The sequence below is a fragment of the Aquitalea magnusonii genome, assembly GCF_003202035.1.
Classification (GTDB): Bacteria; Pseudomonadota; Gammaproteobacteria; order Burkholderiales; family Chromobacteriaceae; genus Aquitalea; species Aquitalea magnusonii.
The window spans coordinates 169,938-284,324 of record NZ_QJKC01000003.1; the positions used below are offsets into that span (position 1 = coordinate 169,938).

At 61.8% G+C, this 114,387-nt stretch carries 107 protein-coding genes (2 of these 107 running past the window's edge); 53 read left to right on the forward strand and 54 right to left on the reverse strand.

The genetic code is table 11. The features are described 5' to 3' along the window. The 3 genes from gatB to gatC form a co-directional block, all read right to left on the reverse strand. Positions 1–1,169, reverse strand: the 5' portion of a protein-coding gene (gene gatB, locus DFR38_RS04430) for an Asp-tRNA(Asn)/Glu-tRNA(Gln) amidotransferase subunit GatB (RefSeq protein WP_059284571.1). The gene continues 259 nt to the left of window position 1, outside the view; the window shows 1,169 of its 1,428 coding nt (coding positions 1–1,169); its start codon is at positions 1,167–1,169; the stop codon falls past the left edge of the window. A 64-nt stretch (positions 1,170–1,233) separates the two neighbouring features. Continuing rightward, the gene (gatA, locus tag DFR38_RS04435; RefSeq protein ID WP_110313055.1) at positions 1,234–2,685 is read right to left on the reverse strand and encodes an Asp-tRNA(Asn)/Glu-tRNA(Gln) amidotransferase subunit GatA; all 1,452 of its coding nucleotides are present in this window, start codon (positions 2,683–2,685) and stop codon (positions 1,234–1,236) included. Between the two features lie 127 nt (positions 2,686–2,812). Next, entirely contained in the window at positions 2,813–3,100 is a 288-nt protein-coding gene (gene gatC / locus DFR38_RS04440; protein ID WP_059284572.1) for an Asp-tRNA(Asn)/Glu-tRNA(Gln) amidotransferase subunit GatC, read from the reverse strand. 306 nt (positions 3,101–3,406) lie between these two features. On the opposite strand from gatC, the gene DFR38_RS04445 reads away from it, so the two are divergent. The 7 genes from DFR38_RS04445 to DFR38_RS04470 all read left to right on the forward strand — a co-directional run bounded on the left by DFR38_RS04445 (position 3,407) and on the right by DFR38_RS04470 (position 9,978). Beyond that, a complete protein-coding gene (locus DFR38_RS04445) occupies positions 3,407–4,450 on the forward strand; it encodes a rod shape-determining protein (protein WP_103522960.1) in 1,044 nt (347 codons plus the stop codon). A 53-nt stretch (positions 4,451–4,503) separates the two neighbouring features. Then, a complete protein-coding gene (gene mreC / locus DFR38_RS04450; RefSeq protein WP_110313056.1) occupies positions 4,504–5,409 on the forward strand; it encodes a rod shape-determining protein MreC in 906 nt (301 codons plus the stop codon). Positions 5,410–5,411: 2 nt separating this feature from the next. Continuing rightward, positions 5,412–5,915 carry a rod shape-determining protein MreD gene (gene mreD / locus DFR38_RS04455; protein WP_059284574.1) on the forward strand — a complete coding sequence of 168 codons (504 nt, stop codon included), beginning with the start codon at positions 5,412–5,414 and terminating at the stop codon, positions 5,913–5,915. Between the two features lie 3 nt (positions 5,916–5,918). Beyond that, positions 5,919–7,859, forward strand: a complete 1,941-nt coding sequence (gene mrdA, locus DFR38_RS04460) for a penicillin-binding protein 2 (RefSeq protein ID WP_059284575.1) — start codon at positions 5,919–5,921, stop codon at positions 7,857–7,859. Continuing rightward, a complete protein-coding gene (gene rodA, locus DFR38_RS04465) occupies positions 7,834–8,934 on the forward strand; it encodes a rod shape-determining protein RodA (protein ID WP_193394263.1) in 1,101 nt (366 codons plus the stop codon). The genes mrdA and rodA overlap by 26 nt, the downstream gene beginning before the upstream one ends. A gap of 156 nt (positions 8,935–9,090) precedes the next feature. Continuing rightward, on the forward strand, positions 9,091–9,267 hold the full coding sequence (locus DFR38_RS21410) for a hypothetical protein (protein WP_204377398.1): 177 nt from the start codon (positions 9,091–9,093) through the stop codon (positions 9,265–9,267). A 6-nt stretch (positions 9,268–9,273) separates the two neighbouring features. Next, positions 9,274–9,978 (forward strand): sterol desaturase family protein, encoded by a 705-nt coding sequence (locus DFR38_RS04470; protein WP_204377399.1) that lies wholly within the window; start codon positions 9,274–9,276, stop codon positions 9,976–9,978. Here the strand turns inward: DFR38_RS04470 and DFR38_RS04475 are convergent. The 4 genes from DFR38_RS04475 to DFR38_RS04490 all read right to left on the reverse strand — a co-directional run bounded on the left by DFR38_RS04475 (position 9,929) and on the right by DFR38_RS04490 (position 12,596). Continuing rightward, complete coding sequence (locus DFR38_RS04475) at positions 9,929–10,252, reverse strand: AzlD domain-containing protein (protein WP_059284576.1); 324 nt, start codon at positions 10,250–10,252, stop codon at positions 9,929–9,931. The genes DFR38_RS04470 and DFR38_RS04475 overlap by 50 nt on opposite strands. Continuing rightward, complete coding sequence (locus DFR38_RS04480) at positions 10,249–10,971, reverse strand: AzlC family ABC transporter permease (RefSeq protein ID WP_059284577.1); 723 nt, start codon at positions 10,969–10,971, stop codon at positions 10,249–10,251. Before DFR38_RS04480 ends, DFR38_RS04475 begins: the two co-directional genes overlap by 4 nt. Positions 10,972–11,045: 74 nt before the next feature. Further along, positions 11,046–11,873 (reverse strand): AraC family transcriptional regulator, encoded by an 828-nt coding sequence (locus tag DFR38_RS04485; RefSeq protein WP_110313057.1) that lies wholly within the window; start codon positions 11,871–11,873, stop codon positions 11,046–11,048. A 78-nt stretch (positions 11,874–11,951) separates the two neighbouring features. After that, on the reverse strand, positions 11,952–12,596 hold the full coding sequence (locus DFR38_RS04490) for a MarC family NAAT transporter (RefSeq protein WP_059284578.1): 645 nt from the start codon (positions 12,594–12,596) through the stop codon (positions 11,952–11,954). A gap of 181 nt (positions 12,597–12,777) precedes the next feature. On the opposite strand from DFR38_RS04490, the gene DFR38_RS04495 reads away from it, so the two are divergent. From DFR38_RS04495 to dinB, 3 genes are all read left to right on the forward strand, one after another. Beyond that, positions 12,778–13,242 carry a copper chaperone PCu(A)C gene (locus DFR38_RS04495; protein WP_059284579.1) on the forward strand — a complete coding sequence of 155 codons (465 nt, stop codon included), beginning with the start codon at positions 12,778–12,780 and terminating at the stop codon, positions 13,240–13,242. A 396-nt stretch (positions 13,243–13,638) separates the two neighbouring features. Beyond that, positions 13,639–13,947 (forward strand): Rdx family protein, encoded by a 309-nt coding sequence (locus DFR38_RS04500; RefSeq protein WP_059284580.1) that lies wholly within the window; start codon positions 13,639–13,641, stop codon positions 13,945–13,947. Between the two features lie 12 nt (positions 13,948–13,959). Beyond that, positions 13,960–15,024: a DNA polymerase IV gene (gene dinB, locus DFR38_RS04505; protein WP_059284581.1), complete on the forward strand. Its 1,065-nt coding sequence runs from the start codon at positions 13,960–13,962 to the stop codon at positions 15,022–15,024. 6 nt (positions 15,025–15,030) lie between these two features. Here dinB and DFR38_RS04510 read toward each other — a convergent pair whose 3' ends face one another. The 8 genes from DFR38_RS04510 to bioB all read right to left on the reverse strand — a co-directional run bounded on the left by DFR38_RS04510 (position 15,031) and on the right by bioB (position 24,244). Then, complete coding sequence (locus DFR38_RS04510; protein ID WP_059284582.1) at positions 15,031–15,684, reverse strand: glutathione S-transferase family protein; 654 nt, start codon at positions 15,682–15,684, stop codon at positions 15,031–15,033. 161 nt (positions 15,685–15,845) lie between these two features. Further along, positions 15,846–16,736: a patatin-like phospholipase family protein gene (locus tag DFR38_RS04515; protein WP_059284583.1), complete on the reverse strand. Its 891-nt coding sequence runs from the start codon at positions 16,734–16,736 to the stop codon at positions 15,846–15,848. 51 nt (positions 16,737–16,787) lie between these two features. After that, positions 16,788–17,330, reverse strand: a complete 543-nt coding sequence (locus DFR38_RS04520; protein ID WP_059284584.1) for a GNAT family N-acetyltransferase — start codon at positions 17,328–17,330, stop codon at positions 16,788–16,790. 7 nt (positions 17,331–17,337) lie between these two features. Then, positions 17,338–18,252 (reverse strand): malonyl-ACP O-methyltransferase BioC, encoded by a 915-nt coding sequence (gene bioC, locus DFR38_RS04525; RefSeq protein ID WP_110313058.1) that lies wholly within the window; start codon positions 18,250–18,252, stop codon positions 17,338–17,340. Next, positions 18,249–19,013, reverse strand: coding sequence for a pimeloyl-ACP methyl ester esterase BioH (bioH, locus tag DFR38_RS04530; protein ID WP_059284586.1), 765 nt, complete (start codon positions 19,011–19,013; stop codon positions 18,249–18,251). Before bioH ends, bioC begins: the two co-directional genes overlap by 4 nt. Positions 19,014–19,089: 76 nt before the next feature. Beyond that, positions 19,090–21,933 carry a putative bifunctional diguanylate cyclase/phosphodiesterase gene (locus DFR38_RS04535; RefSeq protein ID WP_059284587.1) on the reverse strand — a complete coding sequence of 948 codons (2,844 nt, stop codon included), beginning with the start codon at positions 21,931–21,933 and terminating at the stop codon, positions 19,090–19,092. Positions 21,934–21,997: 64 nt separating this feature from the next. Continuing rightward, positions 21,998–23,152 carry an 8-amino-7-oxononanoate synthase gene (gene bioF / locus DFR38_RS04540; protein ID WP_059284617.1) on the reverse strand — a complete coding sequence of 385 codons (1,155 nt, stop codon included), beginning with the start codon at positions 23,150–23,152 and terminating at the stop codon, positions 21,998–22,000. Positions 23,153–23,260: 108 nt separating this feature from the next. After that, entirely contained in the window at positions 23,261–24,244 is a 984-nt protein-coding gene (gene bioB / locus DFR38_RS04545; RefSeq protein WP_059284618.1) for a biotin synthase BioB, read from the reverse strand. Between the two features lie 128 nt (positions 24,245–24,372). Between bioB and DFR38_RS04550 the strand changes: the two genes are divergently transcribed. The 3 genes from DFR38_RS04550 to DFR38_RS04560 all read left to right on the forward strand — a co-directional run bounded on the left by DFR38_RS04550 (position 24,373) and on the right by DFR38_RS04560 (position 26,662). Then, positions 24,373–25,083, forward strand: coding sequence for a ComFC family protein (locus DFR38_RS04550; protein WP_059284588.1), 711 nt, complete (start codon positions 24,373–24,375; stop codon positions 25,081–25,083). A 40-nt stretch (positions 25,084–25,123) separates the two neighbouring features. Beyond that, complete coding sequence (locus DFR38_RS04555) at positions 25,124–25,588, forward strand: tRNA (cytidine(34)-2'-O)-methyltransferase (RefSeq protein ID WP_059284589.1); 465 nt, start codon at positions 25,124–25,126, stop codon at positions 25,586–25,588. A 276-nt stretch (positions 25,589–25,864) separates the two neighbouring features. Continuing rightward, complete coding sequence (locus DFR38_RS04560; protein WP_239688503.1) at positions 25,865–26,662, forward strand: septal ring lytic transglycosylase RlpA family protein; 798 nt, start codon at positions 25,865–25,867, stop codon at positions 26,660–26,662. 233 nt (positions 26,663–26,895) lie between these two features. Here DFR38_RS04560 and yihA read toward each other — a convergent pair whose 3' ends face one another. Further along, on the reverse strand, positions 26,896–27,519 hold the full coding sequence (yihA, locus tag DFR38_RS04565) for a ribosome biogenesis GTP-binding protein YihA/YsxC (protein WP_059284591.1): 624 nt from the start codon (positions 27,517–27,519) through the stop codon (positions 26,896–26,898). A gap of 90 nt (positions 27,520–27,609) precedes the next feature. Between yihA and DFR38_RS04570 the strand changes: the two genes are divergently transcribed. From DFR38_RS04570 to DFR38_RS04590, 5 genes are all read left to right on the forward strand, one after another. Then, positions 27,610–28,221: a c-type cytochrome gene (locus DFR38_RS04570; protein WP_059284592.1), complete on the forward strand. Its 612-nt coding sequence runs from the start codon at positions 27,610–27,612 to the stop codon at positions 28,219–28,221. Positions 28,222–28,294: 73 nt separating this feature from the next. After that, entirely contained in the window at positions 28,295–30,319 is a 2,025-nt protein-coding gene (locus tag DFR38_RS04575; RefSeq protein WP_110313100.1) for a cytochrome c biogenesis protein ResB, read from the forward strand. Further along, positions 30,319–31,461 carry a c-type cytochrome biogenesis protein CcsB gene (ccsB, locus tag DFR38_RS04580; RefSeq protein WP_059285791.1) on the forward strand — a complete coding sequence of 381 codons (1,143 nt, stop codon included), beginning with the start codon at positions 30,319–30,321 and terminating at the stop codon, positions 31,459–31,461. Before DFR38_RS04575 ends, ccsB begins: the two co-directional genes overlap by 1 nt. A 120-nt stretch (positions 31,462–31,581) precedes the next feature. Continuing rightward, positions 31,582–33,168 carry a TerC family protein gene (locus DFR38_RS04585; RefSeq protein WP_110313059.1) on the forward strand — a complete coding sequence of 529 codons (1,587 nt, stop codon included), beginning with the start codon at positions 31,582–31,584 and terminating at the stop codon, positions 33,166–33,168. Beyond that, positions 33,155–33,493, forward strand: a complete 339-nt coding sequence (locus DFR38_RS04590) for a GIY-YIG nuclease family protein (protein ID WP_059285792.1) — start codon at positions 33,155–33,157, stop codon at positions 33,491–33,493. The genes DFR38_RS04585 and DFR38_RS04590 overlap by 14 nt, the downstream gene beginning before the upstream one ends. Here the strand turns inward: DFR38_RS04590 and DFR38_RS04595 are convergent. Continuing rightward, positions 33,487–34,308 (reverse strand): class I SAM-dependent methyltransferase, encoded by an 822-nt coding sequence (locus tag DFR38_RS04595; RefSeq protein WP_059285793.1) that lies wholly within the window; start codon positions 34,306–34,308, stop codon positions 33,487–33,489. The two genes, DFR38_RS04590 and DFR38_RS04595, sit on opposite strands and share 7 nt — an antisense overlap. 124 nt (positions 34,309–34,432) lie before the next feature. Here DFR38_RS04595 and DFR38_RS04600 point away from each other — a divergent pair, with 124 nt between their 5' ends. The 3 genes from DFR38_RS04600 (at position 34,433) to DFR38_RS04610 (ending at position 36,346) form a co-directional block, all read left to right on the forward strand. After that, positions 34,433–35,083, forward strand: a complete 651-nt coding sequence (locus DFR38_RS04600; protein WP_059285805.1) for an MBL fold metallo-hydrolase — start codon at positions 34,433–34,435, stop codon at positions 35,081–35,083. Next, on the forward strand, positions 35,083–35,418 hold the full coding sequence (locus DFR38_RS04605) for an MGMT family protein (protein ID WP_059285794.1): 336 nt from the start codon (positions 35,083–35,085) through the stop codon (positions 35,416–35,418). The genes DFR38_RS04600 and DFR38_RS04605 overlap by 1 nt, the downstream gene beginning before the upstream one ends. 178 nt (positions 35,419–35,596) lie before the next feature. Beyond that, a complete protein-coding gene (locus tag DFR38_RS04610) occupies positions 35,597–36,346 on the forward strand; it encodes an outer membrane protein OmpK (protein WP_059285795.1) in 750 nt (249 codons plus the stop codon). A gap of 222 nt (positions 36,347–36,568) precedes the next feature. Here the strand turns inward: DFR38_RS04610 and pgi are convergent, their stop codons facing one another. From pgi to zwf, 5 genes are all read right to left on the reverse strand, one after another. Next, positions 36,569–38,218: a glucose-6-phosphate isomerase gene (gene pgi / locus DFR38_RS04615; RefSeq protein WP_059285796.1), complete on the reverse strand. Its 1,650-nt coding sequence runs from the start codon at positions 38,216–38,218 to the stop codon at positions 36,569–36,571. Positions 38,219–38,223: 5 nt separating this feature from the next. Further along, the gene (gene hexR / locus DFR38_RS04620; protein ID WP_103523703.1) at positions 38,224–39,075 is read right to left on the reverse strand and encodes a transcriptional regulator HexR; all 852 of its coding nucleotides are present in this window, start codon (positions 39,073–39,075) and stop codon (positions 38,224–38,226) included. Positions 39,076–39,078: 3 nt separating this feature from the next. Then, positions 39,079–40,056: a glucokinase gene (locus tag DFR38_RS04625; protein ID WP_059285797.1), complete on the reverse strand. Its 978-nt coding sequence runs from the start codon at positions 40,054–40,056 to the stop codon at positions 39,079–39,081. After that, positions 40,037–40,714 carry a 6-phosphogluconolactonase gene (gene pgl / locus DFR38_RS04630; RefSeq protein WP_110313060.1) on the reverse strand — a complete coding sequence of 226 codons (678 nt, stop codon included), beginning with the start codon at positions 40,712–40,714 and terminating at the stop codon, positions 40,037–40,039. The genes DFR38_RS04625 and pgl overlap by 20 nt, the downstream gene beginning before the upstream one ends. A 130-nt stretch (positions 40,715–40,844) precedes the next feature. After that, the gene (gene zwf / locus DFR38_RS04635) at positions 40,845–42,323 is read right to left on the reverse strand and encodes a glucose-6-phosphate dehydrogenase (RefSeq protein WP_059287458.1); all 1,479 of its coding nucleotides are present in this window, start codon (positions 42,321–42,323) and stop codon (positions 40,845–40,847) included. 249 nt (positions 42,324–42,572) lie between these two features. On the opposite strand from zwf, the gene edd reads away from it, so the two are divergent. From edd to DFR38_RS04685, 10 genes are all read left to right on the forward strand, one after another. Beyond that, entirely contained in the window at positions 42,573–44,408 is a 1,836-nt protein-coding gene (gene edd, locus DFR38_RS04640) for a phosphogluconate dehydratase (RefSeq protein ID WP_110313061.1), read from the forward strand. Position 44,409: 1 nt separating this feature from the next. Continuing rightward, positions 44,410–45,033, forward strand: coding sequence for a bifunctional 4-hydroxy-2-oxoglutarate aldolase/2-dehydro-3-deoxy-phosphogluconate aldolase (locus DFR38_RS04645; RefSeq protein WP_110313062.1), 624 nt, complete (start codon positions 44,410–44,412; stop codon positions 45,031–45,033). A 333-nt stretch (positions 45,034–45,366) separates the two neighbouring features. Further along, complete coding sequence (locus DFR38_RS04650; protein WP_110313063.1) at positions 45,367–46,062, forward strand: response regulator transcription factor; 696 nt, start codon at positions 45,367–45,369, stop codon at positions 46,060–46,062. Further along, positions 46,055–47,491 carry a sensor histidine kinase gene (locus DFR38_RS04655; RefSeq protein WP_110313064.1) on the forward strand — a complete coding sequence of 479 codons (1,437 nt, stop codon included), beginning with the start codon at positions 46,055–46,057 and terminating at the stop codon, positions 47,489–47,491. The genes DFR38_RS04650 and DFR38_RS04655 overlap by 8 nt, the downstream gene beginning before the upstream one ends. Before the next feature lie 259 nt (positions 47,492–47,750). Then, positions 47,751–48,995 carry an ABC transporter substrate-binding protein gene (locus DFR38_RS04660; RefSeq protein WP_059287260.1) on the forward strand — a complete coding sequence of 415 codons (1,245 nt, stop codon included), beginning with the start codon at positions 47,751–47,753 and terminating at the stop codon, positions 48,993–48,995. A 203-nt stretch (positions 48,996–49,198) separates the two neighbouring features. Beyond that, complete coding sequence (locus DFR38_RS04665) at positions 49,199–50,101, forward strand: carbohydrate ABC transporter permease (RefSeq protein ID WP_059287259.1); 903 nt, start codon at positions 49,199–49,201, stop codon at positions 50,099–50,101. Continuing rightward, positions 50,094–50,951, forward strand: a complete 858-nt coding sequence (locus tag DFR38_RS04670) for a carbohydrate ABC transporter permease (protein WP_059287258.1) — start codon at positions 50,094–50,096, stop codon at positions 50,949–50,951. The genes DFR38_RS04665 and DFR38_RS04670 overlap by 8 nt, the downstream gene beginning before the upstream one ends. Before the next feature lie 3 nt (positions 50,952–50,954). Then, positions 50,955–52,064 (forward strand): ABC transporter ATP-binding protein, encoded by a 1,110-nt coding sequence (locus tag DFR38_RS04675; protein ID WP_059287257.1) that lies wholly within the window; start codon positions 50,955–50,957, stop codon positions 52,062–52,064. Continuing rightward, positions 52,064–52,960 (forward strand): aldo/keto reductase, encoded by an 897-nt coding sequence (locus DFR38_RS04680; RefSeq protein WP_110313065.1) that lies wholly within the window; start codon positions 52,064–52,066, stop codon positions 52,958–52,960. Before DFR38_RS04675 ends, DFR38_RS04680 begins: the two co-directional genes overlap by 1 nt. Positions 52,961–53,048: 88 nt before the next feature. Further along, a complete protein-coding gene (locus DFR38_RS04685) occupies positions 53,049–53,867 on the forward strand; it encodes an HDOD domain-containing protein (RefSeq protein ID WP_059286921.1) in 819 nt (272 codons plus the stop codon). 70 nt (positions 53,868–53,937) lie between these two features. Here DFR38_RS04685 and DFR38_RS04690 read toward each other — a convergent pair whose 3' ends face one another. Further along, positions 53,938–55,812, reverse strand: a complete 1,875-nt coding sequence (locus DFR38_RS04690; RefSeq protein WP_059286920.1) for a ribonuclease catalytic domain-containing protein — start codon at positions 55,810–55,812, stop codon at positions 53,938–53,940. A gap of 275 nt (positions 55,813–56,087) precedes the next feature. Between DFR38_RS04690 and DFR38_RS04695 the strand changes: the two genes are divergently transcribed. Next, a complete protein-coding gene (locus DFR38_RS04695; protein WP_244909883.1) occupies positions 56,088–57,719 on the forward strand; it encodes a GGDEF domain-containing protein in 1,632 nt (543 codons plus the stop codon). A gap of 75 nt (positions 57,720–57,794) precedes the next feature. Here the strand turns inward: DFR38_RS04695 and DFR38_RS04700 are convergent, their stop codons facing one another. From DFR38_RS04700 to DFR38_RS04720, 5 genes are all read right to left on the reverse strand, one after another. After that, on the reverse strand, positions 57,795–58,565 hold the full coding sequence (locus tag DFR38_RS04700) for a DeoR/GlpR family DNA-binding transcription regulator (RefSeq protein WP_059286917.1): 771 nt from the start codon (positions 58,563–58,565) through the stop codon (positions 57,795–57,797). Positions 58,566–58,698: 133 nt separating this feature from the next. Next, the gene (locus DFR38_RS04705) at positions 58,699–59,397 is read right to left on the reverse strand and encodes an aspartate/glutamate racemase family protein (protein ID WP_158527686.1); all 699 of its coding nucleotides are present in this window, start codon (positions 59,395–59,397) and stop codon (positions 58,699–58,701) included. Positions 59,398–59,415: 18 nt separating this feature from the next. Then, a complete protein-coding gene (locus DFR38_RS04710; RefSeq protein WP_146215913.1) occupies positions 59,416–61,002 on the reverse strand; it encodes an EAL domain-containing protein in 1,587 nt (528 codons plus the stop codon). Positions 61,003–61,094: 92 nt separating this feature from the next. Continuing rightward, entirely contained in the window at positions 61,095–62,477 is a 1,383-nt protein-coding gene (argH, locus tag DFR38_RS04715; RefSeq protein WP_059286914.1) for an argininosuccinate lyase, read from the reverse strand. Positions 62,478–62,583: 106 nt separating this feature from the next. Further along, a complete protein-coding gene (locus tag DFR38_RS04720) occupies positions 62,584–63,516 on the reverse strand; it encodes a LysR family transcriptional regulator (protein ID WP_110313067.1) in 933 nt (310 codons plus the stop codon). A gap of 90 nt (positions 63,517–63,606) precedes the next feature. Here DFR38_RS04720 and DFR38_RS04725 point away from each other — a divergent pair, with 90 nt between their 5' ends. From DFR38_RS04725 to DFR38_RS04735, 3 genes are read left to right on the forward strand one after another with little or no spacing between them, the layout of a single operon-like run. Beyond that, positions 63,607–64,512 carry a DMT family transporter gene (locus DFR38_RS04725; RefSeq protein WP_110313068.1) on the forward strand — a complete coding sequence of 302 codons (906 nt, stop codon included), beginning with the start codon at positions 63,607–63,609 and terminating at the stop codon, positions 64,510–64,512. A 36-nt stretch (positions 64,513–64,548) separates the two neighbouring features. Beyond that, the gene (locus DFR38_RS04730; RefSeq protein WP_211310727.1) at positions 64,549–65,604 is read left to right on the forward strand and encodes a sensor histidine kinase; all 1,056 of its coding nucleotides are present in this window, start codon (positions 64,549–64,551) and stop codon (positions 65,602–65,604) included. Between the two features lie 20 nt (positions 65,605–65,624). Continuing rightward, complete coding sequence (locus DFR38_RS04735) at positions 65,625–66,206, forward strand: TMEM175 family protein (RefSeq protein WP_059287562.1); 582 nt, start codon at positions 65,625–65,627, stop codon at positions 66,204–66,206. A gap of 132 nt (positions 66,207–66,338) precedes the next feature. Here DFR38_RS04735 and DFR38_RS04740 read toward each other — a convergent pair whose 3' ends face one another. The 4 genes from DFR38_RS04740 to DFR38_RS04755 all read right to left on the reverse strand — a co-directional run bounded on the left by DFR38_RS04740 (position 66,339) and on the right by DFR38_RS04755 (position 71,421). Continuing rightward, positions 66,339–68,291 (reverse strand): oxidoreductase, encoded by a 1,953-nt coding sequence (locus tag DFR38_RS04740; RefSeq protein WP_110313070.1) that lies wholly within the window; start codon positions 68,289–68,291, stop codon positions 66,339–66,341. Between the two features lie 186 nt (positions 68,292–68,477). After that, positions 68,478–68,822 carry a c-type cytochrome gene (locus tag DFR38_RS04745; RefSeq protein ID WP_059286858.1) on the reverse strand — a complete coding sequence of 115 codons (345 nt, stop codon included), beginning with the start codon at positions 68,820–68,822 and terminating at the stop codon, positions 68,478–68,480. Between the two features lie 54 nt (positions 68,823–68,876). Continuing rightward, positions 68,877–70,634, reverse strand: coding sequence for a GMC family oxidoreductase (locus DFR38_RS04750; RefSeq protein ID WP_110313071.1), 1,758 nt, complete (start codon positions 70,632–70,634; stop codon positions 68,877–68,879). Positions 70,635–70,644: 10 nt separating this feature from the next. Then, positions 70,645–71,421 (reverse strand): gluconate 2-dehydrogenase subunit 3 family protein, encoded by a 777-nt coding sequence (locus tag DFR38_RS04755; protein WP_059286859.1) that lies wholly within the window; start codon positions 71,419–71,421, stop codon positions 70,645–70,647. 360 nt (positions 71,422–71,781) lie between these two features. Here DFR38_RS04755 and DFR38_RS04760 point away from each other — a divergent pair, with 360 nt between their 5' ends. Continuing rightward, a complete protein-coding gene (locus DFR38_RS04760) occupies positions 71,782–73,503 on the forward strand; it encodes a thiamine pyrophosphate-dependent enzyme (RefSeq protein WP_059286860.1) in 1,722 nt (573 codons plus the stop codon). A gap of 77 nt (positions 73,504–73,580) precedes the next feature. Next, positions 73,581–74,846, forward strand: coding sequence for an MFS transporter (locus DFR38_RS04765; RefSeq protein ID WP_082693580.1), 1,266 nt, complete (start codon positions 73,581–73,583; stop codon positions 74,844–74,846). Positions 74,847–74,917: 71 nt separating this feature from the next. Here the strand turns inward: DFR38_RS04765 and ppc are convergent, their stop codons facing one another. After that, entirely contained in the window at positions 74,918–77,617 is a 2,700-nt protein-coding gene (ppc, locus tag DFR38_RS04770) for a phosphoenolpyruvate carboxylase (protein WP_110313072.1), read from the reverse strand. A gap of 524 nt (positions 77,618–78,141) precedes the next feature. Between ppc and DFR38_RS04775 the strand changes: the two genes are divergently transcribed. The 6 genes from DFR38_RS04775 to DFR38_RS04800 all read left to right on the forward strand — a co-directional run bounded on the left by DFR38_RS04775 (position 78,142) and on the right by DFR38_RS04800 (position 82,807). Beyond that, entirely contained in the window at positions 78,142–78,372 is a 231-nt protein-coding gene (locus tag DFR38_RS04775) for a hypothetical protein (protein WP_059286862.1), read from the forward strand. A gap of 29 nt (positions 78,373–78,401) precedes the next feature. Continuing rightward, positions 78,402–78,719, forward strand: coding sequence for a hypothetical protein (locus DFR38_RS04780; protein WP_059286863.1), 318 nt, complete (start codon positions 78,402–78,404; stop codon positions 78,717–78,719). A gap of 190 nt (positions 78,720–78,909) precedes the next feature. Next, complete coding sequence (gene hemC / locus DFR38_RS04785) at positions 78,910–79,839, forward strand: hydroxymethylbilane synthase (protein WP_110313073.1); 930 nt, start codon at positions 78,910–78,912, stop codon at positions 79,837–79,839. Next, positions 79,836–80,576 (forward strand): uroporphyrinogen-III synthase, encoded by a 741-nt coding sequence (locus tag DFR38_RS04790; RefSeq protein ID WP_110313074.1) that lies wholly within the window; start codon positions 79,836–79,838, stop codon positions 80,574–80,576. Before hemC ends, DFR38_RS04790 begins: the two co-directional genes overlap by 4 nt. After that, a complete protein-coding gene (locus DFR38_RS04795) occupies positions 80,573–81,595 on the forward strand; it encodes a uroporphyrinogen-III C-methyltransferase (RefSeq protein ID WP_110313075.1) in 1,023 nt (340 codons plus the stop codon). Before DFR38_RS04790 ends, DFR38_RS04795 begins: the two co-directional genes overlap by 4 nt. Before the next feature lie 3 nt (positions 81,596–81,598). After that, the gene (locus tag DFR38_RS04800) at positions 81,599–82,807 is read left to right on the forward strand and encodes a heme biosynthesis protein HemY (protein WP_059287125.1); all 1,209 of its coding nucleotides are present in this window, start codon (positions 81,599–81,601) and stop codon (positions 82,805–82,807) included. Between the two features lie 66 nt (positions 82,808–82,873). Here DFR38_RS04800 and DFR38_RS04805 read toward each other — a convergent pair whose 3' ends face one another. The 13 genes from DFR38_RS04805 to rpmH form a co-directional block, all read right to left on the reverse strand. Beyond that, entirely contained in the window at positions 82,874–83,311 is a 438-nt protein-coding gene (locus DFR38_RS04805) for an META domain-containing protein (RefSeq protein ID WP_158527687.1), read from the reverse strand. 29 nt (positions 83,312–83,340) lie between these two features. After that, positions 83,341–84,021 (reverse strand): META and DUF4377 domain-containing protein, encoded by a 681-nt coding sequence (locus tag DFR38_RS04810; protein ID WP_158527688.1) that lies wholly within the window; start codon positions 84,019–84,021, stop codon positions 83,341–83,343. 180 nt (positions 84,022–84,201) lie between these two features. Next, the gene (locus tag DFR38_RS04815; RefSeq protein ID WP_059287122.1) at positions 84,202–85,575 is read right to left on the reverse strand and encodes an NAD(P)(+) transhydrogenase (Re/Si-specific) subunit beta; all 1,374 of its coding nucleotides are present in this window, start codon (positions 85,573–85,575) and stop codon (positions 84,202–84,204) included. Positions 85,576–85,584: 9 nt separating this feature from the next. Further along, complete coding sequence (locus tag DFR38_RS04820; protein ID WP_045848133.1) at positions 85,585–85,881, reverse strand: proton-translocating transhydrogenase family protein; 297 nt, start codon at positions 85,879–85,881, stop codon at positions 85,585–85,587. 11 nt (positions 85,882–85,892) lie between these two features. Continuing rightward, positions 85,893–87,014 (reverse strand): Re/Si-specific NAD(P)(+) transhydrogenase subunit alpha, encoded by a 1,122-nt coding sequence (locus DFR38_RS04825; protein ID WP_110313077.1) that lies wholly within the window; start codon positions 87,012–87,014, stop codon positions 85,893–85,895. 585 nt (positions 87,015–87,599) lie between these two features. Continuing rightward, a complete protein-coding gene (locus DFR38_RS04830) occupies positions 87,600–88,385 on the reverse strand; it encodes a substrate-binding periplasmic protein (RefSeq protein ID WP_110313078.1) in 786 nt (261 codons plus the stop codon). 189 nt (positions 88,386–88,574) lie between these two features. Beyond that, positions 88,575–89,690: a sterol desaturase family protein gene (locus DFR38_RS04835; protein WP_059285851.1), complete on the reverse strand. Its 1,116-nt coding sequence runs from the start codon at positions 89,688–89,690 to the stop codon at positions 88,575–88,577. Between the two features lie 119 nt (positions 89,691–89,809). Further along, on the reverse strand, positions 89,810–91,411 hold the full coding sequence (locus DFR38_RS04840; protein ID WP_059285850.1) for a methyl-accepting chemotaxis protein: 1,602 nt from the start codon (positions 91,409–91,411) through the stop codon (positions 89,810–89,812). Between the two features lie 267 nt (positions 91,412–91,678). Next, positions 91,679–93,031, reverse strand: a complete 1,353-nt coding sequence (gene mnmE, locus DFR38_RS04845; RefSeq protein ID WP_110313079.1) for a tRNA uridine-5-carboxymethylaminomethyl(34) synthesis GTPase MnmE — start codon at positions 93,029–93,031, stop codon at positions 91,679–91,681. Positions 93,032–93,181: 150 nt separating this feature from the next. Continuing rightward, positions 93,182–94,831 (reverse strand): membrane protein insertase YidC, encoded by a 1,650-nt coding sequence (yidC, locus tag DFR38_RS04850; RefSeq protein WP_059285849.1) that lies wholly within the window; start codon positions 94,829–94,831, stop codon positions 93,182–93,184. Between the two features lie 19 nt (positions 94,832–94,850). After that, positions 94,851–95,060, reverse strand: coding sequence for a membrane protein insertion efficiency factor YidD (yidD, locus tag DFR38_RS04855; RefSeq protein WP_045848138.1), 210 nt, complete (start codon positions 95,058–95,060; stop codon positions 94,851–94,853). Further along, a complete protein-coding gene (gene rnpA, locus DFR38_RS04860; RefSeq protein ID WP_082693426.1) occupies positions 95,036–95,398 on the reverse strand; it encodes a ribonuclease P protein component in 363 nt (120 codons plus the stop codon). Before rnpA ends, yidD begins: the two co-directional genes overlap by 25 nt. Positions 95,399–95,406: 8 nt before the next feature. Beyond that, positions 95,407–95,541: a 50S ribosomal protein L34 gene (rpmH, locus tag DFR38_RS04865; RefSeq protein WP_011137953.1), complete on the reverse strand. Its 135-nt coding sequence runs from the start codon at positions 95,539–95,541 to the stop codon at positions 95,407–95,409. A gap of 353 nt (positions 95,542–95,894) precedes the next feature. Between rpmH and dnaA the strand changes: the two genes are divergently transcribed. The 5 genes from dnaA to DFR38_RS04890 all read left to right on the forward strand — a co-directional run bounded on the left by dnaA (position 95,895) and on the right by DFR38_RS04890 (position 101,741). Further along, on the forward strand, positions 95,895–97,292 hold the full coding sequence (gene dnaA, locus DFR38_RS04870) for a chromosomal replication initiator protein DnaA (protein WP_110313080.1): 1,398 nt from the start codon (positions 95,895–95,897) through the stop codon (positions 97,290–97,292). 52 nt (positions 97,293–97,344) lie between these two features. Beyond that, the gene (gene dnaN / locus DFR38_RS04875) at positions 97,345–98,451 is read left to right on the forward strand and encodes a DNA polymerase III subunit beta (protein WP_059285847.1); all 1,107 of its coding nucleotides are present in this window, start codon (positions 97,345–97,347) and stop codon (positions 98,449–98,451) included. A gap of 144 nt (positions 98,452–98,595) precedes the next feature. Beyond that, positions 98,596–100,986, forward strand: coding sequence for a DNA topoisomerase (ATP-hydrolyzing) subunit B (gene gyrB / locus DFR38_RS04880; protein ID WP_059285846.1), 2,391 nt, complete (start codon positions 98,596–98,598; stop codon positions 100,984–100,986). Between the two features lie 171 nt (positions 100,987–101,157). Beyond that, positions 101,158–101,427, forward strand: coding sequence for a ribbon-helix-helix domain-containing protein (locus DFR38_RS04885; protein ID WP_110313081.1), 270 nt, complete (start codon positions 101,158–101,160; stop codon positions 101,425–101,427). After that, entirely contained in the window at positions 101,424–101,741 is a 318-nt protein-coding gene (locus tag DFR38_RS04890) for a type II toxin-antitoxin system RelE/ParE family toxin (RefSeq protein WP_059285844.1), read from the forward strand. Before DFR38_RS04885 ends, DFR38_RS04890 begins: the two co-directional genes overlap by 4 nt. A gap of 434 nt (positions 101,742–102,175) precedes the next feature. Here the strand turns inward: DFR38_RS04890 and DFR38_RS04895 are convergent, their stop codons facing one another. From DFR38_RS04895 to DFR38_RS04910, 4 genes are all read right to left on the reverse strand, one after another. Continuing rightward, positions 102,176–102,787, reverse strand: coding sequence for an HNH endonuclease (locus DFR38_RS04895; RefSeq protein WP_204377461.1), 612 nt, complete (start codon positions 102,785–102,787; stop codon positions 102,176–102,178). Positions 102,788–103,003: 216 nt separating this feature from the next. Then, positions 103,004–103,933, reverse strand: a complete 930-nt coding sequence (locus tag DFR38_RS04900) for a restriction endonuclease (RefSeq protein ID WP_146215914.1) — start codon at positions 103,931–103,933, stop codon at positions 103,004–103,006. A gap of 156 nt (positions 103,934–104,089) precedes the next feature. Then, positions 104,090–104,338 carry a hypothetical protein gene (locus DFR38_RS04905; RefSeq protein WP_059285842.1) on the reverse strand — a complete coding sequence of 83 codons (249 nt, stop codon included), beginning with the start codon at positions 104,336–104,338 and terminating at the stop codon, positions 104,090–104,092. Positions 104,339–104,533: 195 nt separating this feature from the next. Beyond that, positions 104,534–105,544, reverse strand: coding sequence for a virulence RhuM family protein (locus tag DFR38_RS04910; protein ID WP_059285841.1), 1,011 nt, complete (start codon positions 105,542–105,544; stop codon positions 104,534–104,536). 731 nt (positions 105,545–106,275) lie between these two features. Here DFR38_RS04910 and DFR38_RS04915 point away from each other — a divergent pair. Further along, on the forward strand, positions 106,276–106,674 hold the full coding sequence (locus tag DFR38_RS04915; protein WP_146215915.1) for a hypothetical protein: 399 nt from the start codon (positions 106,276–106,278) through the stop codon (positions 106,672–106,674). Positions 106,675–106,900: 226 nt separating this feature from the next. Here the strand turns inward: DFR38_RS04915 and DFR38_RS20890 are convergent, their stop codons facing one another. Next, a complete protein-coding gene (locus DFR38_RS20890; protein WP_146215916.1) occupies positions 106,901–107,341 on the reverse strand; it encodes a hypothetical protein in 441 nt (146 codons plus the stop codon). A 255-nt stretch (positions 107,342–107,596) separates the two neighbouring features. Between DFR38_RS20890 and DFR38_RS04925 the strand changes: the two genes are divergently transcribed. Continuing rightward, positions 107,597–108,598, forward strand: coding sequence for a cytochrome-c peroxidase (locus tag DFR38_RS04925; RefSeq protein ID WP_204377460.1), 1,002 nt, complete (start codon positions 107,597–107,599; stop codon positions 108,596–108,598). 25 nt (positions 108,599–108,623) lie between these two features. On the opposite strand, the gene DFR38_RS04930 is transcribed toward DFR38_RS04925, so the two are convergent. Then, positions 108,624–108,878 (reverse strand): hypothetical protein, encoded by a 255-nt coding sequence (locus DFR38_RS04930; protein WP_146215917.1) that lies wholly within the window; start codon positions 108,876–108,878, stop codon positions 108,624–108,626. Between the two features lie 182 nt (positions 108,879–109,060). Between DFR38_RS04930 and DFR38_RS04935 the strand changes: the two genes are divergently transcribed. Then, entirely contained in the window at positions 109,061–110,680 is a 1,620-nt protein-coding gene (locus DFR38_RS04935; protein ID WP_059285837.1) for a methyl-accepting chemotaxis protein, read from the forward strand. A 48-nt stretch (positions 110,681–110,728) separates the two neighbouring features. Here the strand turns inward: DFR38_RS04935 and DFR38_RS21185 are convergent, their stop codons facing one another. Next, a complete protein-coding gene (locus tag DFR38_RS21185; protein ID WP_158527689.1) occupies positions 110,729–110,896 on the reverse strand; it encodes a hypothetical protein in 168 nt (55 codons plus the stop codon). A gap of 362 nt (positions 110,897–111,258) precedes the next feature. Next, the gene (locus DFR38_RS04940) at positions 111,259–112,212 is read right to left on the reverse strand and encodes a LysR family transcriptional regulator (protein WP_110313084.1); all 954 of its coding nucleotides are present in this window, start codon (positions 112,210–112,212) and stop codon (positions 111,259–111,261) included. A gap of 198 nt (positions 112,213–112,410) precedes the next feature. Between DFR38_RS04940 and DFR38_RS04945 the strand changes: the two genes are divergently transcribed. After that, a complete protein-coding gene (locus tag DFR38_RS04945) occupies positions 112,411–113,709 on the forward strand; it encodes an MFS transporter (protein ID WP_059285836.1) in 1,299 nt (432 codons plus the stop codon). A 15-nt stretch (positions 113,710–113,724) separates the two neighbouring features. Beyond that, positions 113,725–114,387: the 5' portion of a class II aldolase/adducin family protein gene (locus DFR38_RS04950; RefSeq protein ID WP_059285835.1), read on the forward strand. It continues 96 nt past the right edge of the window; the window shows 663 of its 759 coding nt (coding positions 1–663); it begins with the start codon at positions 113,725–113,727; its stop codon lies beyond the right edge, outside the window.

Below are 114,387 nucleotides of genomic sequence, written 5' to 3' on the forward strand. Positions count from 1 at the left end.
TGCTTGGCCAGCTTGCTGGACAGGGTGTTGTCGGCAATGCGCTGAATCAGGCCGGTCAGACGTTCGGCCGAGATCGGGCAATCGCCAATATCCTTGCCTTCGCGGTTCAGGCGGGCGGCGATTTCACCATTCACCCAGTTGGCCGCCAGCTTGCCCTGGCCCGAGGCCTGGGCCACGGCTTCGAAGTATTCCGCCGTGGCGCGGCTGCCGGTCAGCAGCGCGGCATCGTAAGACGACACGCCGAAGGCTTCGACAAAGCGGGCTTTCATGGCGGCCGGCAGTTCCGGCATTTCGCTGCGGATGCGTTCGATCTGCTCGTCGGCAATGCGCACCGGCAGCAGGTCCGGATCGGGGAAGTAGCGATAGTCGTGCGCGTCTTCCTTGCTGCGCATCATGCGGGTTTCGCCGCTGTCCGGGTCGAACAGCACGGTGGCCTGCTCCACACGGCCGCCATCTTCCAGGGTGTCGATCTGCCACTGGATTTCATACTTGATGGCCTGCTCCAGGAAGCGGAAGGAGTTGAGGTTCTTGATTTCGCGGCGGGTGCCGAATTCCTGCTGGCCGAACGGGCGCACGGAGACGTTGGCATCCACACGGAAGCTGCCTTCCTGCATATTGCCATCGCAAATGCCCAGCCACATCACCAGGCTGTGCAGGGCGCGGGCATAGGCCACGGCCTCTTCCGGCGAGCGCATGTCCGGCTCGGACACCACTTCCAGCAGCGGGGTGCCGGCACGGTTGAGGTCGATGCCAGTCATGCCGCTGAAGTCTTCATGCAGCGATTTGCCGGCATCTTCTTCCATGTGGGCGCGGGTCAGCTTGACCAGCTTTTCTTCTTCGCCCACCAGAATCGGCAGCGCGCCGCCTTCGACAATCGGCAGCTCCATCTGGCTGATCTGATAGCCCTTGGGCAGATCGGGGTAGAAGTAGTTTTTGCGCGCAAACACGTTCTTCTGGTTGATTTTCGAACCCAAAGCCAGGCCCAGGCGGATGGCTTTTTCCACCACCGCCTTGTTCAGTACCGGCAGTACGCCGGGAAAGGCCAGTTCCACGGCCGAAGCCTGGGTGTTCGGCTCGGCACCAAAGGCGGTGCTGGTGCCGGAAAAAATCTTGGTAGCGGTGTTGAGCTGCACATGCACCTCAAGACCGATGACGACTTCCCATTTCATCGCGGAGAAATCCTTTTGCTATGCCGACAGGGACGGACGCTGCGCTGCCCCGCTACGGTCTTGATTACAGGGCGGGGGCGCGGGTGTGCCAGTCGGTGGCCAACTGGAACTGGTGCGCCACATTCAGCATTTTTGCTTCGCCAAAATAGTTGCCGATGATCTGCAGACCCACCGGGCGGCCACGGCGGTCGAAACCGGCCGGCACGCTCATGCCGGGCAAGCCGGCCAGGTTGACCGACAGGGTGTAGATGTCGGACAGATACATCTGCACCGGATCGCCGGATTTCTCACCGATATTGAAGGCGGCAGTCGGTGCCACCGGCCCCAGGATGACGTCGCACTGCTCAAACGCGGCCTTGAAATCGTTGGCAATCAGGCGGCGGATTTTCTGCGCCTTCAGGTAGTAGGCATCGTAATAGCCGTGCGACAGTACATAGCTGCCCACCAGGATGCGGCGCTTGACCTCGGCGCCAAAGCCTTCGGCACGGGTCTTTTCATACATGTCCACCAGGTCTTTGTACTCGGCGGCGCGATGGCCGTAGCGTACGCCATCGTAACGCGACAGATTGGTGGAGGCTTCGGCCGGGGCAATCACGTAGTAGGCCGGGATGGACAGCTCGGTATTGGGCAGGCTGATCTCCACCACCTGCGCGCCCTGTTTTTTCAGCTCGGCCACCGCGTCTTCGATCACCTTGGCCACGTCGGCATCCAGACCGGCGGCAAAGTACTCGCGCGGCAGGCCCACGCGCAAACCTGACAGCGGCTGGTTCAGCTCGCGGGTGTAGTCTTCGCGCGCACGTTCCAGGCTGGTGGAGTCACGCTCATCGAAACCGGCCATCACGTTCAGCATCAGCGCGCAGTCTTCGGCGGCCTGGGCAATCGGGCCGCCCTGATCCAGCGAGGAGGCATAGGCCACCATGCCGTAGCGCGACACCACACCATAAGTCGGCTTGATGCCGGTCACACCGCAGTGGCTGGCCGGCTGGCGGATGGAGCCGCCGGTATCGGTGGCGGTGGCCACCGGGGTCAGGCGCGCAGCGACAGCAGCAGCGGAACCACCGGACGAGCCGCCCGGAATGGCGTTCAGGTCCCACGGGTTTTTCACCGCACCGTAGTAGCTGTTTTCATTGGACGAGCCCATGGCGAATTCGTCCATATTGGCGCGGCCCAGCGTCACCAGGCCGGCGGCATGGCACTGCTCCACCACATGCGCGCTGTAGGGCGAGATGAAGTTGTCCAGCATCTTCGAGCCGCAGCTGGTTTTCCAGCCCTGCTGGCAGAAGATGTCCTTGTGCACCATCGGCACGCCGGTAAGCAGGCCGGCCTGGCCAGCAGCACGGGCGGCGTCGGCGGCAGCGGCATCGGCCAGGGTGCGGGCGCGGTCCACGGTGATGAAGGCGTTCAGCTGCGGGTTCAGCGCCTCGATGCGGTCGAGGTAGTGCGTGGCCAATTCCACGCTCGACACCTCGCCCGCCGCCAGTTGTTGCGACAGTTGCTTGAGGGTGGCGTTCGTCATTTTGTCTTGATATCCGGTTAAGCTGGGATCAGTGAGCGGGTGTGCCTGCCATGGCAGGCCGGCAGCACGAGGGCGGAAAAAAGCCATTCCCCAACGGGAACCATCCAAAACCGTGCTGCTCTGAAACTCACTCGATCACCTTGGGAACGAGGAACAGGCCCTTTTCCACCTGCGGGGCGACCGCTTGAAACGCCTCGCGCTGGTTGGTCTGGGTCACGATGTCTTCACGCAGACGCAGGCTTACATCCTGCGGATGGGCCATCGGTTCGATGCCATCGGTGTTGACGGCCTGCATCTTCTCGATCAGGCCAAAAATATTGTTAAGCTGGTTGCCAACCGCGGCGATTTCTTCATCGCTTACGTTGATGCGGGCAAGCTTGGCAATCCGCGCGACATCCTGGTGGGTCAGAGACATGGCGTCCTCGTTAAAACCTTTAATATTTCAAGCTTTATAGGGTATCATAACGGGTTTGATTCTCCCAAGATCGACATCACACTTCGCACCATGAATCCTGCTGCCGGGCTAGGGTTTTCTGCCAGCCGGCCTTGCTGTTTATTTATGCGAGGTGATGCAACAATGATGTCCCCCGGAAGGCCGCCGTCCGCCGCCTCAGGCCAGCCTGGGCGTGCGCTGCGACGGGAACCGGGAACCCAAGCCCATGCAAGAATTTGCCGGACGCGCATCGCGCCCGACTGACGGAAACTGAACCAGGACCGCCCAATGTTTCGTTCGCTCACCGGATACTTCTCCAACGACCTTGCCATCGACCTTGGCACGGCCAACACCCTCATTTACATGCGTGGCAAGGGCATCGTGCTTGACGAACCATCCGTGGTCGCCATTCACAGCGATGTGCCCACCAACAAGAAATCCATCCTGGCCGTCGGCCTGGAAGCAAAACGCATGCTGGGACGTACTCCGGGCTCCATCCAGGCCATTCGTCCGATGAAGGATGGCGTAATCGCCGACTTCACCGTCACCGAGCAGATGCTCAAGCAGTTCATCAAGAAGGTGAACCCCAACCGCTTCTTTGCTGCCAGCCCGCGCATCGTGATCTGCGTGCCCTGCGGCTCCACCCAGGTGGAACGCAAGGCGATCCGCGATTCCGCCCTGGCCGCCGGTGCGCGCCGCGTGGAACTGATCGAAGAGCCGATGGCCGCCGCCATCGGTGCCGGCCTGCCGGTAGAGGAGCCGACCGGCTCCATGGTGGTGGACATCGGTGGCGGCACCACCGAGGTGGGCGTGATCTCGCTGGGTGGCGTGGTGTATTCCAACTCGGTACGCGTGGGCGGTGACAAGTTCGACGAAGCCATCATCAATTACATTCGCCGCAACTACGGCATGCTGATTGGCGAAACCACCGCCGAAGAAATCAAGAAAACCATCGGCTCGGCCTTCCCCGGTGCCGAAGTGCGTGAAATGGAAGTCAAGGGCCGCAACCTGGCCGAAGGCATTCCGCGCGCCTTCACCGTGTCGTCCAATGAAATCCTGGAAGCGCTGACCGAACCCCTGAACCAGATCGTTTCCGCCGTGAAGATCGCGCTGGAACAGACGCCGCCGGAACTGGGTGCCGACATTGCCGACAAGGGCATGGTACTGACCGGTGGTGGTGCGCTGCTCAAGGACATCGACCGCCTGCTGGCCGAAGAAACCGGTCTGCCGGTATTCGTGGCCGAAGAACCGCTGACCTGCGTGGTACGCGGCTCGGGCAAGGCGCTGGAAAAGATGGACAAGATCGGCACCATCTTCACCAACGTACCCTGATTCTTCCCTAAACGGACCTGCGGCTGCCCCGTCAAGGGGCGGCATACCGCCTGATGGACTTCGCCAACACCCCCAGCTTTTTCCGCTCCGGGCCCAAGCCTGGCACGCGCCTGCTTCTCTGTGCCCTGGCTTCCATCGCACTCCTGGTGGGCGACAGCCGCTATGGGCTGATGGAGCAGGCTCGCGACGGCATGTCGCTGGTGCTGTATCCGCTGCAGCGCGCCGTCAACCTGCCGCTGGGCTTGGTGCGCCATGTCAGCGACTACTTTACCGTGCAGGCCGATCTCAAAAGCGAAAACGACCAGTTGCGCACGCGCCAGCTGGAAATGTCGGCCCGGCTGGCCCGGCTGGAAACACTGGAGCGCGAGCTGAACGAGCTGCGCAGCCTGAATGCCATCAAGGCCAGCCGCAATGATGCCGCCCAGCTGGCCGAAACGCTGTATACCGGGCGCGACCCCTTTTCGTACAAGATCATCATCGACAAGGGTGCCGACGCCCATCTGCAGCCGGGGCAGCCGGTGGTGGACGGCCGTGGCCTGCTGGGGCAGATCACCCGCGTGCAGCCGCTGACCGCCGAAGTGTCGCTGATCATCGACAAGAACCAGATGGTGCCGGTGATGATTGCCCGTACCGGCGAACGCGCCATCCTGTACGGCTATGGCGGCGGCGTGGAAATCCGCTATCTGCCGCTGCATGCCGATGTGCGTGAAAACGACATGGTGGTGACCTCCGGCATCGACGGCCTGTATCAGGAAGGGACGCCGGTGGCGCGGGTCAGCAAGGTGGAACGCAATGCCGGCGCGGCTTTCAGCCGCATCACCACCGAGCCGGTGGCTGGCGTGCAGCAAACCCGTTTCGTGCTGGTACTGCAGCAAAAGGGCCAGACGCCGCCGCGTCCGGCCGAGCCGGTTGTGCCGGTGAAAAAGACCAAGGGCAAAAAGCCCGCCGATTCGGAGTAAGCATGTCGTTCGACCGTCCCAAGGAATTGCTCAAGCCGGTCAAGCGCCGCTTCATTTTCATGACCCTGCTGCTGGCGGTGCTGGTGGAAATGATTCCGCTGCCGCATGGCTCCACCCGCTGGCTGCCCGACTTCATCAGCCTGGTGCTGCTGTACTGGCTGATCAACCAGCCGCGCCGGGTCAATGTCGGCATCGCCTTCCTGATGGGGCTGGTGGCCGACATCGCCACCGCCGGCATGCTGGGACAGCATGCACTGGCCTATTCCACCACCGCTTATCTGGCACTCAGCCGCCAGCGCCAGCTGGTGATGTTCAATCTGGGCCAGCAAGCCCTGGCCGTACTCGGGCTGATGCTGTGCAACCAGAGCATCATGGTGGTGGCACGCATGCTCAGCGGCTCGGCCTTTGTCGGCTGGAGCTATTTCCTGCCGCCCTTGATCGGCGCGCTGTTGTGGCCGCTGCTGACCAAGCTGCTGTTGCTGCCTTACCGTCATCATTCGGTGTAAGACGTGCGCCCTACCCGCTTCAAGAATCCGCAGGCTGAAGACGGCCAGTTCCAGCTTCGGCTGATCGTGGCCTATTGCTTCATGCTGCTGATGTTCTGCATCCTGATTGCCCGTTTTGTTTGGCTGCAGGTCTACCAGTACGAGCACTTTGCCACGCTGGCACAGAACAACCGCATCTCCCTGCTGCCCATCCTGCCCAACCGCGGCCTGATCATGGACCGCAACGGAGTGATCCTGGCGCAAAACTACTCGGCCTACACGCTGGAACTGGTGCCCAGCAAGATGCCGGACATGAACGCCACCATTGCCGAGCTGGCCAAGCTGGTGAACATCACACCGCGTGACGAGAAGCTGTTCCGGAAACTGCTGGCCGAGTCCAAGGATTTCGAATCCATCCCGCTCAAGGTCAAGCTCACCGAGGAGGAAGCCGCCCGCGTGGCCGCCAATGCCTGGCGCTATCCCGGCGTCGAGGTCAAGGCCCGCCTGTTCCGCGACTACCCCTACAAGGAACTCACCAGCCATGTGCTGGGCTATATCGGCCGCATCAACCAGAAAGACCAGGAGCGGCTGGACGACGAAGATAAAACCACCAATTACAAAGGCAGCAATTACATCGGCAAAACCGGCCTGGAAGCGGTGTACGAGGATGACCTGCACGGCCAGGTGGGTTTCGAGGAAGTGGAAACCGACTCCGGCGGCCGCGCCATCCGCAGCCTGCGCCGCACGCCGCCGGTGAATGGCAATAATCTCAAGCTGGCGCTGGACATCCGCCTGCAGGAAGTGGCCGACAAGCTGTTCGGCAACCGCCGTGGCGCACTGGTGGCCATCGACCCGCAAAGCGGCGGCGTGCTGGCCTTTCTGTCCAAGCCGGGCTTCGACCCCAATCTGTTCATCGACGGTATCGACAGCCAAAGCTGGGCCGCGCTCAACAACGACTGGCAAAAGCCGATGATCAACCGCGCCCTGCGCGGCACCTATCCGCCCGGCTCCACCTTCAAGCCCTTCATGTCGATGGCGGCGCTGGAAACCCACTCCATCGGCATGCACGATATCCGCCCGGCCCCCGCCTTCTTTACCCTGCCCGGCTCCAGCCACCAGTTCCGCGACAGCAACAAGAACGGCAACGGCTCGGCCAATCTGGCTAAGGCCATCCAGGTGTCCAGCGATACCTTTTTCTACAAGCTGGCCTGGGATATGGGCATCGACAAGATCGCCCCCACCGTCGGCCAGTTTGGCCTGGGCCGCCCCACCGGCATCGATCTGGACGGCGAGGCCAGTGGCGTGTTGCCGACCAAGGAATGGAAGGCCAAGCGCTTTGCCCGTTACAAGGAAGAATACCGCCGCTGGTATCCGGCCGATGTGGTGAGCATCGGCATCGGCCAGGGCTTCAACGCCTATACCCCGCTGCAAATGGCCAATGCGGTGGCCATCCTGGCCAATGACGGCGTGGCCTACAAGCCGCACCTGGTACAGGAAGTGGTGGACGCCAAGAGCGGCAAGAGCCGGCTGGTCGAGGCCAAGCCGGATCGCATCCTGCCCTTCAAGCAGGAAAACTTCGAATATGTGAAATCCGCCATGCAATCGGTGCTGAAACCGGGCGGTACCGCCTGGCGGCTGGGTATCGGCCTGCCCTATACCATGGCCGGCAAGACCGGTACTGCCCAGGTGGTGGCCATCAAGCAGGGGGCCAAGTACAACGCCTCTGCCCTGGCCGAGCAATACCGCGACCACTCCTGGTTTGTCGCCTTTGCCCCGGTGGACAAGCCGCGCATTGCCGTGGCCATCATCGTGGAAAACGCCGGCTTCGGCGCGGCAGCGGCAGCGCCGATTGCGCGCGGCCTGTTCGATTACTACATGACGGGCAAGGTCCCCAACTCCATCAGCGGAGACATGAAGACCGTGCCAATGGATACTGCCGATGACTCTGCAGCCACATCTGATTAGGCGGCTGTGGCTGGCGATCAAGGCTCCGCTTGATGGCCCGCTGATGCTGTTCCTGGGACTGATCTTCGCCCTCAGCCTGGTGGTGCTGTATTCCGCCAATAACCAGGGCCTGGACAAGATCGACAACAAGCTGGTCTACACCCTGCTGTCGCTCACCATCATGTGGCTGCTGGCGCGCAGCCGGCCGCAAAGCATCATGAACTTTGCCCCGCCCATCTATGGCATTGGCGTGGTGCTGCTGCTGGCGGTGCATTTCAAGGGCGTGACGGTCAACGGCTCCACCCGCTGGCTGGAGCTGGGCATCACCCGTATCCAGCCTTCGGAAATCATGAAGATCGCCCTGCCGATGATGCTGGCCTGGTTCTTCCAGAAGTACGAGCTCTCCATGCGCTGGTGGCACTACCTGGTGGCGGCGGTGATGATCGCCATTCCCTGCGCGCTGGTCCTGAAACAGCCGGACCTGGGCACCACCATGCTGATCGCCGCCTCCGGCTTTTTCGTGCTGTTCTTCGTCGGCCTGCCGTGGAAGGTGATTCTGGGCGGCATGGTGGCAGCCGGGGCCAGCATGCCGGTGGTGTGGAACATGCTGCACGATTACCAGCGCCGCCGGGTAATGACCATGATCGATCCGATGGAAGACCCGCTGGGCGCCGGTTATCACATCATCCAGTCGATGATTGCCATCGGTTCCGGCGGCCCCTGGGGCAAGGGCTGGCTCAACGGCACCCAGACCCACCTGGACTACATTCCGGAACGCACCACCGACTTCATTTTCGCGGTGTATTCGGAAGAATTCGGCCTGATCGGCAATATCGTGCTGGTGATTCTCTACACCCTGGTGCTCAGCCGCGCCATGATGATCACCGCCGGCGCACAAACCCTGTATGGCCGCGCCATGGCCGGTGCCATCACCCTGTCCTTCTTCGTCTATGCCTTCGTCAACATGGGCATGGTGGCCGGCATTCTGCCCGTGGTGGGCGTGCCACTGCCCTTTGTCTCCTACGGCGGTACCGCCACCGTCACCCTGTTTGTCGGCATGGGCATGCTGATGAGCATAGGCAACGCCCGGCGCTGAGCGCCGGTCAGCCATTCCCACCACAGCCGGGGGCCTGTTTGCCCCCGTTTCCATGCGCTGCTGTTGCCGGCAGACTGCGTCTTCCTGTAGAAATAGAGCCACAACTCCAATCGAGCGTTTGCGCCATGACGCAAGGCCATCTACGAGGAAGACATCATGCAATTCGACGTGCAACTGCTGCTATTGGCACTGGCACCACTGTTTCTGGCCTGCATGGGCTGGGAGCTGTATTACTGGCGGCGGCAGGGCCGCAGTGATATCTACGACTGGCGCGACAGCCTGTGCAATGCCTGTCTCGCCCTGCTGCATCAGGCCGCCGACAAGCTGGCCTAGCTGCTGGTGCTGCCGCTGTATGGCTGGCTCTACCAGCAACACCGCCTGTTCAACTTTTCTGCCAGCTGGCTCAGCTTTGTTGGCCTGTTTCTGGCGCAGGATTTCCTCTATTACTGGTTTCACCGCGCCAGCCACCGCATACGCTGGCTGTGGGCGGCGCATAGCGTGCACCACAGCTCGACGCGGATGAATTTTTCCACGGCCTTTCGCCAGAGCCTGATGTATCCGCTGGCCGGCATGTGGGCATTCTGGCTGCCGCTGGCCTGGCTGGGTTTCCCGCCACAGCAGGTGATCGGCGTGGTGCTGCTGAATCTGGCCTTCCAGTTTTTTGTGCACACCCAGGCCATTCCCAAGCTGGGCTGGCTGGAATATGTGTTCAACACCCCGTCCATCCACCGCAGCCACCACGCACGCAATCCCTGCTATATCGACCGCAACTATGCCGGCGTGCTGTGTATCTGGGACCGGCTGTTTGGCAGCTTTGTGGCCGAACGCGACGATGAACCCTGCGACTATGGCACGGTCAAGCCGGTGAACAGCGTCAACCCGCTATGGGTCAGCCTGGTGGAATGGCGCGACATGCTGCGCGAAGCCTGGCAGGCCGATGGCTGGCGCAGCAGGCTGGTCCTGCTGCTGGGCGCGCCGGAACAGGCCGCAGCCCTCACCCGGGCAGCAGGCCCCAGCGCCACAGACCATACACCACAAAACTGACCACGATGGCCAGCAAGGTCTTGCCGCTTTTCCAGGCCACCAGCGCGGCGACCAGGATGCCGGGCAGATAGGCATTACGCAGGCTGAGATCCACCGTGCCGGCCGGCGCCAGTGCCATGGGCACCACCAGCGCGGACAACACGGCCGGCGGCACATAGTGCAGCGCGCGGTTCAGCCACTCGGGAAAAGCCAGGCGCTGGCCGAATACCAGAAAGCTGGCGCGAATCAATACGGTGAGCAGCATCATGCCGCTGATGGCAAGCCAGTGATTCATGCTGCCTGCTCCTTGCGCCTGGCCCACTGCTCCAGCAGCAGACCGCTCAGCACCCCTGCCAGCGCCGCCAGCATCAGGTCCAGCTTGTAAGGCAGGCCGCGCCCCAGCATGGCCACCACGCCAGCCGCCACGGCGGCCCCCAGCGCCGGGCGGTGCTTGAGCTGCGGCGCCACGATGGCGGCAAAGGTCGCCCCCATGGCGAAATCCAGCCCCAGATTGGCCAGCCCCGGCAGCGACTGCCCCAGGCTCACCCCCACCACCGTCCATAACAGCCAATTGCCATACATGGCCAGCGACGAACCCAGCCAGTACCACTGGCCGCCTGCCGCTCCTTTGGTGCGAAAACGGTGTTCGACCACGGCAAAGGTTTCATCGGTCAGCCAGAAGGCCAGCGGCCAGCGCCAGGCCAGCGACCAGTCACGGGCAAAGGGCAGCAAGGTGGCGCTATATAGCGCGTGGCGCAGATTCACCACAAAAGTGGTGAGCCACAGCACCGGCAAGGCGGTGCCGGCCCCGATCAGGCTGACCCCGATGAATTGCGAGGAGCCGGCAAACACCAGCACCGACATGCCGATGGCCGTGGCGCTGGACAGGCCGGCGGCAATGGCCAGCGTGCCGAAGATGACACCAAACGGAGCAGCGCCCACCAGCATGGGCACGGTATCGCGCACGCCTTCCAGCAGTAGCGCGCGACGGGATGAACAGGTTTGTGGAGACATGGGACGATGATAAAGGTGAACACAGCCGCCACGCTATCACCATGCATGGCAGGCTGACTTGAACGATCTTGCGCTCAGCGCCGGAGGCTGCGCTGGTAAGCTGCCGGGGTAATGCCCAGCGCGTGCCGGAACACCCGGGTCAGATGCGGCTGGTCGGCAAAACCCAGCTCCAGCGCCGTGGCCGCCGGACTATGGCCATCGGCCAGCATGCGTCGGGCACGCACCACGCGCAACTGATTGCGCCAGGCCACCGGCGGCAAGCCCAGGTGGCGGGAAAACTGCCGGTTCAGCTGCCAGGGCGACAGCCCCACCGCCTGTGCCAGTGTGGCCAGCGACAGATTGTCCGTCACACAGTCGGCCAGCAGCTGCCGGGCGCGCTCCACCGCCTGTGGCCACGGCCGCACTGGCCGCTCGGCAATCTGCATGTGGCGCAACACCACCTGGCTGAACACCGCATACAATGCCGTTTCGCGTTGCAGCGTATCCCGGCTGTCGCGCAAGACCTGATGCAACTGGTTTAGCCGCGCGGCCAGGGGTGGGTCGAACACCACGGTCTCGCGAAAATACGGCGTCACCCCGCGCTGACCGCTGATTTCCGCCGCCAGCCGGCCAATCAGCTCGGCAGAGGGATAAAAGCCGCGATAGGCCCAGCCTTGCTGGTGCGCGCACTCGCCGGTATGCACCTCGCCCGGATTCATCAGCACCAGCGCCCCCACCCCGGCAATATGATTGCCGCCGCGATGACGATAAGCCTGGGCGCCGGCCAGCAAGGCATTCACCACGTATTCTTCGTGGAAATGCGGCGCAAACACCTGCTGCCGGTAAAAGGCATCCAGACATTCCAGCGGCGCGATATCGTCGGCGCGAAAGAAACGGGAAAATTCGTGCTCAGGCAGTGGCATGGTTTGAAACCGGGACAAACATGGTCCGGCTCATTCTGGCACAGCCACCAGCGGAAAACTTGAACGATCTTGCGCCCGTCAGGAACCGGCCATGAAGGTACGGATGCCGGAGCCGACAAACTGCACGCCAACGCAGATCAGCAGGAAACCCATCAGCCGGGTGGTGACCTCGCGCCCGCCACGCCCCAGCCGGGCCGAGATCATGGCCGAGGAACGCAGCACCAGCCACATGCCGAGGCTGGTGCCGGCAATCGCCACAAAAGTCATGCCAAAGGCCAGCGCCTTGGCCGGCCAGCCGGCGAGTTCGGCGATTTCGGTGGAAATGCCGATCACCACCGCGATGGTCCCCGGCCCGCTGATGCCGGGCATGGCCAGCGGGAAGAAGGCGTAGTCTTCGCGCTCGCCGGTTTTGGGCGCCATGCCGGGGTCCTGCGACAGAAACAGCATGCGGTAACCCAGCACCGCCACCACCAGGCCGCCGGCTATGCGCAGCGCACCATAGGAAATGCCGAAAGCCGCCATGATCAGGTTACCGGCCAGCAGGCTGACCAGCATGATGGCGGCGGCAAACAGGCAGGCACGGCGCGCCTGATTGGCACGGCCGGCGTCGTTCATCTGCTGGGTCAGTGAAATGAACAGCGGAATCTTGGACAGCGGGTTGGTAATGGTCAGCAAGCTGAGCAAGCCGCCAAACAGGAACTTCAGGGACAGGGTTTCAAGCATGATGAAAACACATGGAATATCAGCGCCCGATTATAAATTTCCCCAGCAGAAATGATAGTGCCGCGTCGTGCCTGCCCATATTGGTGTCGCATCCCGAAAACCCGCGCACCTGCGGCACTTTGTCGCAGTCGGCATGGTCTGATGTGTGCTAATTTTGAGCGCAACTTTTCTGGAGAATCCGATGTCCCTGTCCCGACTGCTGACCCTGCTTGCCGGCCTGCTGCTGGCCGCCACCGTTTCTGCCCACAGCTTCAAGCTGGGCGCGCTGGAGCTGGGCCACCCCTGGAGCCGCGCCATGCCGGAAGCCAGCCCCACCGGCGCGGCCTATCTGAGCATCAAGAACACCGGCAAGGAAGCCGACACCCTGCTGGCCGCCAGCACACCCCGCGCCGACAAGGCCGAACTGCATGTGCATGTCAACGACAATGGCGTGATGCGCATGCGCGAAGTAAGCGGTGGTGTGAGCGTGGCCGCCGGCAGCGAAGTGAAATTTGCCCCGGGTGGCTACCACATCATGCTGATCGGCCTGAAGCAGCCGCTGAAGGCAGGCGAACACTTCCCGCTGACGCTGAAATTCGCCAAGGCCGGCACAGTGACCGTGGAAGTACTGGTGGAAAAAGACGCGCCGATGGCGATGGAACACTAAGGGTTTGGGGCCGGCAAAATTCGGCCAATCTGCTGATTTTTCTGGCCAATTATTGCCACTGCCCGCTCAGGCGGGCATTTTTCTGCCCAACGTTGCGCCAATGTGACATCGTGCAATGCAGCATTCCGCCTTTGTTAGAGTAATCGCTTTACCACCGCACCATCCTTGGGCACACTGGCGTCCGGGAATTGAGTTGAACACATCTTTGTACTGCTCAGTCCGCCGGTTACCCTACACAGTAGTAAGCGCCAAGTCTGCACTAAAAGAGTCAACACGATGGAGGAGAACGGGTCTTGCCAGTCAAGCCCCGTCAAATAATAGATCGACTCAGGGAACCGGCGGATTTTTCCTCATTCTGCGTTATGCTATCCGGCACTGCATTCAAGCCGGACTCTCATGAATACCCCCATCCTCCCCCAGCCCGCCTTGCCCCGCATTGCCATTGAATATTGCACAGGCTGCCGCTGGCTGCTGCGCGCCGCCTGGATGGCACAGGAGCTGCTGACCACCTTTGAAAAGGAAGTGGGCGAAGTGGCACTGCGTCCCGGCAGCGGTGGCGTGTTCCGCATCAGCATCGATGAGCAGACCCTGTGGGACCGCAAGCGCGATGGCGGTTTTCCCGACATCAAGCAGCTGAAACAGCTGGTACGCGACCGGGTGGCACCTGACAAGACACTGGGCCACAGCGAACGCGCGGCCGACTGATCACGAGGCCGCATGACCGGGCAACGCAAGATCATCCATGTCGATTGCGACTGCTTTTATGCCGCCATCGAAATGCGTGACGACCCCAGCCTGCGCGAAGTGCCGCTGGCGGTGGGCGGCCAGCCCGACAGCCGTGGCGTCATCGCCACCTGCAACTACATCGCCCGCCGCTTTGGCGTGCACAGCGCCATGTCATCGGCGCGTGCCCTGCGGCTGTGTCCGCAGCTGATCATCCTGCCGCCGGACCTGCGCCGCTATCGCGAGGCCAGCCAGCAGATCATGGCCATCTACGAGCGCTATACCCCGCTGATCGAGCCGCTGTCGCTGGACGAAGCCTATCTGGATGTCAGCTGCCAGCCGCATGAGCAAGGCAGCGCCACGCGCATGGCCACCGCCATTCGCCACCAGATCAGTGCCGAAGTCGGCATCACCGCCTCGGCCGGCATCGCACCCAACAAGTTTCTGGCCAAGATTGCCAGTGACTGGAACAAGCCGGATGGCCAACTGGTGATCCGGCCGCAGGATGTCGACAGCTTTGTACTGGGCCTGCCGGTCGAAAAAATTCATGGAGTGGGCAAGGTGACGGCGGCCCAGCTGAAACAGCTGGGCATTCATCGTTGCAGCGACTTACGTCAATGGGAGAAGCTGGACCTGATGCGCCACTTCGGCCGCTTTGGCGAACGGCTGTACCAACTGGCGCGCGGCCAGGACGAGCGGCCGGTATCCACCGACCGCAGCCGCAAGTCCATCAGCGTGGAAGAAACCTATGCGCAGGATCTGCCCGACCTGGCGGCCTGCCTGGCCAAGCTGCCAGAGCTGATGAGCAAGCTGCAGGGGCGGATTGCCCGGGCGGAGAATCCACCATTCAAGGGCTTGAGCGTAAAACTGAAGTTTGCCGATTTCAGCCAGACCACGGCCGAACACAGCGGCCGGCAGCTGAGCAGCGCCGACTACCGCGACCTGCTGGAAATCGCCTATGCCCGCGGCCAGCGCCCGGTACGGCTGGTGGGAGTGGGGGTCAGGCTGGCCGATGATGCCGACCAGCCGCAGCAACTGCCGCTGTTCGATGTCCTGTAAGCGGGCTTATTGCTTGCTGGCTTCCAGGTAGGCCGCCCGGGCGGCGGCGCTGTCCTGCCAGGTGCGGGCCACGCTGGCACGCTTGCCCAGCAAGGCCAGATAGTCTTCGATGCCCGGAATGATGGTGGTCAGGTCTTCGCCATACACCTGCTGGGTGGATGCTGCCACCAGCGGCAAGATACAGGCGGCGGAAATGTCGGCAAAGCTGAAATATTCCCCCGCCAGCCACGGGCCGTACTGCACCAGGCGCGACACGGCCAGCAGGCTGCGCTCGATGGCCGCCTTGGCCGCTGCCTTGCCGGCTTCATCCAGCGCGGCACCAAACAGCAGATGGCGGTACAAGGGCGCGGCGGCCGGCATCAGGTACAGATCCAGCATGGTCATCAGTTCGCGCGCGCTGGCACGGCCATTTGGCGTCGGCGGCAGCAGGGCGGCGGTGGGATAGGCATCTTCCAGCCATTCCAGAATCACCGTGGACTCGGACAGGGCATGGCCATTGATGTCGACAAAGGGAATCTTGCCCATCGGGCTCAGTTCCAGCAGCGCCGCTTCCTGCGAGGGACGCGTCGGCACTTCCTGGAAATTGACGCCCTTTTCCAGCAGGGCAATCTTGACCTTGTTGTAGTAAGCGGACAGCTGCACGCCGTAGAGTTTGATCATGCGGTTCTCCTTGCGGGCTGCGCCCAGAGTGAAAGACGGTGTTTTACCCGGCTCCGGGCGCAATGCAAAACAGGCCTTGTCTGCCCGGCTTGGCCGACAACGCCTGCATTATGCCATCTTTCCCGCTCTCAGCCAGACGGCAAGGCCCGCCAAACGGTGCTTTAGCGCGCCATGGCCAGCGACTTCTGCTGCAAACGGCTGCGCAGCAACGGGATCAACTGCTGGGTGGCCTTCTCGCCCTCCAGAATGGCCTGGTGCCGTGCCTCGAAGTCGGCCGAGCCGATATTCAGCACATTGGGGCGGATCACCACATCCGCCTGTTTCAGCTCGGCGGCCAGCGTGGGACCGCTCATGATATTGAAGCTCTGGTCCAGCATGGAAAACAGGCCGGTGGCCTTGCCCGGCTTGGGCTTGGCGGAAATATCCACCGCAATGACGAAATCCGCCCCCATCTCGCGCGCTGCCGATACCGGCACCGGGCTGACCAGGCCGCCATCGACATAGCGCTTGCCACCGATCACCACCGGCAGGAAGACATTGGGGATGCTGGCCGAGGCGCGCACGGCCTGGCCGGTATTGCCCATGCGGAACACCACTTTCTGGCCGGAGTCCAGCTCGGTGGCGACAATGCCCAGGCGGCGCGGCAGTTTTTCGATGGGCCGGTTGCCCAGCTGGGTGTTGATATAGGCTTCCAGCTTCTCGCCCTTGAGGAAGCCCTTGGTGGACAGCGTCCAGTCGGTGAGTTCGGATTCGTCCAGCTGCATGGCCTTGGCTTGCAGTTGCATGCCGTTCAGGCCGGAAGCATACAGGCTGCCCACCACGCTGCCGGCACTGGTGCCGGTGATGATGTCCGGCACGATGCCATTGGCTTCCAGCATCTTGATCACACCGACATGGGCAAAGCCCTTGGCCGCCCCGCCGCCCAGCGCCAGCGCGATACGGGGCTTGACCGGGACTTTCGGGGGAGTGATTTCGGTTTTGGGTTGGGTCAGGGTACAGGCGGCCAGCAGCAACAGCAGGCTGGCCGGAGCCAGGCGGCGTAGGAATGTCATGATGGATTGAATAAGTAGTGACGGGGTTGGGAGCGTATAGGGCTCGTTTGATTATTGCGGCGCAACATGGTTCCCCTCACCCGTGTCTGCCAGCAGGAAAACATGATTGAGATGGCGCTCGCCCTCCAGCTCGAAAAAGCAATCAGCCCCCTGTTGCAGACCGAGGTGCCGGTAAAAACCCAGGGCCCGCTGATTGCCGTGAAACACGCTCAACCACAAGCCGTGGTAACCCAGCTGGCCGGCCAGTTGCAAGCTGGCTGACAGTAAACACCGTCCCAGCCCCTGCCCGGCAAAGCGCGGCATGACATAAAGCGTGGCCAACTCGGCCTGCCAGGCCGGCTCTCCAGGGCAGGCGGCAGCCTCTTGCAGCAAGGCATAGGCCAGTAGATGGCCATCACGCTCCAACAGCAGGATGTGCTGTTGCGGGTCGGCCAGCTTGTCCAGAAACACCTGCGGGGTAAAACTGGCTTGCACATAACGCGCCAGTGCCGGACGGATGCCTGCGCTGGCATAGGTATCCAGCCATACCAGGCTGGCCAGTGCCGCCAGGCATGCGGCGTCTTCCGACCGTGCTGGCCGCAGGCGGTCAGTCATTGTCGTATCAGACCTTGCCCGGCCAGCTGCCCGGTTTGACGAATTCGATCACCTGCCGGCCATCCGGCAGCGTATTGCCCTTTTTCTTCAGCGTACTTTTCCAGGCATGGCCATAGACCACTTCATAGGTGGCGGGCAGCGTGCCGTCGCGCCGTCGTGTTTCGTAATTGGCCTCGACCCGGCGCCAGGCCTGCTTGCCCATCAGGCCACGGTTGCGGTCGCGGGTGGCATTGTGCGCGCCAATGGCTTTCAGGTCGTGCATCACGTCGCGCACCTTGTCGTAGGTGAGCACGATCTTGTCCATGTCCATCACCGGCTCGGCAAAGCCGACGCGCATCAGCGCATCGCCCAGGTCGTGCATGTCGATGAACTGGTTGACGTGGGTGGCCTGGTCCACGCCACCAAAGGCTTCGCGCAGTTCGAACAGGGTGTCCGGGCCCAGCGTGGAAAACATCAGCATGCCGTCCGGCTTGAGTACGCGCTCGAATTCGCTGAACACGCTGTCCGGAATATTCACCCACTGGATGGTGAGATTGGACCAGATCATGTCCACGCTATTGTCGGCCAGCGGCAGCCTTTCCACATCGGCACACACCTGCCAGGGCTGGCTGCGCTTGAACAGTTTTTTCAGCAGGCCGTCGCCGGCGCGTTGACGCTCGCGCGAGGCGCACAGCATGGCGTGGGCCAGATCCAGCTCCACCACCTGCGCCTCCGGATACTGGGCGCGCAGCTGGGCCGCGCCATAACCGGTGCCGGTGCCGGCATCCAGAATCACTTGTGGCTGATGCTTGATATAGGACAGGCGCTCGGCCATGCGGTCGGACACTTCACGCTGCAACACGGCGGCGGAGTCGTAACTGCTGGCGGCGCGCTCGAAAGAGGCGCGGATACGGGCTTTGTCGGTGTAAAACGCTTCGCTCATGCGGAGGCTTCCAGATGCTGGGCCAGCTTGGCGACAAATTCGTCCTGGTGGGACAAAAATGGCGCGTGCGAAGCCTGGGTGAATTCGTGCAGGGTGGCATCGGCCAGGGCAGACTGCAGCCAGCGGCCGGCACCGATGGGGGTGATGGCATCGCGCACCCCGTAAAACAGTGCCACCGGACAATGAATCTGGCCGGCCAGCGCACGCGCATCGGCCTCCAGCAATAATTCGAGTGCCGGCAGCAGGCCTTGCGGCCGGCCGTGGGAAAACAGCTGCTCACGCACCGCCTTGACGGTATCGCGCGCCGCGGGCGCCCCCATCATCTGCAGGGCGAGGAAGCGCTCCAGCGTTTGCTCGAAGGCCCCTTCCAGGCTGGCCCCCACCGCTTCGATGGCAGCGCGCTGCTGGGCGTGTGGCCAGCTGTCGTCGCGCACGAAGCGCGGGCTGGTGGACACCAGCGCCAGGCTCTTGATCTTGTCGGGATGGCGGGCTGCCCAGTGCTGGGCAATCAGGCCGCCCAGCGACCAGCCGACAACTTGTACCGGAAAGGGGAATTGGGCATCAACCAGGTCGGCCACTGCGTCGGCATCAAAGCGCGCCAAAGGGGCGGATGCACCATGGCCGGGCAGATCGACCAGATGCACGCAATAGTGCGCGGCCAGCACGTCGGCCACACGGTCGAATACGCCGCCATGCAGGCCCCAGCCATGCAGCATTACCACGTCCGGGCCACGGCCGCGGCTTTCAACAAACAGAGTCATGGGCAATCAAATGGGGGAGAAAGGTGGTTTTCGCAAGAGCGCGCAGCGAAAGAAAGCCGCCGCGCGGGCTGCCGGCTCAGGCGGCACGGCGAAACTCCTGCACAAAGCGCGCCAGCCGTTCCCAGTCGATGGCGTCAGCCGGGGCCGGGGCGGCAAAGTAATAACCCTGCAATTTGCCACAGCCCATCTCTTGCAAGCGCGCCAGCTGGGCAGCGGTTTCCACGCCTTCGGCCACCACGTCCAGCCCCAAAGCCTGCGCCAGCGCCAGGATGGCACGCACGATGGCAAACGCTTCTTCCTTGCGGTCGACATCAAACACAAAGCTCTGGTCTATTTTCAGCACATCGAAACGGTAGCGGTGCAGATAGGACAGCGCGGAATAACCGGTGCCGAAATCGTCCAGCGCCAGCTTGACGCCCAGATCATGCAGGGCATGCATCACGGTGGCGGCGATGTCCGGCACGTCGATCAGCGCGCTTTCGGTGATTTCCAGATGCAGGATGGCGGCTGGCAGCTGGTAGCTGTCGATGATGTCGCGCATCCACGCCACCAGTTCCGGGTCGTGGAAATTGGCGGAGGACAGATTGATATGCAGGGCGATGTCCGGCGATACCCGCGCCTCGTCCAGCCACCGCCGCAGCTGGCGGCAGGCGGCATTGATCATGTAGCGGTCGACACGGGTGATCAGCCCGCTTTCCTCGGCCATGGGCAGGAATAGCGCCGGCGAAATCAGGCCGCGCAGCGGATGCTGCCAGCGCACCAGTGATTCGAAACCCACCAGCTCGCCACTGTTGGCATCGATAAAGGGCTGGAAATAGGGCTGCAGCTGGTCGTCGACCTCCAGCGCCCGGCGCAATTCGCTTTCCAGCGCCAACTGGTCGGCCTGATTGATGCGCAACTGGTGGTTGAACACGGTATAACCCTGCCGGCCCTGCTGCTTGGTGCAGTACATGGCATGGTCGGCATCGCGCAGCAGCTCTTCTGCCTTGTGATAATGCTCGCGGTCGGCCAGCACCACGCCGACACTGGCGGTGGAGAAGACTTCACGTCCGGCCAGGATCACCGGCCGCTCGAATTCGCTGACGATGCGCCGGGCGATCAGCTCGCAGCCCTCCAGCGTTTCGGTCCCGAACAGCAGCACCGCGAATTCGTCGCCCCCCAGCCGGGCCAGGAAATCGTAATGACGCAGGCAGGAGCGAATGCGCGCACCGGCCTCGAACAGCAGATGATCGCCCGCCAGATGGCCCAGCGTGTCATTCACCAGCTTGAAGCGGTCCAGATCGATAAAGATCACGCTGAAGCGGGCACCATTGCCCGCCACATAGCCTTCCCAGGCGCGGCGCAGGGTCTTGGCAAAGTAATTGCGGTTGGGCAGCTTGGTCAGGGGATCGTGCAGGCTGTCGAACTCCAGCTGGGCATTGACCGCATCCAGCTCACTGGTACGTTCGCGCACCCGCTGTTCCAGCTCGGCATAGGCGTTTTGCAATTCCTGCATGGCCCGTACCCGCGCCAGTGCCGTGCCGATATTGTTGGCAACGAACTCCAGCACTTCCTGATCGCGATAGCTGTAGATCACTTCTTCCTGATAGCTGTGTACCGACAGCACCCCCAGCAACTCGTGTCCGCAATACAGCGGCACCCCCAGCCAGCTGTACAGCGCCGGCCCGGCGCCATCGGCAGACGGCAGTTGCGGATTGAGTCGATCCAGCAAAAGCGCCCGGCCACTGTGCAGCACCTGCTCGACATGGCCCTTGCCCGGCCGGCGGGGTTTGGCCGCCGCTTGCTGTTCGTCGGAGCAATAGGGAAAACTCAGCAGGTCGTTCTCCATGCTGTACAGCGCCACCTGGCAGTTGCGGGCAGCCACCAGCTCCATCAGCAGCCGGTGCACGCCGGCCAGAAAGGCTTCCAGCGACAGGCTGGTATTGGACAGGTCGGCGATGCGGAACAATACATCCTGAAAGCGCTCGGCCCGCTTGCGTTCGGACACTTCGGAGCGCAAGCGGGCATTCACCCCTTCCAGCTCGCAGGTACGCAGCCAGACCTGGCGCTCCAGCTGGCTGCGGTAGAGCATGCGGTCCAGCGCATAGCCGACATGGCGGGCAACAAACAGAAACAGCGTCTGCTCGGCCGAGGTGCAGGGCGCCTGTTCGGCATAGAACTGCATGACCGCAGCGCCGATGACGCTGTTATTGGCATTGCTCAGCGGCGCCCCCATCCACAGCTCCGGCACCGGACCTTCCAGCACCAGTTGTTCCTGGGCGCAGATTTCCAGCAGCCGGGCACGGGTCAGCACCAGGGGCTTGCCCAGACGCATCAGCCAGGCGGTCAGCGAGCGTTCGCTCTGACTGGCGGAAAACAGTTGTTCGGGGGAAGGTGGGGCCGGGTCCAGCTGATCGGCGTAAAAAGGGTAGTGCAGGCTGCTGGCCTGCTCGTCGTACAGTGCAATATAGAAATTGCGGGCATCCATCAGCCGCATCAGCAAGCGGTGCAGCTTGGGCAGCATGTCATCCAACGCGCTGCATTCACTGGGCAGCTGGCTGATTTCCAGCAGGGTTTCATTCATCACCCGCGCCTGGGACTGCTCGGAGTGCTGACGGGCGCTCAACAGATGCCCGGTCAGCAGCGAGGCAATCGCCGCGGTATTCTCCGGCACCTTGCCACGCCAGACCAGCCAGCCGATCAGCTCGCCCTGCACGGACAAGGGCATGGCTCCGCCATCCGGCCCGGGGAGTCGTCCCGCAGACAGGGCCGCCGCCGGTGTCAAGGTGTCCGCCATCCCCAGCGTGGCCAGCAGCTGCCATGTCGTCCCCACCAGCGCCCAGACGGCTGCGGCAGCAGGTTCGCCCCGCTGGCGCAGCAGGGACAAGGCAGTTTCAGCAGCCTCTTGCTGGGAGGACAGATAATCAGCCGTACTCTTCATGTCATTATCGTAGTATGAGTTAGCCGGAAATTCCGGTCATGCTACGAACAGACGCAGCCATCCCCTATGGCTGCATTGCTTGCACCATACAGTCCAGCAAAGCCTCCAGCTGGTCCTGCGTATGGGCTGCCGACAATGTCAGGCGCAAACGTGCCGTTCCCTCAGGGACGGTGGGCGGCCGTATCGCAGGCACCCAGAATCCACGCTCCTTCAACTGTGCGGCCAGCAACAATGCCTGCTCGTTCCTACCAATGATAATGGGTTGGATCGGGGTGCGGGATGCCATCAGCGGAAAATTTACCTCCGACAAGCCTTCCCTCAGCCGGCTCACGCTCTGCTGCAAGCGGTGCCGACGCCACGGCTCGTCCGCCATCAGCCGCAGACTGGCCAGCACCGCGGCGGCCAGCGCCGGCGGTTGGGCGGTAGTGAAAATATAACTGCGAGCCGTGTTGACCAGCCATGCAATCAACTGGCTGCTCGCCGCGACAAAGGCCCCGGCCACGCCAGCCGCCTTGCCAAGAGTGGCCATATAGATCAGCCGCTCTCCGTGCAAACCCTGTTCCACTGCCGATCCACGGCCATCGCCCAGCACGCCGAATCCATGTGCATCATCAATGTACAGCCACGCATCGTACTTATCGGCAAGATCCTGCAACTTCTTTAGCGGTGCTTCATCGCCGTCCATGCTGTACACCGCATCCACGGCAATCAGCCGGGTACGGGCCGGGGTGCTGGCCAGCAATTGCTCCAGCTGCTGCAGGTCGTTATGGCGGAAACGGCGGAAAGTGGCCCGCGACAGCAGACAGGCATCATTCAGTGAAGCGTGGTTGAGCTTGTCGGCAAACACGGCATCGCCCCGCCCCACCAGGCTGGTGATCACCGCCTGGTTGGCGGCATAGCCGGAGCTGAACAGCAAGGCCGCCTCGCGACCACAAAATGCCGCCAGCGCCTCTTCGGCTTCTTGGTGAATGGCAAAGTGCCCGGCGACCAGGTGCGAGGCGCCTCCCCCGACCCCCCAGCGCAGCATGGCCTCGCGAGCGGCTTCGATCAGCTGCGGGTGGTTGGCCAGTCCCAGATAGTCATTGCTGGCGAAGGCAATGTAGCGTTTGCCCTCGATGATCATCGCGCAGGATTGTGGCGTTTCCACGATATGACGCTGGCGAAAACGGTGCTGCTGCTGCAATTCCAGCAGTGCCGCGGAAAGGTCCTGGGAGCGCATGGGGTTTTCCAGAAAATAATTGCCCTTGGCCGGCGGATTTCGCGAAAAGTATTCCTTATATATACATTTCAAAAATCCGGCCGGACCAGGGCAGAAATGGCCAAGGATTTACAGCGGGGACAGGTCCAGTTTTTCCATCAAGAGACGGTCGGCATCCACCTCGGGATTACCGGTGGTCAGCAGCTTGTCGCCGTAGAAAATCGAGTTGGCACCCGCCAGGAAACACAGTGCCTGCATCGCCTCCGGCATCTCGCGTCGACCGGCCGAAAGCCGCACATAACTTCTGGGCATGGTGATGCGCGCTACCGCGATGGTACGGACAAATTCGGTCCAGTCCAGCGGTTCGGCGCCTTCCAGCGGCGTGCCGCCGACCTTCACCAGATTGTTGATCGGCACCGATTCCGGCTGCGGCTCCATATTGGCCAGCTGGGCGATCAGGCCGGCACGGTCCTGGCGGGTTTCATTCATGCCGACAATGCCGCCACAGCACACCGACAGCCCCGCCCCGCGCACCTTGCCCAGCGTATCCAGGCGGTCCTCGTACTCGCGGGTATGAATGATGTCGCCATATTTGTCCGGTGCGGTGTCCAGATTATGGTTGTAATAGTCCAGACCGGCCTGTTTCAGTTTTTCAGCCTGCCCGTCCTTTAACAGACCAAAGGTGGCACAGGTCTCCATCCCCAGCGCCTTCACCTCGTTCACCATGCGCAAGGTCTGCTCCAGGTCGGCATCCTTGGGGCCACGCCAGGCGGCACCCATGCAGAAGCGGCCGGCGCCATTGGCCTTGGCGGTACGCGCCACGGCAATCACCTCGTCCACCGTCATCATCGGCTGGTTTTCCACCGGCGTGTCGTGATGTACCGATTGCGGACAGTAACCACAGTCTTCCGGGCAGCCACCGGTCTTGATCGAAACCAGGGTCGACAGCTGCACCTTGGTCGGATCAAAAAACTGGCGATGAATCTCGGCAGCACGAAAAACCACCTCCATGAAGGGCAGGCTGAGCAGTGCCTCGATTTCCGCCACCGACCAGGTATTGCTCTGTGGATGCGGCGTCGCCGGACGGGAAAACTGGATGGCTTGAGTGGTCATGAATGCGCTTTCGTCACTGGAAAATTCCAATTGCATTTAATGGCTGATGGCAACTGGACAAATGGATAATTTAAGAAAAAAACCGCGTGCGTGAGAGTGTCTGGTCGCAGTCTTGCAGAGGGGGCATCATGCTGTCAAATATCACCAGACGATTAATTGACAACTGCACAATATTTAATCAATCGTGTTTGTTGTGTAATACACGAAACAGTGAATTCGGGCTGTGCCGGGGCTGCAAAACCAGCCTGCCCCTGCTGCCGGAGCTGCACTGCCCCATTTGTGCAGAACCAGCAGCCACGGGGGATATCTGCGGCTTTTGCCTGCGTTCACCCCCCGCTTTTGACGCCCTACACGTTCCCTATCTGTTTGGCTACCCCCTGAATACAATTATTTATGCCATGAAGTACGGAAAACAGCTGCAACTGACCGGTACACTGGCCGCGCTGATGGCCGAATTTGCCAGAAAAACCGCCATGCGCAGCGATCTGGTACTGGCTGTTCCCTTGTCAAAAGAACGACTTGCAGAACGGGGCTTCAATCAGAGCATTCCACTGGCCCAGGCAATCGCTGTTACAATGGAAAGCCGTTTTTCCTCCACACTGTGTTGGCGAAAACGCAACACTGTGCCGCAAGCCTCTCTCGGACGTGCCGAAAGACGCCAAAACGTTCGCGATGCATTTGGCGTAAAACAACGTATTGACGGGCTTTCCGTCGCGATTGTGGACGATGTCGCCACCAGTGGAATGACCCTGTCCGCCCTGGCTGAAAAGCTCAAAAAACAGGGGGCAAAACGGGTCGATGCGTGGGTGCTCTGCAGGGCATTCTTCCCAAAAACTTGACCAAGATTTTGATTCTTTGGAACAATCCAGCCAGCCAACGATGTTCACCGTTGTTCTTTTTCAGCCGGAAATCCCGCCCAATACGGGCAATGTGATTCGTTTATGTGCCAACACCGGCTGTGAACTGCATCTGGTCAAACCCATGGGTTTTCCCATGGAGGATGCCAAGTTGCGACGAGCGGGCCTCGACTACCACGAATATGCCCGTGTCGTTGTCCATGAAAACTGGGCTGCCTGTCAGCAGGCCCTGCAAGGACGGCGAATGTTCGCTGCAACCACCAAAGGCGCCACGCGCCATGACCAGATCTCTTTCCAATCTGGGGACGTACTGCTGTTCGGTCCCGAATCCCGCGGCTTGCCGCCTGAAGTGCTGGAGGATTTTCCTTCATCACAGAGGATTCGTTTGCCCATGCGCCCCGAATCGAGAAGCCTGAACCTTTCCAATGCCGTTGCAATCACGGTGTTCGAAGCGTGGCGGCAGATCGGATTTGAAGGAGGCAGCTGACAGTTCACAGACCGGCCAACACTAACGGGCCAGCAAGAAACATTGCTGCTGAAGTGAACCAGACTGCAAGCCTGCACCCTGCCGCCATCGCGGCAGCGCCGTGACAACACAGGCCAGGCAGTTTTGCTCTTCCAGGCAGGGACTGCACTCGCCAGCCGAGCGCAAGTCGCCAGTGTTTTTTTGATGTGCCCAACAGCATAAGGGAGGTCTATGCAATCAGTACTCCGATGGCTGTGGCTTGTTTTTGTCAGTCTCGTACTCGTGGCCTGCTCCACCGTGAAGACGGCGAGCGCCACCAGCCAAGCGTCGGCCAAGCCGACCAAGAAGCCCACCGTAGCCAACAATGGCGGTGCCTATTTTCAGAAAGACGGCCCTGCCGACCACATTCCGGTCAATCTGAATCTGGTACCGGATGCCGTACCCCAGGCGGAACCGCTGATCAAGTCAGCCAACCAGCCTTACTCGGCGATGGGAATGAGCTTCCGTCCCGACACCAGCGAGAAACCCTTTCAGGCCAACGGCCGGGCCTCCTGGTATGGCAAGCAGTTTCATGGCAGGAAAACCACCTCGGGTGAGCGCTACGACATGTTTGCCATGACGGCCGCCCATCCGACCCTGCCGATCCCGAGCTATGCCCGGGTGACCAATTTGGCCAATGGCAAGTCGGTCATCGTCCGCATCAACGACCGTGGCCCCTTCCACAAGAATCGTGCGATGGATCTGTCCTACGCTGCCGCCTACAAGCTGGGCTTCGTCAAGCAGGGCAGCGCCAAGGTCAGCATCGAGCGGGTATGGCCGATGGCCGGCGGTGAAGCCGTCGCCAGCAACAGCCCCGACATCAAGGCAGAGGACAATCCCAAGTATCTGCAACTGGGCTCCTTCAACAAGCTGGCCAATGCCGAAGCCCTGTTGAAGAAGATGCTGGATGAAATGGACGACCGTTACGATTCCAAGCTGGGCATCATCAACCAGCAAGGCAATTACAAGGTGCGCCTGGGGCCCTTCCCGTCGGATGCTGCCGTGCGCAGCGCTGCGGAGAGCCTGAAGGTGGAAAACGTGGTGATGAAGAACTGAGGGAATGGTGGCGGCCTGGCATCGCCGCCCGATTGCCCAAACAAAAGCGAAGGGACTCCCTTCGCTTTTTTCATGTCTGGTCGCCGCGCCGGCATGCCGGCCATAAAAAACCCGGCGCACAGGGCGCCGGGGTAAAGGCCTTAATTGTCAGCGTAAGGCTCCCGCTCAGGGAGGCAAGCGGGAGGTGCCGGAGCACCTGCACGGTTAGTGTCGGCCTCCCCGACAAAGTTCCGTCATCCGGCTGCCGGCGGCTCTTCCTGTTCTTTCAGTACAGCATCAAACCAGCTGACCACCACCTGCTCCACCTGCTCGGTACCGGTTTTCTTCAGGCTGGAGAACAGCTGCACGCTCACCGCGGGGTAGTCGGCCAGCTCGCGTCGCACCATGTTCAGGGTCTGCTGCTGGTCACTACGCGACAATTTGTCGGATTTGGACAACAGAATATGCACGGGCCGGCCGGTATCGCGGAAGAAGTTCAGCATCTGCCGGTCCAGCTCCAGCAGTGGCCGGCGCGAATCCATGATCAGGATCAGGCCGATCAGACTGTCGCGGGTTTGCAGATAGCGCCCCAGCAGCTGCACCCAGTGTGCCCGTACGGCTTCCGGCACTTCGGCATAGCCATAACCGGGCAAATCCACCATGAAACGCTCATTGCCCAGGTCAAAGAAGTTGATATGCTGGGTACGGCCCGGTGTCTTGGAGACATACGCCAGCCGGGTGCGGTTGGCCAGCGTATTGATGGCGCTGGACTTGCCGGCATTGGACCGTCCCACGAAAGCAACCTCGGCGCGGGTGGGCGGCAGGTCCTTCAAATGGTTGACGGTGGTATAAAAAGTGGCGTTTTTAAAAATCGACATAGTAGTAAGGTTGATTTCAGTTGGTATAGAATAACAGGTTTGAAATTGCCACTTTTACAGATATTTAAGAATTCCTCACAAGGAGCGATCATGAAACGGATGATGCTGTTGGCTGTAGCTGCGGCAACCCTGGCTGGAAGTGCGTGGGCAGAAGGCATTGCCAAGGGAGACCCGGTAAAGGGCAAGCAGATCGTTGACACGGTATGTGCTGCCTGTCACGGTGCTGATGGCAACAGCGTAGCGTCGGCAAACCCGACCTTGGCCGGCCAGCATGAGGTGTATATCTACAACCAGCTGCAGGCCTTCAAGAAGGGCGAGCGCAAGAATCCGATCATGCTGGGCATGGCCTCGGCCCTGTCTGATGCCGACATGCGCAATGTCGCTTCCTACTTCAGCCAGCAGAAACCCAAGGCGCGTGAAGCCTCCAACAAGGATCTGATGGCGCTGGGTGCCAAGGTATACCGCGTGGGCAACCCGACCACCCACGTACCGGCCTGTATGGCCTGCCACGGCCCCGCCGGCAAGGGCATTCCGGACCAGTTCCCGCGTGTGGGCAGCCAGCATGCCGCTTACGTCGCCAAACAGCTGGCCGACTTCAAGGCAGGTGTCGATCGCAAGAACGTGACCATGTCGGAAGTCGCTTCCCGCATGAGCGATGCTGAAATGAAGGCGGTAGCCGAATACATTTCGGGTCTGCGCTAATCGCAACTTTTGCGAATAGCCTTGTTCAAAAGGGAAGCCTTAACCGGCTTCCCTTTTTGTGTTCGGCACCAAGATGACAAAAAACTCCCGCAACACCACTTTGTACAAGCTGTACGAGCTGTTCAGCTCGATGCGTTTTGCCATTGGTCTGCTGACCATTCTGGCCATTGCCTCGATCATCGGCACCGTGCTCAAGCAGAACGAACCCTACCCCAACTACGCCTTCGAATTCGGCCAGTACTGGTTTGCCGTATTCGAACAGCTGGGCCTGTATGACGTTTACCACTCTGGCTGGTTCCTGACCATCCTGGCCTTCCTGGTGCTGTCCACCACGCTGTGCATCCTGCGCAATGGTCCGGGCTTCATCAAGGACATGAAGGCCTACCGCGAAAAAGCCTCGGACAACTCGCTGGCTGCCATCCGGCACAGCGTGGAGCTGCCGGCGGACAAGGTGGACCCGGATGCCTTGCGCGCCTATCTGCGCGGCCAGGGCTGGCGCTGGCGCGAACACCAGCGCGAGGACGGCAGCCTGGTCCTGGCAGCCAAGAAAGGCGCGGCCAGCAAGCTGGGCTATTTCTTCGCCCACATTGCCCTGGTGGTGATCTGCATTGGCGGCCTGATGGATGGCAACCTGCCGCTCAAGCTGGCCGAGATGGTGGGCAGCGTGGTGCCGGAAACCCGCGACATCCCGCAAAGCCAGATTCCCGCACAAAGCCGGCTGTCCACTGCCAATCTGTCTTTTCGCGGCAATGTCACCATTGCCGAGGGCAAGAGCGGCGACGTGGTGTTCCTGAATGCCGGCAATGGCTATCTGGTGCAGGAGCTGCCCTTTACCGTCAGCCTGAAGAAGTTTTATGTCGACTACTACAGCAATGGCATGCCCAAGCTGTTTGCCAGTGACATCGTGGTCACCGACAAGGCCACCGGCAAGGTGACCGAAGCCCAGGTCAAGGTCAACCATCCGCTGATCGTGGATGGCGTGGCCATTTACCAGGCCAGCTTTGGCGATGGCGGCTCGCCGCTGTCCTTGAAGGCGTGGAATCTGGATGCGCCGCAGATGCAGCCGGTGGACATCAAGGGCATTTCCATGGGCAGCCAGCCGCTGCGCGCCAATGGCAAGGACTACAATCTGGAGTTCGGCGAGCTGCGTGTGTTCAATATCGAGAACATGAGCGGCAAGAGCGATGATGCCGCCGGCAAGAGCCTGTCCCAGCGCATGCAGGATGCGCGCGAGGTGAAGCATGAAAAGCAGCTGAAGAATATCGGCCCGTCGATCAGCTTCAAACTGCGCGACAAACAGGGCCAGGCCGTGGAGTTCCACCACTACATGGCGCCGATCCAGCAGGATGGTGCCAGCTATCTGGTGGCCGGGGTGCGCAGCAAGGTGTCCGACCCCTTCCAGTACCTGCGCCTGCCGCTGGACGACAAGCTGTCGCTGGAGCGTTTCATGCGTTTGCGCAGCGCCTTCATGAATCCGGCACTCTATGATGAGATTGCACAGCGCACCACCGCCAAGGCCATGCAGGGCTCGGCCATCAGCCCGGCCATGCAGCAGCAGTTTGCCGGCAGCGTGAAATGGATACTGGCGCGCTTTGCCCAGGGCGGTTTCGTGGCGCTGGAGCAGTTCCTGGATGAGAAGGTGCCGCAAGACAAGCGTCAGGCCGTGGCGCAGACCTATGTCAAGATCCTGCAAGGTGCCGTGGTGGATGTGATGGATGTGGCCGATGCCAAGGCTGGCCTGCCGCCGGCCAGCGCGGACAGCCAGCACTATCGCTTCCTGCTGGACAGCCTGGTGGGCATCAGCGCCCTGCATGATTACCAGGCCCCGGTGTTGCTGCAGCTGCAGGGCTTTGACCAGGTACAGGCTTCCGGCTTGCAATTGACCCGCTCGCCGGGCAAGAACCTGGTGTATCTTGGCTCGTTGATGCTGGTGATCGGCATCATCCTGATGTTCTATGTACGCGAAGTTCGGCTGTGGCTGCGATGTGGCACGGCCAGCGTGCGGCTGGCCATGAGTTCCAACCGTCACAACCGTGACCTGGACGAGGACTTCCGCCGCCGCAGCGAGGCAATTCAACAGTTGGTACGAGGTAAGTGATGGAACTGGCTCAATCCTTTGTCGAGCAGCCGCTGTACAAGCGGCTGAAGCCCAGCGACTGGCTGTATGCGGTGCTGGTGCTGGTGGCTGCCGGGCAAGCCTGGCGCTTGTACAACCCCTTCATGGATGGCTATGAGCAGGCGATTCTGGCCGGCTCCGCCATCGGGCTGGTGGCACTGGGCTGGTTCTGGAAATCCTGGCGCTGGTTCTTTCCGCTGTCGGCCGGCGTCGCCCTGCTGGGCATCAGCCTCTACCATGGCCAGCTGGCACGGGCGCAAACGGCGTTCTGGCTGAAATTCCTGCTGTCCAGCCAGTCGGCCATCATGTGGATGTGCACGCTGTTCTTCCTGGCCACCCTGGTGTACTGGGCCGGTCTGCTCACCCGCTCGGCCATGCTGTCGCGCATGGGCAGCGGCCTGACCTGGGCTGCGGCGGTGATGGGGGCGGCCGGCCTGTTCGTGCGCTGGTACGAGAGCTATCTGATCGGCAGCGATGTCGGCCATATCCCGGTATCCAACCTGTACGAAGTCTTTATCCTGTTCACCCTGATCACCGCGCTGATGTATCTGTACTACGAAGCGCGCTTTGCCACCCGCCAGGCAGGTGCCTTCGTGCTGCTGGTGATCTCTGCCGCGGTCGGCTTCATCCTGTGGTACAGCTTCGACCGCCAGGCACATGAAATCCAGCCGCTGATCCCGGCCCTGCAATCGTGGTGGATGAAGATTCATGTTCCGGCAAACTTTGTCGGGTATGGTGCTTTCGCCATGTCGGCCATGCTGGGTGTGGCCGAACTGCTGGTGCTCAAGGGTGTGCTGAAAGACCGGCTGCCCAGCGCCGAGGTGCTGGATGAGATGATGTACAAGGCCATTTCCATCGGCTTCCTGTTCTTCACCATCGCCACCATCCTGGGCGCGATGTGGGCTGCCGATGCCTGGGGTGGCTACTGGAGCTGGGACCCGAAGGAAACCTGGGCGCTGATCGTGTGGCTGAACTACGCTGCCTGGCTGCATATCCGGCTGGTGAAGGGCTGGCGCGGCGAACCGCTGGCCTGGTGGGCGGTCATCGGCCTCCTGGTGACCACCTTCGCCTTCCTCGGGGTGAACATGTACCTGACCGGCCTGCATTCTTACGGCGGCCTGTAAACCTCACCCAGCCCCGGCCCGTCACATGGCCGGGGCTTTGCTTTGCCCCCGGCACGGACAAGAAAGCCGGGCTTTGTTATTGTGTGGACTGTTTCTTTTCAAGGATCGCGTTTTTACATCATGGATTTTTCATGGCTGTCTGACCCCTATGCCCTGCTAGGCCTCTTGACCCTGATCGTGCTGGAGGTCGTGCTCGGCGTCGACAACCTGATTTTCGTGGCCATCCTGGCCGAAAAACTCCCCCCACAGCAGCGTGACCGCGCCCGTGTATTGGGCCTGTCGCTGGCGCTGATCATGCGCCTGTTCATGCTGGCCGGCATCAGCTGGCTGGTGAAGCTGACCGAACCGCTGTTCTCCGTCATGGGCCAGAGCTTTGCCGGCCGTGATCTGATCATGCTGGGTGGCGGCCTGTTCCTGCTGTTCAAGGCCACCATGGAGCTGCACGAGCGACTGGAAGGGGTGGAACACAGCGACGGCAACGGCCAGAAAGCCTATGCCGCCTTTGCCACCGTCGTCGTGCAGATCCTGGTGCTGGATGCGGTGTTTTCCATCGACTCAGTGGTCACCGCCATCGGCATGTCGGAGCACCTGGGCATCATGATGCTGGCGGTGGTCATCGCCATGAGCATGATGATCATGGCCAGCAAGCCGCTGACCCGCTTCGTCAACGCCCACCCCACCGTGGTGATGCTATGCCTGGGCTTTTTGCTGATGATCGGCTTCAGCCTGATTGCCGACGGCTTCGGCTTCCATATTCCCAAGGGCTATCTGTACGCCGCCATCGGCTTCTCGGTGCTGATTGAAGTATTCAACCAGGTGGCCAATGTCAATCACCAGCGCTATCTGAACAGCCGCAATACCTTCCGCTCGCGTACTGCCGACACCGTGCTGCGCCTGCTGGGCAATGCGCCCTTGCAACATGGCAACCATCACGAGCAGGAAAAGGAAGAAGGCCCGCGTGAAGACAGGGAAGGCGCGTTTGCCCACAATGAGCGGGCGATGATCCACAGCGTGCTGACCCTGGCCGAGCGGCCGATCCGGGTGATTGCCACCCCGCGCTCGGACATCCACCGCCTGGACATCAGCCAGGATGCCGAACAGCAACGCAAGGTATTGCGCGACAGCCCTTACTCGCGCCTGCTGGTGGTCGGCGCCGGCCGCATCGACGAGCCACTGGGCATCGTCGCCCGCAAGGACTTGCTGGCCCAGCTGCTGGATGGCCAGACGCTGGATGTGATGGCCGCGCTGCGCCAGCCGCTGGTGCTGCCGGAAGGCATGACCGTGCTCAAAGCCCTGGAAGCCTTCCGCCAGCAAGCGGCCGACATGGCATTTGTGGTGAATGAATTCGGCAGCCTGGAAGGCATCGTCACCCAAAAGGACCTGATGGAAGCGATTGCCGGTGACTTCCCGGAAGAACATGAACGCCATGAACAGCCGGCACTGGTGCAAGGCGAAGATGGCAGTCTGGATGTGGAAGGCAGCACCGAACTGGTGACGCTGGAACAATACATCGAGCTGGGCAACTACGAGGAAGAAGATTTCCACACCGTGGCCGGTCTGCTGATGCACCGGCTGGAGCGCATTCCGCGCCAGGGCGACAGCATCCGCGAAGGCGGCTGGGAAATCGTGGTGACCGAGCAGAAGGGCAACCGCACCGAACGGGTGAGCATCCGCCCGCTGCCCAAGCTGGACGATGAGCAAGGCTGAGGCCGACGGCAGCGCGCCGGCGGCAGCCAGCAGCTGGTATCTGTACATGCTGGAATGCCGTGATGGCGCGCTGTACACCGGCATCAGCACCGATGTGACACGGCGCTATGCCGCGCACTGCGCCGGCAAGGGCGCGCGCTATACCCGGCTCAATCCGCCGCAGCGCATCGTGCTGGTGCAGGCCTTTGCCGACAAATCACAGGCGCTGAAGGCCGAACACGCCGTCAAGCGCCTGTCGGCCGCCGCCAAACGCCAGCTGGCGGCCAAAGGGGACCTGGGCGACTGGCTGGCGGCACGCAGCCCCCAGCCAGACAGCACTCAGTAAACAAAGCGTTCGCGCAAATCTTCCAGGTTCAACTCACGCAGGATGGCCTCCTGCCGCTCGCGGGCACTCTGCTTGCCCTTGCCGGTTTTCCTGGCAATGATCAGCTCGTTCTTCATCGAATGCTCCCAGCCCACCAGCTCGGTCACCGTCAGCTGGTAGCCGCGGGCTTCCAGTTGCAGGCAACGCAGCACATTGGTCAGCTGGCTCCCGAATTCGCGGGTGTGGATGGGGTGACGCCACAGTTCGGACAGCGGCGTCTTGCCGAAGGTCTCGTTCTTTTTCTGGCGCAGCACCGCCGCCACCTCGGCCTGGCAGCAGGGCACCAGCACGATGTATTTGGCGTCCTTGGCCAGGGCAAAGCGGATGGCGTCGTCGGTAGCGGTATTGCAGGCATGCAGCGCGGTGATGATGTCCACCTGCGGCGGCAGCGCATCCGAGGTGATGGACTGCTCCACCGTCAGGTTGAGAAAGCCCATGCGGTCAAAGCCCAGCCGGGCCGCCAGCTCCTGGGAACTTTTCACCAGCTCGGGCCGGGTCTCGATGCCGAATACCTCGCCCACCGCCTTGTCCTTGAGAAACAGGTCATACAGGATGAAACCCAGATAGGACTTGCCCGCACCGTGGTCGGCCAGCGTCACGCTGCCCTTGCTGTCCAGCACGTCCTGCAACAGCGGCTCGATGAACTGGTACAGGTGGTAAACCTGCTTGAGCTTGCGGCGGGTATCCTGGTTGATCTTGCCGTCGCGGGTGAGAATGTGCAGTTCTTTCAGCAACTCCAGCGACTGCTGCGGTTTGATTTCGGGGATCAGGCTCATCTTGGCCTCCGGTAAAGCGGGAATGGCGCGATTTTACCAGTTTCACCGCCCCAGCCCCCGACAAGCTTGGCCGCTGGCGCGCACCATGCCACAATTTGCCATCCCCATTGCACCGAGCACCGCCATGTCCCTGCAGTACCATCTGATTCCGGTTACCCCCTTTGCCCAGAACTGCAGCGTGCTGTGGTGCAGTGTGAGCCGCGAGGCCGCCATCGTCGATGCCGGTGGCGATATCAGCCGCATCCGCGCCTGGACCGAGCAACAGGGGCTCACCGTCACCAAGTTGCTGCTGACCCACGGCCATATCGACCATGCCGGCGGTGCCGGCGAACTGGCGGCACAATTGGGTGTGCAGATCGAAGGCCCGGAGCAAAGCGAAAGCTTCTGGCTGGACCAGCTGCCCAATCAGGGCCGCATGTTCGGCTTTCCTTCCAGCCCGGCCCTTACGCCGGAGCGCTGGCTGAACGAGGGCGACAGCGTCAGCATCGGCCAGGAAACCCTGCAGGTGATTCACTGCCCCGGCCATACCCCCGGCCATGTGGTGTTCTACAGCGCGGCAGCCGGCGTACTGGTAGCCGGTGACGTATTGTTCCAGGGCTCCATCGGTCGTACCGACTTCCCCATGGGCAATCACCAGCAGCTGATCGATGCCATCCAGCAAAAGCTGTTTTTGTTGCCGGATGACACGGTGGTGATTCCCGGCCACGGCCCGCTCACCACCATCGGTGAGGAAAAGCGCCACAACCCCTTCGTGGCCGACGCCCGCTTCCGCTGATGTCGCCCGCCTTCGAGCACGCCGTGTTGCAACTGGTCGGGCAGATTCCGCCCGGCCGGGTCAGCAGTTATGGCGTGCTGGCGCAACTGGCCGGCTTCCCGCGCCATGCCCGCCATGTCGGCAAGCTGCTGGGCAGCCTGCCGGACGGCCACGCCCTGCCCTGGCACCGGGTGGTGAACGGTGCGGGCCGCCTGTCCCGCCCCGGCACGGAACAGGCCGACTGGCAGCGCGTGCTGCTGGAGCAGGAGGGCATCGAGTTTGCTGCCAGCGGCAGCATCAGCCTGCTGCGCTACGGCTGGCCGGATAGTGCTTACTTGCCAGCCAATGTCCGCTGATGGCGACATTTGCTGCATATTGTCCAACAGCACTACAGCCCGTTTTCATCATGTTGCTGAAATGTTACGTCGCTTGAGCTGAAACTTTTCAATATGGAGCTTTCTGCGCTACCCTGCGCGCCCCGCATGGCTGCATGCGGGGAAATCCATATAAAAAAAGTTCACTTAGGCGGAAAAAATGAAAGCTCGCAAACTGCTGCTGGCCCTGTCTCTGATCAGCGGCTCCACCCTGGCCCAGGCCGACAACTGGTCTTTTGCCAATGTCAGTGCCAACTATCTCGACTGGTCTTCCCGTACCACCGAGCAAAGCGGCAAGAAAGACTTCGGCTATCTGGAAGCCGAAGGCGGCATGGGTGGCAGCTGGGGTGATGTGTATGGCTTCTTCGACCTGGAAAATCCGGGCAAGAGCGACCACGGCACCAACGGTTACGACCGTCGCTACACCACCAAGGCCATTGGCCGCTTCAACCTGACCCAGGTCGGCAACGTACCGGTACAACTGTACGCACACGTTTACGATACCCGTGGCAACAACTTCTTCAGCCAGAACCGCGTGCTGGGCCTGAGCACCGAGCTGAAGTACGGCAACCTGACCCTCAAGCCTTTCATTGGCGCGCACAACGAGCTGGACTCCTTCGGCATCGGCTCCGGTTACAACGGCTGGATGGCCGGCTACGTGCTGCTGTACCCGTTCAGCGCCTTCGGTCAGTCCTTCCTGGTGACCCAGTGGCATGAAACCGAATTCGCCCGCAAGCAGGAGTTCGTGGCCAACTACAAGCACAACACCGGCGAAAACGGTGCCATCGCCCTGTGGTGGAATGTGAACAAGCGCTTCACCACCGGCGTGCAATACCGCTATGCCGACCAGAAGCTGGGTTCTGGCGAATACCAGAACGCGGTGATCTACAGCGCCAAGTACAATTTCTGATACTCGCTGTCAGTCACATGCAAAACGCCTCCCAAGGGAGGCGCCAGGCTGCTGACCATAGTAATTTGGTGCGATGGCACAGGTCCCGGCAAAGCCGGGCCTTTCGACTAAAAGACTGATTCCGCAGCCTTCCCCTCCATTCCCTATCCCCCCGCCCTTTCCCTGAAAGGGAGCCTCGCTTTCCTCCCGGAAAGCGAGAGAGGGGTTTGATGTAAATCGGGCTTACTTGCTCTTGTTGGCCTGACGGTACAGCTGGATCAGGCGGCGGGTGGAGCTGTCGTGTTCGGCCGATTTCAGCTTGCCGGTCAGCTCGCCGTGAATGGTTTTTGCCAGCTGCTTGCCCAGCTCCACCCCCCACTGGTCAAAGCTGTTGATCCCCCAGATCACGCCTTGCACAAAAATCTTGTGCTCGTACGCCGCAATCAGCGAACCGAGATTGCGCGGATCGAGGAAGCTCATCAGCAGGGTATTGGTGGGGCGGTTGCCGGCAAATACCTTGTGCGGCACCAGGGCTTCCAGCGCCTCGCCCTTCATGCCTTGTGCGGCCAGTTCTTCGCGCACTTCCTCGGCGGTCTTGCCGCGCATGAAGGCCTCGGCCTGGGCAAATACATTGGCCAGCAGGATTTCATGGTGGCCAGGCAGGCTGCCACGGCTTTCCAGCGAGGCGATCAGGTCGATCGGCGAAATATGCGTGCCCTGATGCAGGAGCTGGAAGAAGGCGTGCTGGCCGTTGATGCCGGTTTCCCCCCAGATGATGGGCGCGGTTTCGAAATTGACCGGGCTGCCGTCGGTGCGGGTCTGCTTGCCGTTGGACTCCATGTCCAGTTGCTGGATGAAGGCCGGCAGGCGGTGCAGGTACTGGTCGTACGGTGCAATCACATGGCTGCCGCCGCCAAAGTAGTTGATGTACCAGATGCCTATCATGGCCAGCAGCACCGGCATGTTCTGCTCGAACGGCGCATTGCGGAAATGCTGGTCCATGATGTGGGCGCCATTGAGCAGCTCGGTGAAGTTTTCCTCTCCCAGGTACAGCATGATGGGCAGGCCGATGGCCGACCACAGGCTGTAGCGGCCACCCACCCAGTCCCAGAATTCAAACATGTTGGACGGGTCGATGCCGAAATCCGCCACGGCTTTCTGGTTGGTGGACACCGCGACAAAGTGCTTGGCCACTGCTTTTTCGTCCCGCGCACGCTGCAGGAACCAGTCACGCGCGGTCAGCGCATTGGTGAGGGTTTCCTGGGTGGTGAAGGTTTTCGATTCCACCACGAACAGGGTGGTTTCCGAATGCACCTTTTTCAGGGTTTCCTTGAGCTGGGCACCGTCCACATTGGAGACAAAGTGCATGTTCATGCGCGGGTGACCAAACGGACGCAGCGCGCTGCACACCATCAAGGGGCCGAGGTCCGAGCCGCCAATGCCGATATTGACGATGTCGGTGATGGGCTGGTTGGTATAACCCAGCCACTCGCCGGAGCGCACGGCGTGGGCAAACTTGCCCATGCGCTCCAGTACCGAATTCACCTTGGGCATCACGTCTTCGCCATCAACAAAGATGGGCGAATTGGTGCGGTTGCGCAGGGCAACATGCAATACGGCGCGGTTTTCCGTGGTATTGATCTTCTCGCCCTTGAACATGGACTTGATGCGCTCCGGCAGGCCGGCTTCACGCGCCAGCTGCATCAGGCCCTGCAGGGTTTCGTCGGTAATGCGGTTCTTGGAGTAATCGAGGAACAGGCCACCTACTTCCAGGCCGTAGCGTTCGGCCCGCTCCGGGTCGCTTTCGAACAGCTCGCGCATGTGCAGCTGCTTGGCGTCGGCAAAGTGGTCCCACAGTTTTTGCCAGGCGGGAAGTTGGGTCAGTTCGCTCATGATGATTAATCCTCTTCTGTCCGTTCGGCCAGTCTCTTTGCTTTGAGACTGTGCTTGGTTTTTTCTAGTTGTCCGATCACGCCGGGGCCCCGGCGCAAGGCCACGCCCACGGCCAGCACGTCGATGAGCACCAGGTGGATGATGCGGGAGATCATCGGGCTGTAGGTTTCATTGTCTTCCTGGGTGTCAGCCATCAGCGCGATGGTGGCAGCACGGGCCAGCGGTGAGCCACTGGCCGTTATGGCCACCACGGTGGCGCCAGAGGCGGTGGCCTCTTCCACCGCGTCCAGCAACTCGCGCGAGCGGCCGGAGCTGGAAATGGCCACCAGCACGTCGTCGGCATTCAGTACCGAGGCCGCCATCATCTGGATGTGGGTGTCGGCATAGGCCACGGTGGAAATGCCGAAACGGAAGAATTTGTGCTGGGCATCGGCGGCGGTGATGCCGGAGTTGCCCAGGCCGTAGAACTCCACCCGCCGCGCACGCGAGATGGCCTCGATCGCTGCCTCGATGGCTTGCGGATTGACGTCGTTGCGGCTTTTCAGCAGCGCGGTGACGGTGTTGTCGAATACCTTGGCGACGATTTCCGAGGTCGGGTCTTCCGGGCGGACGCTGGAATGCACATAGGGCACGCCAGTGACCAGGCTGCCGGCCAGTTTCAGCTTGAAATCGGGCAGACCCGAGCAGCCCATGGAACGGCAGAAACGGATCACCGTGGGCTGGCTGACGCCGGCATTGCGGGCAATATCGGCCACCGCAGCCTGCATCATGGTGTAGGGCTGTTCCAGCACCAGCTCGGCCACCTTGCGTTCGGCCGAGGACAGGGCTTCAAGCTGAGACTTGATTCTTTCCAGCATGGGTCAGTGCTCCAGGTGCGCCGCCAGCGCTGCCGACGCGCCGATCAGCGCAGGGTAGCGGCTATCGATGACAAACACCGGAATCGCCGCCAGATAAGCGGAGAAGCGGCCCTTGTCTTCGAAGCGCGGGCGGAATGGCGACGTTTTGAAGTAGTCGATCAAACGTGGAACGATACCACCGCCAAGGTATACCCCGCCACGGGCGCCGAGCGTCAGCGCCAGGTTGGCCGCCGCCGTACCCAGCATGGCGCAGAAGGCATCCAGCGTTTCGCGGCAGCGCGGACAGCTGCCAGCGAGGCCACGGCTGGTGATGTCGGCAGCGGACAAATCTTGCTCGGGCTCGCCGGCCAGTGCCGCCAGCGCGTGGTAGATCAACACCAGACCGGGGCCGGACAGCAGGCGTTCGGCCGACACATGGCCGTGGCGGTCGCGCGCATAGCGCCAGATGGCGGCCTCGCGTTCGTCAAACGGGGCAAAGCTGACATGGCCACCTTCGCCGGCCAGCGGCATATAGCCACCCGGATAGGGCAGCAAGGCGGATACGCCCAGGCCGGTGCCGGGGCCGATCAGCGCCAAGGGGCTGCCACTGATTGCCTCGCCGCCCCCCACCTGCACCAGCTCCTTGCGTGGCAGGTGCGGCAACGCCAGCGCCAGCGCGGTGAAATCGTTGATGACGATGAGCGAAGTCAGCCCCAGCGCCAGCCGGGTGGCTTCAATGGAGAAGGCCCAGTGGTGATTGGTCATCTGCACCCAGTCGCCGGTCACCGGGTTGGCAATGCCGATGGCGGCATGGGCCACCGCACGGGTGCCGACGCGCGCCAGATAGCTGCGCATGGCGGTTTCCAGCGTGGGGAAATCGGCACAGGGCAGTACCTCGACATCCTCCAGCACCGCCGGGGCGGTTTCCAGGGCAAAGCGGGCATTGGTGCCGCCGATGTCGGCCACCAGCCGTGGCCAGGTATTAGGCAGTCCAGTAGACATCGATGGGGCACTCCGTCTGCAGCAGGAAATGGCTGATGGGCAGGCTGTCGTTGACGCCTTGCATCGCCTGATCGAACACCTGGCGCTTGCCCGCGCCCTGGATGGCCAGGATCAGGCTGTCGCACGCCAGCAGGGCAGCCTTGCTCATGCTCACGCGCAGGTGCGGCGCGGTGAGCGGCTGCACGGTCAGCAGCGGCAGGCTGCGGCTCGGGTCCAGTCCGTCGGCCAGGGCCGCGGCAGCAGGAAACAGCGAAGCGGTATGGCCATCTTCGCCCATGCCCAATACGGCGACAGTCGGTTGTTGGTAGGCTGCGTTGGCGGCAGCCAGTTCGGCGGTGGCATCGCGGGCATCGCCCACCAGTGGCAGGAAACGGGCGGCGGCGGCGGCATCCTGTAGCAGATGTTCGCGCACCAGTGCGGCATTGCTGTCGGGGTGGTCGGCAGGGACGAAGCGTTCGTCCACCAGGGTGATCACCACCCGTGACCAGTCCAGCGGCTGGCTACGCAGCGCGTGAAAGAAGGGAACCGGCGATTTGCCGCCGGAGACGGCCAGCACGGCGCGGCCATCGCGCGCCAGTGCATGCTCCAAACGCTGGGCCACCGTGGCGGCCAGCGCAGCGGCACAGTCCGCCGCTGCGGGGAATTCAAACCATTGCATGCATGTCATCCTCACCTTGCACCCGGCCCCTGATCTCCATGACACCGGGTGTTTGCCGCTCTTGCTGGCCGGCTTGTTATGAATGGTCCGGCCCGCGCCGCCGGACTGGCGGCCCGGACGGGCTGGTCGATCAGCTTTCTTCGTGCCAGCTGATGCCGTCGCGGCTCAGCAGCGCGCTGGAAGCCGCCGGGCCCCAGGTGCCGGCGGTGTATTGCTTGGGCGGGGTATTGCTGCTGTTTTGCCAGCATTCCATGATGGGCATCACCCAGCGCCAGGCTTCCACCAGTTCGTCACGGCGCATGAACAGCGCCAGCTTGCCGCGGATCACGTCCAGCAGCAGGCGTTCGTAGGCATCGGCGCGGCGTACCTTGAAGGCCTTGTAGAAGTCCAGGTCCAGAAAGGCCGGCTGCAGGCGCATGGTGTCGCCCGGCTCCTTGGCCAGGAAGTACAGGCGGATGCTTTCTTCCGGCTGCAGCTGGATCACCAGCCGGTTGGCGGTGTGGCTGCCGCTGAGCGGGCCGGAGAACAGCTGGTGCGGCACATCGCGGAAATTGATGACGATTTCGGCCAGCCGGTCCTGCATGCGCTTGCCGGTACGCAGGAAGAAGGGCACGCCGGCCCAGCGCCAGTTGTCGATTTCCGCCTTGATGGCGACAAAGGTTTCGGTCTGGCTGTCGGCGGGAATGCCTTGCTCTTGCAGATAGCCCACCACCGGCTGGCCGGCCACGGCACCGGCCTTGTACTGGCCACGTACCGTCTTGTTGGCCACATCCTGCTCGCTGAACGGGCGCAGGGCCTTGAGCACCTTGAGCTTTTCATCGCGCACGGCATCGGCTTCCATGCTGGCCGGCGGCTCCATGGCGACGATGCACAGCAGTTGCAGCAGGTGGTTCTGCACCATGTCGCGCAGCGCACCGGTGCCATCGTAAAAGTCGCCACGGGTGCCCACGCCCAGGTCCTCGGCAATGGTGATCTGCACGTCGTGAATCCACTCGCGCCGCCACAGCGGTTCAAACAGCGCATTGGCAAAGCGGATGGCCATCAGGTTCTGTACCGACTCCTTGCCCAAGTAGTGGTCGATGCGGTACAGCTGTTCTTCCTTGAAGAAGTGCGCCACGGCGTCGTTGATTTCGTTGGACGAATCCAGATCGATGCCCAGCGGCTTTTCCAGCACCACCCGTACGTTGGGACGGTTCAGACCGACGGCGGCCAGGTTTTCGCAAATGCCGGCGAACAGATTGGGCGCGGTGGCCAGATAACAGACCACCACCCGCTCCGGGTGCTGGCCGACGGCTTCGGCCAATGCCGGATAGTGGGCGGCATTGCCGGCATCCACCTGCAGATAGTCGATACGGCTGCAGAAAGAGGCCCAGGCCGCCGCATCGAAGTGTTCCTTGACGTGCTGGCGCGCGCTCTTTTCCACCAGCGCCAGGTAGTCGTCACGGCTCATCGCCTTGCGGCCCAGTGCCAGCAGGCGGCCTTGCTGGTTGAGCAGGCTGGCGGCATGCGCCTGGTAGAGGGAGGGCAACAGCTTGCGCATGACCAGGTCGCCGGTGCCACCGAACAGCACCATATCGAAGGCAGGGGTAGGCGTGCTACGGTTATCCATAGTGATCTTCCGTCTCGTGCATTTGCAATGTAGTTATATTACCACCCGATTTTGGCATGTCCATGTGATTTGCCGGGGTAATACATAGAAAGCAACACCTGCCATTTCATGGAAAATTTGGCAGAAACCTTTACCAGAAAGCCTCTCACACTCATTCGACCGGACAAGCCGCCAATTGGGTCAGGCTGTTTTCTTGCAATTTAAGTGTAGTAAAACTACCATTTACCCACATTCATCACGGGAATTGCCATGGCCCTGCACCCGGTACTGCACACTGTTACCCAGCGCATCATAGAGCGCAGCCGCGAGCGTCGCGCGGCCTATCTGAATCATCTGGCTGCCGCCGCCCAGCAGGGCAAGGTAGAACGCGCCCAGCTGTCCTGCACCAATCAGGCCCACGCCTTTGCGGCCATGCCGGACAATATCAAGATCTACCTCAAGGAAGCACACCGCCCCAACCTGGCCATCGTCTCGGCTTATAACGACATGCTGTCCGCCCACCAGCCGCTGGAAGCCTACCCGGCCTGGATCAAGGAAGAAGCGCTCAAGGCCGGCGCCACCGCCCAGTTTGCCGGCGGCGTGCCCGCCATGTGCGACGGCGTGACCCAGGGCCAGCCCGGCATGGAGCTGTCCTTGTTCTCGCGCGATGTCATCGCCATGAGCACCGCGGTGGCGCTGTCGCACCAGATGTTCGACGCCAGCCTGTACCTGGGCGTGTGCGACAAGATCGTGCCCGGCCTGCTGATTGGCGCACTGACCTTCGGCCATCTGCCGGCGGTATTCGTGCCGGCCGGGCCGATGACCACCGGCATCGCCAACGATGAAAAGGCGAAGGTGCGCCAGTTGTTCGCCGAAGGCAAGGTGGGAAGGGATGCGCTGCTGGAATCGGAGTGCCAGTCCTACCACGGCCCCGGCACCTGTACCTTCTATGGCACCGCCAACTCCAACCAGATGATGATGGAAATCATGGGCCTGCACCTGCCGGGTACCGCCTTCGTCAATCCGGGCACACCGCTGCGCGAGGCACTGACCCGCGCCGCCGCCCGTCAGGCCGCGCACATTGCCGCCCAGGGTGACCATTTCACCCCGGTGGGCCGCATGATTGATGAAAAATCCATCGTCAACGCCATCATCGGCCTGCTGGCCACTGGTGGCTCCACCAACCACACCCTGCATCTGGTGGCCATTGCCCGTGCCGCCGGCATCGACATCAACTGGGACGATTTCGACGAACTGTCGGCCATCATCCCGTCGCTGACCCGCGTCTACCCCAATGGCAAGGCCGACGTAAACCACTTCCACGCCGCAGGCGGCATGGGCTTTGTGATCCGCGAACTGCTGGGTGCCGGCCTGCTGCACGAGGATGTGGACACCATCGTCGGCCGTGGCCTGTCGGCTTATGCCAACGAACCCTGGCTGGACAATGGCGAACTGAAATGGCGTCCGGCCCCGGCGGTGAGCGGCGACGACAGCGTGCTGCGTACGGCAGCCAACCCGTTCAGCGCCGATGGCGGCCTGCGCGTGGTGGCGGGCAACCTGGGCCGTGCCGTGATCAAGGTGTCTGCCGTCAAGCCGGAACACCGCGTGGTGGAAGCCCCGGCCGTGGTGTTCCACGACCAGAACGAACTGCTGGCCGCCTTCAAGCGTGGCGAACTGGAACGCGACTTTGTCGCCGTCATCCGCTTCCAGGGCCCGCGCGCCAACGGCATGCCGGAGCTGCACAAGCTGACCCCGGCCCTGTCCATCCTGCAGGAACGCGGCTTTGCCGTGGCCCTGGTCACCGATGGCCGCATGTCCGGTGCTTCGGGCAAGGTGCCGGCTGCCATCCACGTCTCGCCGGAGGCGGTAATGGGCGGTAGTATCGGCAAGGTTCGCGATGGCGACATCGTGAAACTGGATGCCAATGCCGGCACGCTGGAAGTGAAAGTGCCGGCCGCAGAATGGGCGGCGCGCGAGCAGATCAGTGCCGATCTGCAACACAATCAATTTGGCGTCGGGCGTGAATTGTTCGCGGTATTCCGCGAATCGGCCGATGCCGCGGAAGCTGGTGCCATGAGCTTCCATCACCCGCTGTGGAGAAACTGATATGGACGCTTTGACCCTGTTGCGTCAGGGGCCGGTAGTGCCGGTCATCGTGGTAAATGACGCCGCTGTTGCGGTAGACCTGGCGCGCGCGCTGGTGGATGGCGGCATTCGCGTGCTGGAAGTCACCCTGCGCACCAAGGCGGCGCTGGCCGCCATGCGCCGCATGCGCGACGAAGTGCCCGGCGCCATTGTCGGTGCCGGCACGCTGCGCAACCGCGCCCAGCTGGAAGCCGCGCTGGATGCCGGTGCCCAGTTTGGCGTCAGCCCCGGCCTGACCCCGGAGCTGGCCTCGGCCGCGCGCAATGCCAACCTCACCCTGCTGCCGGGTGTGGCCACCGCCTCGGAAGCCATGCGTGCGCAAGACGAGGGCTTTGACATCCTCAAGCTGTTCCCGGCCGAAGCCGTGGGCGGCATCAAGCTGCTGAAATCGCTGGCCGGCCCGCTGCCCGACCTGCGCTTCTGCCCCACCGGCGGTATTGATCTGGTCAAGGCCAAGGACTACCTGGCCCTGCCAAACGTGCTGGCCGTTGGCGGCAGCTGGCTGACCCCGGAAGACGCCATCGCCAACCGCGACTGGGCCCGCATCACCGAACTGGCCAAGCAGGCCAGCGCGCTGGCGCAGTAAACCCACCCACGCAATATATAAGCCCGCCTCGTGCGGGCTTTACTGATTGTTGACCAACTCCTCTCGCTTTCTGAAAAGAAAGCGAGGCTCCCATCTTCAATTGGCAAGGCAAGGGCGGGGGGATGGGGAATAGATGGGAAGGCTGCGGAATCAATAAGTGAGTCGAAAGGCCCGGCTTTGCCGGATCCAGTGCAATCGAACCAGATTACTTTGTCAGCAGCCTGCAAGCCCGCCTCGTGCGGGCTTTTTTGTTGCAGCGCACAGCGCACGCCAATGGCACAGCCCGGCGGATCTGCACTACCATCTTGGCTTCACCTGCCGCCTGCCGCTCCTATGAAACTGTTTCTGGCCGAAGACGATGCCGTACTGGCCGATGCCCTGCTTACCCGCCTGACCCAGCTGGGCTTCGAGGTCAGCCATCGCAGCGATGGCCTGGCTGCGCAACAGCTGCTGCTGAGCGAGAGCTTTGATGCCGTCATTCTGGATATCGGCCTGCCCGGACAGGACGGACTGAAGGTGCTGCGCCATGTGCGGGTACACCAGCCGGCCCTGCCCATTTTGCTGCTCACTGCCCTGGACAGCATGGAAGACCGCGTGGCCGGGCTGGATGCCGGCGCCGACGACTATCTGGTCAAACCCTTTGATTTCCCGGAACTGGAAGCCCGCATCCGCGCCCTGCTGCGCCGCCAGCGCGCCAGCGATACCGTGCGCGACGAACTGCAACGGGAAGAACTGCAGTTCGGCCCGCTGCGACTGGACCGCAGCGCCCAGCGCGCCTGGGCCGGCGCGCAGCCGCTGGAGCTGTCGGCACGCGAGCTGGAGCTGCTGTTCATCCTGATGAGCCAGGCCGAAAAAGTGCTGAGCAAGGAACAAATCTCCGCCGCCCTGTCCGGCGAGGGCGAGGAAATCGGCAGCAATGCGGTGGAAGTCTATGTGCACCGCCTGCGCAAGAAGCTGGATGGCAGCGGCGTGGGTATCCGCGCGGTACGCGGACTGGGTTATCTCTTGATGCTGGCTGCCGATGACTGAGTCGGCCCGCCCGCGCCAACTCTCCCTGCGCCGCCAGCTGCTGATCTGGCTGCTGCTGCCGCAGCTGGTGCTGTGGCTGGCTGCCGCCATGCTGGCGCACGCCATGGCGGTACGTTACGCCAACGAGGTGATCGACCAGACGCTGGCGCAAACCTCGCGCGCGCTGGCGCGGCAGGTCAAACCCTTTGGCAATGGTTTCTATGTCGACTTCCCGCGGGCCGCGCGCGAAATCCTCGAAGAAGACCCGACCGACCGCGTCTATTACCGGGTCAGCTCGCCACCGGCCGCCTTTTTGCTGGGCGAACCGGCCATGCCCGCGCCACCGCGCGCACTGCTGGCCAAGGCCGGCAACAGCTATTTCTACAATGCCAGCATGAAGGGCCAGGATGTGCGGGTGGCGGCACTCTATCTGCAAGCCGGCACGCCGGAGCAACCACAGCTGATGCTGGTACAGGTGGCCAAAAGCCGGGCACTGAGTGCCGAGCTGACGCGCAAGATCCTGTTCGACATGGGCCTGCCGCTGCTGGGACTGATGCTGCTGACCAGCCTGCTGGTCTGGGCCGGCATCAGCCGCGGCCTGTCGCCACTGCGCCGCCTGCGCCGGGTGGTGGAAAACCGCTCGCCACGCGATATGGCACCCATCGAGCTCAATAATGCCCCGGCGGAAGTGCGTGCGCTCACCGCCGCCATCAACAGTCTGCTGGAGGAGGTGAATCGCCAGGTGGAACAGCAGCGGCGCTTTATCGGCGATGCCGCCCATCAGCTGCGCACGCCGCTGGCCGGGCTGAAATCGCAGAGCGAACTGGTCAAGGCCGAACTATTGGGCAGCACGCCGGACATTCCGCGCGCCTGCCGCCAGCTGGAGCAGGTGGAAACCAGCGTGGCCCGCTCCATTCACCTGGTGAACCAGCTGCTGGCGCTGGCCCGGGCCGAGCCGGAAACCGGCTTGCAGCGCAGCCTGCTGGACCTTAACCAGCTGACCCGCGAAGTCACCGCCGAGGCCGTGCCGCGCGCGCTGGCGCGCAAGCTGGACCTGGGGCTGGACAGCGATGACGACAGCCTGCTGGTGCTGGGCCATGCCGGCCTGCTGCGCGAACTGTTGGCCAATCTGCTGGACAACGCCATCCAGTACACCCCGCCCGGCGGCGAAATCACCGTGACACTGCGCCGGCAGGGCCGGCATGTGCAATTGCAGGTGTGCGATACCGGCCCCGGCATTGCCCCGGCAGAACGCGACAAGGTGTTCCAGCGCTTTTACCGGGTCAACAATCTGGCAGGCGGCAAGGGCTGCGGCCTGGGTCTGGCCATCGTGCAGGAGATTGCCCGCCGCCATCACACGCGGGTGGAACTGCACGACAACAGCCCGCACGGACTGTGTGCCAGCCTGCTGTTCCAGCGGGAAAATCCCCCCGCTCATACTGGCCCGTAGTGTAGTTGACACACTACGGCGCACCATTTTGCTGCATAGCAGCACCAGCGCAGTGCCTTATGTCTATTGAATTATCTCCAATGTCATGCTGCGTCGCATTCAGGCCCTGTCATTTTCTTACAGCATTTCGCTTCAAACCTTACACAAAACTTACAATCTGCCGCTATAGTTCTTGCACATCCGGCCCCGGTCCTGGCCGAGCGCCGCCGGATGCATCATAAAAAACCGAAATGCAACGCTACAAGATGGAGACAAGAGAATGAAACGCACGCAATTGAGCGCAGCACTGCTGGCTGCCACCCTGCTGCCGGCCACGGTATTTGCCGGCGAAGTGGAAGTGCTGCACTGGTGGACCTCGGGCGGCGAAGCCAAGTCCGTGGCCGAACTGAAAAAAATGATGACCGCCAAGGGCGATAACTGGAAAGACTTCGCCGTGGCCGGTGGCGGTGGCGACAATGCCATGACCGCGCTGAAAACCCGCGTGGTATCCGGCAACCCGCCGACCGCCGCCCAGATCAAGGGCCCGGCCATCCAGGAATGGGGTGCCGAAGGCGTGCTGGCCAATATCGATGCCGTGGCCAAGGCCGAAGGCTGGGACAAGCAGCTGCCGCCGGTGGTCAGCCAGGTGATGAAATACAAGGGCCAGTACGTGGCCGCTCCGGTCAATGTGCACCGCGTGAACTGGCTGTGGGTGAACCCGGATGCCTTCAAGAAGGCCGGTGCCAAGGTGCCGACCACCTGGCCGGAGTTCTTCGAAGCCGCCGACAAGCTGCAAAAAGCCGGCATCATGCCCATCGCCCATGGCGGTCAGCCGTGGCAGGACGCCACCCTGTTTGAATCGGTGGCACTGGGTGTCGGTGGCCCGGCCTACTACAAGAAGGCCTTCGTGCAGCTGGACCAGGCCACCCTGGCCGGCCCGACCACGGTCAAGGTGTTTGAAACCCTGCAGCGTGTGAAGGGCTATATCGACAAGGGTGCCGCCGGCCGCGACTGGAACCTGGCCACCGCCATGGTGATCAACGGCAAGGCCGGCATGCAGTTCATGGGCGACTGGGCCAAGGGCGAATTCACCGCCGCCGGCAAGAAGCCGGGCAAGGACTTCCTGTGCGTAGCCGCACCGGGCACGGCAGGCAGCTTCACCTTCAATATCGACAGCCTGGCCATGTTCAAGCAGAAGGACCCGGCCGCGCAGAAGGCGCAGGCTGATCTGGCCGAAACCGTGATGAGCAAGAACTTCCAGGAAGTGTTCAACCTGAACAAGGGTTCCATCCCGGCCCGTCTGGACACGCCGATGGACAAGTTTGACGACTGTGCCAAGAAGTCCAAGGCCGACCTGACCGCTGCCTCCAAGAGCGGCGGCCTGGTGCCCAGCTTTGCCCACAAGATGGCCATGGCATCGGCCACCGAAGGCGCCATGGACGACGTGATTTCGCAGTTCATGAACTCTTCCATGAGCCCGAAAACCGCCACCGAACGTCTGGCCAAGGCCGGGAAAGTGCACTAAGCGAGCAGCAACCTTGCCCCGGGTCAACCGGCCCGGGCGCTTTTTTGCGTGGACAGCCCTGTTGCACCCTGCCACCAGCGGCTGTCTGTCTAACTCCTAGCCAAGCAAGCCATACCGTCTGACCATCCGTCCTGCCCCCGCCAGGACAGATCGAGGCTGCGCGCCGCGCGGTCCCGCCTCAGCGGCATGGCGAGGATTGATTCATGTCCACATCCCAATCACAAGCCAGTCTGTCGGCACTGGCAGACCGCTGGCTGCCCAAGCTGGTGCTGTCGCCCACCTTGCTGATCAGCCTGGTGTTCGTCTACGGCTTTATCGCCTGGACCGGCTGGCTGTCGCTGACCGAGTCGCGCCTGCTGCCGCAGATGGACCTGGCCGGCCTGATCCAGTATCAGGCGCTGTTCGAGAATGACCGCTGGTGGACCGCCGTCACCAATCTGGGCATTTTCGGCGGCCTGTTCATCGGCTGCACGCTGGCGGTCGGCCTGTTCCTGGCCGTGCTGCTAGACCAGAAAATCCGTGCCGAAGGCACGCTGCGCACCATTTACCTGTACCCGATGGCGCTGTCCTTCATCGTCACCGGCACCGCCTGGAAATGGATGCTCAACCCCGACATGGGCCTGCAAAAGGTCATCAATGACTGGGGCTTTCCCGACTTCACCTTCGACTGGCTGGTGGACCCGGACAAGGCCATCTACACCGTGGTGATTGCCGGGGTATGGCAGTCGTCGGGCTTTGTGATGGCGCTGTTCCTGGCCGGCCTGCGCGGCATCGACGACTCCATCATCAAGGCCGCCCAGGTGGATGGCGCCAGCCTGCCGGTGATCTACTGGCGCATCATCATCCCCAGCCTGCGCCCGGTGTTTTTCAGCGTGTTGCTGATCCTGTCGCACATCGCCATCAAGAGCTTCGACCTGGTGATGGCACTGACCGGCGGCGGCCCCGGCACCGCCTCCGACGTACCGGCCATCTTCATGTACCAGTTCGCCTTTACCCGTGGCCAGCTGGGCCTGGGGGCCGCCTCGGCCATGATGATGCTGATGACCATCGTCGCCGTGCTGGTGCCGCTGATGTATATGGAAACAAGGAGCGCCAAACGTGGCTAAACACCTCACTCCCGGCCGCATCGTGCTGTATGCCGCACTGCTGCTGATGGCCATTTACTACCTGCTGCCCTTGTACGTGATGCTGTCCACCTCGGTAAAAACCCTGGACGACATCCGTGGCGGCAACCTGATTGCCCTGCCGCAATCCATCACCTTTGATGCCTGGAGCAAGGCCTGGTCCAGCGCCTGCACCGGCGTGGAATGTGGCGGCATGAAGGGCTTTTTCTGGAATTCGGTGAAGATGGCCGTGCCCTCGGTGCTGATTTCCACGCTGATTGGCGCGGTCAACGGCTATGTGGTGTCGATGTGGCGCTTCCGTGGCTCGGACGTGCTGTTCACCCTGCTCTTGGTGGGCTGTTTCATTCCCTTCCAGGTGGTGCTGCTGCCGATGGCACGCCTGTTGGGCGAGCTGGGCATTGCCAATACCACCAGCGGGCTGATCCTGGTGCATGTGATTTACGGCCTGGCCTTCACCACGCTGTTCTTCCGCAACTTCTTCGTCACCATCCCGGACGAGCTGGTCAAGGCCGCGCGCATTGACGGTGCCGGTTTCTGGACCATCTTTTTCCGCATCCTGCTGCCCATTTCCGGCCCCATTTTCATGGTGTGCGTGATCTGGCAGTTCACCCAGATCTGGAACGACTTCCTGTTCGGCGTGGTGTTTGCCTCCGGCGAGTCACAGCCCATCACCGTGGCGCTGAACAATCTGGTGAACACCTCTACCGGGGTGAAGGAATACAACGTGGACATGGCAGCGGCCATCATTGCCGCCCTGCCCACCCTGTTCGTTTACATGGTTGCCGGCCGCTACTTCGTGCGTGGCCTGACAGCCGGTGCTGTGAAAGGTTGAACGATGGCTGCTCTCTCCATCAATAATGTGTGCAAGACTTACGCCAACGGCACCGAGGTGCTCAAGGGCATCGACATCGCCATCGAAGATGGCCAGTTCCTGATTCTGGTAGGCCCCTCCGGCTGCGGCAAATCCACGCTGCTGAACATGATTGCCGGGCTGGATGACATCTCCAGCGGCGATATCGAAATCGGCGGCAAACGGGTGAATGATTTGTCGCCCAAGGACCGCGACATCGCCATGGTGTTCCAGAGCTATGCGCTCTACCCCTCGATGAGCGTGCGCAAGAACATCAGCTTCGGCCTGGAAATCCGCAAGATGCCGCAGGGTGAAATCGACGCCACTGTCGAGCGCGTGGCGCAGATGCTGCAAATGACCCACCTGCTGGACCGCAAACCCTCGCAGCTGTCCGGCGGACAGCGCCAGCGTGTGGCCATGGGCCGTGCTTTGGCGCGCAACCCCTCCATCTTCCTGTTTGACGAGCCGCTGTCCAATCTGGACGCCAAGCTGCGGGTGGAAATGCGTACCGAAATCAAGCTGATGCACCAGCGGCTGAAATCCACCATCGTCTATGTCACCCACGACCAGATCGAAGCCATGACGCTGGGCGACCGCATTGCGGTGATGAAGGACGGCATCGTGCAGCAGTTTGGCAGCCCGCAAGACATCTACGACAACCCGGCCAATCTGTTTGTGGCGAGCTTTATCGGCTCGCCGTCGATGAACTTCATTCCGGCGCAGGTGGTGGAATCCGCCGGGGTGCTGGGGGTGAAAATCTGTGACGACCAGGGTTGCGTCATCCTGCCGCTGCCGCATGCCCAGGACAAGATGCAGCCCTGGCTGGGCCGCGAAGTCATCTTCGGCATCCGCCCGGAGCAAATCACCGATGCCCGCACTGCCTACCGCGCAGGGCTGCCGGTAATGGCCTGCCACATCGACGTGATCGAACCCACCGGGCCGGACACCCTGGTATTTGTCTCGCTCAACAACACCAAGGTATGCTGCCGTACCCACCCGACCGAAGCCAAACTGCCGGGCCACAGCATGGAACTGGTATTCGACGTGTCCAAGGCCGTGCTGTTCGACCCCGCCACCGAACAACGGATTGCCTGATGCACACCTTGTCATCTGCACAACTGGCCCCCGGAGGGCCAGTTTTTTCTCCGGTAGCCGCCGGCCTGTGGCGGCTGCACGACTGGAATTTCTCCCCTGCGGAACTGGCAGCCTGGGTGGAGCGTGCCATCCACCTTGGCATCACCACCTTCGACCATGCCGATTTGTATGGCGGCTTTCGCTGCGAGGCGCTGTTCGGCCAGTGGCTGAAGGCCAATCCCGGACAGCGTGAAAACATCCAGCTGGTGAGCAAATGCGGCATCAAGCCGCTGGATGCCAGCCGTGGCTGGCAGGTAAAGCACTACGACAGCAGCCACACCCATATCCTGGCCTCGGTGGAGGCTTCCCTGCGCAATCTGGGCACGGACTATCTGGACCTGCTGCTGATTCACCGCCCTGACCCGCTCATGGACCCGGACGAGGTGGCCGCGGCCTTTGCCAGCCTCAAGCAAAGCGGCAAGGTGCGGCATTTTGGCGTGTCCAACTTCAGCCCCAGCCAGTTTGCCCTGCTGGCCTCCCGCACGCCCTTGCTGACCAATCAGCTGGAAGCCTCGCTGCTGCACACTGCCCCGCTGTTCGATGGCAGCTTCGACCAATGCCTGCAAGCCGGCATCCGCCCCATGGTGTGGTCGCCGCTGGCGGGTGGCCGTCTGTTGCAGGCGGCCGCTCACCCGGCACTGCACGCGGCACTGCAGCAGATGGCCGCCGAGTTGGCCGTCACCCCTGCCACACTGGCGCTGGCCTGGCTGTTGCGCCATCCGGCTCGCCCCATCCCCATCTCCGGCTCGCGCAGCCTGCATTCGCTGGATGAAGCTGCCGCCGCCTGCCGCCTGCAACTGGAGCGCCAGCACTGGTTTGCGCTGCTGGAAGCCGCCCATGGCCACAGCCTGGCCTGAATGCGCGCAGCGACGGTCTTTTAAATCTTTTTTTCCGCGCCGCTTCGCCTAAGCTCAATAAGCAAGGCAATGACAAAGGGGATAAGACATGCAAGTGGCGGACATTTTTGAAAAAGCCTCGGGACGGCTGCCGATGGTGCCCAAGGTGGTGCAGGAGCTGATCGAAAGCTTTCACAAGACGGATATCAATATCGATGAAATCAGCGACAAGGTCGGGCACGACCAGGTGCTGACCGCGCGTGTGCTGCGGCTGGCCAATACCGCCCGCTTTGGTGGCAGCCGCCGCGTCGGTTCGCTGGACGACGCCGTGGTGCTGCTGGGCTTTGATAATCTGCGCATTCTGGTGATTGCCTCCGGCATTACCGGCGCCACGGCCGGCATTGCCGGTTTTGACATGAAAGGCTTCTGGCAGCGCAGCTTTGCCATGGCCAACACCGCCAAGCGACTGGCGCGGCTGGCCAGACTGGATGCCCAGCTGGGCTATACCTGCGGCCTGCTATCCAATATCGGCGAGCTGGTACTGCATGTGGCCATGCCGGAACAAGCCGTGCAGATCGACAAGATCGTCGCCGGCGGCGCAGACCGGGTGGCCACCGAACGCATGTTGCTGGGCGTGGACCTGACCGAAGTGGGTGCCGAGCTGGCCCGGCGCTGGAATTTCCCGGACGACATCCAGCAAGCCATTCGCGATCAGCACGACCTGCTGGGCGATGTCTCACGCTTTGCCATCGTGATTGGCCTGTCGGCCTATCTGGTGGCCGGCTTCAATCACGACATGAGCGAGGGCGACATGCTGACCACCCTGCCGTGGAGCGTGGTGGACAAACTGGGCATTGAGCGCGATGTGCTGACCGGAGCCATCAGCGAGCTGAAAGAAGCCTGCACCGGCATCGACGATATGTTCTGACCTGCCATAGCAATACGAAAAAAGGCTGCCCGCAGGCAGCCTTTTGCTTTCCTACCCGACAGCGCCGGTCTCAGCCTTCTTCGTCCTCGCTGGCGGCCTCGACATGGCCCACCACGCCGGTAAAGCGGAACTCGATCTCGGCCATCAGTTCGTCGATGCGGATCACGCTCAGCTGGATACGGTCGCCCCGCGCCAGTTCCGGCAGGCCGGGAATACGCACCCGCAGCGGCAGGCCGTCGATGCGCACCAGGTCTTCCTTGATATAGGTCGCCGTGATGTTGCTGACCCCTTCCTGGGTGAACCAGCGCAGGCACCAGAAGTGCTCCAGCTTGTCCTGGAAGCCCAGATAAGCCGAATAGGTGGTGTCAAAATCGCGCAGCAGGGCAAACAGCATGGCATTGCCCTGCTCGAACTGCGGCTTTTCGCCCCGGATCATGGCGGTGAGCTGGCGCTGGTTGACGAAGTCGGTAGCCCGGCGCAGCGGCGAGGTGGCCCAGGCATATTGCGCCACGCCCAGGCCGATATGCGGCTCGGGACGGGTGGTCATGCGCACCTTACCCATGCTCTGGGCGCGGTACATGGCCGGAATGTCGGCCTCGGCCAGCATGCGGCCCCATTCGCTATTGGCCAGGATCATCAGCTCCGACACCAGCTTGTCCATGGGCGCGCCGCGCTTGCGCAGGGTGATCTGCACCTTGCCGTCGACCACATCGAAGTTGTAGTCCATCTGCACCGGGCGGGTGGGGTCGTACTTGCCACGGCGCTTTTCCAGCGCATTGGCAAAGTGCCACAGCCAGGTCAGCTCGCGCTTGAAGGGGTAATCCACACCCGGATCGTTCAGCAGGGTGTCTTCGTTGAACTGCTGTTCCAGCTCGGCATGGCGCAGGTTGGCCCCGATGCGCACCTTCTCGATGCGGCTTTCGTAGGCCACCGGCTCGAAGTCCGGCGTGACATCCACGTACAGGCTGAGCGCCGGGCAATCCTGGCCTTCCTGCAGGGTGAAGGCCTGTACCACATCATCCGGCAGCATGGTTATCTTGTCGCCGGGGAAGTACACGGTGGACAGACGGCTCCACACCAGCTTTTCGATGTCCGAATCCACCGGCACGCCCAGCGAGGGGGCGGCAATGTGGATGCCCACGCGCTTGTGGCCATCCGGCAGGTCGACCACCGACAGCGCATCGTCGATCTCGGTGGTGTTGGCATCATCGATGGAGAAGGCCACCGCCTCGGCCAGCGGCAGATCCTGCGGCAGCTGCGGGGCGGCGTATTTGCCGAAACCGGCCCCCTTGGGGAAGTATTCCATCAGGAAACCGGCCATCAGGTAGTCGGGCACCGAGCTGATGCCGCCCACGCTTTGCGCCAGTTTCAGCGGCGGCTGGTTCAGTTCGCGCGCGGCCTGATCAAAAGCCTTGAACTCCAGCGTGCTCTTGTCCGGCTTCCACAGCAGCGACATCAACTGGCTGCGGATGGCGTCCGGCAGGGTACCGGCCTTCAGTTCGGCCACCCAGCCATCGATCTGCTCCTGCTCGCGCTTCTTGCGTTCGATGCCGGCCAGCGCGGCTTTCAGGGCTTCTTCCGGGGCCTTCTTGTAACGGCCCTTGCCTTTTTTGTAAAAATACATGGGCGCGCCAAACACCCGCAGGATGATGGCGGCACTTTCCAGTGCCGACGGCGCATGGCCCCAGTAATCGGCGGCCAGCGCATCGTGCTCGAACTCGTCTTCCGGGCTGCACTCCCACAGGAAATCCAGATCAATTTCATTCGCCATTTTTTCTACTGCGGGCAGAAAATCTGCCACAGTCGAGCTAAACTCGAGAAAAACATTGCTGGATTTGATCTTGGCCCGCTTGCCATGTTGAGTATCTACCTGCAAGCTGGCATCGGAACGGGAAACGATCGTGCCAACCTTGAAGGAGCCGCTTTCTTCGTAAAATACGTTCATTTGCGCGCCAACTGATTCATTAAGCCAAAATTATATCATTTCACCTTCCAGCCCTGCGCCACTTTGCAAACGCAGGCGCAGCATCAGGATGTGGTGCGGCTGACAGCATGACATCGCGTCCCTGATGCCGGGTGCGCCGACGCCGACAGTGGCAAAGGGTGGGCATGGAGGTGCAATGCCGCAGCAGGATTGTGTCTGCCGCGCTTTAGCAGCGGCCACAAGCCCGCTCGACCTTACATAACAATTCGCATGTCGGCAGGAATCGGGTATCCACTATGACGCTGGGAAGCAACGCAAATATTTCCGCTAGAGAGCACGCGGCACGCGAAATCGATCGCATCGGCCACATGCTGGTCACCCGCTGGGACCGTTCGCTCGCCGCACACCTGCTGTCCTTGGTCAGCAATCTGGAACGTTACATTCTGGGCGAAGACACCGCCCAGCTGCTGCCGGAATGTCTGGCGCTGCGCGATCTGTTACAGCAGTGGCTGTTGCAGAACGATACGGTACCGGACGAAGCCGAACGTTATGGCGCGCTGCGCCACCATCTGGGCATCGTCAGCCAGCTGGCCATGATGGAAGGCCGCCAGCTCTTGCCGGAACACTTCAGCGGCGGGCTGATGCAGCAGGGTCCGCATCTGGTCTATCTGTGGATGCCCCCCAGCGAGGAGGCGCGCAACCTGAGCGAACAGCTATCCTGTTACGGCTTCACGGTGCAGACCATGTACCAGGCTTCCAAGCTGGCCCAGGCCCTGCAGGATGCCACGCCGGCAGCGGTGGTGGCCTATACCGACTTCACCCCTGGCGACCCGATCATGGCGCTGGCCGACACCATACGCGGCCTGTGTCCGCTGCTGTTCTGCTCGCCGCGCTACGACTTCGAGGCCCGGCTGCAAGCGGTACGGGCCGGTGCCGCCGGCTTCCTGGCCTGGCCCTTGCTGGCGCACGAGCTGATCGACAACCTCAATTTTGGCGATCTGGGAGAAAAGCGCGATCCGCTGCGGGTGATGATCGTGGAGGACATGGCCTCGCTGGCCGGCCTCTACGCCAATGTGCTGAACCGGCATGGCGTGGATGCGCTGCAGGTGACCGACCCGGCACGCGTGCTGGATGGCATCGTGCAGTTCCGCCCGGACCTGATCCTGATGGATATGTACATGCCGGAGTGCAATGGCATGGAGCTGGCACAGATCATCCGCCAGCAACGCTTGCTGGACGGCATTCCCATCCTGTTCCTGTCGGTGGAAAAACGCCAGTCCATCCAGCTGGATACCCTGACGCTGGGCATCGATGGCTTCCTGACCAAGCCGGTGGCGCCGGAGGAGCTGGTGGTGACGGTGATCAATCGCGCCCGCCGCTACCGCAAGCTGCGCTCCTACATGATCAACGACAGCCTCACCGGCCTGCTCAACCACTCCCATCTGTATGCCCAGCTGGAGTACGAAGTGTTGCGCGCCAAGCGCGACCAGCGTGCGCTGTCCCTGGTGATGCTGGACCTGGACCATTTCAAGACCATCAACGACAGCTATGGCCACCCGGCGGGTGACGAGGTGCTGGTGAATCTGGCGCGTTTCCTGAAAGAGCGGCTGCGCCGCTCCGACCTGATCAGCCGCTATGGCGGAGAGGAATTTGCCATCGTCTTGCCCGGCACCCGCCAGGAAGATGCGCTGCGCATCATGAATGCCATGCGCCAGGCCTTTTCCCAGATCGAGCAGCGCAGCAGCCAGCAAACCTTCCACCAGACCTTCAGCGTCGGCATCAGCTCGCTGGCCAGCGCCGAGGACACCACCCAGCTGGTGCAGCAGGCAGACGACATGCTGTACCAGGCCAAGCGGCTGGGGCGCAACCGGGTGGAGGGCTATTCGCCCGAGCATGTGCCGTACTCCCGCCGCGAAACGGAAGCCTGAACCCGGCGGCAAGACCACCCAAGCAAAACGCCCGCTCAGCGGGCGTTTTGCTTGGTGGAAGGCATGGCTGCCGGTTCAGACTGCGTCGGCCAGGATCAGCCGCACATTGTGCTCTTCCAGCAGCTTGGCCAGCGACTCCGGCGGTTCGGCATCGGTGAACACGGTGTGGAATTCACTGATATGCCCCATGCGCACCAGGGCATTGCGGCCAAACTTGCTGTGGTCGGCCGCCAGGTAACGGTGACGGGCATTGGCCATCATCGCCTGTGCCACCCGCACTTCGCGGTAGTCGAAATCCAGCAGCGAGCCATCGGTTTCGATGCCGGATACGCCGATGATGGCGTAATCCACCTTGAACTGGTTGATGAAATCCAGCGTGGCCACCCCGGTGATGCCGCCGTCCGATGCACGCACCACGCCGGAGGTGATCATCACGGTGAAATCCGGATTGGCCGACATGATGGACGCCACATGGATATTGTTGGTGATGACCCGCAAACCCTTGTGGGTGATGGTCAGTGCCTGCGCCACCGCTTCGATGGTGGTGCCTATGCTCATGAACAGCGAGGCGTGATCGGGAATGCTGCCGGCGATCATGTCGGCAATATGTGCCTTTTCGCTCTGGAATTTTCCTTTGCGCGCAAAGTAATCCTCATTCTCCACGCTACTGCCCAGCGCAGCACCGCCGTGATAACGGCGCAGCAAATTTTCTTCGCATAGCTGGTTGATGTCACGCCGGATGGTCTGTGGCGTGACATCGAGCAGTCTGGCCAGCTCCTCGATCGGCATGAAGCCGTTTTCGCGGACCAGCTGCAGAATCTTGTCGTGACGGGGTGAGCGGCTCATAGGGATTCGATTCCGAAAATCATGTTTAGTTACTAACATATTTTCCGGTCAAAGGGCAAATGCTTGCGCCAATCCACCCTTGACCCGCCACAAGCCGGCAGCGAAAGCCGTATCCCGTACAACAGCCGGCAGGCTAGCCCAGCACGGCATGCAGGGCCGCCGCCGCCAGCACGGCCGTGGTATCCACCGCCGGCAGGCCGCAATTGGCATCATCCAGAACCAGCGGCAGCTCGGTACAGGCCAGGGCAATGCCGTCACAGCCCTGATCGCGCAAAGCAGCCACCACCTGCAGCAGTTGGCGCAGGCCATCCGCACTGGCCCGGCCAGTGGGCACCAGCTCGTCAAAAATCACCTGCTGCAGCATGGCCTGCCCGGCCGGGTCAGGAATGCATTCCTCGATGCCCACGGCAGCAAACGGCGCGCGGTAAAGATGGGACTGCATGGTCCAGCGCGTGCCCAGCACGCCCACCCGGCGCAGGCCGCGGCGCTGGCAATCGGCCGCCACCACGTCCAGCATGCTCAGCACCGGCAGCGGGGAGCGCTGGCGGATGCCGTCGATACGACAATGCACGGTATTGGCCGGAATCACCGCCAGTTGCGCCCCGGCCCCGGCCAGCCGCTGCAGCGAACCGACGATGGAGTCTTCCACGATGTCCCAGCGCTCTTGCAGCTGGGCGGCGTGCACCACGCCAAAGTCTGGCTGGTCGAGCACGAAACGCGGGTGGTGATGGTGGCCGCCGCACAAGCGGGCAGACAGCTGGTGCAGCCTGGACAGGCAATCAAGGGCGCCGGGCACGGTCACGCCGGCCACGCCGATAACGGGGAGAGTCATGTTGGGGTTTGTCATCCATCAGGGGTGTACCTCGGCACGTGCGCGGGTACGCGGTTCGGAAGACCTATTATGCCATTCGGGACGCAAGATGAACTCGCCGATCGGCATCGGCCGCGCATAACGGTAGCCTTGCAGCAGGTGGGCACCATGCTGGCGCAGATAGTCTTCCTGCTGCACGAATTCCACCCCTTCGGCCACCACGGTCAGTCCCAGCTTGGCCGCCAGCTGCAGGATGCTGTCCAGGATATCCGCCGACAGGCTGTCGCTGCCGATGCCGGCGACAAAGCTGCGGTCTATCTTCAGTTCATCCACATCCATTTTTTGCAGATAGGACAGGCTAGAGTGCCCGGTGCCGAAATCATCGATGGCGATGCGCACGCCCAGATCATGCAGCTGGCCTAGCAGGGCATCGGTTTGCGGACCGGTGGCGATCAGTTCGCGCTCGGTCAGTTCCAGGGTGAGCCGGATGCTGTCGGGCGGGAAGGCCGCCAGAAAGGCCGCGCAATCGGCTGGCAGGGAGCCATCCGCCACATAGGCAGCACTGACATTGATGCTGATCTGAAAACCGGCCGGCAAGCTGAGCGTGCCCAGTTGCGCGGCGGTCTGCTGCATCAGCGAACGGGTCATGGCCACGATATGGCCGGTGCTTTCGGCAAAGGGGATGAACAGGTCGGGCAGCACCATGCCATCAACCGGATGCTGCCAGCGCATCAGCACCTCCACCCCGCACCACTGCAGCTGGTGGCTGTCCACCAGCGGTTGCAGGTAGGGAATGAATTCCTGCTGGCGCACTGCCCGTTGCAATTCGCGGCTGGGCGCACCGCTGCGCAGCAGCAGGCGATGAAAGCCCCAGCTGAAGGTAGCACTGAACAGGAGCAGCAGGATCAGCTGATCCGGCTCCTGACCCAGTCGTTCCAGCAGCAGGTTGGGCATGGAGTAATCCATGACGATGGCCAGTGGATAATGCGCCGAGTGCAGGCTGCGCTGCTGCCAGTAAGGGCGGTCCGGCGGCGAGCTCATGCCGCCGTCCTCGTCCAGCCAGCGGTCGCCAACATGCAGGTAAAACCAGGTGTTCTGCTCCAGATGCGCCAGCCGGTCCTTGAGATAATCACTATCCACCACGACCTGGATGCCGTTCACATCGCCACGCTTTGCCTCCAGCCACAACATCAGCAAGGGGTGCCAGGGCGATAGCCGGTTGCCGCGCCATAATTTCAGCCGTTCCTCGCGCGGGTACTCCTGCGAATAGGCCGGCGCGTGCCAGCCAATCACCGAATCGCAATACACCCTGCCTTCGTGATCAATCAGCCGCATCGAACGGACATAGGGCTGGGTGGTGACCTGGCGGCGTATTTCCGGGTAGATGGCATGGCAGTCCAGACTGGGCTGCTGCAACATGGCCTCGCCGGTTTTCTGTGCCTGTTCCAGTATCTGCTCGATCTTTTTCAGCTTGAAGGCATGCTGCCCCTCCAGCATGTGTTGGATGCCGGAATAAAACTGGTACAGCATCAACAGGCCGCCCAGCATGAACAAGGCCAGACCGGGCAGCATGGTCAGCATGATGCGCTGACTGCGACCCAGTGGCTCGAGGGAAGGAAATTGCACGGGACCTCCGATGAAAATTCACCACAGGTCCCACTGTAGGCCAATAAAAAACCGCCGAGAGCGGCGGTTTGCTTTTAAACAGTATTAACTGATCAACTGGCCAGTCTTGCCTTGTGGCGGGCGATCTGGGCACGCACCTGGTCCGGTGCCGTACCACCCACGTGGTCACGCTGGGCCAGGCTGCCTTCCGGCGTCAGTACCTGGTAGATGTCCTGCTCGATCAGCGGGCTGAACTGTTGCAGCTCTTGCAGCGACAGATCGGCCAGATCCACACCACGGCCTTCGGCATAGCGCACGCTCAGTGCCACCACTTCGTGGCTGTCGCGGAAGGGCAGGCCCTTCTTCACCAGGTAGTCGGCCAGGTCGGTGGCGGTGGCAAAGCCCTGCAGCACCGCCGCGCGCATGGCTTCCGGCTTCACGGTGACGCCACGCATCATGTCGGCGTAGATGCGCAGGGTGTCGATCAGGGTGTCCACGGTATCGAACAAGGGTTCCTTGTCTTCCTGGTTGTCCTTGTTGTAGGCCAGCGGCTGCGCCTTCATCAGGGTGACCAGGGCAATCAGATGGCCCACCACGCGGCCGGATTTGCCACGTACCAGTTCCGGCACGTCCGGGTTTTTCTTCTGCGGCATGATGGAGCTGCCGGTGCAGAAGCGGTCGGCGATGTCGATAAAGCCGACGCGCGGGCTCATCCACAGGATCAGCTCTTCCGACAGGCGGCTCAGGTGCACCATCACCAGGCTGGCGGCGGCGGTGAATTCGATGGCGAAGTCACGGTCGGACACGGCGTCCAGCGAGTTGTGGCAAACATCGTCAAACCCCAGCAGCTGGGCGGTGTAGTGACGGTCGATGGGGAAGGTGGTGCCGGCCAGGGCGGCCGCACCCAGCGGCAGGCGGTTGACGCGCTTGCGGCAGTCGCTCATGCGCTCGGCGTCACGCGCCAGCATTTCCACATAGGCCAGCATGTGGTGGCCAAAAGTCACCGGCTGGGCCACTTGCAGGTGGGTGAAGCCCGGCATCACGGTGTCGGCATGCTGTTCGGCCAGTTCCAGCAGGCTGGTTTGCAGTTCGGCAATGAAACCGACGATGGCGTCGATCTGTGCGCGCAGCCACAGGCGGATGTCGGTGGCCACCTGGTCGTTACGCGAACGGCCGGTGTGCAGGCGTTTGCCGGCATCGCCGATCTTGTCGGTGAGGCGACGCTCCACATTCATGTGCACGTCTTCCAGATCCACACTCCACTCCAGTCGGCCGGCGCGGATATCGTCCAGGATTTCAGCCATGCCACGGCGGATTGCCGCCACATCGTCATCGGACAGCACGCCAGCCTTGTTCAGCATGGTGGCGTGGGCCAGCGAGCCTTCGATGTCGAATTCGGCCAGACGTTTGTCGAAGTCGATCGAGGCGGTGTATTTCTTGACGAGTTCGGAAACCGGTTCGCTGAAGCGACCGGACCAGGCATGGCTTTCTTGCATCTCGATGATTCCCTGCGGTGATTGTTCTGGGCTACCCCAAGGCAGCAGCGGCAATTATAGGGAAAGCCTCCCCTCAGGGCGAGTCGGCTCTTGCCCGGCTGTGGCATTACCGTGTCATGGGTGTGGTGTGATCCGCCAGCGCATCGGCCAGATAGTCGATCAGCACCCGCACCTTGGGTGGCAGATAGCGGTTGGGCGGATACAGCAGCCAGGCCATGCCGCGATAGGCGGTAGTGAATTCCCAGTCGTCCAGCACGGTTTCTATCTGCCCGGCGTCCAGCGCCGCCTGCGCGGTAAAGTGCGGCAAGGGCGCAATGCCCAGGTGGGCCAGCACACCTTCCAGACGCAGCTCGCTGTGATTGGTGGCATAGCGGCCGGTTACCGCCACCGTCAGCTGTTCCTTGCCGCGTTGCAGCTGCCAGCGCTTGTCGGCCTCATGCTCGGCCAGGTACAGGCACTGGTGCTGCGCCAGATCGCGTGGATGGGCGGGCCGGCCATGCATGGCCAGGTAGTGCGGCGAGGCGCACAGCAACTGGCGCACCGGCAGCAAGGGCCGCCCGGCCATGCCGGGTGGCGGGGTGTCGGTCACCCGCACGGTCAGGTCCAGTCCGTCGGCCAGCGGGTCGACATCACGGTCGCTGATGAACAGCTCCACATCCACCTGTGGATAACGGGCCAGGAAGGCCGGCAGCAACGGCGCCACCACAAAGCGGCCAAAGGCCTTGGGCATGCTGATGCGCACCCGGCCCTGTGGCCGCGCATATTGTTGCTGGGCCTGTTGCACCGCTTCGTCCGCGGCATCCAGCATGCTGCGACAGCGCGCCAGCGTGGCCTGCCCGGCATCGGTCAGCCGCAGCTGGCGGGTGCTGCGTTCCAGTAGCCGCACGCCCAGTGCCGCTTCCAGCCGGGCCACCTGGCGGCTGATGGCCGACGGGGTCATGCCCAGTTGCCGCGCCACTGCCGAAAAACTGCCGCGCTCCGCCACCAGCGCAAATACCGCCATGTCCGGCAGCATGGCGATCAGCCGATTTGTTCCCATTACGCACAATTCCTGTTCCGCTAACCGTGATTATCAAGCCATGACCAGGCAATGATAATGAGCGCACTGACCCGACAATGAAAGCCCGCCATGCCTAGCCGCCACCCTTTGCATCAGCGTTACCCCGGCCTGCCCGACCTGTTGCTGCTGCTGGTGGCCATGGTGTGGGGCAGCAGTTATGGGCTGGCCAAGCAGGCGCTGCAGTTTTATCCGGTGCTGGGCGTGCTGGCCCTGCGCTTCGGCCTGAGCTTCCTGCTGTTGCTGCCCACCCAGCGCGCCCTGGCCGACCCTGCCGTCCGCCGCGCCACCCTGGGCGCAGCGCTGCCGCTGGGGCTGGGCTTGCTGGCGATTTTCCTGTGCGAGACCTATGGCATCGCCCATACCACGGCGGCCAATGCCGCCTTTCTGATCAGCCTGTGCCTGGTGCTGACGCCTTTTGCCGAATGGCTGCTGCTGGGGCAACAGCCCACCACGGATGCGCTGCTGGCGGCAGCGGCCGCACTCTGCGGTGCCTGGCTGCTGAGCGGTGCCACTCATTTGCAGTTGAACAGCGGTGATCTGCTGATCCTGCTGGCCGCCGTTCTGCGTGCAGTCGTGACCAGCCTGACCCGCAAGCTGACCGCAGACCGGCCGGTGGCCACGCTGGCGCTGACCGGCCTGCAAGGGCTGCTGATCTGCCTGGGCTGCCTGCTGCTGGCCGGCCTGAATGGCGGTCTGCCCGCCCTGCCGCGGCAGCCGGCATTCTGGGGCGATATCCTGTTTCTAGTCTTGTTGTGCACCCTGTTTGCCTTTTTCGCCATGAACTACGCGCTGCGTCACAGCAGTGCTACCCGTGTGGCCCTGCTGACTGGCAGCGAGCCGGTGTTCGGTGCACTGTTTGCCGTGCTGTGGCTGGGCGAAACGCTGAGCGCCAGCAGCTGGCTGGGTGGTTTGCTGATGGTAGCCGCCAGCCTGTGGGCGGTACGGCCGGGCAGATTGCAAACGGCCACCGCCTGAATGCCGCCGCGCTGATTCGCCTGGGCGGATGGCGGCTTGCTATCATTGGACTACCTGTCCCTTGTCCCCGACCCCATGCGCCAGCCTCTGCGACCACACCCGCTCCTTGCCGTCCCCGACTTCCGCAATCTGGGGGTGATGCTGCGCATCCTGCTGTCACTCAATCTGCTGCTGTTATGCAGCGCGGTTTTCCTGCCGGATGGCGATACGCTGACCCTGCGCATCCTGAGCCGGGCCAGCTGGGTGGAGCCGTCACTGCTGCTGAGCCTGGGCCTGCTGGCCCTGCTGTCGCCCTGGCTGGCCCGGCAGCGGCGCGGCAGCTGGCTGGTGCTGGCCCTGTGCATGGCCTGCGTGCTGGTGCAGGACAGATTGCTCAATCCGCTGGAGCTGCCGCGGCTGGACCGCCCGCTGCTGGCCGCACTGCTGGCCTGGCTGCTGCTGCATTACTTCAGCCTGCGCCAGCGCGCACTGTCGCCGGCGCTGGGCGAGGCCAGGCTGGCGGCGCTGCAGGCGCGCATTCGCCCGCACTTCCTGTTCAATAGCCTGAATGCCGCCATTGCCCTGATCCGCTCGCGGCCGGAAAAGGCGGAAATGGTGCTGGAAAACCTGGCCGACCTGTTTCGCGCGCAGATGGCCGACCCCGGCCATGCCTCCAGCCTGGAGCGGGAAATCGAACTGGCCAGGATGTATCTGGCCATCGAAAGCGAGCGGCTGGGGCAGCGCCTGAACGTGGTATGGGACATCCAGGCCGCGCTGGATGCCAGCCTGCCGCCGCTACTGTTGCAACCGCTGGTGGAAAACGCCGTGCACCATGGCGTGGAGCGCTGCGGCGCGGGTGGCGAGATCCGCATCCGTGCCCAGCTGAAAAGCGGCCAGCTGTTGCTGAGCGTCAGCAATCCGCTGGCTGCTGAAGCTGGCGAACCGCATCGTGGCAACCGCATTGCGCTGGACAATCTGCGCGAACGGCTGGAGCTGTTTTACGATGCCGAGGCCTCCTTGCAGGTAGCCGCCGCCGACGGCCAGTACCACACGCTGATCCGCCTGCCCTATCGCCCGCTGTCGCGCCAGCAACAATCCGCACTGCTGCACTGAACACCACCAAGGGAGCCACCATGGGTAAAAACCGCCTGGAAGCCTTCAGCGATGGCGTGATCGCCATCATCATCACCATCATGGTGCTGGAACTGAAAGTCCCGCACGACACCAGCCTGACAGCACTGAGCGCCTTGTGGCCGGTCTTCCTCAGCTATGTGCTGAGCTTTGTCTATGTCGGCATCTACTGGAACAATCACCACCATTTCTACCATGTGGTGCGCCAGGTGGACGGGCGCGTGCTGTGGGCCAATCTGCATTTGCTGTTCTGGCTGTCGCTGCTGCCCTTTGTCACGGGCTGGATGGGGGAAAACCACATGGCTGCCGTGCCGGTGGCCCTGTACGGCGTGGTGCTGCTGATGTCCGCGCTGGCCTGGTATCTGATGCAGCGCGCCCTGCTGTGTGTGGCGGGCAACCGCGAGGTGATGGGCCGGGCCCTGGGCACCGACCTGAAAGGCAGGCTGTCGCCCCTGTTCTACCTGGCCGGCATCGGGCTGTCGTTTTACCAAAGCTGGCTGGGTGCGGCCATCTACGGCCTGATGGCGCTGTGGTGGCTGGTACCGGACCAGCGCATGGAACAGGCGGCGCGGGCGCAACATTGATCTGGTCAGCCTGGATTCGCTGGGCCTGCAACGCATCGATTTCATCAGGATCGATGGGGAAGGCATGGATGCCCTGATCCCGCACCTGAAAAAAGAAGACGGCCGCCTGCTACTGGTGTAACCCCTGCGCCGCTAGAGCTGCCAGGCCAGCCGGGTGGCTTCATAGATGGCTTCTTCGGCGGTGCGCGGTGCCAGACAGTCACCAATGGCATGGATAGGCAAGGGCAAGCCTGCCAGCTGCTGGCGCAGGCCATCCTCCGGCTGCAAGGGCTGGCACAGCACCAGCGTGTCCACCCCCTCGCACAGCATGGCTTCCTCGCTGGCGGTGTGTTGCAGATAGACGGTGTCATCGTCCACGCCATACAGCCGGGCGTAGGGAATGATCGTCACCTGCAGCCGGTGCAGCTGGGCCGCCAGCTGGTCGCGCACATACATTTGCAGCGCCTGCCCCATATGGGTGGCATTGACCGCCAGCGTGACCCGGTGCCCGCTCTGCGCCAGCCGGATCGCCAGCCCCGGCCCGACCCAGTCGGCACGCCAGTCCGCCACCACCACCCGGCTGCCCGGCCGTGCGCCCTGCAGCACCGCCCAGCCATCCAGCAGCTGCAGGTCACCGCTGATGTCCAGCCGTGGCGGCGCAGGGCGGGCACCGGTGGCCAGGATCAACAGCTCGGCCTCCTGCTGCTGCACCAGCGCCCGGTCCACCGTCTGGCCCAGCACCACCTGCACGCCCGCCTGTTGCAACTCGTAGTGCAGATTGGTGAGCAGGCCGCCAAACTCGGCCCGGCCCGGCAGCTGCTGCGCCAGCAGCACCTGGCCGCCCAGCTGGCTGGCCGCTTCGTATAGCGTCACCCGATGGCCGCGCTGCGCGGCAATCACCGCCGCCTTCATCCCGGCCGGCCCCCCGCCCACCACCAGCACCCGCCGCGCGCTGCTGGCCGGAGTCAGCTGGCCGAATTGCAGCTCGCGCCCGGATACCGGGTTCTGGATGCAGGAAATCGGCAGGCCACGGTGAAAACGCCCGATGCAAGCCTGATTGCAGCCAATGCAGGCACGAACGGCATCCGCCTGGTCTTGCGCCACCTTGTTGGGTAGTTCCGGGTCGCAGATCAGCGCCCGTGTCATGCCACAGGCATCCACCACGCCGGCGGCCAGCAATTGTTCCGCCTCCTGCGGCTGATTGATACGGCCGGCCAGCAGCAGCGGAATGTCCAGCTGGCGACGGAAGCGCTCGGCCTGCCCGGCCAGGTAGGCCGCCGGATAGGCCATGGGCGGGGCAATATGCACGGCGCCGCCCAGCGTGGCCGAGGTGCCGGCCACCAGGCTGACATAATCCAGCGCCGGCTGCATGGCCACGCAGGCCGCCAGTGCCTCGTCTTCCGTCAGCCCCTCGGCATCGCATTCGCCGGCGGAAATGCGCAGGCCCACCACGCAGTCCGGGTCCACCGCCGCGCGGATCGCCGCCGCCACTTCCTGCAAAAAGCGCAGCCGGGCCGCGGCATCACCGCCATAGCCATCGCTGCGCTGGTTGAGCCGCGGATTGAGAAACTGTGCCGGCAGATAACCATGGCTGGCCACGATCTCCACCCCGTCCACGCCGGCCGCGCGAATACGGCGCGCGGCCGCGGCATAGCCGGCCACGATTTCAGCGATTTGCGCCGTACTCAGCGCGCGCGCCACCACATGAAAACGCTCGCTGGCACAGCGCGAGGCGGAATAGGCCACCGCCTGCATGCCGTCGGCGGTTTCCATGATTTCACTGCCGGGATGAAACAGCTGGGCAAACACCCTGGCGCCGGCGGCCTGCACGGCCGTGGCCAGTGCCCGATAGCCGGCTATGCAGCCATCGTCGGTGGCCATCAGGGCATGCGAGGTGTAACGCGCACTCTCATGCACGCCGGATACCTGCAGCACGATCAGGCCGACACCGCCCTGTGCCCGCGCCTGATGATAGGCAATCAATTCCGGGCTGACCTGGCAGTCGACCGGCAGCACGGTATCGTGCCCGGTGGATACGATGCGGTTGCGCAAGGTCACGCTGCCGATCTGCAACGGTGACAGCAAATGGGGAAAACGTGTGGACATGGCAGCTCCGTGTGGGTGAGGGGTCATCACGATCAGGGTCTGCCGATGGTTGGGGCAAGCGCCCGGCTTGACTGCTGGCCCTTGGTGCTGGCCTGTACCACCTTACAGTGTCTTGCCGGCGCGCCAAGGGCGGGCCGGACAGGCGCGCTCCGCCAGCCGCTGACGGAGCGCGCCTGCTGCTCCTGCTTATTTCAGCGTGGCCAGGTAATTGACGATGGCGGTGCGCTGCCCGGCATCGGGCACGCCGGGAAATGGCATGGTATTACCCGGCACCGCTTGCTGCGGGTTGGCCAGATAAGCCGCCAGACTGGTTTTGTCCCAGGGTTTGCCGTAGGTCTTCATCGCCCGGCTGTAACGGAAACCGGGATAACTGCCGGCTTTGCGGCCCATGATGCCTTTCAGGCTGGGGCCGACACCATTGCTGCCATTCACGCTGTGACAGGCGGCACACTGGGCAAAAGCGGCGGGGGCTGGGGCGGCGGCAAGCGCCGGCAGGGGCAGCAAGGCAGCAGCAAATAACAGAGTACGCATGGGAATCTCCTTTGGGGGTGGACAAGGCCGCACCATGCGGGCGGCCCGATTGCATTACAGACGGCCGGGAGCCTGCAGATAGCGCAGCAGGTCATCCCCCAGCCGCAAGGCCAGTGCAGCCAAGGGGCCGGTGGGGTTGTAGCCGGAGTTGTGGGGATAGACCGAGGCGCCCACCACAAACAGGTTGTGGGCATCCCAATGCTGCAGATGCGGTGACACCACGCTGTCATGGGGTGTTTCACCCATGATGGTGCCGCCGACGATGTGGGTGGTCTGATAGATGCGGCTGTCAAACGGGACCACCAGGCCTTGCAGGCTGCCCACCTTGTCCGCACCGCAGTGCCGGGCGATCTCCATCATCTTGCCGCTGACAAACTGCGCCATCTTTTGCTCGTTGGCGCGGAAATCGAAAGTCATGCGGACCAGCGGCCGGCCATAGACATCGCGATAGGTCGGGTCCAGGCTGAGATAGTTGCCCCGGTGCGGATAGCAGCTGCCCTCGACACCCAGCGACATGGAGTGGGCATACCAGTCGGCATTGGCCTGCTTCCACGCCGTCCCCCAGCGCGGGGTGCCATCCGGCACCCGTCGTCCCTTGATGGGACGGCCACTGAACTGGTAAGCCTGAATGGTGCCGCCACCCAGAAAGCCCAGGCCAGTGTGGTCGAAATTATCGTTATTGAAATCGTCGATCAGGATCTGGGTACTGCCGCTGGCCAGGAAGGGATTGAACCATTTGTCCTTGAAGAACAGGTCTACCCCGGTATTCACCTGATAGCAGAAGTTCTTGCCCACCACGCCGGTATTGCTCACCGGGTCGTAGGGCGTGCCGATCTTGCTATGCAGCAGCAGCTGGGCATTGCTCATGGTAAAGGCGGCCAGCACGATGACCTCGGCCGGCTGTTCGTATTCTTCCCCGGTCAGCAAGTCCAGGCAGTGCACCGCCGTGGCCCGCTTGCCCTGTGCGTCGTAACGCAGGCCCAGCACCTGGGTATTGAGCCTTACTTCAAAGCTCTTGCGCTGGCGCAGCATGGGGTAGAGCAAGACCTGGGGCGAGCCCTTGGCATTGGCCTCGCAGATAAAGCGTTCGCAATGGCCGCAATACTGGCACTGCCCCAATTTTTGCCCGTCCGGATTGGTATAGGCGCCGGAGGAGTTGGCCGCCGCCTGGGGGAAGGCATGGTAGCCCAGCTTGTCACAGGCCTGCTTGAACACCAGCCCGGATTCCAGCACATGCAGCGGCGCCTGGGGATAGGGTCCGCTGCGCGGTGCTTCGAAGGGATTGCCGCCCGGCAGCTTTTTGCCATCGATATTGCCCGCCTGACCGGATACCCCGAACAGCTTTTCAAACAGGTCGTGGTAAGGCTCCATCTCGGCATAGGTCACCCCCCAGTCCTGCAAGGGCATGTCGGCCGGAATGGCCTGCTTGCCATAGCGCCGCTCATAATGGCTGCGCAGCTGCGGGTCGTACTCGGCCCAGCGCCACAAATGGCCGTTCCAGTGATTACCGGCACCGCCCAGCCCCTGTCCCGGCAGGAAGGACTCCATCCAGCGCACCGGCAGTGCGGTCTGATTATGCTGATGACGCAGGGTGTAGGTTTCGCGCGACCAGTCCTGGATCAGCCCCTGGCGCACCGCCCAGCGCAATTCGTCACGCTGGTTGGGCAGGCTGGATTCCGGGCCCTTGCTGTGATCGCCACCACGTTCCAGCACCAGTACCTCGCATCCTTTGGCGGTCAGCTGGCGGGCGATCAGACCGGCGGTGAGGCCGCCGCCCACAATCACCACGGTTTTGCTTGCTCGTTGTTTCATACCGGCTCCCTTAGCTGAAATCCGCAATCGATTTGGGGGTGGCACGCCCTGGGTAGGGTTTGCCCAGATAATTCACCACATCCAGTGCATGGGTGGCCGGCAGGCCGGGGTAGCCGATCATCTTCCAGAACACCATGCCGACATTGCCGCCGTACAGCGGGTCGGCATAACAGGCTTCGCAAAATAGCGGATACACCAGGCTGTTAAACCATTCGCCCAGGTCCAGCTGCTCGCCCTGAATCTGGCCGGCGGCCAGTTGCTGCAAAAAGGCATTGCCCTGCTCAGGGCTGAGCGCATCAAACAACTGGCCATGCAGCCGCTGTGCAGCACGGTCAGCTTCTGCTATGCCCGTCTTGAAATACTGCTGTGGGGTGAGCGGCAACTGCGGGCCGCACTGCACCGCACCTTGCAGGAACGGCCCTGCCGCATAGCGCCGTGCCCCCTGGCCAAAACTGCCGGCCAACTGGCGGTCGATATAAATGGCCAGCCCGCAATCCACGCCATTGGGGGTATGGGCATCAGCCGGACACATGATGTTGAGCATGCTTTCGACAAAAGCGGCCTCGTCCGGGCCAAAGCTTTCATAGCCATAGACGGTGTTGATCACCGGGGCCTTGGTCGTGGCCGCCGCGGCATCCGGGGCCTGCAGCAGCAGGGCCGCCGCCGTGCCACCGGCAAGGGCCTGACCGAGGGGCAGGCTGCCGGATGCAGCCGCCAGCTGTTTGAGGAAAACCCGGCGCGAGGCGGTGGCCGGAGCGGAGGAAGGAGAATCGACAGAATGGGGCATCACAAACTCCTGGAGCGGTCTGTAGCAATGGGAGCCCTCCGTCCGGCAGAGGTCCGACCGGAGTGGCTGGATGGAGAATGATTCCCGGCAACAGGCAAAAACAAGGGGCTGAAGGAGGTCGCCAGTGGAAAAGGAAATTTCTCTGGCTCAAGGGAAAAAATGACGCAAAACAAATAATTCTTCGGCAGCTAACTCCGGAAAACAGGCGGGGACAAAGCAGTGCGGCAAAGGCAAAGATGCAAAACAGTAACTTCGGCTTGTAGCAGACAGCCCATCTCACCCAAAACCTGCTGGCTGCATAGCGCGGTTACTACAGTTATTCCACTCCTTCCGACCAGCCCAACCTTGGAGAAGCCCACCATGAGCCACCAGACTGTCGGTGAAGTCATCGTCGAAACCCTGCAACAAGCCGGGGTGCAAAACTGCTACGGCATTGTTGGCGACACCCTCAATCACATTACCGATGCCATCCGGCGCAGCCAGATCAAGTGGGTTCATGTGCGCCACGAGGAGGTGGCCGCCATGGCCGCCGGCGCGGAAAGCTATATGACCGGCAGGCTTGCCGCCTGCGCCGGCAGCTGCGGCCCCGGCAGCCTGCATACCATCAACGGCCTGCTGGAAGCCCACCGCAACCGCTCACCGGTGGTGATGATCGCCACCCAGGTGGCGCTGACCGAGCTGGGCATGGAGTTTCCGCAGGAGGTGGACCTGGCCGCCATCTTCAAGACCTGCAGCCATTTCTGCGCCACGCTGTATACCCCGGCGCAAGCACGCCGGCTGACGGCCCAGGCTGCGCAGGCCGCCATCAATCTGCGCGGCGTGGCGGTATTGATCGTGCCGGGCGATCTGGCCGGACAGCCGGTGCCACCCGGCCTGCCCTTCAGCACCCACCACCCCCAGCCGGTATGCAGCCCGTCCACCAGCGAGCTGGACCAGATGGCCGAGCTGTTGCTGTCTTCCGAGCGGCTGGCACTGTATTGCGGCTCCGGTTGCGCCGATGCACATGATGAAATCGTCGAGCTGGCCCGCCGGCTCAAGGCACCGGTGGCCCACACCAGCCGCGCCAAGGACTTTATCGAACCGCACAATCCCTACAATGTGGGCATGACCGGCATGCTGGGCATCGAATCCGGCTATCACGCCACCCAGGAGTGCGACACGCTGTTGCTGCTGGGGGCAGACTTCGCCTGGTCCTCGTTCTACCCGCACCGCGCCACCATCGTGCAAGTGGACAACCAGGCCACCCATCTGGGGCGGCGCCATCCGGTCAAGCTGGGGCTGGTGGGCGATATCCGCACCACCTTGCAACAGCTGCTGCCGCGGCTGCCGGAACGGCACGATGACAACTTCCTGCAGGAGTGCCAGAAGCTGCGGCACAAATCGCTGCGCTGGCTGGCTGAGCAAGAAAAACCGGGGCATAACGGGCTGATTCACCCGCAATACCTGATCCGGCTGATTGATGAGATGGCCGCGGAAGATGCCTTCCTGGTGGGTGATTCCGGCACCGCCATGGTCTGGCTGCTGCGCCACACCACCGCCAATGGCAAGCGCCGCACCCTGGCCAGCCTGATCCACGGCACCATGGCCAATGCCATGCCGGAGGCGCTGGGCATCAAGAACGCCTTTCCGGACCGTCAGGTCATTGCCATCTGCGGCGATGGCGGCCTGTCCATGCTGATGGGGGATCTGCTCACCATCGTGCAGGAGGGGCTGGACATCAAGATTGTCATCCTCAACAACAGCGCGCTGGATTTTGTCGAGATCGAACAGAAAACCGAGGGCCTGATGAATGCCTACACCGATCTGCACAACCCGGACTGGGCAAAACTGGCCGAAGCCATCGGCTTCAAGGGTCTGCGTGTCGAGCATGCCGACCAGCTGCCCGATGCGGTGGCCCGCTGGCTGGCCGAGCCCGGCCCCATGCTGCTGGATGTCAAGGTGAACCAGTACGAGCTGGTGATGCCGCCCACCGTGACCTCGGATGAAGTGCTGCACACCGCCCTGTATTCGGCCAAGGCCATCCTGTCCGGTCATGGTGGTGAGGTGGTCAAGCTGATCGAAAGCAATTTCCTGCGCCGTTAAGCCACACCGCCCCGGCCAGCCCTGGCCGGGGTCACTCCCCTTTGCCCATTGCCCGATAGATCGCCAAGGAGCAGCCCATGACGCTTGCCCGACACCTCTCCCCTGCCCGGCTACTACTACTGGCCTGGCTATTGGGTGCCGTTTTCTATTTTCTCGACTACGTGGTACGCACCAGCCCGGCAGTCATGCTGCACCCACTGGCCACACAGTTTGGCATCACGCCACTGCAGGCCGGCAGCCTGCTGGGCAGTTATTTCATTACCTATTCCTTGTGCAGCCTGGTCGCCGGCCTGTCCATCGATCACCTGGGCCCGCGGCCATCGCTGGTGGCCGGCTGTGTCATCCTGGCGCTGGGCTGCCTGTGCTTTCTGGCCAGCTCGCAGACCGGCGGCTATGTCGGCCGGCTGTTGCAAGGGGCCGGCTGTGCCTTTGCCTGGCCGGGCTGCGTGTTCATTGCCACCCAGGGTTTCAGCCCGCACCGGCTGGCCACCATACTGGGCATTACCCAGGCCAGCGGCAATCTGGGCGGCTATCTGGGGCAGTACGGCATCGGCCATGCGCTGGCCGCCGGGCTTGGCATCACCCAGTACTGGGGCATACTGGCCGTGCTGATCCTGCTGCTGGCCGGCGGCTTCCTGTTGCTACTGCGCCCGCAACAGCAGCCCACGCCGCACACCGCAGCGGCCACGGACACACTGACCCTGCTGCAGCCCTTCCGCATCATTCTGTCAAACCGGCAGTCGTGGCTGGCCGGGGTGATCGGCGGGCTGATGACGGTGCCGACCTCGGTGTTTGCCATGACCTGGGCAGTCGACCTGTTCCAGAGCGACCGCCAGTTCAGCTATGCCGATGCGGTGCTGGTCAGCTCGATGGTGTCGCTGGGCTGGATTGCCGGCAGCCCCTTGTTTGGCCTGTGGTCGGACCGGCTGGGCCAGCGCAAGCCGGTGCTGTGTACCGGCGCGGTACTGATGTTGCTGGTGATGATGCAGCTCTTCCTGTTTCCGGACCTGTTACCGGGCGAAATCAGCATGTTGCTGCTGGGCGTGGTATCCGGCGCCGAGCTGCTGGTGGTGAGCATCAGCAAGGAAGTGAACCCTGATCGGGTCAAGGGCAGTGCCGCCGGCTGTGCCAATTTTCTGGTATTTGGCTGCGCCACCCTGGTGGGCATGCTGTACAACCTGTTCCTGGCTTACAGCAACAGCAGGCCCGGCACCTTGCTGCAACACTTTCAGCAGTCCGGCCTGTTCTTCATTGGCTGTACCGTGCTGGCCATCCTGCTGATCCTGGGCTTGCAGGAAACCGGGCCCGGCCGGATGGGCAAGCCGGGCAGACCAGCAGCCTGAGCGGCTGGCCGGCAAGAAAAAACCGTCACCCGGAGGTGACGGTTTTTTCGTTTGCCAGGCGAGGTGGCGGATCAGCCGCTATTGCGCAGACCAGCCGAAGTGCCATTGATGGTGAGATGGATGGCATACAGCGCCTCGGCATCATCCGGATTGGCGCGCAGGCGCTGCAGCAGGTCGGCCTGCAGCAGGTTGAGCGCATCCAGATAGGGCAGACGGGTTTCCAGGCTGCGGTGCAGGGTGGGGTTTTGCTGCAGCAGGCTGCTTTGGCCGCTGATGGCAAAGAAGGCATCGTGGGTTTTCTGCCATTCCGCCTCGATCTGGCCAAACAGCTTGTCGGCCAGCGCGCGGTCCTCCACCAGGGCGGCAAAGCGGCGGGCAATGCCCAGGTCGGCCTTGGCCAGCACCTGTTCCATATTCGACAGGATCACCTGGAAGAAGGGCGAGCTACGGTACAGGCCCTGCAAGCGCGCCAGCCCCTGGTCGCCATGGCGGGCGATAAAGCTGGCCACCGCCGAACCAAAACCGAACCAGCCGGGCAGCATCACCCGCGATTGCGACCAGGAGAACACCCAGGGGATGGCACGCAGGTCCTTGATGGAGGCCAGGCTCTTGCGCGAGGCCGGGCGGCTGCCGATATTGAGCTTGGCAATGGCGTTGATCGGCGTGGCTTCCAGGAAGTACTGCATGAAGCCCTCGGTTTCCACCAGCTGGCGATAGGCCTTGAACGCCGCCTCGGACAGCTCGTCGAACACCTCGCCATCGGCCTCGCTGGACGGATGGCTGGTCAGGCTGGCTTCCAGCGTGGCGGCCACCAGCGCTTCCAGGTTGCGGGTGCCGATGTCGGGGTCGGAATACTTGGAGGCAATCACCTCGCCCTGCTCGGTAATGCGGATACGCCCGGCCACACTGCCGGCCGGCTGCGCCATGATGGCCTCGAAGGACGGGCCACCACCGCGACCCACCGAGCCGCCACGGCCATGGAACAGCCGCAGCTTGACCCCGGCCTTGTCAAAGCTTTGCACCAGACGCTGTTCCGCCTTGTACAGCTCCCACTGGCTGGTGAGATAGCCACCGTCCTTGTTGCTGTCGGAATAGCCCAGCATCACTTCCTGCAGCATGCCGCGGCTCTTCAGCAGCAACTGGTACCACGGCAGCGCAAACAGCGTGTCCATGATGTCGGTGGCGGCCACCAGGTCGGCAATGGTTTCAAACAGCGGCACCACATTGATGGTGGACACCGGCAGGCCGTTTTCCAGCCGGATCAGCCCGGTTTCTTTCAGGATCAGTGCCAGCGCCAGGATGTCGCTGACCGAGGCGCAGTTGGAAATGATGCTCTGGCTGATGGCCTCCACCCCGAATTGCTGCTGGATCAATGCCGCCTCGCGGAAGATGGCCAGCTCCTTGTCGGTATCCGCGCTGTATTGCTGGTAGGGCGAGTACAGCAGGCGTGGCGTGGCCAGTTCGCGCAGCAAGACGCGGATGCGCGCCGCCTCGTCCAGCGCCGGGTAGTGTTCCAGTCCGGCACTGGAAAACAGCTCGCTCACCACCGCTTCGTGCATGCCGGCAAACTGACGCAAGTCCACCGGCATCAGGAAGAAGCCGAATACCTCCACCGCACGGCGCAGCCGGGCCAGCCGGCCGTCCGCCAGCAAGGCACTGCCATGGGCGCTCAGCGAATCGGCCACGGTCGTCAGATCAGCCTGAAATGCCGCAATATCGGCATAGGGCGCGCCGGCCGGCCAGCGGCCGCGCACCGCCAGGCCCAGCTCGGCCGCCTTGCCCAGCAGACGGGCCTCGATGGTGGCCAGTGCGCGGCGATAGGGTTCCTGCTCGCGGCTTTCCTTGTTATCCGGCGTCTGCCCGGACAGGGCCTGCAAGGCCGGGCTGACCGCAACATGGCGTTCGGACAGCGACAGCTCGCGGTACAGCGCGGCCAGTTCGCCCAGGTAATGCTCGAAAGCCTGGGTAGCCTGCAAGGTAAAGGCATGGCGCAAGACTGCGGCGTTGACATTGGGGTTGCCGTCGCGGTCACCGCCTATCCAGCTGCCCACCCGGATAAAGGGCGGCAGGGTGGGCGTCTGGCCCCAGGCCGTCTCCACTTCCTTGCCCAGGCGCTGATACAGCCGCGGCAGGGCGGAGAAAAAGGTCATCGGGTGGTAGGCCACGCCATTCTTGATTTCGTCCTCCACCGACAGTTTGAAATGGCGGATTTCCGAGGTCTGCCATAGCGACAGGATCACCCGCTTGAGCTTGCCGTCCAGTTCGCTTTCCTCTTCCGGGGTGATGTCCGGCGAACCCAGCTGGCTGAGGAATTTGCGTACGGCGCGGTGGCCATCCAGCACGCTCTGGCGCTGTACCTCGGTGGGGTGGGCAGTGAGGATGGCGCCGACATAGGCGTCCTGCAGGGTGTCGGACAGCTGGGCAAAGCTGACGCCCTCTTCCTTCAACCGCGCCAGCGCCCGGTTCAGGCTACCTTGCTGCGGGCGCGAGCCGGCAATCTGGTGGGCACGACGACGACGGGTGTGGTGCAGGTCTTCCGCAATATTGAACAACTGGGCATACAGGCCACAGGCGCGCACCAGCGCGGTGGTGGCCTTGGGCGACAGGGTATCCGGCAGCGGCAGCGCGCGTTGTTCCGGTGTGCGCGCGGCAATGGCTTTCACCTCCTGGTACACCTCGGGGCCTTCCTGGGCGTGCAGCACTTCGCCCAACAGGCGGTCCAGCCGCGCCAGGTCGGCACGTAGGGGAAGATCCTTGTCCAGCTCCGTCATGTCCTGTTTCCTTTGTAGAATCGTCTGGCCGAGCTATCCGCTTGCGCTGTGCATGACCGCGCAAACGTGATGACGGCCTTGTGTATGAATGGGATGGCAATCTTCTCAAGACAGGTTGCTACCTGGCGTCAGCAGACTGGCGAACAAACATCATAGGCAGCATTGCCGCTGTAGTGTGTTCATTACCGAATTTTCCTGATTTTTTTCGCACATTTTGTGCACAACAGCAACGGGGGTTGACCCTTGCCTGCGCCCGGCCGCAGCCCGACGAAGCCATGCAAGCACCCTGCACACAAATCAAGCGCAGCAGACTTTCCTGCTGCGGCTGAACCATTTCCCCTTCCGGCAAGTCTAGGCATGCCACCAAAACGACAGCCGCGGCGGCTACGCGAATCCGCCACCACCGTAGCGGTCAGGCACCCCGGACTTGCTGTGGCACCAGCCTTCAGAAAACAACTTGCTTGTGAAATGGAATGATCGATAATAACCCTTACGTCATAAACAGCTCGAACCACAGAACACCTATGTTCACCCGCCTGGCCCTGCTGGCGGCTAGCAGCCTGCTGCTGGGTGAAATGGCGCTTGCCCATGGCGCCAGCGCCCCTGCTGTCGATTGTCCACAGGCCGAGCAAGCCGCCAGGGGAAAACGCATCCTGCAGAATCAGGCCATTGGCCGGGCTCTGGACAAGAACCCGGTTGCCATCGGCCTGGCCCGTCGCGCCAAGAACAAGCAGCTGGATGCCGGCGGCTGTTGAAACATTATCGATAAGGTTAACCGTTCGCCATGTCTGAACATCGCTCCCTGCTGCGCAAATCCCTCCTGCTATTACTGGTGCTGCTGTTGCTCGCCGGCTGGGGAGGCTTGCGTGCCCGTCACAGCCTGCTGACGATGGATATCGCCAAAATGAATACCTCCAGGCCATGGAAGATGGCATCGCTGGTACTACTGACGCCGGATGAACGGCGCCAGATCAAGGACTTCACCCACGACAAACACGAGGACTGGGATAAATTCTTTACCCTGGCCAGCGGCATTTCCATCCAGAAAATCATCGATACACAAAGCCAGCTTGAACAGCAGGCCGCAAACAAACCACAGTAAGCAGGCCGGCCGGGGCAGTTTTGCAGCGCGGCCAGGCCCTCACTGCGCAAGCGCCAGACAAATGGCCAGTGCCCGCCGGCCACCCTGACGGCGCTGTTCCGCCGCAAATATCCCTTCCTTGATCCGACTCCAGGCCTTGCCCTGCCTGCATGCTAGAATCGGACGAATTTCATCGTCAGGAATGCAATTGATGGACAAGATCGTCATCGCCAGCCGCGAAAGCCGCCTGGCCATGTGGCAGGCCGAACACATCCAGGCCCGCCTGCAAGCGCTGTATCCGCACCTTACCGTCGAAATCCTTGGCATGACCACCCAGGGCGACCAGATCCTGGACAAGACCCTGTCCAAGATCGGCGGCAAGGGTCTGTTCGTGAAAGAGCTGGAAGTGGCGCTGGCCGAAGGCCGTGCCGACCTCGCCGTGCATTCCATCAAGGACGTGCCCATGGTGCTGCCGGAAGGCTTTGCCCTGGCGGCCATCTGCGAACGCGAAGACCCGCGCGATGCCTTTGTTTCCAACAAGTTCGCCAGTCTGGCCGAGCTGCCGGCTGGTGCCGTGGTGGGCACCTCCAGCCTGCGCCGCGAATCGCAGCTGCGCGCCCGCTATCCGCAACTGGTGATCAAGCCCTTGCGCGGCAATGTGCAAACCCGTCTGCGCAAGCTGGACGACGGCGAGTACGACGCCATCATTCTGGCCGCTGCCGGCCTCAAGCGCCTGGAGCTGCACGACCGTATCCGGTCAGAACTCGCCCCGTCGGAAAGCCTGCCGGCGGCAGGGCAAGGCGCGCTGGGCATCGAGATCCGCGCCGACCGCGCCGACATGCTGGCCCTGCTGCAACCCTTGAACCATCCCGACACCCACGCCTGCGTCAGCGCCGAACGTGCGCTGGCACGCGAACTGGGCGGCAGCTGCCAGGTACCGCTGGGCGCCTTTGCCACCCTCAGCGACGACGTGATCAGCCTGGGCGGCTTTGTGGCGCATCCGGATGGCTCGGTGATGCTGACCGCCGCCGCCAGTGCGCCGCGCCAGTATGCCGACTCGCTGGGCCGCGCCGTGGCCAAACGCCTGCTGGATGATGGCGCCAAGCCATTGATCGACGCCGTACTGAAAGACCAGCAATGACAGCAGCCGGCCGCCGCATCCTGGTGGCCAGACCGGCCGCGCAAAGCGGCCGCTTGCTGACTCTGCTGGCAGATGCCGGCTGGCAGGGACAAGCCTTTCCGGTAATGGACATCCCGCCTCTTGCTGCTGCGCTGGCCCGCCTGCCACAACAAGCTGCACAAGCTGACTGGCTGTTCTTTGTCAGCCCCAGCGCCATCGACATTGCCTGGCCAGCACTACAGCAACAGCCGCTCAAGGCCAGGCTGGCCTGTGTCGGTCAGGCCAGCGCCGGCCGCCTGGCCAGGCTCAGCGGCCAGGACATCCTGTTTCCCACGGCAGGCAGCGACAGCGAAGCCCTGCTGGCCCTGCCCCAGCTGGCCGATGTCGCCGGCCAGCACTGGCTGATCGTGCGCGGCCAGGGTGGCCGTGCCCTGCTGGCTGACACCCTGTGCGCCCGTGGCGCGCAGGTGAGCCTGGCCGAGGTCTACCAGCGGGTGGATGGCCGGCCGGACTGGCGCCTGCTGGACGAAGGCCCGCCGGACGCCATGGTGATCACTTCCAGTGAAATGGCCGAGCAATTGTTCAGACTGGCTGGTCCGGCAAGAGCCGGGACGTTACAATGCCTTTTGTATTGTGTGCCGCACCCGCGCATTGCCGAACGATTGCAGGCTCTGGGCGCGACACGCATCGTGACAACCCGGGCCGATGACGATGCGCTCGTCGCCGGCCTCAGAGAATGGTTCTCCCGTCACCCATGAGCGAAACCCAGACTGTCGACACCCCCCGTCCGTCCCGCAAAAAACAGCTGAACCTGGCCTTGCTGGTAGCGCTGGCTGCCCTTGGCCTGTCCGGCTGGCAGCTGTACAGCACCCAGCAGGAACTGACTGCCGCCCGCCAGGAACTGGCAGGCCGGCTGGCTGAAGGCAATGGCGCCTCCAAGGAATTGCGCGGCATGACCGAGCAGGCACTGACCGCCGCCCGCGCCACCGACGCCAAGCTGGCGGTACTGGAAACCCGCGTCAACGAATCCGCCGGCCAGTACGCCACGCTGAACGGCATGTACCAGGAGCTGACCAAGACCCGCTCCGACTGGCTGCTGTCCGAGGTGGAACACACCCTGGCCATTGCCAGCCAGCAGCTGCAACTGGCCGGCAATGTTCCCGCCGCCATCTCCGCACTGCAGATGGTGGATGCCCGCCTGTCCAAATTCGACCAGCCGCAGCTGATCGCGGTGAAAAAAGCCGTGGCCACCGATCTGGAAAAGCTCAAGGCCCTGCCCTATCTGGACACCGTCGGCCTGACCGTCAAGCTGGACCGGCTGATGCTGTCCAGCGACAGCCTGCCGCTGGTGGTGGATGCACATCGCCTGCAAGACAAACGTACCGCCAAGACGCTGCCGGCCAGCGCCCCCTTCTGGGAGCGCCTGGTGGCCGATATCAGCCAGAGCCTGGGCGAGCTGGTGCACATCCGCCGCATGGACAAGCCCGAAGCGCTGCTGCTGTCGCCTGAGCAATCCTTCTTCCTGCGCGAAAACCTGAAAATGCGCCTGCTGGATGCCCGCCTGGCGCTGATCCAGCGTGACGGCACCACCTTCGATGCCGATGTCAGCGCCGCCCAGTCCTATGTGCTGCGCTACTTCGACAATGACGCACCAGCCACGCGCCAGTGGCTGTCCACCTTGCTGGAACTGAAAGGTGCGCCACTGTCGGTAACCCTGCCCGACCTCAATGCCAGCCTGAAAGCGGTACGTGATGCCCAGGGCAACAAGGGAGACTGACCGGTGAAATTTGTCATCTGGATTACCGGGCTGTTTGCCCTGGCCGTGCTGGTGGGGCTGGCCTCCACCCTGAATACCGGCTACGCCATCCTGTTTTTGCCGCCCTACCGCATGGAGGTGTCGTTCAACCTGCTGCTGCTGGGCATCGTGGCACTGATTGCGCTGGCTTATGTGGTGATGCGCATCATCAGCATCACCGCCGGCCTGCCTACCGAAGTGCGCCGTTTCCAGCGCCAGAAAAAGCTGAAAGCTGCCCGCCACGCCCTGCGTGAAGCCGGTATCGCCTTTTTTGAAGGCCGTTTCCAGAAAGCCGAACGCGAAGCGCTCAAGGCCATGGCCGACGAGTACGCGCCGGAAAACCGCGCCCTTGCCCTGCTGCTGGCAGCACGCTCCGCGGGTGCCACTGGCGATCTGGACAAGCGCGACAGCTATCTGCAACAGCTGGATGTCCTGCCGGAACGCCTGCAGCTGGCGCGCCACATGCTGGATGCCGAGCTGAAGCTGGAAGCCAAGGACGCACTGGGTGCGCTGGCCGCCATCGAACGCGCCCGTGCCCTGTCGCCCAATCTCACCAATGCCCTGCGCCTGGAGCTGAAGGTGCGCCTGCTGCAACGCCAGCCGGAAGCGGTACTGGCCCTGACCGAAAAACTGCTCAAGGCCGAGGCGCTGGAGCCGGCACAAGCCCGCCGCTACCGGCTGGCCGCCTACAGCCAGCAGCTGACCGGCTTTGTCGGCGGCCGCGAAGTACGCGACTGGCTGCGTCGCATCCCTGAGGCCGAACGGCGCAACCCGGTGCTGGTCAGCGAAATCGTCAGCCGGCTGATTGCGCTGGAAGACTTCGACTATGCCGCCACCCTGCTGGGTGAGGCACTGGCCGACGAAGAACAGGCCACGCCGGAACTGGCACGCGAGCTGGGCCAGCTGGCCGAGCGCCTGTCGCCGGAAAAGCGGCTGGAACTGATGCGCGATGCCGAAGGCTGGCTCAAGAGCCGCCCGCGCGATCACATGCTGCTGCTGGCACTGGGCCGGCTGGCCATGAACCAGCAGCTGTGGGGTAAGGCACAAAGCTATCTGGAGGCCAGTAACTCCATCAGCCCCACCTTGTGCGCCAATGCCGAGCTGGCCCGCCTGTTCGAGGCCACCGGCAAGGAAGAACAGGCCGCGCAGCATTACCACCGCAGCCTGGAACTGGCACTGGCCAAAGGCGACTGAAGCCCGGTCAGCCAGTAAAAAGCCCGCGTCTAACAACGCGGGCTTTTTCTTTGCCATCCCTGCCGCTCAGCTGCCGCCAGAACTGGCCTCGCGCTGGAACTCCAGCCTATCCCTACCCGCCTGCAATTGCAGCCGATTGCCCTGCATCACCAGCCGGGGCTGTGCCGACAACAGCTGGCTCAGGCTGCGTTCACGCTGCTCCAGCGCTGGCGGGCAGGCCATCAGGGTCGACATCATCGCCCCGGTCTTGAGCAGGCCGTTTTCCAGGCTCACCACACTGCCCAGACCATTACAGCCGGCGGAAGCCTGCAGGCGGCCGGCGGCAAACTCCAGCCGGTAGGGCTGCTGCTGGCCCGCGTCCACCTGTTGCCAGCGGCCTTGCAGGCTGGCCAGATCACGCGGCGCCTGCCAGCCCTGCGGCTTGTCGGCGGGCACGGCAGGGGGCGTGCTGGCACAGCCGCTTAGCCAGCCAAGGACCAGTACCGGTATCCAGAAATGTTTCATGCGCTGACTCCTGACGGTGCAGTCCCTGCTCATTGCACGCTGCGGCTGATGGTTTCGCTGAACACCACACGGTCGAGAATGGTGCGCACGGCCGAGGCATCGGCCGGCGGGTTCGGCACGGTTTCATAACGCAGCTTCAGGTAGTAGGCGGTATCGGGCTGCGGGGTGAAACCCTCGATCTCACCGTAGAACAGCTGCCAGGGCTGGTTTTCGCTGCTGCGTACCTGCAGGCATTGCATCTGCCCGGCGCCCGCGCTGCAGTTCTTGCGCTGGCTGCTGACATACAGATACTGCGGCCGCTGCATCGGAGCCGTGGCGGCAGCGGGGTGGCCTGCCGCTTGCTCCGGCTTGCGCACAAAGCGGTATTCGCCTGCACTACCCGTCAGCACCAGTTGCTGTGCCTTGCCATCGGTCTTGATCTGGAAGGGCTGCGACAGGAATCCGATATACGCCTGTTCGGTCTGCATCATGGCGGGCGGGCACATCATGCGCGTGGTGGCGACCACCAGCTTGCCCTCGGTATTGGTGTGGCCGGTAAAGCGGTTACACCCGGCAAAACCGCTGATGCCCTTGGCCTGAAACGACAGGGTGGGCAGCGGTTCGGCCACCTTGGGTGAGGCCAGTTGCCAGTCAGTGCCAATCAGATTGGGCTGGGCCAGCACAGGAGCAGACAACAGGGCGGCCATCACGGCAGTGGTTTTCCAGTGCATATTCATCTCCAAAATTAATCAACGCTAATATTTAAGAGGCCGCAACCGGCCATGAGTTCCATGCAGCTGCTACTGTCAACCCATCCTAAGGATGGCCACGCTCGCCGCCAAGTGTGGACGGCAGGCAAGAAAAAACCCTGCCGGCGCGACAGGGTTTTTGTTGTGAAAACCGGCAGAGGCTTAGTGCACCACGCCCTTCACCAGGTCTTCCACCACTTTCTTGGCATCGCCAAACACCATCATGGTCTTGTCCATGTAGAACAGCTCGTTGTCGAGGCCGGCATAGCCCACGCTCATCGAACGCTTCACCACGATCACGGTGCGTGCCTTGTGCGCTTCCAGAATCGGCATGCCGTAGATGGGGCTGGACTTGTCCTTCTGCGCCGCCGGGTTGACCACGTCGTTGGCACCAATCACCAGCACCACGTCGGTATTGTTGAAGTCGGAGTTGATTTCCTCCATCTCCAGCACCTGTTCGTAGGGCACTTCGGCTTCGGCCAGCAACACGTTCATGTGGCCCGGCATACGGCCTGCCACCGGGTGAATGGCATAGCGCACGGTGACGCCCTTTTCATGCAGCAGTTCGGCAAACTCCTGCAAGGCATGCTGGGCACGCGATACCGCCAGGCCATAACCCGGCACGATCACCACGCTGTCGGCATTGCTCATCAGGAAGGCTGCGTCTTCGGCCGAACCGGACTTGTAGTTCTTCGGGCCGCTGTCACCCGCGGCACCGCCAGCCGCCGCTTCGGCACCAAAGCCACCCAGCAGCACGGATACGATGGAACGGTTCATCGCCTTGCACATGATGTAGGACAGGATGGCACCGGACGAACCCACGCAGGCACCGGCAATGATCAGCACCGGGTTGTTCAGCGTAAAGCCGATACCCGCCGCCGCCCAGCCGGAGTAGGAGTTGAGCATGGACACCACCACCGGCATGTCGGCACCGCCAATCGGGATGATCAGCGTCACGCCCAGCACCAGGGCAATGGCCACCATCGCCAGGAAGGCGGCGTGGCTGTCGGTCAGGAAGTAGGCAATGCCGAAACCCAGCATGGCCAGCGCCAGCACCAGGTTCAGCAGATGCTGGCCATTGAAGCTGACCGCCTTGGAACCAAAGCGACCGGACAGCTTGCCGTAGGCAATCACCGAGGCGGTAAAGGTGATGGCACCAATAAACGCACCGATGAACAGTTCCACCTTCTGCACCGGGGTGTGTTCCACACCGGTATGGAAGATGGCAGCCACGGCAATCAGCACCGCGGACAGGCCCACCAGCGAGTGCATGGCGGCCACCAGTTCCGGCATGCCGGTCATTTCCACCGTCTTGGCCTTCCAGCCACCGATCACGGCACCGGCCACGATGGCGCCGGCAATCAGCCCCAGCACCGGCTTGTCCATGATGATGAAGGTGGTGAGCACGGCGATGACCATGCCGATGATGCCGAACTTGTTGCCGCGCAGCGCTGTTACCGGGCTGGACAAGCCCTTGAGCGCCAGGATGAACAGCACGGCCGCCACCAGATAAAGTACTGCAGATATATTAGCCATGGTTCTTCCTTACTTTTTCTTCTTCTTGAACATGTCCAGCATGCGCTGGGTGACCATGAAGCCGCCGAAGATGTTGATACTGGCCAGGAAGATGCCGATGGTACCCAGCACCGAGGTGAGGGTGATTTCGGAACCGTTGATGTCCACCACCTGCAGCATGGCGCCGACGATGATGATGCCGGAAATGGCATTGGTCACCGCCATCAGCGGGGTATGCAGCGCCGGGGTGACATTCCACACCACGTGGTAGCCGACAAACACGGCCAGCACGAAGACGGTAAGGCTGGCGATAAAGGGATCGACCATCTCTGTTCTCCTTAGTTGGCCGCCGGGAAACGTACCTGGCCGTCGTGGGTCACCAGGGTGGCCGCCAGCAGGTCGTCTTCCAGATTGAGGGTGAAGCCTTCCTTCGTCAGCATCAGCGACAGGAAGGTCAGCAGGTTTTTGGCATACAGGCTGGATGCATCCGCCGCCAGTTGGCCCGGCAGGTTGAACTGGCCCACCACGGTGACGTGGTTGTCGGTCACCACCACTTCGCCCGGCTGGGTCAATGCACAGTTGCCACCGGCTTCGGCGGCGATGTCGATGATCACCGAGCCTGGCTTCATCGCGGCTACGATGTCGGCGCTGATCAGCGTCGGCGCCTTTTTGCCCGGAATCAGCGCGGTGGTGATGATGATGTCGGCGGCACGCGCGTGCTTGCTCACCAGCTCGGCCTGGCGACGCTTGTAGTCGTCCGACATTTCCTTGGCGTACACGCCGTCGCTGGCGGCCTTTTCTTCATCGGTCATCGGCACTTCGATGAACTTGCCGCCCAGCGATTCCACCTGCTCCTTGGTGGATGGGCGCACGTCGGTGGCTTCCACCACCGCACCCAGCCGCTTGGCGGTGGCAATGGCCTGCAAACCGGCCACGCCCACACCCATGATCAGCACCTTGGCCGGCTTTACCGTGCCGGCCGCCGTCATCAGCATGGGCATGAAGCGCGGATAGTAATGGGTGGCCAGCAATACCGCCTTGTACCCGGCAATATTGTTCTGGCTGGACAGCACGTCCATGCTCTGTGCGCGGGTGGTACGCGGCAGCAGTTCCAGGGCAAAGGCGGAAACCTTCTTGGCCGCCAGCGCCGGGAAGCTGCTGTTCTGATACGGGGCCAGCTGGCCGATCAGCACCGCGCCGGTTTTCAGCTCGGCAATACCGGCTTCGTCCAGCGGACGCACGGTCAGCACGATGTCGGCCTGCCCCAGCGCCTCGGCCCGATTGGCCGCAATGCTGGCTCCCAGTTCGGCATAGGCCGCGTCGGGAGCGGCGGCAAACTGCCCGGCCCCCTGCTCCACCACCACGGAATGACCCATGGCGATCAGCTTTTTCACCGTTTCCGGTGTCGCGGCCACGCGTTTTTCACCAGCCAGCCTTTCGGCCGGAATAGCGATCTGCATGGTGTGAATCTCCTGCAAAGTGAAATGACAAAAAACAAAAAATAAAGATAGCGAACGCCCGTGCGAGGCCATTTTCGAACGAGCGTTTGAATTATATTAAAACCATGAATGTTGATTTTGCGCAATACTTTTACAAAATTGCGACAATCACCAACCATATACCGTCTGACGATCTGGTCAATACGGCAGGGTTATCCGGGCCGGGGTCTCGCAGCGCGGAAGTCGGGTGCGGGCAGGGAATCGGCATTGCCTGTTCTGTGCATCAGCCGGTGCGGCACCACTGGCGCAGGGAAGATCAACTGCCATCCAGGGTGGCAAGAACAGTGCCAAGTATGAAAAAGCACCTCGTTGCCTGACACTAACGGTTCGCCCGCCAGCTTGTAAAGCAGGGTTAACCATTAACACTAAGGTACTGTAAATCAAAATGAATGGCCGGCCGGCCGGGGTGAAAACCTTGGGCGGAAAGGCTTTTATCGTGCAGTGCACCATAATGCAAAGCCGCTTGCCGGCACTGGCAAAGAGGACGGTCAGCCCCAGTGCGCGGCATCAGCAGCAGCAGAGCAGCGGCGGCAGCCTCACCGGCGCTCATTTTGGCGCGGCGCCGTTTGCCGCCAGCAAACGGGCAATGCTGCCATCGCGCAGCATGCCACGCAGCACCACCGTCAGCCGGTCGCGCCGGGCATACCAGGGCGAGCGACGCGACAAGCCGAGCCGGCGCTCTTCCAGCCCCGGCAATTGCAGTGGCTGCTCGCGCACCAGGGCTTCCCAGCCCTGGCTGTGCAGCAGCTCCATGCCATTACGGCGGTTGATGACTAGCGCATCCACGCGCCCGGCCAGCAGTTTGCGAAAATTGGACAGGCTGTTTGGTGCGAAATCACGCTCCAGCTGTTTGTCTTGATCAAAGGCAGGCTGATAGCGCATGCCCTCCACCACTCCGATGCGTAATGCGTAGAGATCGGCATAGCGGCGCACCTGCCGCGTATCCGTGCGCCGCAGGTAAATCGCCAGCGGCGTGGCTGCCGCATAGGGGGGATCAAGAAAGTCGATGTATGCATCGCGCTCATCGCTATTGCGCACGCCAATCACCAGATCGGCCTGGCCTTGGCGCATGGCTTGCAGACAACGCTGCAGGGGGCAGGAGAGATAATGTACGGGGGCATCCAGCCGGGCGGCCAGCAATTTGACGATTTCCACATAAGGGCCAGACGGCTGGCCCTGTGCATCCAGCGTTTTCCAGGGGCTGAAGGTATTGAATGCCAATACCAGTGGCGGACTGGCCGCCCAAGCCGGGCATAAGCACAGTGACAGGATGATGGGCAACAAGCCGCGCAGGAAAGGCAATATGGCATCCGCAAAATGATTTTTGCTCATGCTAGCGCCAAACCCCGGCACGGTGCAGGTTTTTTGTCGGCGCGCCCGCAAGATGCCGTGCCTGCCCCTACAGGGCGGCAGTGATGCCGCATCTGAAACGCCGGGATAACGCTGATTGACTCACGGCAAACGCCGCATTCTTGCTTGTCTGCGCGGCTATTCGCCGTTCTCGCTGCGTCAGACAGGCTCTTACAACAGCCAGGCGGCCAGCATCAGCAGGGCATCCAGCAGCAACAGCCCCGCCGCCGCCAGCCGCCGTTGCAGCAGGCCGCCCAAGCCGGTCAGGCCGGCCACCAGCAGCAAGGCGTACGCCCACAGATGCAGCGTATCCAGGCCATCCACCTGCCACAGATAGGCGGCACCGGCGGCTGTCAGCAGGGCAAACTGCAACAGGGCCAGCGCCGTGCTGCTGCGGGTGAGCGGCAGATCATAGCGCTGGCGGGCGCGCTGCAAATCAAAAGCCGGGCCGTGGTCCACCACGCCGGCCGGCAGCCAGCCCGGTGCCTTGAACCACAGCTTGAACTTGTCCTGCCAGCGTGGAGCCCGCCGGGCCAGCTGCCACAGCGGCACATAGCCGGAAGCCACCGCCCACAGCGGGTTCCAGCTGTTGAGCGGCGTGCGGGTGCCGTACACCGGCGCTTCCACTTCTTCGGCAAAGGTGCCGAACAGGCGGTCCCAGATAATCAACATGCCGCCGTAATTCTTGTCCAGGTACTGATCATTCACCGCATGATGCACCCGGTGGTTGGAGGGCGAGGAAAACACCCGGTCGAACCAGCCCAGCTTGCCGATGTGCTCGGTATGAATCCAGAACTGATACAGCAGCACAATCAGCCCGGCCAGTGCGAACTGCTCCGGTGCGACACCGGCCAGCGCCATGGGCAAATAGAAGGGCCAGCCGAGAAAGGCCACCGTGCTTTCCTGGCGCAGTGCGGTGGACAGATTGAAATCCTGGCTCTGATGATGCACGGCATGCGCCGCCCAGAACACCGCACTCTCATGCCCCACGCGGTGCAGCCAGTAATCGCAAAAATCGAACATCACGATGGCCAGCAGCCAGCCCCAGGCGCCATGCCACAGCGCGGCGCGGGGGAACAGTGCCAGATGCCGCCAGGTCAGCCCATACAGGCCGATCTGGAACAAGGTGCTGACGCTGGCCACCAATTGGCTGAGCAGGCCCTGGCTCAGGCTGGCCAGCGCGTCACTCAGACGATAGGTGTTGCGGCCGATGGCCAGGCCATAACCCAGCTCCAGCAGCATCAACAGCAGGAAAACCGGGAAGGCATATACGGTGATTTGTTCCATCAGACTTGATCCGCAAGGCATGGCAAAACGGCACGCTGGGTGCCTGTACCAAACTGTACAGCAAAGCAGGCTCCGCTATTGTTGGTTTTTTGTAGCGCGATGCAGATACGGCCTGACCATCAGGTTCGGAAAAACTCGACTTGCGCTTGCAGTTGCACCGATAGCGACAACAGCTGCTGGGCGGCCTGGGCATTATTGGCCGAAATGCTTCCAGTTTCTTCAATCATGCTGACAATGCGCTTCATCTGCTGTGAAATATCCGCCACGGTACTTTCCTGCTCCTGATTGGCATTGGCAACCAATTGCGCATTGTGGAAAGAGTCCTCCGCCACCTGGCGGATTTCGGTCAGCGACAGGGCTGCATCACGCGCCAGGCTGTGCGCGCTGGCAACCCGTGGCGAAGCATTGGTCATGGCATCAACGGCAAAGCGGGTTTCCTGCTGGATGGCATCAATCATGTGCGCGATCTCACCGGTTGCCACACTGGTGCGCTCAGCCAGCTTGCGCACTTCGTCGGCCACTACCGCAAAACCACGCCCGCTCTCGCCGGCACGAGCAGCCTCAATGGCGGCATTCAGGGCCAGCAGATTGATTTGTGCGGCAATTTCGGCGATTACCTGGGTAATATTGCCAATCTCCTGCGAACGGCTTTGCAGCATGCCGATACGATGGGTTGATTCCTGTACCGCGCTGCTGACATCGGCGATTTCCGCGTTCACTTGCTCCACCACCGCCTGGCCACGCTGCGTCTGCTGCAGGGTCTGTTCCGAATTGGTATAGCTACGCTGGGCAATGGCCGACACATCATGAATACGGTTCAGCAAGCGCGTCACCAGCTGTGCCGTTTCTGCACTGGACTTCATTTCAGAACTGGCCGCAGCTTCGATTGCCTGCGAGGCTTGATTCAGATTACTGGATTGCTGGTGCAGCTGCGCCGTCGTGCCGTGCAAGGTCGCCACGATGGCACGCAGCCGCTGCTGCAGTTGGGACAGCGAGGCCAGCAAACTGTCCTGCCGGTCTGACACGGCAAACTCCTGCGTCAGATCACCATGCGACAACTTGGCCACCTGCTGCGCCGCCTGCCCGGGCTCGCCACCAATGGCCGCAATCACATTACGGCCGATCATCCAGCTCAGCCACCACAGCACCAGCACCAGCGCAATCAGGAAGATAAAGGAACGGGTCGCCGCACTGGTGAACTCGGCATTCACATCTTCGATATAGACACCGGTGCCCAGCCACCAGCCCCAGGGTTCAAAGGATTTGGCATAGGAAATCTTGGGCAACGGCACGGTACTGCCAGGCTTGGGAAACAGGTAATCCATTTCTGCGCTGCCATGCAGGCGCAGCTGGGTAATCCAGTCGCTGATATAGTGCTTGCCTGTCGGATCGGCGGCGTCCAGAAAGGCCTTGCCTTCCCGGCTGCGCTTGCCACCGTGCATGATGTTGACGCCGTTGAAGTCATAGATAAAGAAGTAATCAGCGCCGCCATTGTAGTGGCTGCTGCGCAGGATATCCCTGGCGCGTTTTTGCGCCTCGGCCGTGCTGATCTTGCCCTCTTGCGCTTGCTGGTATTGCTGCTGGATGACATGACTGGCCGACTCCACCAGCGCCTGGAGTGCCAGACGCTTTTGCAGCAGGATTTCCTGCCGTATCTGCCATACCGACCAGCCACCAAACAAGGCCAGGCCAAGCAGCATGACCAGGGTCAGGCCCATCATTTTTGTTTTCATGCCAAGAGCAGGACTGGCAGCCATTACAATGCCTCATGCGGGGTAGGACGGAGCTACCACTATAGCCATTCCCCTGTCATTTAGATTGATTGCAAACAACGATTTTTTGATTACAGCACGCCTGCCCGCGTCCTTCGTCAAGCCAGATAGCCGACACCCGCCCGGCCCCAGCCTGGGCAACAGGCCAGGCAAGCCCATCAAAACCAAAGCCCCGCAGAAGCGGGGCCGGGTCATGCGCCAAGAGCAGGCTGAGAATTACTTGCCAATGCAAAAACGGCTGAAGATCACCCCCAGCAAATCGTCCGGGGTGAACTGACCAGTGATTTCCGATAGCGCGTTCTGCGCCAATCGCAGCTCTTCGGCGAAGATCTCCACCATTTCCCAATCGGCATGCGCCAGCTCCATATGCTCGGCAGCGCGGCGGATGGCGTCCAGGTGGCGTTCGCGCGCCAGGAACACCCCTTCGCTGGCCCCGCTGTAGCCAATCAGTTCCAGCAGCCGCGCCTTCAGTAAATCCACCCCGGCATGGGTGCGAGCGGACAGGTGCAACACGCTGCGGCCATCCTGTTCGGACAGGCCGATGGCGTCGCCGCTGAGGTCGGCCTTGTTGTAGATGAACAAGCGCGGCAGTTGCGGCGGAATGCGCTCCAGAATGGCTTCCACCTCGGCGGTGACGCCGTCGCGGCTGTCCACCAGCACCAGCGCCACATCGGCGCGCTCCACTGCCTGCCAGGTGCGTTCGATGCCGATTTTCTCCACCACGTCGTCGGTATCGCGCAGGCCGGCGGTATCGATGATATGCACCGGCACGCCGTCGATGACGATTTCTTCGCGCACGGTGTCGCGGGTGGTGCCGGCGATATCGGTGACGATGGCGATATCATCGCCGGCCAGCGCATTCATCAGGCTGGATTTGCCGACATTGGGCTGCCCCACCAGCACCACATGCATGCCTTCACGCAGGATGGCGCCTTGCCGTGCGGTGGCCTGCACCTGTTGCAGGCGCTGGCGCAGGGTTTGCAGCTTGCCCAGCGCATCGGCCTGCTTGAGAAAGTCGATTTCTTCTTCCGGAAAATCCAGCGTGGCTTCCACCAGCATGCGCAGGGTGATCAGCTCGTCCACCAGCACATGGATTTCATTGGAAAAGGCGCCTTTCAGCGATTTGAGCGCACTGCGGGCAGCGGTTTCGCTGGAAGCATCAATCAGGTCGGCCACGCTCTCGGCCTGGGCCAGGTCCATCTTGTCATTGAGGAAGGCGCGCTTGGAAAACTCGCCCGGCTCGGCCAGCCGTGCGCCCAGCTGCAGGCAACGCGACAGCAGCATATTGAGCACCACCGGCCCGCCGTGGCCTTGCAGCTCCAGCACGTCTTCGCCGGTAAAACTGTTGGGGCCGGGGAAGTACAGCAGCAGGCCGTTGTCGATGGCCTGGCCATCTGCCGCGTAGAAATCGGTATAGGTAGCGTAGCGCGGCTTGGGCTGTTTGCCGCCGGTCAGCGCCGCGGCAAAAGGCAGCAGGTCACGGCCGGATACACGGATGACACCCACGCCGCCACGACCGGGCGCAGTAGCAATGGCACAGATGGTGACGGGAGCGTAAAGGGTAGGCATGCGGACTTTCCTTGCTGCAAACAGGCTGACCAAAGCCGCCGCCACATGGATGGCGACAGCGGCTTGGGTTAGCGTGCGCTGTTTTTTACTGTATCAGAAAGAAAGCCCGGCCTTTGTCCGGCCGGGCTTTGTCATTCACTACCGTCCCTATCAGGACTGCAGGGCGACTTTCTTGCTGTTTTCAATGCTCTTGTTGATATACCACTGCTGGGCAATCGACAGGATGTTGTTGACGGCGTAGTACAGCACCAGACCAGCCGGGAAGAAGAAGAACATGGCCGAGAAGGCAACCGGCATGATCTTCATCATCTTGGCCTGCATCGGGTCAGTCGGCGGCGGGTTCAGGAAGGTTTGCAGGAACATGGTGGCGGCCATGATCACCGGCAATACATAGTACGGGTCCGGGCGGGCCAGGTCGGTGTACCACAGGATCCACGGTGCCTGACGCAGCTCGACCGAAGCCAGCAGCGCCCAGTACAGGCCGATGAACACCGGAATCTGGATCAGCATGGGCAGACAGCCACCCAGCGGATTCACCTTCTCGCTCTTGTACATTTCCATCACGGCCTGCTGGAACTTCATGCGGTCGTCGCCGTATTGTTCCTTCATGCGTTCCAGGCGCGGTGCCAGGGCTTTCATCTTGGCCATGGAACGGTAGGACGCAGCCGTCAGCGGATAGAAGATGGCCTTGACGGTGAGGGTCAGCAGCACGATGGCCCAGCCCCAGTTCTGCACCAGACCGTGCAGCTTGGTCAGCAGCCAGAACAGCGGGGAGGCAAAGATGTGTACCCAGCCGTAGTCCTTGGAGTATTCCAGGCCGTCGGCCACCTTGGTCAGCACGCTGTAGTCTTCCGGGCCGGCATACAGCGGCACGGTGATGGAGGCGGTCTGGCCCGGATTGATGGTTTTCAGGTCGACGGTGGCGGCAGCGGAGTACAGGCCGTTGCTGTCCTTCAGCTCGAAGTGGCAGGACTTGTCATCCTTGCACACGCTGGCAGCGTCCAGCGGCTTCAGTACCCAGGCGGTCATGAAGTAATGCTGCAGCATGCCCACCCAGCCGTCGGTGGCGTTCTTGGCGTAGTCGCCCTTGCCCTTGGCCAGATCGTCGAAGGAAACCTTCTGGAACTTGTTGTCGGAGGTATACACCGCCGGGCCGGTAAAGGTGTGGGCAAAGCGGCCTTCGCCTTCCGGTGCCTGGCCGTCACGCAGCAGACGGTAATAGGCGGTCGGGGCCAGCGGGGTGCTGCCACCGTTGTGGATATCGAAGCGAACGCCGATATCGTAGCTGCCCTTCTTGAAGGTATAGGTTTTCACCACCTGCACGCCATTGGCGGCCGGGGCGGTCAGCTTCACCTGCAGGCTGTCGCCGTTCAGGGTGTAACTGGACTGCTCGGCGGTGTAGACCGTCTTGTGGGTGGGCAGGGCCGGATTGCTGGCTGCCACCAGGCCGGTCTGCGCCACATACACGCGACCATTCTTGTCGGTGAGCAGCTCGAAGGGCTTTTTGGCATCGGTGGCGGAATCGTGTTTCAGCAGGTCGAGCTGACGCAGGTCGCCGCCTACGGTATCGATTTCGGCCTTGATCACATCGGTGCTGACGCGAATGCGCTGACCGGCGGTAAGCTTGGCTGCATCAGCAGGCTGGGCGCTGGCGGTATGGCTGGCCGGTGCGTCCGGCTGCGAAGCCGTTTGGGTCTGGGCCACCTGCTGCGGGGCAGGCTTGGGCGCAAAGTACTCCTGCCACAGCAGGAGGATGCCCATGGACAGGACGATGAAGATTATGAGTCGCTTGGAATCCATCTCTACGATACCGGAAAGTTCAGGGAACCGGGTCATAACCACTGCCACCCCAGGGGTGACAGCGCCCGATGCGTTTCATCGCCAGAAAGCCGCCCTTGCAGGCGCCATGCTTTCTCACCGCCTCGATCGCGTAACTGGAACAGGTCGGCACATAGCGGCACCGCGGTGCCAGCCAGGGGCTGATGGCCAGTTGGTAAAAGCGGATCAGGAGGATGAGGAGGCGCGACATCGTGCCAGTTTAGCAAAGAGTGTAGACAAGGCGATGACAGCTTCTGCTCTGTCAGCGCGTGAAAAAGCCTGTTTGGCCCGGACAATGTAGTCCTGCGCCGGCAAACTTGCCTGATTCAGGCGAAACCACTCGCGTACCGTACGCTTGATGTAGTTTCGGCGTACCGCCCGCTTGTGAACCTTTTTGCCGACAACAAGGCCGACGCGGGCATGGCCCAGTTCGTTGGGGCGGGCGTACACCTGAAACAAGGCCGTGCTGCGCGCTTGCCGCAAACTAAAAACGGATGAAAATTCATCCGTTTTTAATAGCCGGTGCACACGGCGAAAGCGATAAGTCATTGCTGAACTTATACGGCCAGGCGCTTGCGACCCTTGGCGCGACGGGCGGCGATAACGGCGCGGCCACCGCGGGTCTTCATGCGAACGAGGAAGCCGTGAGTGCGCTTGCGACGGGTAGTGGAAGGCTGGTAAGTACGCTTCATGATAAAGAATTCCTGTTTCGAAACGGAAATAAACGCGTGATTTCACAAGAAAAACCGCCGCTTGTCAATGGCAAATTTTTAGCGCACCTGTGGATAACTTTGCTGAAAACCGTTAGAATGTCGAAACTTAACGCACCCCACCCCCTGCGTAATTATTAAACGAGACCACCCGCCCAGGGTGAACCACGCGACAGGAGGAGGGTGCAAGCCACTGCCATGCATGAACACATGCCAGGGTTACGCCCATGCCAGGCGCGCAGCGCCGGCCAACCCACCGGGCGGCAAACCATGGCCCATCCCGCCGAACCTCATCATCGTCACGGCGGGTTTTTGCTTTTACTTGTGTGTACTTAATGACCGAACTGGATCAATTCTGGCCTGCCTGCCTCGCTCGCCTCGAGGCCGAACTGTCTTCACAGCAGTTCAACACCTGGATCAAGCCGCTGGCGGCCGAAGCCAACGATGAAGGCATTGCGCTGTTTGCACCGAACCGCTTCATCATGCAGTTCATCAAGGACCGTTTCCTCGGCCGCATTGAAGAACTGGCAGTCGAGCTGGTGGGCGAAGCCCCGGTCGAGCTGCGCCTGGGCGCTCCCAGCAGCAAGCCGCTGGCCGTACCGGCCGCCGTGGGCAATGGCGCGCGCAAACCCGCGCCGGCCCCTGCCGCCAGCAGCCTTCCCAGCCAGGCCAAGCAGGCCGCGGTAAAAGCCATTGGCGGCAGCCACGAAAGCACCCGGCTCAACCCCTCGTTTACCTTCGACACCCTGGTAACCGGTAAGGGCAACCAGCTGGCGCGCGCCGCCGCCATGCAGATTGCCGAGAATCCGGGCGACCAGGCCTACAACCCGCTGTTTGTGTATGGCGGCGTGGGCCTGGGCAAGACCCACTTGATTCAGGCCATTGGCAACCACGTATTCCAGAAGAACCCGCAAGCCAAGATCCGCTACATCCACGCCGAGCGCTATGTGGCCGACATCATGCGCGCCTACCAGCACAAGGCCTTTGACGAATTCAAGCGCTACTACCACTCGCTGGATTTGCTGCTGATCGACGACATCCAGTTTTTTGCCGGCAAAAACCGCACCCAGGAAGAATTCTTCTACGCCTTTAACGCGCTGATCGAGGGCGGCAAGCAAGTCATCATGACCTGCGACACCTACCCCAAACAGATAGAAGGCATGGAAGAGCGGCTGATCTCGCGCTTCTCCTGGGGCCTGACCGTGGAAATCCAGCCGCCGGAGCTGGAAATGCGCGTGGCCATTCTGATGAAAAAGGCCGAGGCCGACAGCATCAAGCTGGACCACCCCGTCGCGTTCTTCATCGCCCAGAACGTACGCTCCAACGTGCGCGAACTGGAAGGCGCGCTCAAGCGCGTGGTGGCCTATGCCCGCTTTACCAACCAGAACATCTCGCTGGACCTGGTGAAAGAAGCGCTGAAGGACATCCTGGCCGCCGGCAACCGCCAGGTCACCGTGGACGCCATCCAGAAAACCGTGGCCGAGTACTACAAGATCAAGCTGTCCGACATGCACAGCAAAAAGCGCAGCCGCGACATTGCCCGGCCGCGTCAGGTAGCCATGGCCCTGGCCAAGGAGCTGACCCAGCTTTCCCTGCCCAATATCGGCGATGCCTTTGGCGGGCGCGACCACACCACCGTGCTGCATGCCTGCAAGACCATTGCCGAAATGCGCGGTAATGACGCCGATATGGCACACGATTACGATACGCTGCTATCCATGCTGCGTAACTGATGATGTTGAACCAACCGATAACTGACTCTGGACACATTCGGGAGCCCGAAACATGCTGATCCTGCAAGCCGAACGCGATGCCCTTCTCAAGCCCCTGCTGGCGGTGACCGGTATTGTCGAACGACGCCATACCCTGCCGATTCTTTCCAATGTCCTGATTGAAAAGAAGGGCGGCCAGGTAGGCTTTCTGGCCACCGATCTGGAAATCCAGATCACCACCGCCAGTGCCGACGAACTGCCGGGCGAAGACTTCCGCCTGACCACCTCGGCCAAAAAGCTGCAAGACATCCTGCGCGCCATACCGGACAAGGCCACCGTCACGCTGGAACAGCTGGACGGCCGCCTGACGCTGAAAGCCGGCAAAAGCCGCTTCAACCTGCAAACCCTGCCGGCCGAAGACTTTCCGCTGCTGTCGGTAGGCTCGGCCTCGGACGCCAGCTTCACCCTGCCGCAACGCGAACTGAAACGCCTGATCTCCCAGGTGCAATTTGCCATGGCGGTGCAGGACATCCGTTACTACCTGAATGGCCTGCTGATGCAGACCGACGGCAACCAGGTCAAGCTGATCGCCACCGACGGCCACCGCCTGGCCTTTGCCAGCGCCGACGTGGAAGCCACCCTGCCCAAGGCCGAAGTCATCCTGCCGCGCAAGACCATCCTGGAGCTGTACAAGCTGCTGCAAGACAGCGACGACGAAATCAACATCGAAGTGCTGGCCAACCAGGTGCGCTTCAGCTTTGGCTCCACCGTCATCATCAGCAAGGTGGTGGACGGCAAGTTCCCCGACTACAACCGGGTGATTCCGCTGGATAACGACAAGATCTTCCTGATCGAACGCCTCACCTTCCTGCACGCCCTGCAACGCGCCGCCATTCTGGCCAACGAAAAATTCCGCGGCGTGCGTCTGGTACTGGCACCGGGCAAGATGTCCATCCTGTGTACCAACAGCGAGCAGGAAGAAGCGGAAGAAGAACTGGAAATCGCCTACCAGGGCGGCGAACTGGAAATCGGCTTCAACATCAACTACCTGCTGGATGTGCTGACCAACCTGCCGGCCGACACCCTGCAAATGGCGTTTGGCGATGCCAACCGCAGCACGCTGGTCACCATTCCCGACTACAGCAACTTCAAATACATCGTGATGCCGATGCGCATCTAGGGAGTAGTGAGTAGGAAGTGGGGAGTCGGGTTTGACCACTCCCCCCGCAGGTCTTGAATTTGACTTTATTACAGCAGGAAGCGTGATGACGCAGTGGCTTACTCCCCACTCCCGACTCCCCACTCCCGCTGTTCAGGAACAAGCATGAGCGAACAGGAATACGGCGCGGATAGCATTAAAGTCCTCAAGGGTCTGGATGCAGTACGCAAACGCCCCGGCATGTACATTGGCGATACCTCGGACGGCACCGGTCTGCACCACATGGTGTTCGAAGTGCTGGACAACGCCATTGACGAAGCCCTGGCCGGCCATGCCGACACCATCAAGGTCATCATCAACCCCGACAACTCCATCACCGTATCGGACAACGGCCGGGGCATCCCCACCGACATCCACCCGGAAGAAGGACGCTCGGCGGCCGAAGTGATCATGACCATCCTGCACGCCGGCGGCAAATTCGACAGCAACAGCTACAAGATCTCCGGCGGCCTGCACGGCGTGGGCGTATCGGTAGTGAATGCGCTGTCCGACTGGCTGAAGCTGAAAATCTGGCGTGACGGCAAGGTACACGAAATGGAATTCCGCCGCGGCGACGCCGTGGCCCCGCTCACCGTCACCGGCCACAGCAACCACCGCGGCACCGAAGTCACCTTCCGCGCCAGCGAAGAAACCTTCGGCCTGGTGGAATACCACTTCGACATCCTCGCCAAGCGCATCCGCGAACTGTCCTTCCTCAACCAGGGCGTGGGCATCAACCTGCTGGACAAACGCACGGGCAAGGAAGAAAACTTCGCCTTCTCCGGCGGCGTGGCCGGTTTTGTCGAATACATGAACCGCAACAAGACCGTGCTGCACCCCAAGGTGTTCCACGGCATGGGCGAAAAAGACGGCATGACGGTGGAAGTGGCCATGCAATGGAACGACTCCTACCAGGAAAGCGTCCAGTGCTTCACCAACAACATCCCGCAGCGTGATGGCGGCACCCACATGACCGCCCTGCGCCAGGTGATGACCCGCACGCTCAACCAGTACATCGAAGAACACGAAGTCGCCAAAAAGGCCAAGGTCGACACCACTGGCGACGACATGCGCGAAGGCCTCACCTGCGTACTGTCCGTCAAGCTGCCCGACCCCAAGTTCTCCAGCCAGACCAAGGACAAGCTGGTCTCCAGCGAAATCGGCCCGGTAGTCAACGAAGTCATCAGCGAAGCGCTCAAGAGCTATTTGCTGGAAAACCCCAACGACGCCAAAACCATCTGCGGCAAGATCGTCGATGCCGCCCGCGCCCGTGAAGCCGCGCGCAAAGCCCGCGAAATCACCCGCCGCAAAGGCATCATGGACGGCCTGGGCCTGCCCGGCAAACTGGCCGACTGCCAGGAAAAAGACCCCAAGCTGTGCGAACTCTACCTGGTCGAGGGTGACTCCGCCGGCGGCTCCGCCAAGCAAGGCCGCGACCGCAAATTCCAGGCCATCCTGCCCTTGAAGGGCAAGATCCTCAACGTGGAACGCGCCCGCTTCGACAAGATGCTGCAAAGCCAGGAAGTCGCCACCCTGATTACCGCCATGGGCTGCGGCATCGGCAAGGACGAATACAACCCGGACAAGCTGCGCTACCACCGCATCATCATCATGACTGACGCCGACGTCGACGGCGCGCACATCCGCACCCTGCTGCTCACCTTCTTCTACCGCCAGATGCACGAACTGGTGGAACGCGGCCACATCTACATTGCCCAGCCGCCGCTGTACAAGGCCAAGCACGGCAAGCAAGAGCGCTACCTGAAGGACGACTACGAACTGAACCAGTACCTGCTGCAACTGGCACTGGAAAAAGCCGAACTCGTCCCCGGCACCGACGCCGCCCCGCTGGCCGGCGACACCCTGGCCGAAGTAGCCCGCCAGTTCCTGCTGGCCCGCGCCGTGATCGAACGCGAAAGCCGCGTCATCGACCCGCTGGTACTGGAAGCCATGCTCAAATCCGGCCGCCTGTCACTGGAAACCGAGCAAGCCTCCAACGACAGCGTCGCCCGCCTGCGCGCACTGGTACCGGCCGAAGCCATCACGCTGGACCTGCTGCACGACGAAAAGAACGACGGCCACCTGATCAAGATCACCCGCAAGCTGCACGGCAACGTGCTGGTGACCGTGCTCGACCAGGACTTCCTGGAAACCGGCGACTACGCCGAACTGGCCAAAACCGGCGAACTGCTCAGCGGCCTGCTGCGCGATGGCGCCACCGTCCGCCGCGGTGAAACCGTGAAGCCGATCAGCGAATTTGGCCAGGCACTGGACTGGCTGCTGGCCGAAGTGAAAAAGGGCATGAACATCCAGCGCTACAAAGGCCTGGGCGAAATGAACCCGGAACAGCTGTGGGAAACCACCATGGACCCGAACGTGCGCCGCCTGCTCAAGGTACGCATCGAGGACGTGATGGGCGCCGACGACGTGTTCACCACCCTGATGGGCGACGACGTGGAACCCCGCCGCGCCTTTATCGAAGGCAATGCCCTGATTGCGCGGAATATTGATGTGTAAGGGGTAAGCACCCGCCGCGCATGCAGAACTGCATGGCACTGAGGTAAAAAAAGCGACCGGATTTTCTGGTCGCTTTTTTCTTGCCGCTGCTCACCACAGCCATATTGCTTGGTGGACAGCGCGTTTTGTCGTGCGTAGGATTAAATCCTATTGATTTCAAAAGAGATTGCCATGCGGACCACCCAGCAAATGAGCATCACCCTGCCCAATGACATGGCAGAAGAGGTGAAAGCAAAAGTACGCTCTGGAGAATACGCCAGTGAAAGCGAAGTCATCCGCGATGGACTGCGCGCACTGATGGCACGGGACCGTGCCGTGGAAAGCTGGCTGCTCAATCAGGTAGGCCCGGCCTATGACGCCCTGCAGGCCGACCCGTCCCGCGCTGTCAGCGCAGACCAGGTGCGCGCCCGCCTGGCCGCCGAGCACGCCAAAAAACCATGAGCCATCAAGTAGTGTTCAGCCCGGAGGCCATGGAGCAGCTTGCCGCGCTGTACCGCTATATCGCAGAAGCCGCTTCGCCGCCTATCGCAGCGCAATACACCGAGGCCATCGTAAGCTATTGCGAAAACCTGCACAGCTTTCCGCTGCGCGGGACCAGCCGCGACGAGGTGCGGCCAGGGCTACGCATTACCCATTACAGGAAACGCACCGTCATTGCCTTCAGTGTGGATGCCGAAACGGTATCCATTATTGGCATCTTCTATGGCGGGCAAGACTACGCGGCCATCCTGCACGACAGCGACGCCGATACCTAAGCCGGGTGACGGGGTAGTCTGGCTAGCGACGGCGAAACTAGCATCGAGCTTGTAGAGAGTGACCGGGCGCGGCACCCTGCGGCGGCCCTCGATTTGAACTGTCCAGGATTCCTTGACAGTTGCCATCCAACACAGCCCTCCACCTTCAAAAAAATCCTTTAAGGTAGAGTCCAACAGTTTGCTTACTGACGGTATCAGCAGAGCCATTGCACCCGCTGCTCTGGCAACGCCCCGGATAATTGAGTGACTGATATAGATGATGGCATCGGCGTACCGAGGGGAAAGCCCGGCCCCGCCCTACCGATCACACATTTGAGAATGCCTGTGTTGCACACTGTACTGGTTTGGCCGGGGTGAGACCGCAGGGGATGCCCGGAAGGGACGATCCACCGTTATGCAATAAAAGTATTATCCGGAATACTCGGTAGAGAGAATCACAAAATACGCTCCAAACCATCCCATCCAGATCGTACTGGGTCAAAGTCTCTAGGGTCATACAAGCCTATTTCCTCCAGAGAATACTGCATTTTTCCATAATTACAGGCACTGCAAGTAATCACAACATTTTCTAAATCATTACTCCCACCATGCCAATGTGGAATAACATGATCATACTGGAGCCAAAGACATTGAAAACCGGCATGCTGAGTAATATTACTATTTCCCCAAGGAATCTGTTCCGGATAAATTGAATGCAGGTATTTCCTTACCTCTGCACGAATGACCGGAATACCACAAAATCGACAGTGATGGCCATCACGATGCAGTAGCTGCCGTTTCTGTTCAGCATTTGGCATTCTTACAGGAAGTTTTTCAGCCTGCTCGATACGTTCAATTTTCCTGACGACAACATAGGGACTATTTTTCCCCCAAATAGACTCTGTCCATTCCCTAACCTTTTGGTCATTGGCCAAAACAAAAAGCTGCTTTGCCACCTCAAACTTACCTTGCATATGAGCAGATACTGCAGCATCAAGGTAACGAGCCACATCAAATATCTCTTGAATCGGCTCACGCAACATGCGCTTCTTAAGAAAATTATTCAAATGACTTTCCCTTCAACATCAACCCATTGAAAAACATGATATGTTTTTACTAAACATTTCATTATTTTCCATCTAAAACATTCACTACTTGACTGGAACATAATCCCAAAATTACACCAGATAAACGAGCAAAATAGGTGGCATTTATCTTCGAAAGCAACTAAATCCGCACTGTAATGCCAATTCAGCTCAGGCCGATTAAGCACTCCTTGCTTATTATCCCCCCCTCATCCCCAGCGTCTGTTTACACCTCGGATAGTTGTGGCATCCCCAGAAATCCGGCCGGCCGCCTTTGCCAGCCACATGGCGCATGGGGATGCCGCAATGTGGGCAGGTGGGGGTGGTGTAATCGCCGCGGGTGGCGAATTCCAGTAGCTGCTGTTTTGCGTCTACGGGCAGGCGCTCAATCATGGTCAGCATCATGGCGCCGTCGATCAGTGAGATGTGGTTACTGCTGGCTACCAGCTTGGCATCGTCGGAAAACTTGCCGCTGGTCATGAAGAAGGCTTTGGGTATTTTTTCGTGGGTCATCACGCCCAGTAATTCCCGCACTGGTTTAACGCCCACATAGCGTTCGCCCCAGGCTTTGCATTGCACGATGGACGTAGCCTTGCCGGAATCATCCTGATACAGGCGGATATCAATCCCGCCATCCGGCCCCAGCGGGGTGGTTTCACTTTTGATGCCGTGCAGTTGGTAAAACTGCTGACATACATCTTCAAAGCGTTTCCATTCCAGACTATGAATCAGCGCCAGCGACCAGGCTTGGGGTTTGGACGGTGGCGTGGGTTTGGTGATGGTAGGCGGGGGGACATACGCATCAGCGACGACATCACGTGGAGGGGGAGCGCTTGGCCGTGGTGTGGCGGGGGTGAGTGGTGGGATAACCCGTTTGTTGGCGGGTGGACGTTGGCCAAACTCGCGCAGGGCTGCTAATGCAGCAAGCAGGAAAAAGAAACCAGCAGGCAGCCACGCCATGGCGGCAAAGGCTTGTGACAGAGGTTTCAAGAACATATTGCCCGCCCACATGGCGGGCAGTATCTGCTTGAACAGAATCAAACTGGCAACAGCAAAGCCCACACTGACATACCACGGCGAGGCAATCAGCCCCTGAGCGAAACTCTGCTTTGGCTTACGACGGGCCACACCCACTCTCCCTTAGCATCAATAAATTGACCCCAACAGGAAAGCACGCGTTTGGCATAAACACAAGCCTGAAATGCAGCTAATACGCAATGGCGTGGGTGTGTGATGGTGGAACGCCCCCATGAATCGGGGGGCTTCCGCCCTACCGATCTGACCTTATAAGCCTGGAGCCGGCCCTATCATCGCCTCAATACCTTCTGACTCCACTTCTTCCAGAAACAGATCAAAGGCTTCCTGATCGGTAGCGAACTCGCCATCGTAAACCGTGGAGTTGTCGTACTGATCGACGATTTCCAGCGTCCAGCCGCTATCCGGCAGGCGATAGATGAACACCTCCACCGTTTTGCCATCGGCGCTGTATTTCTGTTGCAGCGGGGAGTAGATCAGGTCTTTTTCGTCGTACATGGCTGGTTTCTCGTGGTGAGGTGTCGTGATTGTCGGTGCATCGACTGACAACGTTCAGCAGTGGGCATCTGCAATAGATACGATGGCCTGCACTTCATGCTGGAAAACATAGGGATCGGAAATTAGCTCGCATTGCTCATCATCCGGATAAGTCACGGCCACATGATAGTCGCCACTTGGCAAAGAACGCGTCTCTTAAGACCTTGCCCGCCGTTTCAGGGTGTTCTCCAGCGCCTGCAATTCGGCCTCATCCTGCAAGTCTGCGGCAATGGCTTCCTGCCGTTTGCGGTCCTGATCAAACTGCACGAACAGCTCGCCCATGTGCATTTCCATCTGCGCGTGGCTGATGCTGCCGGCGTCGGTCAGCAGCGGGAAACCGTTGAGAGTGATGATCTGGTCCACATTCTGTTTCCAGAAGGCCATGCGGGTTTCCTGCTTGCTCTTGGCCCGTAGTTCGGCGGTTTCCAGGAAGATCACCACCAGCCGGTTCAGGGTGTCGATTTCGTCCTCGGTCAGGTAGTTTTTGGCCACGAGGATATCTGCCTTGTGTACCTTATTTCCCTGCCAGGCAAGCAAGCCAAAATTGGGGTCTGCCGGGTTGGCACGGGCGGTAATCAGTTCGGCTGCGGTCTTTTGCGTCACGGCATAGATCAACTGGTTTTGCACCGTGGCAAAGAAAAGCTGGGTGGCCTTGTCGGTCTTGTCGTAGTCGCTGCAGAGGGCAAACAGGTCGCGCACTTTCTGATAAAAGCGCTTTTCCGAGGCCCGAATATCGCGGATGCGGCCCAGCATCTCGTCGAAGTAGTCCGGGCGGCCGTCCGGGTTCTTCAGCCGCTCGTCGTCCATGACAAAGCCCTTGACCAGATACTCTTTCAGCACGGTGGACGCCCAGCGGCGAAACTGCACGCCACGCGGCGAGCGCACGCGGTAGCCGACAGCGAGGATGGCATCGAGCTTGTACAGCGTGACGGGGCGGTTTACTTCTCGCCCTCCTTCGGTTTGAACTACCGAGGATTCCTCGGTAGTTGCCTCACGCAGCAACTCGCCGTCCTCAAAGATGTTCTTGAGGTGCAGCCCCACATTGTCCGTGCTCACATCAAACAGCTGGGCCATTTCACGCTGCGTCAGCCAGACCGTGTGGTCTTTCGCCCGTAGTTTGATCTGGCTGCGGCCATCTTCGGTGGTATAGAGAATGAGATCGCTCATGCTTCAAGCCCTTCCTGAGACTGTCACAATGATGATCATTGGTCTGACTTTGTTGATTGGAGATGCCGTGATGATACCGCTTAAGCAATTGATTGGGCGGCAGTGGAGGCTGGGTTGATCACCCGAAGGTTCTGCAATCTAACCGAATTTGATTTGGCCAAGACACTGATTATCAAAGCCTACCGGCGGTAAGCAATCACAGCCCACCACGCCTGAACGTGGTGGGCTTTTGCATGCTTGTGCAGTCCTTGGCGGGAGCCGCTGCGGCCCGGTTCCAGATTGCGGTAACGCCCTTGCCATCTTGGATGGGTGGCGTGGTCTTGTCAGCCGTGTTTACGTCACATTCTCTTTCCATGCCTTGCCGGGCTGCGCGGGGTATCCATCTGCACATCCATCGCCTTGCTCATGCACGCCATGTCGTCTGGTCGGGTGTTGGCGCTTGGATGGCCATCTTCCTTGCCTCTGCCCCCTGTCACAGCTGATAATCGCCCGGTGTCGTTCAATAACGGCACCGGGATTGGCGTCCCGTTGGAATCTCGGGAACTGCAGCGTTTGCACAGAGCGCTCCAGTTCTCACGCCATTGCTTTGCCATTCGACGGCAGGCCATGGCGGGAGTCTCTCCGGAGACGCCGGTTCCGAGATTCCGGTAACGCCAATCCTGCCATGTGCCTGCCACCCCCGATTGGCGTCGGGAATGCAGGTCAAAACCTAGTTCTCGGAGGGTTTTGCCATGAGCAGCACGCCTCGCGCTACCCCGCCGTCCGGGCGGTCGTCTTTTCCTTCTCCCCGTCAGTCTGATCCGCAGTTTGCCCAGTTCTTGCAGCACGCTTGCCTGCCGCTGGGGCCGCTGCATGCCAGCCTGGCCGCCATGCAGGCGGTGTTGGGCAGCCAGCCGGCACCAGCCGTGGAACTGGCCTGGCAGGATGTGCTGGCGGTCTGTCACCGGCTGGAGGTGCAGCTGGGCGAGGTGGATGTGCGCCTGCTGGAAAGCCGCCGCACGCTGGAAGGTTTGCTGCAGTTGCTGCATGCCGAGCATGCAGCCACGCTGGAGCCTGGCGACCTGTATCTGATCCTGCAGCATGTGCACCATCTGCTGACACGCACGCTGGAGGCCCTGCAGCGGGCTTAGCCGCTGGCCACACGCTGCGGTGGCGTGGCGCCGACTGGCCTGCCGGTGCAGGGTGGGCACAGCGGCGCTGCTGTTTTCTGCCGCCATGCCGGCCTGCGCGCTGCAAACTGGCCGGCAATCATGCCAGATAATTATTTTCATTCCTTAACATATTATTTACTTACTAATATCTTGATTTGGCTTTATTTAACAATTATTGTCCTGTGGCAATTATTGTTAAGAGTATTCAAGAAATGTGTTCCTTCAGACAAAAAGACATGGCCAGGCCGCCGCAGTCGCTAAAGGGCTTCCGCCGCCGTGCCGCGCACTGGATGATGCTTGGTCTGGATGCGCTGATCGAGCAGATGTGTGGCATCAGCATGCTCTGTCTGCTTATCCTGTTGACGCTGGGTTTTATGTTTTTCTTTAAATAACTGCCGTCTGCTGTTTTTCCTGCCTGCCGCTGGCCGGCGGCCTGCGCTGGTTTTATCTGCGCGGCGCGGCATCCTGTCGGCTTAAATACCGGCACGGTCCCTGCTGTTATCCTGTTTGCCACCTGTGCCCTTGCGGCATTGTCCTGCAATGATCTGGCGCTATTATCGTGGCCAAATCTTCCATGCCGATAATATTTGACTATCAAATGAATTGAAAATATCAATTCGCCTGCCAGCATTTTGATTTGCGCCATTTGATCTGCGACAAATCAGCCCGTCTTGATCTGCCTCATCTTGTCTCCCAACCCCGGCCACGCCTTATTCCGGTGATGCGGGTTTATTTAAGCTTGCATGATGCACGGCATAATTCCGGCTGCCATATGCATGCTGAACACCATGATTTAATAGCGATATTGATAATAAAAAGCCGTAACGGATCATTGCCAACACACCACAACACGCGACGCGCAGTGCGCAAACAGGATTTTCAACCGTAAATGGAGATGGCAATGCAATCCCTTAAATATCTCGGCATGATGTTTCCGCTATGGCTGGCATTAGCGGCCAGTGCAGCCCCCAGTATTCAAAGCGAGCCGATTCAGCCGATTGCCAAGGCGGTCATCAGGAACCCGGCCATGGTGGAATTGGGCAAGAAACTGTTTTTTGAACCGCGGCTGTCCAAGTCGGGTTTTATTTCCTGCAATTCCTGCCATAACCTGTCCACTGGCGGCAGTGACAATCTCAGTTCTTCGATTGGCGATCATTGGCAACAAGGGCCGATCCGTTCGCCTTCGGTGCTTAATTCCAGCCTGAATGTGGCGCAGTTCTGGGATGGCCGTGCCAAGTCGCTGCAGGAGCAGGCCAGCGGCCCGATTGCCAATCCGCGGGAGATGGCGTCCAACCATGTGCTGGCGCTGGATGTGCTGCGGTCGATTCCGGCTTATGTCAATGAATTCGACAAGGTGTTCGGCAACCGTAATGTGTCCATGCAGCAGGTGACCAAGGCGATTGCCGCTTTTGAAGAAACGCTGGTGACGCCGGATTCACGCTTTGACCTGTGGCTGAAGGGTAACAAGCAGGCGCTGAACGCGCAGGAGCTGCGCGGCTACCAGACCTTCAAGACGGCTGGCTGTGTGGCCTGCCATAACGGCCCGGCGGTGGGGGGGAATTCCTTCCAGAAAATGGGCCTGGTGTCGCCCTACCAGACCAGCAATCCGGCGCAGGGCCGGGCCGGTGTCACCGGCAAGGACGCCGACCGCATGGCGTTCAAGGTGCCGTCCTTGCGCAATGTGGCATTGCGTGCGCCTTATTTCCATGATGCCGGCGCCCCGACGCTGGAGGCAGCGGTTGCCACCATGGGCAAGCTGCAGCTGGGCCGGGCTTTCAATCAGCAGGAGATCGGCGATATTGTCGCCTTTCTGCATACCCTGACCGGCAAGCAGCCGCGGATCGTGCTGCCTATCCTGCCGGCGTCCAGCAATGACACGCCGCGGCCGACGCCCTTTAACTAGGCGCCGGGACTGTTGCGGGGTGGGGTCAGCCGCGCCCCGCGGCTGATGGTTCTGCGTCTACGACCACCAAGCGGTCTGCCAGCATGGCAGGCCGCTTGTTTTTCAAGCAAATAGTGGTTTTATCGCGACACAACATGGTTGTTCCCTGAAAAATCAGCAATGCCTGATGTAGCGCAAATGCCTGGCCGGGCAGCGGCCGGATCATGGCAAACGCGTCGCCGGCCACCGCAGGCAGGAGCCACAGCCGGCGTGGCGCTGCCGGGGCATGGCGGGTGGCCATGGCCGGCTTCATTTCTGTAGCAGTTTCAGCAAAACATGTCAGTTAGATTTATGCAAAATTTGTAAATTTTGCTTTCAAAACGGCTGATCATTACCCTATGCTCTTAGCTGAAACGGTTTAGCCCATACTATGCGTATGGGTTTAATCCGGCCGATTATCGCTACTTGTTGATTTCGGGATACATGATGACCATTTCCAAAAAATTATTGCTCACCTTGTCGATTGCTCTGGCCGGCATGCTGCTGGTTGGTGGCTATGCCATCCATGCTCTGCATGCCGGGCAGCAGCGCTTTCAGTATGTGCAGGGCAATACCTTGCCCGATCTGAAAGTCATGCAGAACACGCTACGGGCGGTGGCGGATATCCGCGCCAATACCCTGCGCCATGTGCTGGCCAGTAGCGCCGAGCAGAAAGCCGAGGCGGAAAAAAACCTGGCAGATGCCGACCAGCGCTTTGATGCGCTGATGAATGCCTATCAGATCAACGAGGCGGCCAGCGCCGAGGATCACCAGCTGCTGGAGGCCGACAAGGCGGTCATGGCGCAGTACCGCGCAGGCCGGGACAAGATTCTGGCCTTGTCGCGCACGAACCAGACCGCGCAGGCAGTGGAGCTGATCAACAGCGATTTTGCCAGGACCGCCACCCAGCTGATGGCGGCGGTGGAGCAGCATGCCAAGTTCAATTACCAGCTGGCCGAGCAGCTGGCGGCAGAGAATGACCGCACTTACCAGACGGTATTTGCCGTGGCGCTGGGCCTGATGGCGGTGGCGCTGCTGGTGACCGGCGCGCTGGCGCTGATGCTGTATCGCAACATCCGCCATGGCCTGGCGTCGATCCAGCGCACCATGGAGACGGTCAGCAGCCAGCGGGATTTCCGCCTGCGCGCGGACAGCAGCAGCCAGGATGAAATCGGCCGTACCGCCCATGCCTTCAACCAGTTGCTGGATGGCCTGCAGCAGGCGTTTGGCCAGCTGGCCGATGGCGCGCACCAGGTTAAGCGTTCGTCGCAGGAGCTGGCGCAAACCGCCAACGAGGTGTCGATGGCCTCTGGCGCGCAGAGCGAGGCATCGGCCAATATCGCCGCCACCATCGAGCAGATGACGGTGAGCATCAACCATGTGGCCGACCAGTCGGCCCAGCAAAGCGCCGGTGCCAAATCGGCCCAGACGCTGGTGCTGGACAGCAGCGGCATCATCGAACAGACCATCCACGACATTCACCAGATTTCCCAGGTGGTGACGGTGTCGGCCGGCAGCATTCACGAAATGGAGGCGCATAGCGGCGAGGTGGCGACCGTGATCAATGTGATCCGCGATATTGCCGACCAGACCAATCTGCTGGCGCTGAATGCCGCCATCGAGGCCGCCCGTGCCGGCGAGCAGGGCCGCGGCTTTGCCGTGGTGGCGGACGAGGTGCGCAAGCTGGCCGAGCGCACCACCAAGTCTACCCAGGAGATTTCTTCCACCATCGAGGCCATGCTGGGCAATGCCGAGCAGGCCACCGCCCAGATGCAAAAGGCGGAAGAGCTGGTGAAAGTGGGCGTGACCCGCGCCGATCAGGCCGCGGTGGCCATGCGCCGGATTGGCGAGCTGGCCGACAGTGCGGTTCAGGGCAGCGATGCGGTGGCCGCCGCCATCCAGCAGCAGGGCGAGGCCAGCAACAATATTGCCGCCATGGTGGAAAGAACGGCGCAGGCGTCGGAACAGGCCAGCGCGGCAGCCCAGCATACGGCGCAAAATGCCGCCCAGCTGGACGAGATGGCGCGGATGCAGGCGGATATTCTGGCGCGCTACCAGGTGTGATGGTGCCGCCATCCCGGGCCGTGCCCAGGGCGCGGCCGGGGGGCTGACTCAGGCCCTGGTATTGATCAGCGAGCCGACATTGCCACCCGGACTGCTCGGTTGCTCTGCCTCCGGGGTGGTGGTGGACGGTGCCGGCGCAGGTGCCGGACGATTGTTGCCATTGGTTTTGGGCATATAGCTGCCATAGCTGCTGGCGGGTGAAATGGGCATGGCCATCTGGTTGACTCCTGGCGGTCTGGTGGTGATATCTGGATAGTCCCGGCACAAGCCAGCAAGCCCGGCAGGGATGCCCGCTTACTGCAATATCCGTACCAGCGGCTTTGCCGGCTGATTTTTCCTTTCTTATCGCGCCCTTACCTTTCCTTACCTTTGCTGACGCCAATCTTGCCGCTGCCTGGCAATCTTTGCCGCCGCCTGCCGCTTGGCGCTGGCCGGCGGCATGGTAGCTGGTGGTCGTGCCCGTGGCCCTGCCCGCGTCGGCCACTAAGCCCTGCTCACCCAACCGCGTAGCAAACCCGGGCCAAGGCGCACCGACGCAGACAGTACCAAGAGTAGGGCAAGCAGGCGCGGGGGTTTTGTTAGCGGGTCTGGCTGCTGGCGGCGTCCGGCGGCGGCAGGCAGTGCTGCAAGCCTTCCAGAAACACGCTTTCCGCCGTACTCAGCTTCTGTTCGCGATTCCACAGCAGATAAAGATCCAGATCGGCAATGCCGGCAGCTGGCGGCAGCCGCCACAGCTCGCCTTGCGCCACATCGCGCGCCGCCACGTGTTCCGGCAGGCTGCCGATGCCATAGCCGGCGCGCACCAGCCGCCGCACTTCTTCCAGGCTGGAAGAGGCGGCAATGACCTTGCCGGTATAGCCCTGCTGGTCGCGGAAGATGGTCAGCGGCGACAGGTTGCCGCCGATCTGGTCGCTGATGAAGCTGACGAAATCCTGCCCCTGCAATGATTCCAGCGTCAGATCGCGCCGGCCGAACAGGGGATGGCTGCGGCCGCAGTAAAAAGCATAGCGCTGGGTGATGAGACAGCGCCGCTCCAGCCTGGCATGCGGCAGGCGGCACAGGCCCAGCCCCAGGCTGGCGGTTTTTTGCAGCAGGCCGCTGATGATGTCGGCGCTGCGCATGACTTCCACCTCCAGCTCCACCCGTGGGTATTGCTGGTGAAAGTGCGCCAGATAGGCGTCGTAGTGCGCGGCCTCCAGCCCGGTGGCACACAGTATGCGCACCTTGCCCAGCATGTCCTGGCTGCGCTGTTGCAGCGCGCCGCCCAGCCGCGACACATGGCCGTAGATGTCGCTGGCGATGCGGTAGATTTCATCGCCGCTGGCGGTCAGGGCAAAGCGTGTCCCCTGCCGCAATATCAGTGTGCATTGCAACTGTTCTTCCAGCCGTTTCAGCGCCTGGCTTACCGCCGACTGCGTGATATGCAGGCGCGCCGCCGCCCGGCTGATGCTGCTTTCCTGTGCAATTACCAGATAAGTCCGCAGCAGATTCCAATCCAGCCTGTCGCTTAGCAACCGTGGTCCTGCTGTCATGTTGGCCTGGGTCGGCCCTGTTGTTTTCGCCATATTCGGCCCGCCGGTTTGTTATTAATTTTACTTATTCCAAATTTCAGTTTTGATAATTTTACTAATGATAATGCCCATGCGATAAACCCTCAACGCGCCGCCAGAGCGCAGTCCGACGTGCATGACGCCCGCTCAAGAACACGCATCCACAAAGAGGAATCCACCATGACCCAAGCCTCCAGCCAGTCGCGCCGGGCTGCGGCGGCAGCCTTTATCGGCACCACCATCGAGTTTTACGATTTCTACATCTACGCCACCGCTGCCGCCCTGGTACTGGGGCAGGTGTTTTTCCCCAGCAGCGACCCCACGCTGAGCACGCTGGCGGCCTTTGCCACCTTTGCCGTCGGCTTTATCGCCCGCCCCATGGCCGGGGTGGTGTTCGGTCATCTGGGTGACCGGCTGGGGCGCAAGAAAATGCTGCTGTTCACCATGGCGCTGATGGGCGTGGCCACCGCCGGCATCGGCCTGTTGCCCAGCCATGCCAGTGCCGGCATCTGGGCGCCCATCGGCCTGGTGACCCTGCGCTTCATCCAGGGGATTTCGGTGGGGGGCGAGTGGGGCGGGGCCGTGCTGATGGCCAGCGAGCACGCTCCGGCCCGGCGCAAGACCTTTTATGCCTCGTTTGCCCAGCTGGGCAGCCCGGCCGGGCTGATCCTGTCGCTGATCGCCTTCCGGCTGGTCACCGCGCTGGATCAGGCCGACTTTCTCAGCTGGGGCTGGCGTCTGCCCTTTCTGGCCAGCGGCCTGCTGATGTGCGTGGGCCTGGCCATCCGCAGCGGCGTGGAGGAGTCGCCGGAATTCAAGGCGGTGCAGGCCGGGCAGGACACGGCCCGCTATCCGGTGCTGGAAGTGCTGCGCGATTGCTGGCGGGAAATCCTGTTCGCCGCCGCCGCGGTCACCATCGGCTCGGCCGGCTTCTTCTTCACCAACACCTTCATGATCACCTATGTGACCCAGTACCAGGGCATTGCCCGTTCCACCATTCTGGACACGCTGTTCCTGGTGACCATCCTGCAGTTCCTGTCGCAGCCCTGTTCCGCGCTGCTGGCCGAGCGGATGGGCGAGGGCCGTTTCCTCAAGATCGTCGCGCTGCTGTGCGTGCTGCTGCCCTATCCGATGTTCCTGCTGGTGGAGACCGGCGACATCCTGCTGATGACCCTGGGCATTGCCATGGCGGTGGTCACCCTGTCCGGCCTGTACGCGGTGATAGCCGGCTACATGGCGGAAGCCTTTCCGGTACGGCTGCGCTATTCCGGCATTTCGCTGGCTTACCAGCTGATCTGCGCCGTGGCCGGCGGCACCACGCCGCTGATCGGCACCTGGCTGGCCAGCGAGTTTGCCGGCCAATGGTGGCCGCTGGCGCTGTTTTTCTCGCTGCTGTCCCTGGTGTCGTATGTCGGCGTGTGCGGCTTGTCCCGCCTGCGGCGGCAGGGCACTTCCCCCGAACTGGTCTTTGTCCGTTAACTCCTGGAGAACCTCATGAATCAAGCGGCCCGATTTTCCCCTGAAGAATGGCAGGCACGCTGCGAGCTGGCAGCGCTGTACCGGCTGATCGCCCATTTCCGCATGACGGACATGATAGACACCCATATTTCGCTGCGCATACCCGGCCCGGAGCATCATTTCCTCATCAACCGCTACGGGGTGCTGTTCCAGCACATGCGCGCCTCCGACCTGGTGCGCATCGACCAGCATGGCAATGTGCTGGGCGGCGACCAGCAGGTGCAGCGCGTCAACAAGGCGGGCTTTGTCATCCATTCTGCCGTACACATGGCACGGCCCGACCTGCACTGCGTGATACATACCCATACCGCGGCCGGCATGGCGGTGTCGGCGCAGGAGCATGGCCTGCTGCCGATCACCCAGCATGCGCTGAAGTTTTACGGCCGGCTGAGCTACCACGAATACGAGGGCATTGCCCTGTCGCTGGAAGAACGCGAACGGGTGGTGGCCGACCTGGGCCCGCGCAACAAGGCGCTGATCCTGCGCAACCACGGCCTGCTGGCCGGTGGCCGCTCGGTGGCCGAGGCCTTCCACGAAATCTATTTTCTGGAACGCGCCTGTCAGGCACAGGTGCAGGCCATGGCCGGCGGCGCGCAGCTGCACTACCCCAGCGCAGCGGTGCGCCAGCACACCGCCGAC

Coding starts and splice junctions, on each gene's coding strand:
- gatA (WP_110313055.1), bottom strand. CDS start 2,685: ATGACGAACGCCACCCTCAAGCAACTGTCGCAACAACTGGCGGCGGGC.
- gatC (WP_059284572.1), bottom strand. CDS start 3,100: ATGTCTCTGACCCACCAGGATGTCGCGCGGATTGCCAAGCTTGCCCGC.
- DFR38_RS04445 (WP_103522960.1), top strand. CDS start 3,407: ATGTTTCGTTCGCTCACCGGATACTTCTCCAACGACCTTGCCATCGAC.
- mreC (WP_110313056.1), top strand. CDS start 4,504: ATGGACTTCGCCAACACCCCCAGCTTTTTCCGCTCCGGGCCCAAGCCT.
- mreD (WP_059284574.1), top strand. CDS start 5,412: ATGTCGTTCGACCGTCCCAAGGAATTGCTCAAGCCGGTCAAGCGCCGC.
- rodA (WP_193394263.1), top strand. CDS start 7,834: ATGACTCTGCAGCCACATCTGATTAGGCGGCTGTGGCTGGCGATCAAG.
- DFR38_RS21410 (WP_204377398.1), top strand. CDS start 9,091: ATGCAATTCGACGTGCAACTGCTGCTATTGGCACTGGCACCACTGTTT.
- DFR38_RS04475 (WP_059284576.1), bottom strand. CDS start 10,252: ATGAATCACTGGCTTGCCATCAGCGGCATGATGCTGCTCACCGTATTG.
- DFR38_RS04480 (WP_059284577.1), bottom strand. CDS start 10,971: ATGTCTCCACAAACCTGTTCATCCCGTCGCGCGCTACTGCTGGAAGGC.
- DFR38_RS04485 (WP_110313057.1), bottom strand. CDS start 11,873: ATGCCACTGCCTGAGCACGAATTTTCCCGTTTCTTTCGCGCCGACGAT.
- DFR38_RS04490 (WP_059284578.1), bottom strand. CDS start 12,596: ATGCTTGAAACCCTGTCCCTGAAGTTCCTGTTTGGCGGCTTGCTCAGC.
- DFR38_RS04495 (WP_059284579.1), top strand. CDS start 12,778: ATGTCCCTGTCCCGACTGCTGACCCTGCTTGCCGGCCTGCTGCTGGCC.
- DFR38_RS04500 (WP_059284580.1), top strand. CDS start 13,639: ATGAATACCCCCATCCTCCCCCAGCCCGCCTTGCCCCGCATTGCCATT.
- dinB (WP_059284581.1), top strand. CDS start 13,960: ATGACCGGGCAACGCAAGATCATCCATGTCGATTGCGACTGCTTTTAT.
- DFR38_RS04510 (WP_059284582.1), bottom strand. CDS start 15,684: ATGATCAAACTCTACGGCGTGCAGCTGTCCGCTTACTACAACAAGGTC.
- DFR38_RS04515 (WP_059284583.1), bottom strand. CDS start 16,736: ATGACATTCCTACGCCGCCTGGCTCCGGCCAGCCTGCTGTTGCTGCTG.
- DFR38_RS04520 (WP_059284584.1), bottom strand. CDS start 17,330: ATGACTGACCGCCTGCGGCCAGCACGGTCGGAAGACGCCGCATGCCTG.
- bioC (WP_110313058.1), bottom strand. CDS start 18,252: ATGAGCGAAGCGTTTTACACCGACAAAGCCCGTATCCGCGCCTCTTTC.
- bioH (WP_059284586.1), bottom strand. CDS start 19,013: ATGACTCTGTTTGTTGAAAGCCGCGGCCGTGGCCCGGACGTGGTAATG.
- DFR38_RS04535 (WP_059284587.1), bottom strand. CDS start 21,933: ATGAAGAGTACGGCTGATTATCTGTCCTCCCAGCAAGAGGCTGCTGAA.
- bioF (WP_059284617.1), bottom strand. CDS start 23,152: ATGCGCTCCCAGGACCTTTCCGCGGCACTGCTGGAATTGCAGCAGCAG.
- bioB (WP_059284618.1), bottom strand. CDS start 24,244: ATGACCACTCAAGCCATCCAGTTTTCCCGTCCGGCGACGCCGCATCCA.
- DFR38_RS04550 (WP_059284588.1), top strand. CDS start 24,373: ATGCTGTCAAATATCACCAGACGATTAATTGACAACTGCACAATATTT.
- DFR38_RS04555 (WP_059284589.1), top strand. CDS start 25,124: ATGTTCACCGTTGTTCTTTTTCAGCCGGAAATCCCGCCCAATACGGGC.
- yihA (WP_059284591.1), bottom strand. CDS start 27,519: ATGTCGATTTTTAAAAACGCCACTTTTTATACCACCGTCAACCATTTG.
- DFR38_RS04570 (WP_059284592.1), top strand. CDS start 27,610: ATGAAACGGATGATGCTGTTGGCTGTAGCTGCGGCAACCCTGGCTGGA.
- DFR38_RS04575 (WP_110313100.1), top strand. CDS start 28,295: ATGACAAAAAACTCCCGCAACACCACTTTGTACAAGCTGTACGAGCTG.
- ccsB (WP_059285791.1), top strand. CDS start 30,319: ATGGAACTGGCTCAATCCTTTGTCGAGCAGCCGCTGTACAAGCGGCTG.
- DFR38_RS04585 (WP_110313059.1), top strand. CDS start 31,582: ATGGATTTTTCATGGCTGTCTGACCCCTATGCCCTGCTAGGCCTCTTG.
- DFR38_RS04590 (WP_059285792.1), top strand. CDS start 33,155: ATGAGCAAGGCTGAGGCCGACGGCAGCGCGCCGGCGGCAGCCAGCAGC.
- DFR38_RS04595 (WP_059285793.1), bottom strand. CDS start 34,308: ATGAGCCTGATCCCCGAAATCAAACCGCAGCAGTCGCTGGAGTTGCTG.
- DFR38_RS04600 (WP_059285805.1), top strand. CDS start 34,433: ATGTCCCTGCAGTACCATCTGATTCCGGTTACCCCCTTTGCCCAGAAC.
- DFR38_RS04605 (WP_059285794.1), top strand. CDS start 35,083: ATGTCGCCCGCCTTCGAGCACGCCGTGTTGCAACTGGTCGGGCAGATT.
- DFR38_RS04610 (WP_059285795.1), top strand. CDS start 35,597: ATGAAAGCTCGCAAACTGCTGCTGGCCCTGTCTCTGATCAGCGGCTCC.
- pgi (WP_059285796.1), bottom strand. CDS start 38,218: ATGAGCGAACTGACCCAACTTCCCGCCTGGCAAAAACTGTGGGACCAC.
- hexR (WP_103523703.1), bottom strand. CDS start 39,075: ATGCTGGAAAGAATCAAGTCTCAGCTTGAAGCCCTGTCCTCGGCCGAA.
- DFR38_RS04625 (WP_059285797.1), bottom strand. CDS start 40,056: ATGTCTACTGGACTGCCTAATACCTGGCCACGGCTGGTGGCCGACATC.
- pgl (WP_110313060.1), bottom strand. CDS start 40,714: ATGCAATGGTTTGAATTCCCCGCAGCGGCGGACTGTGCCGCTGCGCTG.
- zwf (WP_059287458.1), bottom strand. CDS start 42,323: ATGGATAACCGTAGCACGCCTACCCCTGCCTTCGATATGGTGCTGTTC.
- edd (WP_110313061.1), top strand. CDS start 42,573: ATGGCCCTGCACCCGGTACTGCACACTGTTACCCAGCGCATCATAGAG.
- DFR38_RS04645 (WP_110313062.1), top strand. CDS start 44,410: ATGGACGCTTTGACCCTGTTGCGTCAGGGGCCGGTAGTGCCGGTCATC.
- DFR38_RS04650 (WP_110313063.1), top strand. CDS start 45,367: ATGAAACTGTTTCTGGCCGAAGACGATGCCGTACTGGCCGATGCCCTG.
- DFR38_RS04655 (WP_110313064.1), top strand. CDS start 46,055: ATGACTGAGTCGGCCCGCCCGCGCCAACTCTCCCTGCGCCGCCAGCTG.
- DFR38_RS04660 (WP_059287260.1), top strand. CDS start 47,751: ATGAAACGCACGCAATTGAGCGCAGCACTGCTGGCTGCCACCCTGCTG.
- DFR38_RS04665 (WP_059287259.1), top strand. CDS start 49,199: ATGTCCACATCCCAATCACAAGCCAGTCTGTCGGCACTGGCAGACCGC.
- DFR38_RS04675 (WP_059287257.1), top strand. CDS start 50,955: ATGGCTGCTCTCTCCATCAATAATGTGTGCAAGACTTACGCCAACGGC.
- DFR38_RS04680 (WP_110313065.1), top strand. CDS start 52,064: ATGCACACCTTGTCATCTGCACAACTGGCCCCCGGAGGGCCAGTTTTT.
- DFR38_RS04685 (WP_059286921.1), top strand. CDS start 53,049: ATGCAAGTGGCGGACATTTTTGAAAAAGCCTCGGGACGGCTGCCGATG.
- DFR38_RS04690 (WP_059286920.1), bottom strand. CDS start 55,812: ATGAACGTATTTTACGAAGAAAGCGGCTCCTTCAAGGTTGGCACGATC.
- DFR38_RS04695 (WP_244909883.1), top strand. CDS start 56,088: ATGACGCTGGGAAGCAACGCAAATATTTCCGCTAGAGAGCACGCGGCA.
- DFR38_RS04700 (WP_059286917.1), bottom strand. CDS start 58,565: ATGAGCCGCTCACCCCGTCACGACAAGATTCTGCAGCTGGTCCGCGAA.
- DFR38_RS04705 (WP_158527686.1), bottom strand. CDS start 59,397: ATGACTCTCCCCGTTATCGGCGTGGCCGGCGTGACCGTGCCCGGCGCC.
- argH (WP_059286914.1), bottom strand. CDS start 62,477: ATGCAAGAAAGCCATGCCTGGTCCGGTCGCTTCAGCGAACCGGTTTCC.
- DFR38_RS04720 (WP_110313067.1), bottom strand. CDS start 63,516: ATGGGAACAAATCGGCTGATCGCCATGCTGCCGGACATGGCGGTATTT.
- DFR38_RS04725 (WP_110313068.1), top strand. CDS start 63,607: ATGCCTAGCCGCCACCCTTTGCATCAGCGTTACCCCGGCCTGCCCGAC.
- DFR38_RS04735 (WP_059287562.1), top strand. CDS start 65,625: ATGGGTAAAAACCGCCTGGAAGCCTTCAGCGATGGCGTGATCGCCATC.
- DFR38_RS04740 (WP_110313070.1), bottom strand. CDS start 68,291: ATGTCCACACGTTTTCCCCATTTGCTGTCACCGTTGCAGATCGGCAGC.
- DFR38_RS04745 (WP_059286858.1), bottom strand. CDS start 68,822: ATGCGTACTCTGTTATTTGCTGCTGCCTTGCTGCCCCTGCCGGCGCTT.
- DFR38_RS04750 (WP_110313071.1), bottom strand. CDS start 70,634: ATGAAACAACGAGCAAGCAAAACCGTGGTGATTGTGGGCGGCGGCCTC.
- DFR38_RS04755 (WP_059286859.1), bottom strand. CDS start 71,421: ATGCCCCATTCTGTCGATTCTCCTTCCTCCGCTCCGGCCACCGCCTCG.
- DFR38_RS04760 (WP_059286860.1), top strand. CDS start 71,782: ATGAGCCACCAGACTGTCGGTGAAGTCATCGTCGAAACCCTGCAACAA.
- DFR38_RS04765 (WP_082693580.1), top strand. CDS start 73,581: ATGACGCTTGCCCGACACCTCTCCCCTGCCCGGCTACTACTACTGGCC.
- ppc (WP_110313072.1), bottom strand. CDS start 77,617: ATGACGGAGCTGGACAAGGATCTTCCCCTACGTGCCGACCTGGCGCGG.
- DFR38_RS04775 (WP_059286862.1), top strand. CDS start 78,142: ATGTTCACCCGCCTGGCCCTGCTGGCGGCTAGCAGCCTGCTGCTGGGT.
- DFR38_RS04780 (WP_059286863.1), top strand. CDS start 78,402: ATGTCTGAACATCGCTCCCTGCTGCGCAAATCCCTCCTGCTATTACTG.
- hemC (WP_110313073.1), top strand. CDS start 78,910: ATGGACAAGATCGTCATCGCCAGCCGCGAAAGCCGCCTGGCCATGTGG.
- DFR38_RS04790 (WP_110313074.1), top strand. CDS start 79,836: ATGACAGCAGCCGGCCGCCGCATCCTGGTGGCCAGACCGGCCGCGCAA.
- DFR38_RS04795 (WP_110313075.1), top strand. CDS start 80,573: ATGAGCGAAACCCAGACTGTCGACACCCCCCGTCCGTCCCGCAAAAAA.
- DFR38_RS04805 (WP_158527687.1), bottom strand. CDS start 83,311: ATGAAACATTTCTGGATACCGGTACTGGTCCTTGGCTGGCTAAGCGGC.
- DFR38_RS04810 (WP_158527688.1), bottom strand. CDS start 84,021: ATGCACTGGAAAACCACTGCCGTGATGGCCGCCCTGTTGTCTGCTCCT.
- DFR38_RS04815 (WP_059287122.1), bottom strand. CDS start 85,575: ATGGCTAATATATCTGCAGTACTTTATCTGGTGGCGGCCGTGCTGTTC.
- DFR38_RS04820 (WP_045848133.1), bottom strand. CDS start 85,881: ATGGTCGATCCCTTTATCGCCAGCCTTACCGTCTTCGTGCTGGCCGTG.
- DFR38_RS04825 (WP_110313077.1), bottom strand. CDS start 87,014: ATGCAGATCGCTATTCCGGCCGAAAGGCTGGCTGGTGAAAAACGCGTG.
- DFR38_RS04830 (WP_110313078.1), bottom strand. CDS start 88,385: ATGAGCAAAAATCATTTTGCGGATGCCATATTGCCTTTCCTGCGCGGC.
- DFR38_RS04835 (WP_059285851.1), bottom strand. CDS start 89,690: ATGGAACAAATCACCGTATATGCCTTCCCGGTTTTCCTGCTGTTGATG.
- DFR38_RS04840 (WP_059285850.1), bottom strand. CDS start 91,411: ATGATGGGCCTGACCCTGGTCATGCTGCTTGGCCTGGCCTTGTTTGGT.
- mnmE (WP_110313079.1), bottom strand. CDS start 93,031: ATGCCTACCCTTTACGCTCCCGTCACCATCTGTGCCATTGCTACTGCG.
- yidC (WP_059285849.1), bottom strand. CDS start 94,831: ATGGATTCCAAGCGACTCATAATCTTCATCGTCCTGTCCATGGGCATC.
- yidD (WP_045848138.1), bottom strand. CDS start 95,060: ATGTCGCGCCTCCTCATCCTCCTGATCCGCTTTTACCAACTGGCCATC.
- rnpA (WP_082693426.1), bottom strand. CDS start 95,398: ATGACTTATCGCTTTCGCCGTGTGCACCGGCTATTAAAAACGGATGAA.
- rpmH (WP_011137953.1), bottom strand. CDS start 95,541: ATGAAGCGTACTTACCAGCCTTCCACTACCCGTCGCAAGCGCACTCAC.
- dnaA (WP_110313080.1), top strand. CDS start 95,895: ATGACCGAACTGGATCAATTCTGGCCTGCCTGCCTCGCTCGCCTCGAG.
- dnaN (WP_059285847.1), top strand. CDS start 97,345: ATGCTGATCCTGCAAGCCGAACGCGATGCCCTTCTCAAGCCCCTGCTG.
- gyrB (WP_059285846.1), top strand. CDS start 98,596: ATGAGCGAACAGGAATACGGCGCGGATAGCATTAAAGTCCTCAAGGGT.
- DFR38_RS04885 (WP_110313081.1), top strand. CDS start 101,158: ATGCGGACCACCCAGCAAATGAGCATCACCCTGCCCAATGACATGGCA.
- DFR38_RS04890 (WP_059285844.1), top strand. CDS start 101,424: ATGAGCCATCAAGTAGTGTTCAGCCCGGAGGCCATGGAGCAGCTTGCC.
- DFR38_RS04905 (WP_059285842.1), bottom strand. CDS start 104,338: ATGTACGACGAAAAAGACCTGATCTACTCCCCGCTGCAACAGAAATAC.
- DFR38_RS04910 (WP_059285841.1), bottom strand. CDS start 105,544: ATGAGCGATCTCATTCTCTATACCACCGAAGATGGCCGCAGCCAGATC.
- DFR38_RS04915 (WP_146215915.1), top strand. CDS start 106,276: ATGAGCAGCACGCCTCGCGCTACCCCGCCGTCCGGGCGGTCGTCTTTT.
- DFR38_RS20890 (WP_146215916.1), bottom strand. CDS start 107,341: ATGGCGCAAATCAAAATGCTGGCAGGCGAATTGATATTTTCAATTCAT.
- DFR38_RS04925 (WP_204377460.1), top strand. CDS start 107,597: ATGCAATCCCTTAAATATCTCGGCATGATGTTTCCGCTATGGCTGGCA.
- DFR38_RS04930 (WP_146215917.1), bottom strand. CDS start 108,878: ATGGCCACCCGCCATGCCCCGGCAGCGCCACGCCGGCTGTGGCTCCTG.
- DFR38_RS04935 (WP_059285837.1), top strand. CDS start 109,061: ATGATGACCATTTCCAAAAAATTATTGCTCACCTTGTCGATTGCTCTG.
- DFR38_RS21185 (WP_158527689.1), bottom strand. CDS start 110,896: ATGGCCATGCCCATTTCACCCGCCAGCAGCTATGGCAGCTATATGCCC.
- DFR38_RS04940 (WP_110313084.1), bottom strand. CDS start 112,212: ATGACAGCAGGACCACGGTTGCTAAGCGACAGGCTGGATTGGAATCTG.
- DFR38_RS04945 (WP_059285836.1), top strand. CDS start 112,411: ATGACCCAAGCCTCCAGCCAGTCGCGCCGGGCTGCGGCGGCAGCCTTT.